The following is a 96489-nucleotide window of genomic DNA, read 5'->3' as shown; positions in this document are numbered from 1 at the left end:
ATTCCCGCAGATCAACGCCACATCCTCGACGCGCTCGGACTGAAAACGGGGTACTAAGGCAAATGTCCTAACTCAGGAGGTCATGGAGAGGAGCAAGTTAACGGCCGCGACGGTCATGGCGTCAACGACCGCGCACTGCAGGACGCCGTTGCCAACCCAACGCAACCGCCGGTGTTTGAGCCGGACCAATATGGCGGGACTTACGAATATTTTGGCAAAGACGCAACAGTGATCTTGAACAAAGATGGGCAAGTAGTGACCGCCTGGGCGAAAACCCGTAATGGATGGAGAAATCCGTGAGCGATGTTTTTGACGCTATTTCACCGGAATCCCGTGCCGTTATCGTAGAAGAACTGACGCGTCGTAACCCCGCCCTCCTCGCCGAGCTTCGCGGCACCCAGAAGCCGACCAACGACCAGAGCAATGCCGTTGAGCGTGTGCTCATCCACGCGTTGAGCGCCAACTACGGTCCGGGCCATGTTCCGAATGAGTATGGATTGGCGATTGAACGCGCAATTAGCGCCTACTTTGAGGCCTGGCCGATGTCCGGGTAGCGTCAACAAGAGTCAACACACGCCGGGCGACCGCTGCTGCCCTGCCATATCGCTAATCTGCTGCCTGACCAAAAGGGGCACTTGACTTGCCCGCAATGAATGGACTAACTAATTCATGAGCGATGTTTCGGCGCTACGACCGGAATACCGCGCTCTTGTCATAGAAGAATTGAAGCGTCGTAACCGACCTTCTCGAAAGGGGATGCTCCTGTGTTCGGCCAATGAGTTCGGGGTCTATTGCGGGCGGCTTGGTTGTAGGGCGTGGAAGATTTTGTCATTTGCCAGGGTGATGGGACCACTGGTTTGCCAGTGGCTAGGGACCCCCTCATGCCCAAACGGGTGCACCGACCCATGCACCCCAGCCTCGGCGTTCCGCAACACCTTGCGCTGGATGCGCGCCGACCTGCGCCCGGATTCCTTGGCTGCGAACCCGCCTGGCCGTCGAGCACCGGGCGCCTTGCGCACTCGCTGTGGCCTGGCCACGGCCACTTCCACGGCGGGCCGGAACCCGTTGTCCCGCGGGCACCTACGTCACCGTGCGCTACTCGGATTCCCGGTACCACGCAACGACGTACACCACCATGGCCGTGGCCAACGCAATCAGCACCCAGATCACCACGGCTTGGTCGATCCACGACCCCGCCGGCGGGGAGCCGGGGAGGATATTGCGCAGCGGCACCACGGCGAACAGCATCGCCGCATACCACGTGGAGAACGGTGGCAAGAATTTTCGCCGTCCGGTGACCATCTGGATGGCCACGAACAGGGCCAGTGTCGGCAGCGTGACAAGGACCAGGCAGATTCCCAGGTCGAAGACCAGCGGCCCCTTGGCCCGCTTCAGAGTGATGATCACGTTGTCCGGGCGATCCGAGGTCTGGCTGGCGTCCCCGACGCGCTGGGCGCTGATGTCCCAGCCCTCCAGCGATCCGGTCACTTCGACGCGGGCGGGCTTGTACTGGCGAGTGTCACCGGCCCCGATCAGCACATCGGCTTCGACAGTGTCAGTGGTGTACGTGTCGAACGGCCAGTTAGCCGGATCGCCGTGCGCTTCGATGGTGGTGGCGACCTGTGCCGGCGATTTTCCTACCGGGTATTGCAGGTCGCCGAGGTCGTTCGCCGGATAAAGGCGCACCGATGTGTCGGTGGTCAGTACGTCGAGACGCCTGTCAATCATCGAATCGTCAGGCAGCACCCGAACTTTCACGTCGAGGCGATTTGCCACGGTGTGCAGTTGCTCGAAGCGCACCAACACCACCGTGTCCTCGGTGGTGCCCATATCGGGCTTGGGCAATGGTCCCGGCGTGCCGGCAAGCCAGTGATAGCCGACCAGTGACAGCACGTAGACAACGGCGACACCGACAATGATCGACACGTCGAGCACCAGGTGTTTGCGCCGCGACATGTGCGGGCGGGGCGGCCGAGATGCCGCTGACCCGACCGGCGGAGACGCCGCTGAACCGGCCGGTTCACCCGGCTCCGGCGCCGCCGGCGCGTGGTTATCGGTCATCTGCGGTCCCCGGCGGAGAGACCGCTGACATGTACCTGCCCCCGAACACGGAGTCAGATGGTAGCAACCGGCGTTCCCGCCGGGGACGTTTCTAGATCAGTCCGATTGCCGGCGGTAGGCGAAGATGAACAGGCTCATCGCCACGATCAATGCGATCAGCACCCATAGCGTGACCGCTTGGTCAATCCAGGAGCCGGGCGGCGGGTTGCCGGGCAGGATATTGCGCAATGGGACCACGGCGAACAGCATGGCGGCGAACCACGTCACGAACGGTGGCAAGAACTTCTTCCTGCCCAATGCCATCGGGATGGACACCCATAGCCCCAAGGTCGGCAGGCTGACCAGGACCAGAATGATGCCCAGGTCGAAGATCAGCGAGCCCTTGGCCCGGTGCAAGGTGATGATGACGTTGTCAGGACGGCTGGTGGTCTGACTGGACTCGCCGACGCGCTGCACGCTGACGTCCCAGCCGTCCAACGACCCGATCACCTCGACCCGGGCGGGTTCTTTCACCCGGCTCTCGCCGGACCCGACAATCACGTCGGCAGAGATGACACCCGTGGTGTAGGAGTCGAACGGCCAGTTGGCGGGATCGCCCTCGGCCTCGATCGCGGTGCTGACCTGCGCCGGCGACTTCCCGACCGGGTACTGCAGGTCGCCGAGGTCGTTCTCCGGATACAACCGCACGGCAAGGTCTTGGGTCAACACGTCGAGGCGTTTGTCGAACTTCGAATCTTCTGGAATGACAAGTACATTCACCGTGAGGCGGTTGGCGACCGTCTCCAGCTTCTCGAGCCGGACCTGCACGACGGTGTCGTCGGTGGTGCCCAGGTCCGGTTGCGGCAGCGGGGGCGCCGACGTGGCCAGCAAGTGCACACCGAATAGGGACAAGGCGTAGACGACGATGATGCCAACGACAGCGGCCATGCCGATCACGAGGCGTGATCCGCGCGACTTGCCCGTGGCCGGGGCCGGGGCCGCCGGAGCCTGATGGGTCATCGCGAGCGGCTCTTCGTGGTCAACACGGGGCAGATGCTAGTGAGCCGCACCGCCGATCAGACGGCGACGCGCCGGGCGACAGACCCGCGAATTTCGTCAGCCTGATCCGCGTTCGGCCACGCAGCGGAATCCGATGTGTGTGGTCGCGGTGTCTTGCGATTGCGGTGAGCGGGCGGCCGGTCGGTACCGGTGGCAATACTCCGGCGCACAAAGATGGGAGCCGCCCTTGAGCGTCTGGCTGATGGTGGGGTCGGCGGGCCCGGCAGGCGCGCAGCACGCCTTCGGAGGCTGATCGGTGCGGTGGTGTGCGGAGAACTCGGTCGTGGTCCATTCCCAGACGTTGCCGATCATGTCGGCCAGACCGAAGCCGTTGGGCGGGAAGGTGCCCACCGGCGAGGTGCCCACCCAGCCCAGTGCGCCGTCGTTGCGGTAGGGGAACTTGCCCTGCCAGGTATTGGCCATCAGCTGCCCGCCGGGCTTGGCCTCGTCGCCCCAGGCATATGTGGTCGTGGTTCCCCCGCGCGCCGCGTACTCCCACTCGGCCTCGCTCGGCAGGCGCCGTCCCGCCCACCGCGCGTAGGCGGCCGCGTCGGGATAGGCCACCTGCACGACGGGGTGGTCGGGTTTGTCGGCGATATCGCTGTCCGGCCCGAATGGTTGGCGCCAGCTTGCGCCGGGCGCCCAATCCCACCACTGCCGCCAGTCGCGCAGGTCGACCGGACCAGCGGTCGGACGGAACACCATCGCCCCCGGACACAGGTCGTCGGGGTTAGCCCCCGGATAGAGCGTGGGGTCCATAGGCTGTTCTGCCACGGTCACATACCCTGTGGCAGCGACGAATTCGGCAAACTGCGCATTGGTGACCGGGTGGCGCTCGATCGCGAACGCGGGCACGGTGACGGTATGAATCGGCGCTTCTTCGGGATAGAAGCTCGTCGAGCCCATGCGGAACGACCCACCCGGCAGCTCAACCAGTTCGGTTAACACGGCTTCAGGGTATGGCTCAGGGTATGAAGACGGCGAAGTCCTGCATCAAAGCCGATTTTGCCGAACGGAAGCCGGGCACCGCCGCGGGGCCCTCCAGGTGGATGGCCACCAGGTAGTTCTTGGTGTTCGTCCAGATGTGAGTGACGCGGTCGGCGAATTCGATCGGACCCGACGATCCCTGCAGGGTGCCGGTCAACAGCTGGCTGCTGAAGCCGCAGAACGGTACCCCGGTGACCAGGAGGTTGAGATGTCGCATCGACCCGCCCAGGCTGGCGGTGTAGGCCAGGAAAGCGCGGTCCGGCTGCCGGTCGGTGGGGGCGATGGTCACGGTCGCCGACATGCCGCTGGGGCCGGTCAACATCAGTGCCGTAGCACCGCTGCCCGGAGTCGACGTCCAACCGTCCGGCACGCTGATGGTGATCCTGGGCGCGGCCGGGTCGGAGACGCTGGCCAGGGTCGCTCGGCCCTCGCCGGTCAGCGACGGCGAGCAGGCGACCGTGTCGGGCGGGATCTGTTCCGGGTGCGTCGTCACGATGCCGGGCACCGGCTCCGCCGGGCCGGGACGTGCGGGTGCGCCCGGCCCACCACCGCGCTCACCGCAGCCGACCACGATGCCCGACAGGCATAGCACACCCGCCGCGCCGCGGACTGCGCACAGCAGTCTCGGTGAGTGCCTAGTCGCGCGAAAAGGCAAGGGCGAGTTCTTTTTCCACGTCTTCATACGGTCGTCCGGATAGGTCGATCGTCACCTGGGCAATGGTTCCACCGGTAAAGACGAACGGCGCCTTGTAGCGGCTGGACACCGCCGAACCGCCGTTGCGCCCGACGGTGATGCCGGCACCTGCCAGCCCGAACGTGCCCGGGTGTGTCACCACATCCGCCAGCGTGCCGACCTCGTGGTAGTCGAAGTACATCGCCAGGTCACCCAGCGGGGTGTGGCTGTTGGGCACCGTTCCCGTCCGCGCATAACGCACGCCGAGCAGGTGTCGGCCCAGCGGGATCGGGCCGACCGACGAGAGCAGCTGCTGGCGCTCACCAAGGAAGTTGTAGACGTAGTGCAGGCGTCCGTCCTGGATGAACAACACGTGTCCGCCGTGCGCGCCGCCCTGTTTGAAGAGCACACCTTCGGCCCCGGTGGTGTCCACCGTCACCTCGGCCACGACGGCAAACGAACGGCCGCGGATTTCGGCGGCGGCCCCGATACCGACGTCTGCGCAGTCGGGATAGTAGATGTAGGTGGATCGTTCGGTGACCAGATAGGGCCGCGACCGCATCATGGTCTCCACGATGTTGAGATCCGACAGGGGCAGGCCGTTGTACTTGGCCGCCTCGGAATACCACAGCGCCTTGAGTTCTTCGAGCTTGCCGGGATGCTCGGCGGCGAGGTCATGGCATTGGCTGCGGTCTTTTTCGATGTGGAACAGTTCCCACCGATCGGTGTCGAAATGCGACCAGCCGGCCGGTGTGGCGGCGTGGATGGTGTTGGCGAACCACCCTCGATGCCAGATCCCGCGGGTGCCGAGCATGGCGTAGAACTGGGTGTGCTTACCGGTGTCGGTGGCCGAATCGTCAAGGGCTGCTTTGAAACTCACCCCATCGAGGGGCTTCTGGGTGATGCCCTTGACGGTGTCCGGCGGCGTCATGCCCAGCAGCTCGTAAACGGTCGGGGTGACGTCGGCGACATTGACGTAGTTGTCCCGGACTTCACCGTGGGCCGCGATACCGGCCGGCCAGGAAATGATCGCCGTATCGGCAATCCCGCCCTCGTGCGAGGCGTAGCGCTTGAACAGCTTGTAGGGCGTGTTGAAGGCCATCGCCCACCCGATCGGGTAGTGGTTGTAGGTTTGCGGGCCACCCAGGTGGTCGAAGAGCTTCATGCTCTCTTCGACGGTGTCGATATAGCCGTTGAAGAATTTTCCTTCGTTGACCGACCCGTTGGGTCCGCCCTCACCGCTGGCACCGTTGTCGGAAATCACCACGATGATGGTGTTGTCCAGCTGTCCCGATTCGTCGAGGTAGTCGAGGATGCGGCCGATCTGCGCATCGGTGTAGCTCAAGAAACCGGCGAACACCTCGGCCATCCGGCTGAACAGCTTCTTCTCTTCGTCGTTGAGTGAATCCCAGGGTCGCACGGTGTCCTGCAGCGGCCACGGCTCGCCTTGCGGTCCCGTCACGTCGAGATATGGGTTGATGGGCGACAATTCGGTGTCCGGCGGCACGATTCCCATCGACTTCTGCCGCTCCAGCACGACCTCGCGGTATTTCTCATAGCCCATGTCGAACTTGCCGGCATATTTGTCCGCCCACTCCTTGAAGACGTGGTGCGGGGCGTGTCCGGCGCCCGGGCAGAAGTAGCTGAACCACGGCTTGTCCGGCGCGATCACCTTGGCGTCACGGATGAATTGGATCGCCTTGTCGGCCAAGTCCTTTGACAGGTGATAGCCGTCCTCGGGGGTGCCGGGCGGGCTGACCGGGTGGTTGTCGTACACCAGGTCGGGATACCACTGGTCGGTCTCGCCACCCATGAATCCGTAGAAGCGTTCGAAACCCCGAGACGTGGGCCAATGCCGCTTCGTCGAGGCCATGTTGGCCTCTTCGAGCGGTGTCAGGTGCCACTTGCCCACGCAATAGGTGTTGTAGCCGCGTTCGGCAAGCACCTCCGAAAGTAGGGCGGTATCGGCCGGTATGCGTCCGTTGCAGTTGGGGAAGCCGTCGGTGAATTCTTCGATGGTCGCCATGCCGACGGTGGTCGCGTTGCGCCCGGTCAGCAGCGACGCCCGCGTCGGCGAACACAGCGCGGTGGTGTGGAATTGCGTCAGCCGCACGCCGCGCTCAGCGATGCGCGTCATGGCGGGCATCTCCACCAGGCCGCCGAAGCAGTCCCAGGTCGCGATACCGGTGTCGTCCCACACCAGGTACAAGATGTTGGGCGCGTTCTCCGGCGCGTTCGGCGCCGCGTAGGGACCCCAATCCGGTTCCGAGTCACGGATGTCCAGCTCGATCTTGCCTTGAAACCCGGTTGACCCCGTCGTCACTGCAACACACCCACTTTCTGTACGCGCATTTATCGGCGTCGCGTGGAGATTACCCCGAACAGAGGTGACCCGACCGCACAACGACGCGGCAGTGCACAATTTGGGCGCTTGCCAGATTTTGCGGCCTGCCGCTAGCTTACATTGTCAACATAGTATGACAAATTTTCGCTGGGCCGGCATCGGCGTCTGAGCGGGCGCTCCGCGCGCCCCGTTACTGCCGGCGGCTTCGCGGCCACCGGCGCCGGTGGTGCGGTCAGTTGAATTCCACGACCAGGTGCCGCAAGCCGTTGCGGCGGTTAGTACCGATCCATTCCACGGGCGCCGTCAACTGGATTTCTTCGAAGCGCGGGAGCAGTTCCTCGAAAAACAGCCGCAGCTCCATCCGGGCCAGATTTGCGCCCATGCAAGCGTGCACCCCTTGGCCAAAACCGAGGTGCGGGTTGGGCTTTCGGGTGATGTCGAATTCGTTTGGACGGTCGAATACGCTGGGATCGCGGTTGGCCGAGCCCTCCCACACCAACACCTTTTGGCCAGCCTCGATCCGTTGACTTCCCAAGGTGACGGCGCGAGTGGCCGTGCGCCGCTTCGACGGCGATGGCGATGACCAACGCACCATTTCCTCAATCGCCGACGGCAACAACTTCAAATCCCCACGCAGTTGCCGCCATTGGTCGGGACGTTCGGCCAGAGCAAGCAGCCCAACCGCAATCACATTGCGAGTAGTGTCTGAGCCCGCGCTGAACATCGTGTTGAAAAACAAGTGCACCTCGGCGTCCGACAGGAAAGGTTCGGTTGCGTTGGCGACGATAGACAGCAGGTCGTCAGCCGGCTCAGCGCGTTTGCGCGCAATCAGCTCCCGACAGTAGCTGTCCCGCCGTGATTCGGCGCCCTCACCAAACGCCCATTCCAGGTACTCCGCTCGGGTTCCACGAAAATCCAGACCCGCCTCAAACTCCTCTAACAACCAGTGCCGGTCGATCTCCGGAATTCCGCATAAGATGCAGATCGCCTGCATTGGCAGGTCGACAGCGATATCAACCGCGAAGTCCAACGCTACGCCGGGCTCGATCTGGTTGAGCAGACTTCGGGCCCGCTGGCGCAGGTCGTGTTCGATTCGGCGAATCATTCGTGGCCCTAGACCAGAGCTGACCAGCCGCCGGATCGCAGCATGCCGCGGATCATCCATCATGTTGAGCACATGACCGGCGATTGGCAGATCCTGCAACAAGGTGCCACCGAACGGCCGCCGGCCGCCGCTTTCGGAGGAAAAGGTAGCGGAATCACGCAATACCGCAAGGGTTTCAGCATAGGTGGCTACCGACCAGAAGCCTTCACCATCCGGTGTGTGTTCGGTGGGCGCGTGCCAGAACACCGGCGCTTCTGTGCGGTGGATCTCAAATACGTCGTGCGGGAATCCGTTCCTGAAGTTGTTCGGATCCGTCAAGTCGATTCCGGACGGCGAACCGAGGACCGGAGTAGTGGAGCTCATCATGGCTTCAGCATCGCACCTGATATGCGTTTGGCCGCCTCTGGGTAACTGCGAAGCAGCGCGTAACTGGCCTGGCCATCATCTCTTCTCTCCCGACTTCACCCCGCTAGGCGCTGCTGAGCCTCCGACGGTGAACCCGAGTCCTGCACGCCACCTCAACGCTGTGTTCTCCCCCACGATCAAAGAAGCGGTCGGCGGGAATCTGACCACGTCAGGACATCAGATCCCCGCCGGCCACTCACGGCTTAGGGGCTATCGTGCATCGCTACCCGGTGTGCTCGGGAGGAGGACCTCAAAGCCCCTCAGCACGAATTCACTCGGCGATTTCGTCTGCCTTGCAGATAGGAGCCGAGTAGACGAGCTCGCATTCGGCGAACAGACTTTCGTGTGTCACGGAATTACCTCCTGGTATCGATTCGCAGACCGTCCATTGCGGCGCAAGGCGGGCCAATGCAAATCTCCTTTCACCGAGAAATTTTAGCCATCAGACCCGGCGAATTTTGTCCTGCTATCGGTGGATAAGCATGAAGTATCACTTGTCCTACCATCGGTGGACAAGGGTGTTCCTACATCAGGTAACGGCTGCGGTGCGGATCGATTCCGTTCAGCAAGCTGACACTTTCAGCCAAAAAGGCGCCGGGTCAGGTGAGGAAAATCACCTGACCCAGCGCCTAGACAACTTCTTTTGTTTACTTGGCCTTCTCGAGGATGTCGACCAGCCGCCAGCGTTTGGTCGCCGACAACGGACGCGTCTCCATCAGCGAAACGCGGTCGCCGATGCCGGCGATGCTGTTCTCGTCGTGCGCCTTGACCTTCTTGGTGGTCCGAATGATCTTGCCGTACAACGGGTGCCGCACGCGGTCTTCCAGCTCGACTACGATGGTCTTCTGCATTTTGTCACTGACCACGTAGCCGATACGTGTCTTGCGACGACCGCGCGGCTTGGGAGCGCTCGGAGTGTGCTTGGGGCCCTTCGCTTTCGAGGGGACATCCTTGAGTGCGGCCTCTTTGGAGGCTGCCTTGCGGGGGGCTTTAGCCGCCGCGGGTGCCGCCTTTGCGCCAGTCTTAGCCTCTGCCATCACGATTCCTTACCTTCGGGAGCATCGGGGCCATCGGAACCATCGGGACCGGAAGCCAGACCCAGTTCCCGTTCGCGCAGCACGGTATAGACGCGTGCGATTTCCCGACGCACCGTGCGGAGCCGGCGGATGTTGTTGAGCTGGCCGGTCGCCATCTGGAAGCGCAGGTTGAACAACTCTGCCTTGGCTTCGCGCAGCCGCTCGGTCAGTTCCTCGTCGGTGAGCTCACGCAGTTCGCCAGGGGAGATTCCCACTGCCATCAGAACTGCTCCTCTCGCGTGATAATGCGTGCCTTGATCGGCAACTTGTGGATCGCACGGGTCAGCGCCGCCCGCGCGATCGCTTCATTGGGGTAGCTGAGCTCGAACAGCACCCGGCCCGGCTTGACGTTGGCCACCCACCACTCCGGGGAGCCCTTGCCCGAACCCATCCGGGTCTCGGCGGGCTTTTTGGTCAACGGGCGGTCCGGGAAGATGTTGATCCACACCTTGCCGCCACGCTTGATGTGCCTGTTGATGGCGATACGAGCGGACTCGATCTGCCGGTTGGTGACATAGGCGTGTTCGAGCGCCTGGATGCCGTAGTCACCGAAGTTCACCGACGTTCCACCGCTGGCGATGCCTCGCTGGCGGGGATGATGCTGCTTGCGGTGCTTGACCTTGCGGGGAATCAGCATGATTCATTCACTCCGTACTCTGCGCTTCGACCGCCGGCGCGGCTTCGTTGCCGGCCGCCGCAGTGCCCTCTTCGCTGCCGGCGGCGCGGCCGGCGTCGGTACCCGTCGCCGTCGTGCCCGAGGCTCCGCTGCGGCGCGGACGGGTGCCCGCCGGCCGTTCACGGCGCGGCCGTTCGGGGCCCGCGGGGGCTGCGGCGGCCAATTCGCGCTTGCCGCCGACGATGTCGCCCTTGTAAATCCACACCTTCACACCGATCCGGCCGAAGGTGGTCTTGGCCTCGTACAGGCCGTAGTCGATGTCTGCGCGCAAGGTGTGCAGAGGAACCCGGCCTTCGCGGTAGAACTCCGAGCGGCTCATCTCAGCCCCGCCTAGACGGCCCGAGCACTGAACCCTGATCCCCTTGACGTTGGGCTGACGCATCGCCGACTGGATGGCCTTGCGCATCGCGCGGCGGAATGCCACCCGGTTGCTCAACTGTTCGGCAACGCCCTGGGCCACCAATTGAGCTTGCGACTCAGGGTTTTTCACTTCGAGGATGTTGAGCTGAACCTGCTTGCCGGTGAGCTTTTCCAGGTCCGCACGGATGCGGTCCGCCTCGGTGCCGCGGCGGCCGATGACGATGCCCGGGCGTGCGGTGTGAATGTCCACCCGGACCCGATCGCGGGTCCGCTCGATCTCCACGTCGGCGATACCCGCCCGCTCCAGGCCGCTCGACAGTAACCGGCGGATGGCGACGTCCTCCTTGACGTACTCGGCGTACTGCTTGTCGGCGTACCAGCGCGACTTCCAGTCGGTGGTGATGCCCAGCCGGAAGCCGTGCGGATTGATCTTCTGGCCCACTAGTCTGAGCCTCCCTTCGCTTCAGAAGTCTCAGATGTCTTTGCGGGTGCCTTCTTGGCGGGCGCCTTCTTGGCCGGGGAGGTGGCCGCCTTCTTGGCAGGCGCCTTGCTCGCCGTCTTCTTAGCCCCCGAACCAGGACCCGCCTTCGCGGCGGCCTTGCTGCCCTCGGCCCGGCGGGCCCTCGACGACTTCGAAGACCGCTCGTCCTTGGCCGGCCGGCTCTCCACCACCACGGTGATGTGGCTGGTGCGCCGGCGAATTCGGAACGCGCGGCCCTGGGCACGCGGACGGATGCGTTTGGCGGTCGGACCTTCATCGGCGTAGACCGTGGCAACCACCAAGGTCGTCGGGTCCAGGCCGTTGTTGTTCTGCGCGTTGGCAGCCGCACTGGCGATCACCTTGGCCACCGGCTCACTGGCGGCCTGCGGCGCCCACCGCAGGATGTCGAGTGCGTCCGATACCGACCGGCCGCGCACCAGATCGATGACCCGGCGCGCCTTTCTAGGCGATACCCGCACAAACCGTGCCTTAGCGACGGCCGACGGATATTCGGTAGTGGTAGTCATCGCCGCTTACTCTTCCGGTCGTCCTTGATGTGCCCCTTGAAGGTGCGCGTCGGCGCGAATTCACCGAGCTTGTGACCCACCATCGCCTCGGTGACGAACACCGGGACATGCTTGCGGCCGTCGTGCACCGCGAAGGTGTGGCCGATGAAGTCGGGGATGATGGTCGAACGCCGCGACCAGGTCTTGATGACCTGCTTGGTGTTCTTCTCGTTCTGTACGTCGACCTTCTTGAGCAGATGGTCGTCGACGAACGGGCCCTTCTTCAGGCTGCGTGGCATAGTTGACTACTCCCCAAATCTCTTCCTAGCGCGAGTGCTTTTTGCCGGTGCGCCGACGGCGGACGATGAGTTTGTTACTTTGCTTGTTCGGATGGCGAGTGCGCCCTTCCTTCTTGCCCCAGGGGCTGACCGGGTGACGGCCACCGGAGGTCTTACCCTCGCCACCACCGTGCGGGTGGTCGACGGGGTTCATCACCACGCCGCGGACCGACGGACGCTTGCCCTTCCATCGCATCCGACCGGCCTTGCCCCAGTTGATGTTCGCTTGCTCGGCGTTGCCCACCTCGCCTACCGTCGCGCGGCAGCGGACGTCGACCCGGCGGATCTCGCCGCTGGGCATACGCAGCGACGCGTAGCTGGCTTCCTTGCCGAGCAACTGGATGCTCGACCCGGCCGAGCGCGCAAGCTTGGCCCCACCGCCGGGCCGCAACTCAACGGCGTGGACCAAGGTGCCGGCCGGGATGTTGCGCAGCGGCAGGTTGTTACCAGGCTTGATGTCGGCGTTGGGACCCGATTCCACCACGTCGCCCTGTGAAAGCCCGTTGGGCGCGATGATGTAGCGCTTTTCGCCGTCGAGATAATGCAGCAGTGCGATCCTTGCGGTGCGGTTCGGGTCGTACTCGATGTGCGCAACCTTGGCGTTGACCCCGTCCTTGTCGTTGCGACGGAAGTCGATGAACCGGTAGGCGCGCTTGTGTCCGCCACCCTTGTGGCGCGTGGTGATCCGGCCGTGCGCGTTGCGGCCGCCGTGGCCGTGCAACGGACGCACCAGTGACTTCTCCGGCGTGGATCGGGTGATCTCGGCGAAATCCGACACACTGGCGCCGCGGCGGCCCGGCGTCGTCGGCTTGTATTTGCGAATTGCCATGTCTAATCAGGTCTTTCTCTCGCGCGCAGCTGGCAGTATTGCCCAGCTCCTCCTCATCGCTTCGCTCTGCATCGTCGCCGGGCTAGGCTGGATTGCCCAGCTCCTCCTCATCGCTTCGCTCTGCATCGTCGCCGGGCTAGGCCGGGGCTCCGAACAGGTCAATCGGCTTGCTGCCCGGCGCCAGCGTCACGATGGCGCGCTTGGTGTTCTTGCGCCTGCCGTATCCGGTCCGGGTGCGCTTGCGCTTGCCCGGCCGATTCGCGGTGTTCACCGATGCGACCTTGACGGCGAAGATCTTCTCGATAGCGATCTTGATCTGCGTCTTGTTCGAATCGGGATGCACCACAAACGTGTAGACGTTGTCGTCGAGCAACCCGTAGGACTTCTCCGAGATCACCGGAGCCAGGATGATGTCGCGGGGGTCGGCGATGGTCGCCATCAGGCCGAAACCTCCTCGGGAGTGTTGGCGGCTGTATTAGCGGCTATGTAGGCGTTGAGCGCCGCCACGCTGAAAACCACGTCGTCGGCGCGCAGCACGTCGTAGGTGTTGAGTTGGTCGGGCGACAGGACGTGCACCCCGGGCAGGTTGCGGACGCTCTTGGCCGCCGTCTCGTCGTCGCGCCCAATGACCACCAGCAGCTGCTTGCGGTCGGTCAGCGTGGCCAGAAATGTCTTGGCGCTCTTGGTGGATGGGGTTTGGCCGGCGACCAACTCGGTGACGGCATGGATGCGCCCGTTGCGCGCCCGGTCCGACAACGCGCCCCGCAACGCGGCGGCGATCATCTTCTTGGGGGTGCGCTGGCTGTAGTCACGGGGCTTGGGACCGTGTACCACGCCGCCGCCGGTGAACTGCGGCGCCCGCGTCGAACCCTGCCGGGCACGACCAGTGCCCTTCTGCCGGTACGGCTTACGACCACCGCCACTGACATCGCCGCGCGTCTTCGTCGAGTGCGTGCCCTGGCGGGCCGCCGCGCGCTGCGCGGTGACCACCTGGTGCATCAGGGCGATGTTGGCCGGTACGTCGAACAACTCGGCCGGCAACTCGATGGAGCCCTCGACCTTGCCGGCCGGCGTCTTGACGTCAATCTTGAGGGTGGTGGCAGCCATTACTTTTCACCTCGTTTGATCGCGCTGCGGACCATCACGAGTCCGCCGGTGCGGCCGGGAACCGCACCCTTGATCAACAGCACGCCATTTTCGGCATCGACCTTGTGCACCAACAGGTTCTGCACGGTTACCCGGTCATTGCCCATCCGGCCGGCCATTCGGGTGCCCTTGAACACCCGTGCCGGGGTGGCGCAACCGCCGATGGAGCCGGGACGCCGGTGCACCGCCTGGGCACCGTGCGCAGCTCCCTGACCGCGGAAGCCGTGCCGCTTCATGGTGCCGGCGAAGCCTTTGCCCTTGGAGGTACCGGTCACGTCCACGTAGCTGCCGTCGGCGAAGATCTCGGCCGTGAGCTCCTGGCCGACCTCGTATTCGGCCACCGCGTCCGGGTCGTCCAGGCGCAGCTCGGCCAGGTGCCGGCGCGGATTGACGCCCGCGGCGGTGTACTGACCGGTCAGCGGCTTGGTGACCTTGCGGGGACTGATTTCGCCGTAGGCCAGCTGCACGGCGCTGTAGCCGTCGCGCTCCGGCGTGCGGATGCGCGTCACGACGTTGGGCCCCGCCTTGACCACTGTCACCGGTACGACTCTGTTGTTCTCGTCGAATACCTGCGTCATGCCCAGCTTGGTACCGAGAATGCCCTTTCGTGCCATTGCTCTGCAGACTCCTACTGGATATTGACGTCGACGCTGGCCGGAAGATCGATGCGCATGAGTGCGTCAACCGTCTTCGGAGTCGGGTCGAGAATGTCGATCAACCGCTTGTGGGTGCGCATCTCGAAGTGCTCCCGCGAGTCCTTGTACTTATGCGGGGAGCGGATGACGCAATACACGTTCTTCTCGGTCGGCAGTGGCACCGGACCTACGACGCTGGCGCCCGTGCGGACGACGGTCTCGACGATCTTGCGCGCCGAAGCGTCGATAGCCTCATGGTCGTAGGCCTTCAGCCTGATGCGGATCTTCTGTCCCGCCACGCTTCTCCTACCTCACTCCAATACTTCAGGCCCGGGTCCGGACCTGGTGCCCCCAGCCCGCCGATCGACCCGGCCGATCCCGGGTCGAACTAGCGTGCGCCGGATACTGCGCCGCTGTTTACCTGTCGTGGTCCACCGACCCCCGCGGTCGGGCGTGTCGCCCGCACGCAGCCTTGTAGCCGCCGAAATCGGTCGCGCTCCAAGGATGGGGCCGGACGCGCCCGTGTGGGCGCCGGTCGTGTGCCTGGCCAGGCGCAAACCTGGCGCAGGGCAACCTGAACAGTATGCCCCAGATCACCGCTTCGGCCAAATCCCGGGTCATCGACGTCGGTGGGCCGCCCGCGGTGTCTGCCGGGCGGTCCACGATCATCGCCGGCAGCGACCCTACCAGGACTTTTGGCTTGTTCTGCCCGGACGGCGGCGGCCACGCGTATGGCCTCATCCCGTGATCGGGCCGGATTTGGGGGAACCCGACGCTGCCCAACCGATGATCGACTGGATCAACGGTGCCCCGCCGGCCGAATTGGCCGCCGAACTGATGGCGGCCTTCGACCCGAACGTGCCTGGGAGCGCTCGGGTGCTGGCGTTGTCGGAGTTCACTGACTGGATGTTCCGCGGCTTTCCGCGGCGCAGGGGCCTCGTTGTGCCGGCCAGACCGGTGCGAGAATCGTTGCTGGATCGCGGTGGCCGGCTCGATACTGGCCGGACGCTACGCGCAAGAGCTCACGACGAGCTTGTCGGCCTTCCCGCCGGCCGTCCGCAACCCGGCGACCGATTCGCTGGCTAAGGCCGTGGAGGTGGCCAACAAGCTTGGGCCCCATCCGCCGGGTCCTCGCACCGGCGCCGGCACAAGCAGGACGGCACCGAGCCTGAAGCTCATGCGACGAATTCGGCCGCCCGATGCCCCAGCATCACAATGGTGGCGTGCGGACCACGGCTGGTGATCATCGGCAGCACGGACCCGTCAATCACCCAAAGGTTTTCGATACCGTGCAGCCGGCACTGGAGGTCTACGACGCCCCGCGGGTCACCGTCGACACCCATGGGGGCACTGCCACACAAGTGTTGTGACGTCGACCACGCCGCTTGCCCGACATCTGTTGCCGCACCGGCTATTTCGCGGACAAGATCAACGCCCCGCTGCAGAGCGGCGACGTCGGCCGGCTCGCTGTCGTAGCGATGCTCGATCCGCGGCGGCACGTCGGGATCCGCCGAGACCAGCGTGATCCGCCCACGCGCCCGGGGCCGCATGAGCGCCACCCCGATATGCGGCCAATCAGGCTGTCCCCCAGTGCCATTACCGGTCATCGCAACGAAACCACCGGTATAGGGCCTGATCTCGAGGTCGTCTGCGGTGTGCAGCACCACCTCCAGCACCGGCCGTTCGGGAGCCACGCCCCACGTGGTGGGGAGCACCCATTCCGGGTGGTCGCTGCAACTCATTCCGACCGGCAGCGCCGCCACCACCGGCACGCCGACCGCACGCAGCATCGCCTCGTCACCGATGCCGGACAGCATGAGCACATGCGCCGACTCGATCGCACCGGCGCACAGAACAATTCGGTCAGCCGTCAGGGTAATCGGCCCGGATGGGCCAACCGCGTCGACACCGACCGCTCTGCTGCCGGAGAAGCGCAACCGCAATGCCCGTGTCTGCTCCAGCAGGGTCAGGTTGCCTCGTCGCAGCACGGGCAGCAGATACCCGGCACCGGACCCGGTCCGGACACCGTCCACGATGTTCAGCGGGACCGCGCCCACCCCCGAGACACTCGACGGTCCAACGTCGTTGAGGTCGTCGATCCAGGGGAACCCGGCGCGCTCGGCGGCAGTGATGAAGCGCTGGGTGATGCCGGTCGTCTCGCGCGTCCGCCGAACCAGGATAGGGCCGGCGCTGCCGTGCGCAGGCGTGCTGAAATCCAGATCTGTCTCGATGGCCCGGAAGTGTTCGAGTACGTCGGACCAGGCCCAGCCGGGAACCGCAAGGCGATCGAAATCCTTTGGTAGTCCGCGGCAGAAGTAGCCACCGTTGACCGCGCCGGAGCCACCGACCGTCGCTCCGCGCACGATAGGCAGCCGGCGAATCGGCCGATCGGTGAGCTGAGTCTGGTAGCGACGGACCAGGGGGCTGCCGCCGCCGATCGGCAGCCGCAATCCGTTGGCGGTCTGAGCCAGCAATTCCGGATCGTCGAGACCAGGACCCGCCTCAAGGACGGTTACTGCACAATCCGGATTAGCAGAAAGACGCGCGGCCACAACCGAACCCGCACTTCCGGCGCCGACGATTAATACGTCGCTATGCCCGGCAGCAGAGGTCAAGGCGGCCGCTAGGCCCGAATCTGCGGTTTGAGTGCGCCGACATTGCGTTCGCGCAGCACGCCATACCACAGGCCCAGGCCGTAGGCGAGGTCGTCGACACGTTTGAGTAACACGTAGGTCAGCAGGCCGATGGGTTCGGTGTCACCGGCGTCGCCATCCCTGGCCTCCTTACGACGCAGCCAGTCCACCACGCCGTCGACGATCGCCGCGACCAGCACGACCCGCCTACAGCGCCGAAACAGCAGAGCCGCAATCAAAGTCACCGGCCAGTAGTGCCGGCACATGGCCGACGCCAACTGCAAAGCCGCCGACCACAGCCCGCGTGTGGCGACCACTAGCACATCCGACATTGAGGTGTCGGCACTGCGCATGGCCCTGGCGATGCGGCGACCCGTCAACACCGCGATGACCAGCGAGGCCAGCTGACAAAGCCCGGTACCCAGCGACATCAGGATCCAGGCCGTCAACGCCCAGCCGGAAATCACCAACGGCGCGGTCTTATCGGGGTGGCGCACAGAAAGCGGTGCGGCCGAACCGCCGTAGAACGCCTTGCGTGCGATCCAAGCCCGTAGCTGGGTGCGATGGTCATGCGCGACCAGCGCGATCGGCTCGTAGCGCAGCCGGGCGCCGGCTTCGATCAACCGCCAGCACAGGTCGACGTCCTCCCCCGAGTGCAGGGTCTCGTCGAAACCGCCCACATCGCGCAGGGCTGCGGCGCGGCAGACGATCGCGGCGCTCGGCACATAGGACACCGGGCTGTGCGGTAACACCGGCGCCTCCCGCAGACCGAGATCCAGCGACGAGCGCACCGCCTCGTAACGAGCCACCAGATTCTCGCTTTGCGCCATACCCACGACGCGGGGCGCGACCAAGGCGACGGTGGGATCACAGAAGTGGCCCAGCAGCGCTTCGAGCCATCCCCGGCGTGGCGCCACGTCGGAATCCAGGAATGCCACAAAGTCGGTGGCGCAGGCTGCCATACCGGTGTTACGTGCCGCAGCCGGACCCTTGCTGCGCGGGTGATGCAGCACCTCGATGTCGCAACGCGCCCCGGGAAAGTCTTCTAACTCGACCGGGCACGCCGACCCGTCATCGACCACGATGACGCGCAATCCACGCAGTGAGGCAACCAGCCGGCGCACACCAGATATGTTGTCGCGCACCGGTATAACCACGGTGACATCGCGATGCGAGGGACCGCTGGCGGGGCGCGGATGCGCCACCGTGGCATCCAACAGGGTGCGGGCCAGTTGCGCGCTGAGCTCGTCGTGGACCTTGAGCCGGCCGCCGGCAAGCATGTCCTGCGCGGCGGGGGCCAGCCGCAGCAGCCGGGTGGGTGAGCCGCCGAGCAGGGCCGAGCCGTGGCCGAGCACCCGCACGCGACGGTCGACCTGCACCGCGAACCCGTCCGGCAGTCGCGTCGCAGTCATGCCAGCATCCCGTCGGGTGCAGGCGTCCAGCGGACAATGCGACTCAGGCAGTCGTCGACCATCTCAGTGAAGATCCGCCTTCCCGCCGCCGCGCTCGCCGTCGTTGGGTCGCCCAGCACCCCGGTCGGACTGACGGCCGCGACGCCACCACGACGCATCGACGGCAGCAATTCCGGCAGCGGCGCGCCGTTGCCGGCCAGCAACCGGTCGGTCAGCACATCGTCCGGCGAAATATGCAGCAACACCGATGTTTCGGTGTGACCGGCATGGGCGTCGGCGCCCACGGCGCTGCACGAACACCATCCGGCGTCACGACCTTCGGAGCGCAGCAGGCCGACCGCGCGGCGCAACGCCTCGACATTGCCGCCGTGACCGTTGACGAAAACCAGCCGATCGGCCCAGCAGCTGGCCGACCTGCCGTACTCCACCAGCAGCATGGCCAGGGCGTCGATACCGATGGAGATCGTCCCGGCAAAACTCTGATGCTCACCGCTGGCGCCGTAGGCGATCGCGGGAGCCACCAGCCAGTCCGGCCGGGACATGTGCGCGGCCACCGCCCGGGCGACGGCGGTCGCGATCCGGGTGTCGGTATCCAGCGGCAAGTGCGGTCCGTGCTGTTCAGTAGACCCGAGCGGAACGAGTATCGACGGCGAGATACTTGGTAGCTGGCTCGACGTCGAGTTCCCCAGTTCGCCGCGTACGGGCACTCGCCGATGGTAGGCCGAATTTACCTGCCGTGCACCGATTGTTACCTCTTCTACTGAATCTTTTTTTGCGCCACCAATATTGACGCAGCCGGAATTTACTTGGAAGTTACACACCCAATTCCCGAGCAAAACCGGCTGGCACGATGATGTCGTCCGGTCGCAGGTCATGGACCGAACTATGCCCGAGGCCCATCAGCGCCGAGTCGATGCCGCCGCGCAGGATGTCGAGGACGTTTTCGACGCCGGCTTGGCCGTTGGCGGCCAGTCCCCAGAGGTACGCGCGGCCGATCATCACTGCGCGCGCTCCCAACGCCACCGCTTTGACGACGTCGCCGCCCCGCCGGATACCGCCGTCCAGCAACACCTCGATCTGGTCGCCGACCGCTGCCGCCACGGCGGGCAGGGCACGAATCGAGGCGGGCGTGCCGTCCAGGTTATTGCCGCCGTGGTTGGATACCGAGATCGCGGAAACGCCAGCATCGACAGCTCTTTTGGCGTCGTCAACCCGCATTACTCCCTTGAGCATGAACGGGCCACCCCACAGCTCCCGCAGCCAGGCAATGTCTTCCCAGGTCGGCGGCGGTGTGCCCAGCCATTCGCCGTAGGCGGCGAAGAACGTTGGCCCGGGTTCGCCGCGGCGGCCCTGATTGGGCACCCGCAGATCCGGTGGGCGCAGCGTCTTGCCGAACTTCCACAACCAGCGCGGTCGCACGATCGCCTCCGGGAACCGCTGCACGACCGACCACAAGCTCATCTCTTCGGGGATCTTGGGGCTACCCCAGTCGCGCCCGTGCGAGAACGACCAATCGGTGGTGACGATCAGCCCGACCGCTCCCGCCTGCCGCGCCCGTTCGACACGCTCGGCGATGGCGTCGCGGCCGCCGAGCCAGTAGATCTGGAAGAAGATCTTGGGATTGGCGGCGACGACTTCCTCGATCGGTTTGCTGGCGAAGGAGGACAAGCCCATCGCGGTGCCCCGGGCCGCCGCCGCCCGGGCAACGGCCAGCTCGCCGTCGGGATCGACGGCCTGCACACCGGTCGGCGAAATGATCACCGGCAGCGAAATGTCTTGGCCCATCACGGTCGTGGCCAAGTCACGCTTTTCCGTCGCACCGATGACGTGTGGCGCGAAGCCGAGTTCACCGAATGCGGCGACATTGTCGGCGACCGTGATCCCGTTTTCGCTTGCCGCGATCAGCGACGAGTACACGGACTTGGGCAATCGCCGCTTTGCACGTTGCTGGGCGATCGCCACCGTTTCGAACCAGGCATCGGCCATGACTACAGCGGACTTTCGTTGCAGGGCCTGCCTGGCGCTCGGATGGTCAGTGTCAGGGGCACCGGTCCGCTTTTCTTCCGGGAGTGGTCGACGCGGGAGCGCGGGGTATCGCGCTCCCGGGCCAGGGCCCGCACACCGTGCCCTTGGACGCATTCGGGATCCGGGCCGTCCAACGGCAGGCCGGTGAAGAACTTGGCCGCCATGCAGCCGCCTCGGCAGCTGTCGTAGTGCCCGCAGCTGCCGCAGGCGCCCGCGGATTGCGGTGCGCGCAATTCAGCGAACAACGGGGCGTTCTTCCACACCTTGTCGAACCCGCCATCCGACAACACGTTTCCGGCCAGGAAACGGTCATGAATGGCGAACGGGCAGGCATACACGTCGCCCACCGGGTCGATCAGGCAGACCACCCGACCGGCGCCGCACATGTTGAGCCCGGCCAGCGCCCCGGATTCGCCCAGCGGGGAGAGGTGGAAGAAGGAATCGCCGGTGAGCACCTTCTCGCCGTTGAGCACCAGCCAGTCGTAGAGCTGCACCTGCTGATCGGCGGTGGGGTGCAGCTCCTCCCAGACATCGGCGCCCCGCCCCGACGGGCGCAGCCGGGTGATCCGCAAGGTGGCGCCGTAACGGCTTGCCAGGGCGGCGAATTCGTCGAGCTGGCTGACGTTGTGACGAGTGACCACCACCGAGATCTTGGCGGCTCCGGTCTTGCCGAAGCCGGCCTTGGCCAGGTTCTCCAAAGCGCGCACCGCCATCGCATACGACCCGGTGCCGCGGACCGCGTCGTTGACCTCAGCGGTCGCGCCGTCGAGGGATATCTGGACGTCCACGTAGTCGCTGGCCGCCAACCGCGCTGCCACCTCGGGGGTGACCCGAACGCCGTTGGTGGAGAACTTCACGCCGACGCGGTGTGCGGTCGCGTAATCCACAAGCTCCCAAAAGTCGGGACGCACCGTGGGTTCACCACCGCCGATGTTCACGTAGAACACCTGCATGCGTTCCAGCTCGTCGATGATGTCCTTGCACTGGCGCGTGGACAGCTCGCGCGGATCACGTCTGCCGGACGACGATAGGCAGTGCACACACGCCAGGTTGCAGGCGTAGGTCAGCTCCCACGTCAGACAGATCGGGGCGTCCAGCCCGTGTTCGAACTGCTCGATGAGCCGAGGCGCCGTCACCGGCCCTCCCGCGGAACCAGCATCGCCGAAGCGGCCAGCACGCCCAGCGCATGTAAATAGGGACCCTGTCCGGAATCCGCGACACCGGCGCCACGGCAGGCGGAGCGCACGTCGGGATAATCGGCCAGCGACTGCACCACCGTCAGGATGGTGCGATTCTTCAGAAACGACAGCTTGCGGGTGCCGAAGTGATACAGCAGTGCGCCGAAGGGCTCAGGCCGAACTGCCACCTGCGGGTGCAGTCGCCAGCCGCGATCCGGGTCGAAGTCGTCCGGCACGCCCGGCGACGATGCGGGCCGGATAGCGGCCCGAGGAGGAGCCGGGCAATCCGGCACCGGGTCAGTAGACTCCGCACATGCCGTCAATGGAAACCTCTTCAACCAGGGTCTCGGTGACGAGCTCGACGCCGGTGTCAGTCTCGTGGTCCACGTGGATGCCTTTCGTCCTGGGCCTCGACAATGTGAGGTGGTACTGGTCACACTGATCGCCAGAATATGGCATCGAGTGCCGAAATGGAAGGGCGGGGTCTGATGCTGCACGAGTCGCGGGTGGGCCGGCGCCGCTCGACGACGAAGCACCACATCACCGCCGTTGCCATCGACTTGTTCGCTGCCCGCGGTTTCGCCGAGGTCAGCGTCGACGACGTCGCACAGGCGGCCGGCATCGCCCGGCGCACCCTCTTTCGCTACTACGCATCCAAGAACGCGATTCCATGGGGTGACTTCGACGCTCACCTCGCGCAGTTACAGCACCTGCTCAACAACATCAATCCGAAGGTCCGACTGGGCACGGCCTTGCGTGCCGCGCTGCTGGCGTTCAACACCTTCGACGAGTCCGAGACCGTCCGGCACCGCCAGCGCATGCGTATCATCCTGGAAACCGAGGAGCTGCAGGCGTATTCGATGACGATGTATGCCGGTTGGCGAGCGGTGATCGCCGGGTTCGTGGCCCGCAGGCTCGGCGGCAAGACCACCGACCTATTGCCTCAGACCATCGCCTGGACGATGCTCGGGGTCGCTTTGAGCGCCTACGAACACTGGCTGGGTGACGAATCCGTCCCGCTGCCCGAGACACTCGGGAATGCCTTCGACGTCGTCGGCGCCGGATTGGACCGGCTCGGATGAGCGGCCCCACGAAGAGTGAGCACCTGCTGCACACCTTGCGATCGCAGGGACGGTTCTGCGCCGGCTCCGGCTCACCGATGTACGGCGAACTGTGCGAACTGGTGGCCGCCGACGTCGAGGCGGGCGGGGTCTTCGCGACCATCCTGGCCGGCCACGAGGACGACCCCTCACGCCACGCGGTGCCCCTGCGTCTGCTCGGCGGCCTGCACCGGTTGGTGCTCGACGGCCGGGCGCCGGCGTTGCGCCGCTGGTATCCGAGCACCGGCGGCAGCTGGGATGCCGCAGCCGCCTGGCCAGACATCGTGCGCGTCGCGGTTGATCGCACCGATGCGTTGCTGGCGGCCCTGGACCAACCACCACAAACCAACGAGGTCGGCCGATCCGCCGCGCTGATCGGCGGCCTGGCACACGTCAACCACGAATTCAAGTTGCCGATAAGACTTTTCGAGATCGGTGCCAGCGCCGGCCTGAATCTGCGGGCAGACCGGTACCGCTACCGCTACGACGGCGGCCAGTGGGGACCGGCCGAGACGCCGGTGACGATCGACGACGCGTGGCACGGTCGGTTGCCGCCGCCCGCTGCGGTGCGCATCGTCGAGCGCCACGGCTACGACATCGCGCCCATCGATGTGACCGGCGCCGACGGCGAGTTGACCGTGCTGAGCTACGTCTGGCCCGACCAGCACGCCCGGCTGAAACGGCTGCGCGGCGCCATCGAGGTCGCCCGGAACGTCCCGGCGCAACTGCACTGTCGGACCGCGGCCGAAGCGGTCGGCGCTCTGACACTGGCCGACGGCGCGCTGACGGTGCTGTGGCATTCGATCACCTGGCAATACCTGTCCGCCGACGAGCGGGCCGCGATCCGCGACGCGGTCGAGCACCTGGGCGCGCAAGCCGGCACACGCACCCCGTTCGCGCACCTGACGCTCGAGCCGGCGCGCACCGGACCCGGCAGTTCGCTGAAGTTCCTGGTCCGAGCCGCCAGTTGGCCTGACGGGCGGACGCGGGTCCTGGGCGAATGTCATCCGCACGGGCCACCGGTGACCTGGCAGTAGTTTTTGTTGCGCCTACATCGCGGGCCTGTCCGCCGATCGGACGACATCACCCGCGCCAAGTCGGGGGGTCGGCTGTCATCCCGATAAATGGCTATTCGGCTGATGCCACACGGAACGGCGGTCACGCAGGATGAGATCTCGGTGAGCACCGACAAACGGGCTGCCGATATCGATAGGCGGGGCCAACGGCCTACGACCAGCTATTCAGCAGCACCACCGAATGCGAGACCTCGGGGGAAATCGAAGTCGTCTCATTCGGTTGCTTCGCCATCGATCTCGACTCGGCGCTGACCTACGATCCCGGTTCCCAGACGGCAGTCTGCTGCTGCACTCATTCGCCGGCCCGGTCATCTGGCTGGAGATGTTCCGAATGCAGTTGCGTAACAACACGATTCCGCTGTGGCGGACGCACGCACCGGAGATTACGACGTTTTCGGGATTGATGGACGAGCGTGTGAAGCGAACAGTCGAGCGCTACCGGAATTCCGTCAGCAAATCGACACCGGAAACCTGCCGGACCACCAGACGACCGAATGGCTGACCGCCGTGGCAGAGCTCGCAACGGCCACGCGGACCCGTCAGGCCCTCGCTGAATGAGGCTCAACCGGCATCCGGTGATTCCAGCATTTCGGAGATGGGCGCGCCGGCGGCGATCTTGGAGCGCACCTTCATGACCTTGCCCGGCATCGCGCCACCTACGACACCGACCAGCACACCATCGCGCTCGTAGTAGGCCAGGAACCTTCGGCCGTCGTCCTCGACGAGGTGGACGATATCGGTGGCGTGCGGCTCACCCAGGCACTGGATCTTGACGTCATACTGATCGCTCCAGAAATAGGGGACGACCACGTTCGACGGTACGTCGCGGCCCAGCATCGCCGGCACCACCACCCGGGCCTGGTCGGCGACGTTGCTCCAATGTTCCACGCGCACTTGGTGTCCCATCGGATCGCGCCAGGAGGCGACGTCACCGAGCGCCCATACATTAGGCGCGCTGGTGCGTCCGGCTTCGTCACAGATCACGCCGTTGTCGACTTCGATGCCGCTACCGTCGAGCCAGCCGGTCGCCGGATGCGACCCGATGCCCACCACCACCAGGTCGGCCTGCAGTTCGGTGCCATCGGTCAGGACCACCGTGTCGACATGACCGTCACCGCGGACCTCGGCCACGCCGATGCCGGTGCGCACGTCGACGCCCTCGGCCCGATGCAGGCGTGCCACCAGCGCACCGATCTGCTCGCCGAGCACCGACGCCAGCGGCGTCGGCTGCGGCTCGACCAGCACCACGGCCACACCCAGACCGCGCAGGCTGGCCGCCACCTCACAGCCGATAAAGCCGGCCCCGATGACGACGGCGCGGGTGGCGGCCGACGCGTGGGAGCGCAACGCCATGCACTCGTCGTAGGACCGCAACACTCGAATGCCCTCGATATCCGGGAACGTCGGAATACGCCGCGGCACCAAGCCGGTCGCGATGACAAGCTCGTCGTAGCCCAACACGGTTCCATCGGCCAGGGTCAGTGTCTGCGCGACGGTGTCGAGGCCGGTGGCCGCCGAACCCAGGCGAAGGGTGATGTCTTTCTCGTCGTACCACTCGCGGGGTTTGAGAGCGACGTCGTCGACTTCCTTGCGCAGCACTTCCTTGGACAACGGCGGCCGGTCGTAGGGGAGATGTACCTCGTCGCTGACGATCGTGAGGCGACCCTCGTAGCCGGCCCGGCGCAGCTGCTCGGCGGTCCGGGCCGCAGCCAGTCCGCCGCCGACGATTACGATGCCTTTGTTCCCCTTGTTGCCGCCGCCTTCGCTACTGGTCACCTGCAGTTCATACACGATCGCGTGTCAATACTTCAAGGCGCCCTTGTCGACGGGAATCTGTGTTCCGGTCAGCGTGCCCGAGCCGTCGCCGGCCAACCACACGACGACATCGGATACCTCGTCGGGGGTCATGAATCCCTTGGGCTGCAAAGGCATTGGCGGGAAGCTGTGTACATAGCCAGCATGCTTGGCAAATATCCGCATCATCACTTCGGGCTCGATCATCGGGCTGTCGACCGAATACGGGTGGATGGAGTTGACCCGGATACCGAATTCGGCGAGCTCGAGCGCCAGCGTGTTGGTCAACGCAACCAATCCGTGCTTGCTCGCCGCGTAATGCCCGTTACCCGGCGTGGCCTTAAGACCCGCCGCAGAGCTGACCACCACGATAGACCCGCCGTTGCCCGCCTCGATCATGGCCGGCACCGCAGCGCGCAGCGTCTGCCAGGTGCCGGTGAGGTTGACCCCGACGACGGTGTCCCACTGCTCATCGGTGAGTTCCCAGAGCCGCCCCCAGCCCAGCACCCCGGCATTGGCCACCAGAATATCCAACCGGCCGAACGCCTCGATGCCATCGGCCACCAGCTGCTGTAGGGCCGCACCGTCGCGGACATCGGCCTCGCGCGCCAGTACCTTGCGGCCCTCGGCCTCCACCGCGCAGACGGTCTCGTTGAGGTCCTCCGGCGTGGCCGCGGGGTAGGTGAGACAGTCCGACGCCGGCGCGCAGATGTCCAGGGCGATGATGTCGGCCCCTTCCCGGGCCAGCCGCACCGCATGCGACCGTCCCTGAGCGCGGGCAGCTCCGGTGACGAATGCGACCCGTCCCTGTAGTGATCCAGCCACGTGCACCCCTTTCGCCGCCTGTCAGGCTAGCAGCGGAATTGGAACGTGTTCTAACGCCCCGCAACGGGGTGACGACGCGGCCCGGGCCGGCGGTGAGAGGCGGCCGGGCCATCGGGCCTTGCCCGGGCGCGACGGGCTCCCCGCCGAGTGTGCAGTGGCGGCTTTGAACGTGCGCCCATGGCGAGATCGCGGCCTGCGGGGCCGCCGCATGCACACGCTGGAAGGCGCCGATACACACTCGAGTGAGCCAGGCGAACCTAACCCGGCGCGGCCCCGGAGCCTGCTCAGATCTCGGCGATGATCTGGGCGCGCCGGCTGGCGTACTCCTGATCGTTCACCACGCCACTGGCCCGCAGCGACTCCAGCTCCTGCAGACGCTCGGCGATCGACGCCTGCGAGGCGGCCGGCTGCGGCCCCGGTGCCTGCTGCTCGGCCGCCCGTCGTACCACCGCTTGGATCTGCTGACGCAACGCCGGATTCGACCGGATGTCGACCATTCGGTTGAGTGGAATGCCATTGGCCTTCAGGATCTGCAGGATCTCCATCAACGGGCCGGCCTGCCCGCTCAAGTCGTAGGTCTTGTTGTCCTCGGCCAGGGTGAACTGCGCCGGGACCAGGCCGTTGACCAGCGCGCTGCGCTCCCAATCGATCAGGTATTGCTGGGTAGTCGGATCGACCAGGACGACGAGCTTGCGCGCGGTCAGGTTGCCGAGACGGGTCACGTTGGCGATGACCCGGTCTTCGCTGTCGAACGGCACAATGCCGGGACCCGAGATGTGCAGGTGCACCTTGACCACCGGTTGGTCATTGATCCGGGTCCCGGTTTCGGTGAGGCCGGTGATTTGCGCGAGCGCCAGCAGGCCGTGCTGCTCGAGTTCAGCCGTCTTGGCTGCCGTCTTGGCACCCCAGTTGGTCAATGCCAGCGCGATTAACACATCCGCCACGGTAATCAGCAGACCGACATAGAACATCCACGACAGCAGGCTGCCCAGCCCCAGGGTGAAGTAGACGATCAAGAAGATCGGCCCGACCAGACCGCCGCACAACAGCACCAACAACTGCATCTTGATATAGCGCGCCAGCATGTGACTGCTCCTCGCTTCACGGTTAGGTCGTGTCAGATTAGCGCGCATGCTCGGCTACCGATCACATACTGGGCCGTGGGCCAGGCAGGCCCCGATCGCTTGCCGAGGGCGACAAGCACCAGGCCCGGATTGCCGATCACGGCAATCCGGGCCTGGTGATGAACCGGTTAGTGCGACCTACTTGATGATCTTGGTGACCCGGCCGGCGCCGACGGTACGGCCGCCTTCACGGATCGCGAACCGAAGACCTTCGTCCATGGCCACGGGCTGGATCAGCTTCACCGCGATGTTGGTGTTGTCACCGGGCATCACCATCTCGGTGCCCTCCGGCAGTGTCACCACACCGGTCACGTCGGTGGTGCGGAAGTAGAACTGCGGACGGTAGTTGTTGAAGAACGGCGTGTGCCGGCCACCCTCGTCCTTGGACAGGATGTAGACCTGGCCCTCGAACTCGGTATGCGGGGTGGTGGTGCCGGGCTTGATGACGACCTGGCCACGCTCGACGTCTTCACGCTTGACGCCACGGAGCAGCAGCCCGACGTTGTCGCCGGCCTGGCCCTGGTCGAGCAGCTTGCGGAACATCTCCACACCGGTGACGGTCGTCTTGGTGGTCGTCGGGCGGATGCCGACGATCTCGACTTCCTCGTTGACGTTGACCACGCCGCGCTCCACACGACCGGTGACGACGGTGCCGCGGCCGGTGATGGTGAAGACGTCCTCGACGGGCATCAGGAACGGCTTGTCGGTCTCACGGACCGGGTCGGGGATCGACTCGTCGACCGCATCCATCAGCTGCTCCACCGACTCGACCCACTTGGGGTCGCCCTCGAGGGCCTTCAGTGCCGAGACCCGCACTACCGGGGCGTCCTCGTCGAACTCTTGCGCGGCAAGCAGTTCGCGGACCTCCATCTCGACGAGCTCGAGCAGCTCCTCGTCGTCGACGGCGTCGGCCTTGTTCAGCGCGACCAAGATGTAGGGCACACCCACCTGACGCGCGAGCAGCACGTGCTCACGGGTCTGCGGCATCGGGCCGTCCGTGGCGGCGACCACCAGAATCGCGCCGTCCATCTGGGCGGCGCCGGTGATCATGTTCTTGATGTAGTCGGCGTGGCCCGGCGCGTCAACGTGCGCGTAGTGCCGCTTCTCGGTCTGGTACTCGACGTGCGCGATGTTGATAGTGATACCGCGCTGACGCTCCTCGGGCGCGTTGTCGATCTGGTCGAACGCCTTCGACTCGTTCAGGTCCGGGAACTTGTCGTGCAGGACCTTGGTGATAGCCGCGGTCAGGGTGGTCTTGCCGTGGTCAACGTGACCGATGGTCCCGATGTTGACGTGGGGCTTGGTCCGCTGGAACTTCGCCTTCGCCACTTTTGTGTCCTCCTGGACTGTTGGTGCTTATAAAAGCAGTTTTGATGTTTTCAGTTATGCCGCGGTGTTGACCGGGCCAGCTTACTCGCAGGCTTTCGGCTACTCGCCTGTCGCCTTCGCTGTGCTCATTGCTCGACTCCTTGCCGAGTAGGCTTGTCCCGATTGCTCGGCTCCTCACTCGTGAGCTTCGCTCACTCGCCGTCACCTCGCGCCGCCTACTCGCCCGTCGCCTTCGCGATGATCTCCTTCGACACGTTCGCCGGCACTTCGGCGTAAGAGTCGAACACCATGGAGTAGTTCGCCCGGCCTTGGGTCTTGGACCGCAGGTCGCCGACGTAGCCGAACATCTCCGACAGCGGCACGTGCGCCTTGACGACGCGCGAACCGCCCCGCTCCTCCATGGCCTGAATCTGACCACGGCGGGAGTTCAAGTCGCCGATCACATCGCCCATGTAGGTTTCGGGCGTGGTGACCTCGACGGCCATGATCGGCTCCAGGATGACCGGCTGCGCCTGTGCCGCCGCCTTCTTCAGCGCCTGGGAACCGGCGATCTTGAATGCCATTTCTGAGGAGTCGACCTCGTGGAAGGCACCGTCGAGCAAGGTGACCTTCAGGTTGACCAGCGGGTACCCGGCGAGGACGCCGTATTGCATGGCGTCCTGCGCGCCGGCGTCGACCGACGGTATGTACTCGCGCGGGATGCGGCCACCGGTGACCTTGTTCTCGAACTCGTAGGTCGCACCGTCTTCGCCGGTGAACGGCTCCAGTTTGATGATCACCTTGGCGAATTGGCCCGAGCCGCCGGTCTGCTTCTTGTGGGTGTACTCGATGCTGTCCACCACGCGGCGGATGGTCTCCTTGTACGCCACCTGCGGCTTGCCGACGTTGGCCTCGACCTTGAACTCCCGGCGCATCCGGTCCACCAGGATGTCCAGGTGCAGTTCGCCCATCCCACCGATCACGGTCTGGCCGGTTTCTTGATCCAGATGCACCTTGAAGGTTGGGTCCTCCTCGGCGAGCTTCTGGATTGACAGGCTCAGCTTCTCCTGGTCGCTCTTGGTCTTGGGCTCGATGGCCACCTCGATCACCGGGTCGGGGAAGGTCATCGACTCGAGCACGATCTGGTTGTTCGGGTCGCTCAGGGTGTCACCGGTGGTGGTGTCCTTGAGGCCGATCACCGCATAGATGTGGCCGGCTGAGGCCGTGTCCACTGGGTTTTCTTTGTTCGAGTGCATCTGGAAGAGCTTGCCCAGCCGTTCCTTCTTGCCCTTGGTGGCGTTGATGACCTGGCTGCCGGAGTCGACCTTGCCCGAGTACACCCGGACGTAGGTGAGCTTGCCGAAGAACGGGTGCGACGCGACCTTGAAGGCCAGCGCGGAGAACGGCTCGTCGGTCGACGGCTTGCGCACGACCTCCTCGTCCTCCTTGCCCGGCGCGTGGCCGATAGCCGGCGGCACGTCCAGCGGCGAGGGCAGGTAATCGATGACGGCGTCCAGCATCGGCTGCACGCCCTTGTTCTTGAACGCGCTGCCGCACAGCACCAGGTAAGCCTCGGAGTTGATGGTGAGCTTGCGCAGCGCACCCTTGATCTCCTCGACCGTCAATTCCTCGCCGCCGAGATACTTCTCCAGCAGGGTCTCGTCGGTCTCGGCGACCGCCTCGATCAGCTTCGTGCGGTATTCCTCGGCCTTTTCCTGCAGGTCGACGGGAATCTCGATGGTGTCGTAGGTTTCGCCCAGCTTCGTCTCGCCGCGCCATACCTTGGCGTTCATCTCGACCAGGTCGACGACGCCTTCGAAATCGCCCTCGGAGCCGACAGGCAGCTGGATCGGAATGACGTTGGCGCCAAGCCGCTCCTCCATGGTCCGCACGGAGAAGTAGAAATCGGCGCCGATCTTGTCCATCTTGTTGACGAAGCAGATGCGCGGGACGTCGTACTTGTCGGCCTGCCGCCACACCTGCTCGGACTGCGGCTCGACACCTTCCTTGCCGTCGAACACTGCGACGGCGCCATCGAGCACACGCAGGGAACGCTCAACTTCCACGGTGAAGTCGACGTGGCCCGGCGTGTCGATGATGTTGATCTGGTTGTCATTCCAGAAGCAGGTGGTTGCCGCTGAGGTGATGGTGATGCCGCGTTCCTGCTCCTGCTCCATCCAGTCCATGGTCGCGGCGCCGTCGTGAACCTCACCGATCTTGTAGCTGATGCCGGTGTAGTACAGGATGCGCTCGGTCGTCGTGGTCTTGCCGGCGTCGATGTGCGCCATGATGCCGATGTTGCGGACCTTCGTAAGGTCGGTCAGCACGTCCTTCTGTGCCACAGAAGTCTTCCCACTCTTTCGTTGCTCAGTTAGCTATCGGATGCGCCAGAGGGGGCCGCCGGCGGCTCTCACCAGCGGTAATGCGCAAAGGCGCGGTTCGCCTCGGCCATCTTGTGGGTGTCCTCACGCCGCTTGACAGAGGCCCCAAGGCCGTTGCTGGCATCCAGAATCTCGTTTGCCAACCGTTCGATCATCGTCTTCTCCCGGCGTTGCCGCGAGTAGCCGACGAGCCAGCGCAGCGCCAGCGTGGTCGACCGGTCCGGGCGCACCTCGACCGGCACCTGGTAGGTCGCACCACCCACGCGGCGGCTGCGGACCTCCAAGGCCGGTTTGACGTTGTCGAGAGCGCGCTTGAGGGTGATGACGGGATCGGTGCCGGTCTTGTCGCGGGCGTGCTCAAGCGCACCATAAACAATGCGCTCGGCCAGCGATTTCTTCCCCTTCAGCAGAACCTTGTTCACCAGTTGGGTGACCAGCTGCGACCCGTATACCGGGTCGTTGACCAACGGACGCTTGGGTGCGGGCCCCTTGCGCGGCATCAGCTCTTCTCCTTCTTGGCGCCGTAACGGCTGCGAGCCTGCTTGCGGTTCTTCACTCCCTGGGTGTCGAGCGAACCGCGGATGATTTTGTACCGCACACCGGGCAGGTCCTTCACCCGGCCGCCACGCACCAGCACCATCGAGTGCTCCTGCAGGTTGTGGCCCTCGCCGGGGATGTACGCCGTGACCTCAACCTGGCTCGTCAGCTTCACCCGCGCGACCTTGCGAAGCGCCGAGTTCGGCTTCTTCGGAGTGGTGGTGTACACCCGGGTGCACACGCCACGGCGCTGCGGGCTGCCCTTGAGAGCCGCGGTCTTGACCTTGGCGATCTTGTCCCGACGGCCCTTGCGGACCAGCTGCTGGATGGTTGGCATCTACCGGCTTTCTGTGTCGCTGTCTGAGGATCCGGTTCCGGTCCCGGTCATCAAGTCCTTGTACTGCAGTTATGCCCTGCCGCGGAATAAACGTCGTATGAACGCCGTACCCCGCTGCCGGGTGTGTCGCTTGCGGTTGGCCTCCGAACCCAATCCGCCTCGTCCATCACATCTCGGTGACATCATGGACATGCGAATTGGCCCGGCATCCACGCCCTCAAGTCGGGCGCTGTAGGCCGCCAGGCACGAGCAACCACAATACCGCTCGGCGGTCAGGCAGGTCAAAGTGGTGGCCGGACGAAGTTTGAGCGCATGGCAGGAGGTGGTTTGACCGACTTTTTAACTTGTGCAAATATGGCTGATACATATGTATGGTTTTCGATACATACAAATCCAGCATGCGATGGCAGGAAGCCGTACGACATCGCGCGATGAGGAGGAGCCATGTCCCGCAACACTGTCTGCTGCCACGAGTCTTTGTTCCAGCAAGAGTCTTTGTTCCAGCAAGAGGAAGTCGCATACTCGAGCCCTGTCTTCGTGGTCGACGCCATCGGTTAGCAGAACTGCCTGGCCGCAACCTGACGCGACGCCCGTCGCCCGGTTGGGCAAGGCCGCCCAGTTGAATCGGGTCGTCATGAAGCGCGCCGACAACAGCAGTCACCGTCAACGCCGAGGCGATGGCGTGATCACGGTACTTCGAGGATGACAAATCGCAAGGTTGGGAAGGCGACGATTTGCCGTTGGGACAAGCTACTCGCATTTAACGATCAAGCGAAGTTTCTGACGCTGCGCGCGACGGGGCTGTCCCCGGTGTCGCAGTGGGTGTGGGTGTACGAGCGCCCGGTCGACCTCGAGGGTCTCAGGCGTTTTCAGCGCAATCTCGGTCATGGCTTGTTGGGTCGACGGATCGAGCGTTCGGTGTTGCGCTTCGCCAGGCATCGATGGATCTCAACCGGAGTCTGGTCGGATATCGATGTCGTTCAGCAGGCCCGTCCACGTGCCGAGTTGATCGACTGGGCTGATGAACGCGCGCAATTGCCTCTCGATCCGGAATGGGGACCCGGTTGGCGTCTTGACGTCCAGCCGTTTTCCGACGGTTCGACCGGTGTCAGCCTGGCGGCTTCGCACTGCTTGGTCGACGGGGTCGGTGGCGCACTGGCAATTGCCGGTGCGATCAAGGGAGACGCGGGCGATCTCGGTTGCCCGCCGCCACGTTCGCGCTCCCGACTGGTCGCAGCATTATGCGAGGTCCGCCAAACCGTGGCAGACCTACCCGATATCGTTCGGGCACTGGCGGTGGCGATCAAACTGGGCTGGCGTCGCGCGCGAAATGCTGCCCGGTCCCGATCATCGCTACCGCTGGCCTTTGGCGCGGGCGAGGCTGTCGAGGTGCCGGCTATCGTCGTCTTCATCGATATTGCCCAGTGGGATGCCTGCGCGAAAGCTCTTGGCGGCACCAGTAATTCGCTGTTCATTGCGTTTGCTGCGAAACTAGCCGAGCTGGTGGGCTGCCGGCGCTCCGACGACGGCAGGATCCAGGTTGGCATGACCGTCAATGACCGTGGCGAGGGCGACCTGCGTGCGAACGCATTCTCGCTGGCGACCATCGATGTCGAGCCGACCGGGTTAACGACCGATATATCCGGTGTTCGTGCCCGCATCAAGCATGCTCTGGGCGCGCAGCCAGCGGCGACGGCTGAGTCGGTTCGGCTGCTGCCGTTGATCCCGTTGACGCCCGAGTGGGTGGCCAGAAAGATGGCCGACAAGTTGTTGGCGACTCCATCGGTCGGCTGCTCCTACTTTGGCGAGATCGACCCGCTGGTATGCCGGCCCGACGGCGGCGCCGCGGATTCATTTTTCGTGCGCGGGGTTACGCAGCACGTGACAAGGCAGATCGTCGAGCAAGTGCGCGGCATGACCGCGGTGTCGGGCGGGCGCGTCGGCGGCAAAGTTTCGATCGCCGCCATCGCATACCAGCCCGAAGACCATGTTTCCAAGCTTCACCTGCGTGAACTGGCCGCACAAACCTTGGCAGAGTTCGGCCTGACCGGCGCGATTGTTTAGCTTCCTGATGTGAGGCGACCAGCGAGCTTCAGGACTGCTCCGTGCCGTGGTGCGTGGTGCGCATTTCCATGCCGGCGGCCAGGCGCAGCACCATGTCGGAGAACACCGCGTCGGTATCGATCTCATCCATCACGCCGGTCATCTCCAGCAACACAAACCCGTGTAGTGCCGACCAGAACTCCAGCGCCGCGTAAAAGGCCTCTTCGCCTTCCAGACCGTAGGAGGACAGCACGGCAATCACCGGCGCGGCGGCACTTCTGGTCGCCGCGGCGTAGTCGTGATCGTCGCCGCCCAACGGCATCCGGGTGAATGCCGAGTACCGACCGGGATGGTGGTGGGCGTAGCTGCGGTACGCACCGGCCATCACCAATACCGCGTCATCGCGGGCGCGCCCCTCGCCAACCCTGTTCAGCATCGTGATGATGTCGTCGATCACCCGCACCCGCACCGCGCGGCGCAGGTCTTCGAGGCTGTCCACGTGGTTGTACAGCGACGGCCCCTTGGTCCCCAGTTGGTTGGCCAGCGCGTTGATGGTCAGTGAATCCCAGCCCTCCCGGTCCAGGAAAGTCAGGGCGCCCTCGACGATGGTGTCTCGGCTCAACTTGGCCGGCCGCGCCGCAGCTTTCACAGCACGCTGACGACCAGCCGTTGACGGCGGTTCCGGCGAAGCTGCCATGACGATCGTCCTTCAATTGCTCCATATGCGAATGACAGTGGGTCATCGCCGCTGCGGTTGTGGGAGGTCAACGGGGGGTCAACTAATGACTCTAGTTGACTCGACCGTGGATCGACCGCCCCAGATGCGGGCGCGGCGGGATGCCAACCAAATGTGCTCAACGCTGTCGTCGGGCAGGGAACTACACCTAGGCTAGGTGCGCACCTCAATCGAGCACCGATCACGCGCCCAACGGAGGGGGGCCCGCAGTGAAATGGACAACCGCCGCCGCGTCACTGGCCAGCTGCGTCGTCACCGTCGTCACCACCGCCGTCGCGTCAACCGCACTACCGCCGGCCGCGCACGCGAAAAACGGCGACACCCATATCACCGGCGAGGGCCTCGAGCAGGTCTTGGACTGTAACGATTCCACCCTGTTGGTCAACGGCACCGCCAATATCATCACCGCCAAGGGAACGTGCTGGGCGGTGACGGTGATGGGCTCGTCCAACACCGTCGTTGCCGACACGGTGATCAACGACATCACCGTCTACGGTTGGGATCAGACGGTGTTCTTCAAGAATGGTGATCCGTTCATCTGGGATCGCGGCCGCGAACTGGGTATGGTCAACCGGCTCCAGCGAGTGGGCCCCTAAAGAATCGAGGAGCCTATGCGCGCTCACGTCCCTACGTCTTGGCTGTCGGCATCCGCGGTGACGCTGGCAGTCGCCGCGACGGCCGGCGGCCTGGTCGGCTGCAGTTCGACGGCCAATCCCCCGGCGGCCACCAGCAGCTCCGGAAAGCCCACCACAGCGACGAGCAGCGGCACCGCGGCGCCGTCCACGTCGGCCGGGCCCCCGACAACCGCATCGATCGAGATCGGCAACATGCTGACCTACGGATCGATCGGGACGACCGGCACCCTGGACTGCGCCGACGGCAAGTCACTGAACGTCGCCGGCTCGGAAAACACCCTGACCGTCAACGGCACCTGCTCGACGGTGACCATCGGCGGAACCAACAACAAGATCACCTTCGACAAGATCGACCAGCAGCTGAACGTGTTGGGGCTCAACAACACCATCACCTACAAGAATGGTGACCCGAAAGTCGAGAACATCGGATCGGGCAACACCATCAACAAGGGCGGCTGACGCGCCGTCGGGTCACGCCGGCGCGCCGTGGCGGCCGGCGCCTCCCGCGAAGCGTGCGGCCCCCGTCGACGCCTCGGCCGCCACCCGGGAGATGCTGGCGAATTCCAGATCAAGCGCCGCCGACTCGGGCAGGCCCCATTGGTGCAGCGCCGACAACCGATCCGATCGCAGGCACTGCTGCGGCAGGGCGGCCAACTCGGCCGCCAATGCCTCGGCCGCCTGCCTGCCCTGACCCTTGGGCACCACCCGATTGGCCAGTCCCATCGACAACGCTTCATCGGCCGGCACCGCGCGGCCGGTGAGGATCATGTCCATCGCCCGGCTGTGCCCGATCAGCCGCGGCAGCCGCACCGTGCCGCCATCGATCAGCGGTACGCCCCAGCGGCGGCAGAACACGCCGAATACGGCGTCCTCCTCGGCCACCCGCAGGTCGCACCACAAGGCCAATTCCAGACCACCGGCTACGGCGTAGCCACTGACAGCGGCGATCACCGGTTTGGACAACACCATCCGCGTGGGCCCCATCGGACCTGGCCCCGTCCGGTGTACGGCATTGGCCTCCGCTGTGCCGAAAGCCTTCAAATCGGCTCCGGCGCAAAAGGTTCCACCATTGCCGCACAGCACCGCTACCGATGCGGTGTCGTCGCGGTCGAATTGCTCGAACGCTGAGTAGAGCGCGGCGGCCGTCGGGCCGTTGACCGCGTTGCGTGCCGCCGGCCGGTTGATGACCACCGTGGTCACCGAACCGTTGCGGTCCACCTGCACCAGATCGCTCATGTCGCCTCCAGAAGTTGGGATGTGTCAAGGCGTTTCGCCAGCTCGGTGGCGAAGTCGTGGTATGCCTCACGCAGCCGGGTTCCCGGCCACTGCGCGGGCAACAGCTCGGCGGGCAGCATCGGGTCGGTCAGCAAATGACGGACCATCGCGGCGGCCACCGCGAAGCGACCGGGAATGTCTGCCGCTTGGGCGATCTCGTCCAGCAATTGCTGGCCGGCGCCGGCCCACTCGGCGAGGTCCCATAGTCGCGCGGCCAGCTCGGTGGGTGCGTCATCGCGCGCTCTCAACACCCGCACCCGGGCCTGCATATCGGGGGCCAGTTCCAGGTCGAGATTGTCGGGACGAAGCCACACCCCTTCACGCAGTTCACCGAACCGCTTGTCCTGCAGGGTGGTTCGCAGTGCAGCGCGGGTGCGGGCGTCGTCGCCGACGCTGGTGACGACGACCATGTGCCAGTAACCGTGCCAGGCCCGTACCGGCGGACGCATGGCCTCATCCTGGCGCCGCTGGCGGGCCAGCAACCGATCCGAAAGCCGATACCCGTCGGCGGACCGGACCAGATCACCGGCGCTCACCATGCGGGTCAGCGCCACCCGCAAAGCCGTTTCCTTGATACCGAAATCGGCTGTAAGCCTGATTAATTCGCTGGCACTGGCCCACGCGGGATGCGCGCCGAGCAGCACGCTGAGCACCACGGACCGGGCGGTCATGCGGGCCAGCGATTTCGGCATGAAGCTACACTCCGGACGCTTTCCGGCCGTAGTCGCCGAACGGCTCGTCGCGGTGCTTGACCGCATCCCGGAAGCCGTGCTCGACCGCGTCGGCGACGAAGGCGTGTCCCTCGGGCGTGTGCCGGGCGATGCCGTCGAACACCGTGCTGACCATTCTGCTGGTGGCCACACCCTGTTGCAGCAGAGCCGAATTGAGCGCCAGCTTGATCATGACCAGCTGATTGACCGGCAAGGCAGCGATCCGCTGCACCAGCCGCTCGGTGCGTTCGTCGAGGTCTTTCGGATCCGGCGCCTCGACGGCGAGGCCCCATTCGGCCGCTTGGGCGCCGGTGATGCAATCGCCGGTGAGCAGCAGGCGTTTGGCACGCTGGTCGCCGAGCCGGTGCGCCCACAAGCCAGCTGCGGGCACACCCCAGACCCGGGTCGGCGGGTAGCCGATCTTGGCGTCGGCGGCGGCGATCACCTGATCGGCGTGCAGCGCGATGTCGGTGCCGCCGGCCACGCAGTAGCCGTGGATCTTGACCACTGTCGGCTTGTCGGCCTGCATCAGGCTGGAGAACCCGCGCACGAACCGGCTCATCATCTGGTAGTCGATCATCGGGTCCCAGGGCCGGTTGGGCAGGTGGTTGACGGCCTGGGTCTTACCATCCAGCACGGTGCCCTGGTATGCGCCGGTGCCGCCCGCCGAGCCGGTGCCGTCCGCGTATGCGGACAGGTCGAAGCCGGCACAGAAACCGTCGCCGTGGCCCGAGACCAGAATGACGTGCACGTTGGGATCCAGATCGGCGCGCTCCACCAGCGCCGACAACTCGAGCGGGGTATCCGCGACGATCGCGTTGCCCTTCTCGGGCCGGTTGAACGTGATCCGCGCGACCCGATCGGTGACCTCATACGTCATCGTTTTCAGGTTGTCGAAATCGACCGGCCGGATCGCGTGTGTCATCCCTTGACTAAAGCACGCTCGAGGATGGGCGCCAGATCCAGTCCGGTCGGCATGGTGCCGAACGCCCCGCCCCACTGGCCGCCGAGCCGGGTGGCCAGGAATGCCTCGGCGACGGCCGGATGCCCGTGGCGCACCAGCAGCGAGCCCTGCAGCGCCAGGCAGATGTCCTCGGCGACCTTGCGGGCGCGGTATTGGATGGTGTCCAGATCGCCCAACTGCTCCCGCAGCCGCTCGACATGACCGTCCAGCCGGGCGTCCTGTCCGGTGCTCTGCGCCAGGTCTTCGAACAGCACCTCGACGCATTCGGGCCGAGTTGCCATGGCCCGCAACGTGTCCAGTGCGCTGACATTGCCCGAGCCCTCCCAGATGCCCATCAGCGGCGCCTCGCGGTACAGCCGCGGCATACCGGAGTCCTCGACATAGCCGTTGCCGCCCAGGCATTCCAGCGCTTCGGCGGCGTGCGGGGTGGAGCGCTTGCACACCCAGTACTTGCTGGCGGCCAGGCCGATGCGGCGGAATAGCGCCTCGGTCTCGTCGCCACGTGCCGCGTTGTCGGTGGCCCCGGCCATCCGCATCGCGACAATGGTGGCGGCCTCTGCTTCGACCGCCAGGTCGGCCAGCACGTTGCGCATCAGCGGCTGATCAATGAGGTAGGCGCCGAACGCCTTTCGGTGCTGGGCGTGGTGGATGGCGCGGGTCAGCCCGGTACGCATGCTGGTGGCGCTGCCCAGGGTGCAGTCCAGCCGGGTGAGGTTGACCATTTCGATGATGGTGGGGACGCCACGGCCCTCCTCGCCGACCAGCCACGCGATGGCGCCGTCGTATTCGACCTCGCTGGAGGCGTTGGCATGGTTGCCGAGCTTGTCCTTGAGGCGCTGCAGCAACATCCGGTTGCGGGTGCCGTCGGGCAGGATCCGCGGCAGCATGAAGCAGGACAACCCCTTTGGGGCCTGCGCGAGCACCAGGAAGACGTCGCACATCGGCGCGGAGGTGAACCATTTGTGGCCGGTCAGGCTGTAGGTGCCATCAGCGTTGGGGGTCGCCTCGGTGGTGCCCGCGCGCACGTCGGAGCCGCCCTGCTTCTCGGTCATCGACATGCCGGCGGTGATACCGCGTTTCGTGGTGGCCAGCTTGAGCTCCGGATCGTACTCCCGGCTCGTCAACAGCGGCTCATAAACCTTGGCCAACTCGGGATTGTGACGCAGCGCCGGCACGACGGCGTAGGTCATCGAGATGGGGCAGGTGTGTCCGGGCTCGACGTTCCAGATCGACATCTTGGCGGCGCGCACCACGTGGGCTCCCGGCCGGTCGTCGGCCCAGGGGGCGGCGTGCAGCCCATGCGCGATCGCGGTGCGCATCAGTTCGTGGTAGGCCGGGTCGTATTCCACCTCGTCGATACGGTGGCCCACCCGGTCATGGGTGTGCAGGACGGGCCGGTTGCGATCGGCCAGCTCACCCCAGCGCTGGGCTTCGTGGCCGCCCGAGATCGCCCCGAGCTCGTTCACCTCGTCCAAGCCCCACTGTCCACCCTCGCGGATCAGCGCTTCGACAAGCATGGGAGAAGTGGCGGGATTGTGGTTCTCCAGCGGCGGGACCTGATTGGTGACGACATGGGTGTCTGGCATGCCACCAATATTACATTTTCCTGACAACCGTACAAGAGGTGTAATGGCCTTGCTCAGCGGGGATGGGCGACGAAGAACTCCCACAGCATTTCGGTGGCCACCGATGGCCACTCGTGGCCGCCATCGCCAACGGTGACCAGCACCACGCTGCGGTTGTTCGCGCATGCGGCGCTCGACGTGGTAATCCGGCCACTGGTTGTGGTGGCAGGGGGCGCACATTGATCGACATTGCGCCAGAACGCATTCAGCTCCTCGACCGGCGGCCCGTCGATATGGGCGAAACCGGCGCCGGGCCCGCCGAAGTAGCGGACAAGCGGATCTCCGGTGCCGTGGATATGCATGACCGAGACCGGATGCGGGGATGAGCACGGGTCCAGTTGCGTTCCCGAAACCGGGCCGATCGCGGCGAAGATCCCGGTGTTGCAGGCCAGGGTATAGGCCATGATGGCACCGTTGCTCATGCCGGTGGCGTAGATCCTGGCCGGGTCGACGGGCACGTTCGCGGCGACGTCGGCAACCGCGGCGCTGACAAAGGCGACGTCGTCGACGCCTTCACGGGCGGACCGGCCGCAGCAGCCGCCGCCATTGGCGTTCCACGCTCGGTTCAGACCGTCGGGGTAGGCGACGACGAACCTCTCCGAATCGGCCAATTCGTCCCAGTCGTAAGACCTTTCAGCTTGTCGGGCACTGCCGAAACCGCCGTGCAACATGACGACCAGCGGTGCCGACGAGGGCAGACCCGCGGGCTTGTAGAGCCGGTAGGAACGCTGGACTCCGCCGACGTCGATGGTATGAAAGCTGGTGCCGTTTCCGAAGCCGGCGGGCGGCGGCGCCGGAGCATGCGCGCAACCGACGAGCATTCCCACGACGCCCAGCAGAGTGACGAACCGGCGAACCATAGGTTAACGGTAGGCCCGCGACACTTGCTTAACGAGTTTTAAATGAGCCGTGAAATCAGCCGTTGACTTTTTCCCGCAGAAACGCGATGTCGTCCTTGCGGCCCTCGTCGGCGGTTTCGCAGATCACCGGGGCATCGGCGGCCTTCACCACCGCGACCAGGTGGTCGGGATCGATCTGACCGTTGCCGATGTTGGCGTGCCGGTCGGCGCCTGAGCCCGCGGCGTCGCGCGAGTCGTTGCAGTGCACCAGGTCGATGCGGCCGGTCAAGGCCTTGATCCGGTCGACCGCGTCGATCAGCTGCTCACCCGCGGCCCAGGCGTGGCAGGTGTCCAGGCAGAAGCCAATTCCCTTGTCGCCGATACGATCCCACAGCCTGCCGATGGTATCGAAGTAACGGGCCATCGCGTGGTCGCCGCCCGCGGTGTTCTCCAGGTACACCGGCACGTCTGTTTCGAGGTAATCCAGGGCTTTGACCCACCGCTCGAAGCCGGCCTCCATGTCGTTGTCGTCGGCGTGGCCGCCGTGCACAATCACCGCCGTCGCGTTGATTGCCGCGGCCGCGTCGCAGGTGTCCTGCAGGATCTTGCGCGACGGGATGCGGATGCGGTTGTTGGCCGATGCGACGTTGATCAGATACGGTGCGTGGACGTACAGCGGAATGGTCGACGCCTTCAGCGTCTCGGCGTCGTCCCGCGGCTTGGGCTTCTTCCAGCTCTGCGGGTTGCCGAGGAAGAACTGCACCACGTCAGCGCCGTCGGCCTGGGCTGCGGCCAGGGGATCGTCTGAGTGGACGTGCGAACCAATAAGCACGTAGGCCAGTCTAGTGAGAGCTCCGCCGTCATAGCGGTGGGCGTTGCCGATGGAATGCAGTGGCTTGCTGGAATTCGTGGCCCGCTTGGATGAGCAACTGCTCCTCGAATTCGCGACCGGCGAACTGAATACCGACCGGGGTTCCCCGTGACGTAGTCCCTGCGGTAGGCAAGCAGGCGGCGAAGTTGCCAGTCACGTTGAATGGCGCAGTCGGCGCCGCCAATCTGGCACTCAGGTCCGCGCGTCTTGCCCTGGCGCCCGCATGGCTTCCAGCGTTGGTGAGGCGAGACCTGCGCTCGGCATCAGGACGATATCGACGGCCTGGAACAGGCTACCCAACAATCCCGTGAATGCCACCCGCTGCTCGACCAGGGCCCGGTACTCGACAGCGGATAGTCGTCGCCCGTACTCGTTGGCGCGCGCCGGATAGCTTAGCGAATGTGACGCCGCCGTCACGTTCGGGGCCGAGCGTGACGGCACGGTCACGCCCGACCCCGAATCTGTGCGCTAACTACCGATAATCCGAGTAGCCGTAGTCGTCCAGCGGAACCGCGGCCCCGGTGGCCTGGCCGAAGTCCGGGCTGTAGTACTGATCCTCGTACGACGGGATGGTGTAAGCCGCTGCTCGGGCTTCCTCGGTCGGCTGCACCGCGATGTTGCGGTAACGGTTGATGCCGGTACCGGCCGGGATCAGCTTGCCGATGATCACGTTCTCCTTCAGACCGTTGAGCTTGTCGCTGCGGCAGTTGATCGCCGCGTCGGTCAGCACCCGGGTGGTCTCCTGGAACGACGCCGCACTCAGCCACGAGTCGGTGGCCAGCGACGCCTTGGTGATACCCATCAGCACCGGGCGGCCGGCTGCGGGCTCGCCGCCCTCGGCCACCACCCGGCGGTTCTCCGCCTCGAACTCGGCACGGTCGATCAACGAGCCGGGCAGGAACTCCGTCGAGCCCGAGTCGATGATGGTGACCCGGCGCAGCATCTGGCGAACGATCACCTCGATGTGCTTGTCGTGGATCGACACACCTTGGGCGCGGTAGACCTCCTGGACCTCGCGGACCAGGTGGATCTGCACCTCGCGGGGGCCCTGTACCCGCAGCACCTCGTGCGGGTCGGCGGAGCCTTCCATCAGCTGCTGGCCCACCTCGACGTGGTCGCCGTCGGAGAGTACCCGCTCGGAGCCGTCCTCGTGCTTGAACACCCGCAGCCGTTGCCGCTTGGAGAGCTTGTCGTACACGACCTCCTCGCTGCCGTCGTCGGGCACGATGGTGATCTTGTAGAAACGCTCACCGTCTTCCAGCTGGACCCGGCCGGTGACGTCGGCGATCGGCGCCTTACCGCGTGGCACCCGGGCCTCGAACAGCTCCTGCACCCGTGGCAGACCGCCGGTGATGTCCTCACCGACACCACCCTGGTGGAAGGTACGCATGGTCAACTGCGTGCCCGGCTCACCAATGGACTGGGCGGCCACAATGCCGACCGCTTCACCGATGTCGACCAGCTTGCCGGTGGCCATCGAGCGCCCGTAGCACGTCGCGCACACACCGGTGCCGGTGGTGCAGGTCAGCACCGAACGCACCTTCACCTGCGTGATCCCCGCGGCCAGCAGCGCATCGATCTCCGGGTCACCCAGATCCTCGCCGCGCGCGACGACCACGTTGCCCGCCTCGTCGACCGCGTCGATACCCAGAGTCCTTGCGTATGCCGAGGTTTCGATGTACGGGTCGCGGATCAGCGCGGCCTTGCCATCAACCGGGTGCTGACGCTCGGCCAGCTCTACGATGATGCCGCGCTCGGTGCCGCAGTCGTGCTCGCGCACGATGACGTCCTGGCTCACGTCCACCAGACGACGGGTCAGGTAGCCCGAGTCGGCGGTACGCAACGCGGTGTCGGCCAAGCCCTTTCGAGCACCGTGGGTGTTGATGAAGTACTCCAGCACAGTCAGGCCCTCACGGAACGACGACTTGACCGGCCGCGGGATGAACTCGCCCTTAGGGTTGGTCACCAGACCCTTCATTCCGGCCAGCGTCCGGGTCTGGGTGAAGTTACCCGTGGCACCCGAGTCGACGATGGTGATGATCGGGTTGTCGCTGGGATAGTGCTCCCGCAGCGCCTGACCCACCTCGTCGGTGGCTTCCTTCCAGATCTCCACCAAGGCCTCGTTGCGTTCGTCGTGGTTCAAAGCACCACGCTGGAACTGCTTTTCGACCTTGTCGGCGCGATCCTCGTAGCGATCGAGGATCTCCTTCTTGCGGGGCGGAACCAGCACGTCGGCCATCGAGACCGTGACACCGCTTCGGGTTGCCCAGTAGAACCCGGCGTCCTTGAGCTTGTCGACGGTCTGCGCCACCACGATCATCGGGTAGCGCTCGGCCAGGTCGTTGATGATCGCGGCCTGGACCTTCTTGTGCATCTGCTTGTTCACGAACGGATAGCCCGGCGGCAGCAGCTCGTTGAACAGCACCCGGCCCAGCGTCGTCTCGGCAATCCAGGGCTCGCCCGGATGCCAGCCGTTGGCCCCGAACAGCTCGGTCTCGATCTCCGCCGACGGACGCAACTGGGTCAGCCGCACCTTGATTTTGGCTCGCACCGAGAGCACACCGCGGTCGGCCGCCATGATGGCTTCGGCCGGCGAGGAATACACCCCCGTCTCGGGACGGTCGGGTGCGGCCGGCCGGTATTCGCCGGTGTCGCCGTCGACCTCGGTCGTCAGGTAGTACAACCCGGTCACCATGTCCAGACGCGGCATGGCCAACGGGCGACCGGAAGCCGGCGACAGGATGTTGTTGGACGACAGCATCAGAATGCGGGCCTCGGCCTGCGCCTCGGCGGACAGCGGCAGGTGCACGGCCATCTGGTCACCGTCGAAGTCGGCGTTGAACGCCTCACACACCAGCGGGTGCAGCTGGATCGCCTTGCCCTCGATCAGCATCGGCTCGAACGCCTGGATACCCAGCCGGTGCAGGGTGGGCGCACGGTTCAGCAGCACCGGGTGCTCGGCGATGACCTCCTCCAGCACATCCCACACCTGCGGACGCTGACGCTCCACCATCCGCTTGGCGCTCTTGATGTTCTGAGCGTGGTTGAGGTCGACCAGGCGCTTCATCACGAACGGCTTGAACAGCTCCAGCGCCATCAGCTTGGGCAGACCGCACTGGTGCAGTTTGAGCTGCGGACCGACCACGATCACCGAACGACCCGAGTAGTCGACACGCTTGCCGAGCAGGTTTTGGCGGAACCGGCCCTGCTTGCCCTTGAGCAGATCGCTCAGCGACTTGAGCGGACGGTTGCCCGGCCCGGTGACCGGACGGCCGCGGCGGCCGTTGTCGAACAGCGCGTCGACGGACTCCTGTAGCATCCGCTTCTCGTTGTTGACGATGATCTCGGGTGCGCCGAGGTCGATCAGTCGCTTGAGCCGGTTGTTGCGGTTGATCACCCGGCGATACAGGTCGTTGAGGTCGCTGGTGGCAAACCGGCCACCGTCGAGCTGCACCATCGGACGCAGCTCCGGCGGAATCACCGGGACGGCGTCGAGCACCATGCCCATCGGCGAGTTGCCGGACTGCTGGAAAGCGGCGACCACCTTCAGGCGCTTGAGGGCGCGAAGCTTCTTCTGCCCCTTGCCGCTTCGGATCACCTCACGCAGCGAATCGGCTTCGGCGTCGATATCGAAGTTCTCGATGAGCTTCTGGATCGACTCCGCGCCCATGGCGCCGGTGAAGTATTCGCCGTAGCGGTCGACGAGTTCGCGGTAGAGGTTCTCGTCGACGATCAGTTGCTTGGGCGCCAGCTTGGTGAAGGTGCTCCAGATGTCCTCCAGCCGGTCCAGCTCGCGCTGGGCACGGTCGCGGAGCTGGCGCATCTCGCGCTCGCCGCCGTCGCGAACCTTGCGCCGGGCGTCGGCCTTGGCGCCCTCGGCCTCCAGCTGGGCCAGGTCGGCCTCCAGCTTTTGGGCGCGCGCTTCCAAGTCCGCGTCACGCTGGTCCTCAACGGCCTTGCGCTCCACCATCATTTCGGCCTCGAGCGTGGATAGCTCGTTGTGCCGCATCTCCTCGTCGACCGCGGTGATCACATAGGCGGCGAAGTAGATGATCTTCTCGAGGTCCTTGGGCGCCAGGTCCAGCAGATACCCCAGGCGCGACGGCACGCCCTTGAAGTACCAGATGTGGGTGACGGGTGCGGCCAACTCGATGTGGCCCATCCGTTCCCGGCGCACCTTGGCGCGCGTCACCTCGACACCGCAACGCTCGCAGATGATGCCCTTGAAGCGCACCCGCTTGTACTTGCCGCAGTAGCACTCCCAGTCGCGAGTCGGCCCGAAGATCTTCTCGCAGAACAAGCCATCCTTCTCGGGCTTGAGCGTGCGGTAGTTGATGGTCTCCGGCTTCTTGACCTCGCCGTAGGACCACTGCCGGATGTCCTCCGCGGTGGCCAGGCCGATGCGGAGTTCATCGAAGAAGTTGACGTCTAGCACGTAACTCCCTTTCCCCTTGCGGGTTTAGTTACTTCCAAGAAGGATCAGGCCAAGTCCTCGACAGAGGCGGATTCGTTGCGGGACAAGTTAATTCCCAAATTCGCTGCCGCGCGCTCGAGATCCTCGTCCTCGCCTTCGCGCAGCTCGATCGCCGCGCCGTCGGACGACAGCACCTCCACGTTGAGGCATAGCGACTGCAGCTCTTTGAGCAGCACCTTGAACGACTCGGGGATGCCCGGCTCGGGGATGTTCTCGCCCTTGACGATCGCTTCGTAGACCTTGACCCGCCCGACGGTGTCGTCGGACTTGATGGTCAACAGCTCCTGCAGCGTGTACGCCGCGCCGTAGGCCTGCATGGCCCAGCACTCCATCTCACCGAACCGCTGGCCACCGAACTGCGCCTTACCGCCCAGCGGCTGCTGGGTGATCATCGAGTACGGGCCGGTGGAGCGGGCGTGGATCTTGTCGTCCACCAGGTGGTGCAGCTTCATGATGTACATGTAGCCAACGGTCACCGGGTACGGGAACGGCTCGCCGCTACGGCCGTCGAAGAGCACCGCCTTGCCGTCGCCGTCGACCAGCACGTCGCCGTCGCGGTTGGGCAGTGTCGATGACAACAGCCCCTGGAGCTCGGCCTCCTGGGCGCCGTCAAACACCGGAGTCGACACGATCTGGTTCGGCTCGGCGCTGCGCAACGCCTCGGGCAGGTTGGCCGCCCAGTCGGGTGAACCAGCGATCTGCCACCCGCTGTGCGCGCACCACCCCAGGTGGGTTTCCAGGATCTGGCCGATGTTCATCCGTCGCGGCACACCGTGGGTGTTCAGGATGATGTCCACCGGGGTGCCGTCCGGAAGGAACGGCATGTCCTCTTGCGCCAGGATCTTGCCGATGACGCCCTTGTTGCCGTGCCGCCCGGCCAGCTTGTCACCGTCGGAGATCTTGCGCTTCTGGGCGACGTAGACGCGGACCAGCTCGTTGACGCCGGCGGGCAGCTCGTCATCGTCCTCGCGGGAGAACACCCGGATGCCGATCACCTTGCCGGACTCGCCGTGCGGCACCTTCAGCGAGGTGTCGCGGACCTCCCGGGCCTTTTCGCCGAAGATCGCCCGCAGCAGCCGCTCCTCGGGCGTCAGCTCCGTCTCCCCCTTCGGGGTGACCTTGCCGACCAGGATGTCGCCGTCGCGGACCTCGGCGCCGATGCGCACGATGCCGCGCTCGTCCAGGTCCGCCAGCACCTCGTCGGAGACGTTCGGGATATCCCGGGTGATCTCCTCGGCGCCCAGCTTGGTGTCGCGGGCGTCGATCTCGTGCTCCTCGATGTGGATCGAGGTGAGGATGTCCTCCTCGACGAGCCGATTGGACAGGATGATCGCGTCCTCGTAGTTGTGACCCTCCCACGGCATGATCGCCACCAGCAGGTTCTTGCCCAGCGCCATCTCGCCGTTCTGGGTACACGGACCGTCGGCGATGACCTGGCCGGCCTCGACCCGGTCGCCAGCGTCCACGATCGGCGACTGGTTGGCGCAGGTGCCGTGGTTGGAGCGGGCGAACTTACGCATCCGGTAGGTGTGCCGGGTGCCGTCGTCGGCCATCACGGTGATGTAGTCGGCGGACACCTCCTCGATCACCCCCGACTTCTCGGCGACGACGACGTCGCCGGCGTCGATGGCCGCACGCAACTCCATGCCGGTGCCCACCAGCGGCGCCTCGCTGCGCACCAGCGGAACCGCCTGGCGCTGCATGTTGGCACCCATCAGGGCCCGGTTGGCGTCGTCGTGCTCGAGGAACGGAATCATGGCCGTGGCCACCGACACCATCTGGCGCGGCGAGACGTCCATGTAGTCCACCTCCGACGAGGCCACGTACTCGACCTCGCCGGCCTTGCGGCGCACCAGCACGCGCGGCTCGACGAACCGGCCCTGAGCGTCGATCGGCGAGTTGGCCTGCGCCACGACGTGGCGGTCCTCCTCGTCCGCCGTCAAGTAGTGGATCTCATCCGTAACAAGTCCGCTGACCACGCGTCTATAAGGCGTCTCGATGAAGCCGAACGGGTTGACCCGTGCGTACACCGACAGGGATCCGATCAGGCCGATGTTCGGTCCCTCCGGGGTCTCGATCGGACACATCCGGCCGTAGTGCGACGGGTGCACGTCACGCACTTCCAGGCCGGCGCGCTCACGGGACAGACCGCCGGGGCCCAGCGCCGAAAGCCGGCGCTTGTGGGTCAGGCCCGACAGCGGGTTGTTCTGGTCCATGAACTGCGACAGCTGGCTGGTGCCGAAGAACTCCTTAATGGCGGCGACCACCGGGCGAATGTTGATCAGCGTCTGCGGCGTGATGGCCTCGACGTCCTGAGTGGTCATCCGCTCCCGGACGACGCGCTCCATCCTGGACATGCCGACCCGGATCTGGTTCTGGATCAGCTCGCCCACCGTGCGCAGCCGGCGGTTGCCGAAGTGGTCGATGTCGTCGGTTTCCACCGGCACCTCGACCCCGCCGGGGACAGTCATAACGGGGGCCTGGCCACCCTGAGAGGCGTGGTGCAGGCGAACCAGGTACTCGATGGTGGCGACGACGTCTTCTTCGGTCAGCGTCGTGGTGGTGATCGGATGATCGGTGTTCAGGCCCAGCTTCTTGTTGACCTTGTAGCGGCCGACGCGGGCCAGGTCGTAGCGCTTCTCCTTGAAGAACAGGTTCTCCAGCAGGGTCTGGGCCGACTCCTTGGTCGGCGGCTCGCCCGGACGCAGCTTGCGGTAGATGTCCAGCAGCGCTTCGTCGGTGCCGGCGGTGTTGTCCTTTTCCAGCGTCGACATCATGATCTCGGAGAAGCCGAACCGCTCGGTGATCCGCTCGGTGGTCCAGCCAAGTGCCTTGAGTAGCACGGTGACCGGCTGGCGGCGCTTGCGGTCGATGCGCACGCCGACGGTGTCGCGCTTGTCTACGTCGAACTCCAGCCAGGCGCCGCGACTCGGGATCACCTTGACGCTGTGCAGCGTCTTGTCGGTGGACTTGTCGATGGTCTCGTCGAAGTAGACGCCGGGCGACCGGACAAGCTGGCTGACCACCACGCGCTCGGTCCCGTTGATGATGAACGTGCCCTTCTCGGTCATCATCGGGAAATCGCCCATGAACACCGTCTGACTCTTGATCTCACCGGTGTTGTTGTTGATGAACTCGGCCGTCACGAATAGCGGGGCCGCGTAGGTCATGTCCTTGTCTTTGCACTCGTCGACCGGCGCCTTGACCTCGTCGAAGCGGGGGTCGGAGAAAGACAGCGACATCGACCCGGAGAAGTCCTCGATCGGCGAGAGCTCGTCGAGCACCTCTTCGAGGCCACCGATCACGTTCACATCGCCACGCGCGGCGGCAGCTTCACGCCAGCTCGGCTCGCCAATCAGCCACTTGAACGAGTCGACTTGCACATCAAGCAAGAATGGAACCTCGAGCGGTTCGCGGAGCTTGGCGAAGGAAACCCGATTTGGCGCTCCGGGCACGGAGCTGTTTGAAGAACTTTGCGGGCGACTCTGAGCGGGACTAGCGTCTGTTTTGCTTTGGCGGAAATCAGCCAAGATGCGTCCTTCCAGCACCTCGTGCGACTCCCTGGAGCCGGCGGTCACCGGACCTGTTCGCCGCAGATAATTGTGTCGGTTAGGCCGGCGAACGAACTGTCCGGATCTCACGCACGCAACCCAACAACTGAGCCGGAAACTGGGCTCAGGCGTAGACCACGATGTCAAGTGGCGGGTGAGGTGGGCAGGAAGTAGCCAGCGCAACGTCCTACACTAGCGCAGGACGGCGCATTCCTCAAATAGCTACCAATATGTGTCCCCGGGAAGCGGCGCTGGCTGGCATTTCGACTTGCCCTGGTACAGGTACAACACATGCTGCCCAACAGATTGACCCGTTTACGCCCCGTCGTCAAGGGGACGGGCGGCAAGTTAGCGCAAGTTAGCGTGAATTCTTGCTCACCGGCCGCCCGCGAACACGGCGACTGTTAGTTACGTCACCGCGCACGAGATCGACCAAACAGCCGCCGTCACCGCGGCAGGGTGCGGCGCCTCACCGCCGACGTCGCCCGGGGCTAGCCGCCGAACTCGCTCGCGTGATACTTGTGCGTGCCCTCGAGATCGTCGAGGATCGCTTCCTGGGCCTTCTTCGGCAACGTGTGCAGCATCTCGCGCACCCGGGCCTGGCGCCGCCCCACCGCTTTACGTTCCGGCATTCCCGGCGTTGCGGTGATCTGCGGCGGGACGCCCTCGATCTCCTCGACACCGCCCGCCTGGTGACCGGCGTCGAGCAGCGCCTGCTCTTCGGCCATGGTGGCCTCGTCCTTCTCCTCGGACATGCCGATCGGCCCGATGCGCCGGCCGTTGAGGAATTGTCGCACCACCGGCTCGTCGCTGGTCAGCAGCACTTCGCGAGGGCCGAACATGACCAGGTGCTTGCGGAACAACATGCCCATGTTGTCCGGCACCGTACGGGCGATGTTGATGTTGTGGGTCACGATGAGGATGGTCGCGTCGATCTGGGCATTGATGTCCATGATCAGCTGGCTCAGATAAGCGGTACGGACGGGGTCCAGACCTGAGTCGGGCTCGTCGCAGAGAATGATCTGCGGATCGAGAACCAGGGCCCGGGCCAGGCCGGCACGCTTGCGCATACCGCCGGAGATCTCACCGGGGAACTTCTTCTCGTCACCGCCCAAGCCGACCAGCGCCAGCTTCTCCATGACGATGTCGCGGATCTCTTTTTCTTTTTTCTTGGTGTGCTCGCGCAGCGGGAAAGCGGTGTTGTCAAACAGGTTCATCGACCCGAACAGCGCACCGTCCTGGAAAAGCACACCGAACAACGTCCGGATCTCGTAGAGCTCCTTGGCCGAGCACTCGATGATGTCGGTGCCGTCGATGACGATCGAGCCGCGTTCGGGCCGAAGCAGGCCGATGAGGGACTTCAGGAACACCGACTTGCCGGTACCCGACGGTCCCAGCAACACGCTGACCTCGCCGGCAGGGATCGTGAGCGCGACGTCCTCCCAGATCCTCGAGGAACCGAAGGATTTCGTGAGTCCGTTGACCTCGATAGCGACGCCCATGGGAAATCCTTCCGACGCTCAAACATTTGCAAGATGCCCGCCACCTGCCACTTTATGTGGCTTGAGTCACTGTAGCGCACCGCTGGGGCGCGACATCAGGGTTGGATACATAACAATCCTCGCCGAGGCCGGCGGGCGGCGTCGGGGGCGCCTCAAGCAGTCGCCGGCGCCCAGTTGCCGTGGAAGCCCATCGGGACCCGCTGGGGCAGGTGCACGGTGGCCATCAATTCGCACGTCTGGGCGTCCAGCAACAACAACTGGCCCTCGTCGCGGTCGCGGTGGTAGCCGTACCCCATGAGGATGCCGTCGTCCTCCGCGTTTTCCCCGGAGGCACCCGGTGGGTTCGGGACGAAGCACATCTCACCGATCAGCAGGGCAGCATCCAGCGGGGCGACTTGGCAGGATCCGGTCTCGTAGTCGTGCTTGTACAGCGAGGTGGACATTTCCGTCGTTCCGCCGGTGAGGTAGCCGCCGTCCACGCCGAGGGTGTAGCCGAACCGATGCCGACCGCCCAGCAGGGTCTCGTTGATCCGGGGAAACTCCTGCGGCCGGTCGTCGCGGCATTCGGTGGTGACGGCACCGGTGGCCAGATTGATGGTCCAGCGATCCAGTGATGGACGCGTGTCGCCGGGGCCGTGGCGATCATGCTCGAACATTCGCGAATAACGCACCACGTCGAGTATCAGCAGCTCGGACCCGTCCCGGGTTTCGGTATAGGCGTTGAGCGGGTGGTAGACGTAGCAGGGTTCGATGTCGAACCAGCGCACGTCCCCATTGCCGCCGTCTCGGGGCATGACTCCGATGCGGGCCGGATAATCGGCGTTCCAGGCGTAGGGCATGCGATCGGACGGCTTGGGGTTGCGGTTCATCATCGCGGCGATCGGGCCGGGAACCCGGACGTGACCGATCACCGACTGCATTACCAGCTGCGCGGGCAAACTCAGCCAGCGCGGCAGCTTCGCGGGCAGTACCTGCGACGCGTCGAAGGTGACCGGCAGGTCGTAGATCACCACGTAGTTGTCGGTCAAGGAGAAGTCGTGCATCATCGGCGACCCGGTCACCTCGATGTCCACCGTGCGCCGAGCCCGCCCCTGGGTGTCGATCACGGAGTACTGCACGGTCCGTCCGCGGGCAAACGAGTACGACACCGCATGCAGTTCGCCGGTCCGTGGGTCGCGGTGCGGGTGGGCGGTGTAGCCGCCGGGCAGGGTGCCGTCGAAATCGCATGTCCCGACGGTGTCGAGGTCCTCGGTGAGCTCGTAGTTGGCGACACCGCCCTCGACGAGCGCCAGGGTTCGTCCGGCGTGGGTCAGCACGCTGGTGTTGGCGCCCAGGGACAGCATGCCCGCCCGGGGATCGAGCCTGCTCGGCGCCGGCTCGCCGAGGGCCACGCATACCGGCAGGCTGCGCACCCAGCGGTTGCGATACCAGCTAGCTTGCCCTTGACGAAGGGCGACCCCGTGGACCATCCCGTCGCCGCTGAACCAGTGATAGACGGCGGGATCGACCTCGGCGACCGGGTTGGGCCCGTTGCGCAGGTACCGTCCGTCGAGATGCTCCGGGATCTGCCCGGTGACCTTCAGATCGGTCGCAGTCACTTCGGCGCGCACCGGCGCCAGCAGACCCTCGAGATAGGGGTTCCCGACTTGGTCGGTTCGCATTGTCGTCACGGCCGAACTCCTATAACGTCGTTATTTCAGTGTTATTCGGACCGTACGCCTGCGCTGAGACGAAGGCAAGGGATGACGAGAAATGACTGAACAAGCCCAACCCGGCATTCGCGGTGTTCGCGAGGAGATGGTGCACGCCGCCGTCGCCCTGCTCGACGAGCACGGACCCGACGCCCTGCAAACCCGCAAGGTGTCCGGGGCCGCCGGGACCTCGACAATGTCGGTTTACACCCATTTCGGCGGCATGCGGGAACTTATCGCCGCGGTGGCTGAAGAGGGATTGCGGCAGTTCGACGCCGCGCTCGCGGTGGCACCGACGACTGACCCCGTTGCCGATCTATTGGTTGTGGGAGCGGCGTATCGACGCTATGCCATCGAGCGCCCGCACATGTATCGCCTGATGTTCGGCAGCACCAGCGCGCACGGCATCAAGGCGCCGGCCCGCGATGTCCTGACGTTGACGGTCTTGGAGATCGAGCAGCACCACCCTAGCTTCGCGCACGTGGTGCGCGCGGTGCACCGCTCGATGCTGGCGGGCCGAATCACTGTGGGTTCGACGGCCGACGGCGCCGTCCCGGACCAGGTGGTCGTGTCCACTGCCGCCCAGTTTTGGGCGTTGATCCACGGCTTCGTGATGCTCGAACTGGCCGGCTTCTTCGGCGAGGAGGGCGCGGCGGTCCCACCGGTGCTGGCCGCGATGACCACGAACCTGCTTGTGGCGCTGGGCGATTCACCCGAGCGGGTGCGGCTGTCGCAGCGCTCCGCGTTCGGCTGAGCGCGCCACGCCCCCGGTTCCGGTACCGGGGGCTTTGGCGTGCGGACTTACTTGACGGTGACGGTGGCGCCGGCAGCCTCGAGCTTGGCCTTGGCCTCATCGGCGGCCTCCTTGGCAACCTTTTCGAGCAGCGGCTTGGGTGCGCTGTCGACCAGGTCCTTGGCCTCCTTGAGGCCCAGGCCGGACACGATCTCGCGGACAACCTTGATGACGCCGATCTTCTTCTCGCCGGCGGCCTCGAGGATCACGTCGAACTCGGACTGCTCTTCGGCGGCCTCGGCCGGCGCGCCACCGGCGGCAGGACCGGCCGCGGCGACGGCGACCGGTGCGGCCGCGGTGACCTCGAAGGTCTCCTCGAACTTCTTGACGAAGTCGGAGAGCTCCAACAGCGTCATTTCCTTGAACGCGTCAAGCAGTTCGTCTGTCGAGAGCTTGGCCATAGTGTGGGTCCTTCCTGGTTTCGGGTAGTGGGGTTATTCGGCTGAGGCCGGTTCTGGAGCCGGGGTTTCAGGGGCGGAAGCCGGCGCGTCTGCGGCAGGTTCTGCCGCAGCCCTCTTTTCCTGCAGCGCCGCTGCCAGTCGGGCAACCTGCGACGCGGGCGCGTTGAACAGCCCGGCGGCCTTGGCGAGGTTGCCCTTCATCGCGCCGGCGAGTTTGGCCAGCAGCACCTCGCGGGACTCCAGGTCGGCGATCCGCTCCACCTCGGCGACGGTCAACGGGTGGCCGTCCATGTAGCCGCCCTTGATGACCAGCGCCTTGTGTTCCCGGGCGAAGGTCTTGAGGGCCTTGGCCGCGTCGACCGGTTCACCGGTGACGAACGCGATCGCCGTCGGGCCCGCGAACAGCTCGTCGAGACCTTCGATACCGGCCTCGGAGGCCGCTCGCTTGATGAGGGTGTTCTTGGCCACGGCATAGCTGGCCGACTCGCCCAGCGATCGGCGCAGCTGGGCCAGGTTGGCCACCGTCAGGCCGCGGTATTCGGTGATGACGGTCGCGGTCGAGGCCTTGAAGCGCTCTGCGATGTCTGCAACGGCGGTGGCCTTGTCAGCCCTGGCCATGCATACCTCCTACAAGTGTGCGACGTGGCATCTGCGGCCACCTCGGAACGTCGAAGAAAGTCGAAGAACGTCTAGGAACCACGAACGCCCCGGCGCAGGGAGCGGCACGGGGCGTAACTGATGCACCGACGCTCGCGCCGGCGCTGATGCCTCGTCCTCCTGCGTGGGCCGCCGGGTTGTTCCCGGACCTTCAACCGATTGCTCGGTGACCGACGGTCTTCGGTGGATCGGCAACAACAATAGCGTTGTCGCGGCGTCGAGGCTAACCGGGCCCCACCAGTCGAGCCGCGCCGACCAGCCCGGCCGCACCGCCGAGCTCGGCCGGCACCACCCGCAGCCCGGCCAGAAAATCCAGCCGCGCATAGTCGGCCAGGGCCGCGCGCAGCGGGTCGAAGAGCAAACGCCCCGATTTGGCCACCCCCCCGCCGATGATCACCAGGTCCAGATCGCAGACCGCCCCGACGGACGCGATCATCGCCGCCAGCGCTGTGGCGCCCCGGCGAAAAGCGGCCAGCGGCACCGAGCTTCCCGCCGCCGCCGCCTCGGCAAGCTCCTTGGCGCCGGCGCCCCGCGGCGCGGACCAGCCGTTGTCGCGGGCCCAGCGCACCATCGACGGGCCGGACGCGATTGTTTCCACGCAGCCGCGGCCACCGCACGCACACCGCGCGCCATCCTGGTCGACCACGACGTGACCGACGTGACCAGCGTTTCCGGTGCGGCCGGGATAGGGAGCGCCGTTGAGCACCAATCCGCCGCCGACACCGGTGGACACCACCATCCCCAGCAAGAATCGGGCGCCTCGTCCCGCGCCGAGCCAGTGCTCGCCCAGCGCCATACACACGCCGTCGCCGCCCAGCTCCACCGGCACGCCGGGCACCACCGCCGAAACCCGGTCGCAAAGCGGAAAGCCCCGCCACGACCGGATATTGATCGGGCTGACGGTTCCGCTATGCCGGTCGATGGGACCGGCTGACGCGATGCCCACGCCGCCAACGGTGCCACCGCCGACCAGTAACGCATCGGCGATCATCGCGGCGACCACGTCCCAGATCCGTTCGGCTCCTTCAGCAGCAGGGGTCGGACGTTCGGCGGTGTGCACCAGCGAGCCGCCCGGGTCGGCCAGGCCTACGGCGATCTTGGTGCCGCCAATGTCAAGGCAGAGCGTATGCATCAGTGACGGTGGGTGTTGTCGGGCTGCCGCGGGTCGGCGGGATGCTCATAGCCGGGCGCCAACCGCACCAATGCGGCCCGGCGCGCGTCCAGCCAGGTTCGAAAGGCGCGCCGTCGTGCGGCGCCCAGCAGATGGTCGGTGATCGCCGGTCGCACCTCCTGCAGCGGCGGACCGGCAATCGCGGGAACCCGCCAGCCGTGACCGCCGGGACGCGGCGCGGCGAACCGCAGCGGGTTGCGCAGATGGTAGTCGGCCACCTGGTCGTCGGTGACCACGACCGCGGCGGTGACGTCGGCGAACAGCGCCCGCGCGAGCGGATCGGCCAGCACCGCCGCGGCGACGCTGCCGATCTCCAATCGCGCCGCCAGATCCGGCAGCAGCTCGGCTTCGGTCGGAGCCCCGGCCGCGGTCAGTCCGCGCGCCGCCGCCTCGGCGGCGATCAGGCGCTCGGTGACGATCAGTTGGGTCAGCCAGCGCCGCAGCTGGCGTCCCTCGCCGGTGCCGCTTGGCGGCAGGGCGGCCGCACGCGGACCGTTGCGTAACCTTGCTTCCCGCGCGTCGACCTCGCCGACGGGGACGGGAACTCCGGCGACGGTCGCAACCAGGTCCAGGCTCATGTCACCGTCACCTTCACCGCCGGTGAGTAGACCAGCCCACCGGCGCAGCCCACCCGCACCAGCGCCCACCACTGGCCGGGTTCCAGCCACGGCGGCGGGGTCACGTCGAATGCGAGCTCGGCCGTACCGCCCGCGGGCAAGACAGCCGCTCGGACGGCCGGACCGAGCCACTCCCAGGTGCCCCACGGGCTGATCAGGTGGGCCTCGAGAACCACGTCGGCTGCAGCACGGCTGCCGAGGGTGACGGTCAGGCGAGCCGAGTCGCCGGCGGCCACGTCGATGTCGGCGGGCCCGTCGAGCAGGTAGGCCAGCTCCTGCTGAGATGTCCCGATCGCGAGGATGCACACGTCCTCGACCACCTGCCGCCACGCGGCCGGCGCCTCGCGGTCGGTGACGGTCAGCTGGGCCCGGACCGGATACAGCCCCGGCGGCGTGCCGGTAGGGATCGCCACCACGACATCGGCTTCCAGGTATTCGCCGGCACCCAAGGTGAACGGCAGCCGGGCCGGCGCCACCGACCAGTCGCCGGGGTGCACCACGTCCACCGTGCCGCCCAGCGCGGAGTCGCCGCAGTCGCTGGCGGCGGTGAGGCGCAACACCACCTGATCTCCCGCCTCGGCGTTGACCAACCGCGGATGTAGGTAGGCGACGGCCGGCAGCCCGCCCAGCGGAGCGGGGCCGCGGTTGTGCAGCCAATAACGGGCGTACAGCGGCTGGGCCGTTTCGGCTTGCGGCGCCAGCTCGGCGTCGCCTGCCGTCCCGCTGATGTCGAGCCGGGCCACCACGGTCGCGACTTGGTAGCCGTGCAGGTCGATTGATCTCTTGCGTTGCTGTGGGGATTCCAGCAGGTCGGCCAACTGGAAGCCGCCTACCTTGCCGACGTCGGAGCCGATCCGCACGCGGGTGGCGGCCCCGGTGGTCTCCACCAGCCGCAGCGCCACCACCGCGGGATCCACGGGCCGGGCGCTGCCGGCCGTCAACGGGTTGCCCGCCGCCTTGAGCGCGCCCAGATGCACCGCATCGGCGGGGTCGACCCGCAGCAGCGAGCCAACCGACGGCAGCCTTGCCGCCGATTTTCGCGGGGTCACCGCGATGAGGGGATGGGAGAACTGCGCACTGCTCGCGGGGAGCCCGGCCCGTCGCCAGTCGCCGTCAGCGCAGACCAGGGCGTAGTCGAAATCGTGGGTCCAGTGCTGGAGTTGGAAGTTGGAGCCGTCGGGCGCGGTGCGCCGCGGTTCGTCGATCCAGACACCGGACGGCCAGCCGGTGCAGGAGCGCATCAGCGCGGTATGCAAGGTGCCCTCGGTGTCGACGGCGAAGCTGGGCACCCCACGGTTGAGCAGCGCCACTGTGCGGGCCTCGAAGGGCTGCATCGACGGCGGTGCCTGCTGGCTGACTTCGATCTCGGCGTCGCCGAGGTCGGCGATCACCGAGGTGATCGCCGCGGCCAGGTTGTTGTCGTCTCGGCCGTCGATCACCAGCACGGGCAGTGCGCCCGGGGCGCGCAGGTCGGCGCCGGGCACCCAGACCGCCGGCAACGGCGCCGCCGCCGGCACCCACACCCTGGCCCGGCCCGTCTCGGCCAGCTGCCGTTGGAGTTCGGCGGTGTACACCGGGTCGGCTTCGACCAACACCGCCTTGGTGAACACGTTGCGGTCGGGCCCGCCCAGCGCGATCCGGGCATCCGGCAGGTTGGAGTCCACGTCGAGGTTGCCGTAACGCGGTTTGTCGGCGCCGCTGCAGGTCGCGGTGACGCCGGCGCGAACCAGCGCGACCATCAGCTCGCGAGCCATCGGGCCGGCCACCGTCTCGCCGGGCGACACCACCTCGGCAACCGAAACCGCCCGGACGGCGTGGCTGCCGACTCGGACCCGCGCCGCCGACGACAAACCGAACCAGCCGTAGGCCGGGTTATCCAGCGTCCACAGGTGCTGGGCAGTGTCGACCGAACGGGGCCCCGATTCACCGGCGCTGTGCAGCAGCGCGAAACCACGCCCGACGACGGCATCCCCCACCTCGCTGACCGGCATGGCACCCGGCACCGGGCACGGCCAGCGCAGCCGCAGCAGGCGGTCTTCGCCGCTGAACTCGTCGATCCTGGTGCGGCAGTCGACGCGGGCCACGCCGTTCCACAGGGTCAGGGTTTGGGTGTAGCGCAAGACCGTGCCGATCCGGCCGCGCACCACCAGCCGCTGGCCCAGCGCGCAGCGGTAGGCCCGCACCTGCGCCGGCGATTCCGACGAACAGACCACCGGCCCCTTGGGCAGCAGGTGCCACGGGCCCTCACCCTGCGTCGGGTGTGCCGGGTATTCCTCGTAGACGGCAAGCTCGTTGCCCACCCGGCCGTCGGCGATGAGCTGACGACCGTCCTGCACCAGCGAGGCCACCGCTCCGCCGCGCGCGGGGTCGACGGTCAAGCGGTAATGCTCGTTGGCGATCGCTGCACCGGGTGCCGGTTGCCAGCCGGCCGGGCCCTCGGCCGCGTCCAGCCGGTAGCACCGCCAGCCCAGCGACGGGACATCCCGCGCCAGCCAGGTGACCGTCCGCCCGTCGTGCTCGACGAGTGCGGGGACCTCGGAGCCGTCGGAGTCACGGACCCGCACCCAGGCGACCAGCGGCGCCTCGAGCCGCACCGTGACGATGTCGGTGCGCCGGTGGGTCAGCGGGTTCCACACGACCACCGAGTGGCCGGAGGCATCGACCAGGCCGGAAATCGATGCCAGTGCGTTGTCGCGGGCGGTGCGGCCCAGTTGCCACGCGTCACGCCAGCCGGTCAGCAGATCGAGGTAAACCTGGTCGGATGCCGATCCGGTGATCGCGTCGTGGTGCGCGCCGTAGGCCAGCTGCACCCAGGCTTTGGCCAACGCTGCCTGCGGATACCGGGCGCCGGTCAACGCTGCGGCGAACACGGCGAATCGTTCGGCGTTCAGGACCGTGTTCTCGGCGGCCCGATTGGCTTGCTTGGTGTCGATGTACGACACGTCCTTGCCGGTGTAGATCGGGTTCATATCGCGGGTCTGCGGCGACGGCACGGCACCGCGCTCGGCGAGTTCGGCGCGCACCGCCGCGAAGAACTCTTGCGGCAGCCCGCACACGAACCGCGGCCAGGTGTAGCGCGCGGCCCAGTCGCGGTGGATCTCGGTCACCCACTTGTTCGGCGGGGTGTAATCGGTTCCGACCGGCAGCAACACATTGCGGGTCAGCGCAACCCTTTTGAGCTGGTCGAAAAGCGCATAGGCGGCCTCCTCGGCCTCGGCCAGCGAGGCCGAGGAGTCCATCCACCAGCCCGCCGAATAGTGTGCCGGCATGTAGTGGGTGAGCAATCCGCGGCCCGACGGCGAAATCCACTCGAATTCGCTGGAAAACTGCATCCGGTCAACCGGGCCGCCTTGGGCCGGGCCCCATTGGTGGTGTGGCCCGCGAGCCCACGAACTCGAGGTCAGCCCCGCGTCGGCGGCCATGCCGGGGAATTGCGGGTCGTGGCCGAACACGTCGAGCTGCCACGCGGTGGCCGGATCGGCGCCCAGCACGTGACGTTGAAATCCGCTGCCGTGCACCAGGTTCCGAATCGTGGTCTCGGGACCGGTGAGGTTGGTGTTGGGCTCGTTGTAGGTGCCGCCCATCACCTCGACACGGGCCTCGGCCAGAAACCGGCGCAGGTCGGCACGGTCCTGCGGGTGGGTGTCCCAGTACGGCTTGAGGTAGTCAACTTCGGCGAGCACGAACTTGTAGTCGGGATCGCGGCGCGCCATCTCCAAATGGGCGCGCACCAGCTCGAAGCCGTTGGCCTGCCGGGCTCTCCCCGGCGGGTCTTCGCGCCACTGGCTGGTGTAGCCGGCCTGGGTGTTCCACCACACCGGGTCATAGTGGAAGTGGCTGACCATGTACATGGTCCAGCCCGGGTCGGCCACCGTGAACTCGAACGCCACGCCCGAGCCGTCGGCATGCGCTCGCGCGGCCCGCTGCCGGCCCGGAATGGGATGCTCGACGGTGACCGGAACCTCGACCACGGTGTCGCCGCTGACGGCGACCGCCTGCCCGCGCAGACCGTCGCCGTCGATGCGGATCGGCGTGGTTTCGGTGCAGTCGCCGACGACGACGCGGGCCAGCTGTAGCGGGGTGTCGGGCGAGCCGACGAAAAGCTCGGTCGATTCCGCCGAAACCACCCGCATCCCCGCACCTTACGGCGACCCACCGGTGCGACAAAGCAGTTGCCCCGCGTGCCGCCGCGTCCGCGAAAAGCTGCGCGATTCGGTACCGACCTGCGCGATTTGGCACACTGCACAGATGAGTTCCACTAAACACCGCGACGTGGCCAAGCTTGACCGGGTGCCGTTGCCGGTCGAAGCGGCCCGGGTTGCCACCACCGGTTGGCAGGTGACCCGCACCGCTGCTCGGGTGCTCACCAGGCTGCCGGCTAAGGGTCCGTGGCAGCAGAAGATCATCAAGGAAATCCCGCAGACCTTTGCCGATCTGGGCCCCACGTATGTGAAGTTCGGGCAAATCATCGCCTCCAGCCCAGGGGCGTTCGGCGAGTCGTTGTCGCGTGAATTCCGCACCCTGCTGGACCAGGTGCCGCCGGCCGACCCCGACGAGGTGCACCGGCTTTTCGTCGAGGAGCTCGGCGACGAGCCGGCCAAGCTGTTCGCCATGTTCGAAGAAGAGCCGTTCGCCTCCGCGTCGATCGCCCAGGTGCACTACGCGACCCTGAAGACCGGCGAGGATGTCGTGGTGAAGATCCAGCGGCCGGGCATTCGCCGTCGGGTCGCCGCCGACCTGCAGATCTTGAAGCGTTTCGCGCAGGCCGTCGAACTGGCCAAGCTAGGCCGCCGGCTCTCGGCCCAAGACGTGGTCGCCGACTTCTCCGACAACCTGGCCGAGGAGTTGGACTTCCGGCTGGAAGCGCAATCGATGGAGGCGTGGGTATCGCATCTGCACGCTTCCCTGCTGGGCCGCAACATCCGGGTGCCGCACGTGCATTGGGACTTCACCAGCGAGCGGGTGCTGACGATGGAGAAGGTGCAGGGCATCCGCATCGACAACGTCGCCGCCATCCGCAAGGCCGGGTTCGACGGCACCGAACTCGTCAAGGCGCTGCTGTTCAGCGTGTTCGAGGGCGGGCTGCGGCACGGCCTGTTCCACGGTGACCTGCACGCGGGCAACCTGTACGTCGACGAGGCGGGCCGCATCGTGTTCTTCGACTTCGGGATCATGGGCCGCATCGATCCCCGTACCCGGTGGCTGCTGCGCGAGCTGGTCTATGCCCTGCTGGTCAAGAAGGACCATGCCGCCGCCGGCAAGATCGTCGTGTTGATGGGCGCCGTCGGGACCGTCAAGCCCGAGGCCCAGGCCGCCAAAGACCTGGAGAAGTTCGCCACCCCGCTTACCATGCAATCGCTGGGCGAGATGTCGTATGCCGACATCGGCCGGCAGCTGTCGGCGCTGGCCGACGCCTACGACGTCAAGCTGCCCCGCGAGCTGGTGCTGATCGGCAAGCAGTTCTTGTACGTCGAGCGGTACATGAAGCTGCTGGCGCCGAAGTGGCAGATGATGTCCGACCCGCAGCTCACCGGGTACTTCGCCAACTTCATGGTCGAGGTCAGCCGCGAGCATCAGTCTGGTGTAGAGGTCCAGTAGAGGTCCAGTGAGGTCTAGTGGAGGTCTGGTGGAGGTCCGCAGCGGCACCGCGGTCGCGGGGCAGGTGAAACTGTTCTACGAGGACATGGGTGACCCCGACGACCCACCCGTGCTGCTGATCATGGGTCTGGGTGCCCAACTGCTGCTGTGGCGGACCGCCTTCTGCGAGAAGCTCGTCGCCCAGGGTCTGCGAGTCATCCGTTACGACAACCGCGACGTCGGCCTGTCCAGCCGGACCGAGCACGCCGACCCCGGCCAGTCGATGGCCGCGCGGCTGCTGCGCTTCTGGTTCGGCCTGCCCAGCCGGGCCGCATACACGCTGGAGGACATGACCGACGACGCGGCCGCCCTGCTGGACCATCTGGATATCGAGCACGCCCACATCGTCGGCGCGTCGATGGGCGGCATGATCGCCCAGGTCTTCGCGGCACGGTTCCCGGAGCGGACAAAGGCTCTGGCGATCATCTTCTCCAGCAACAACCGAGCATGCCTGCGGCCGCCGGCCCTACGCGCCTTGCGGGCCATGCTCAACGGCCCACCGCCGGGCTCGCCGCGCGACGTGGTAATCGACAACGTCGTGCGGGTTACCCGGCTCACGGGCAGTCCGGGCTATCGCCTGCCCGAGGAACGCGTCCGGGCCGACGCGGCCGAGAATTACGATCGCAGCTTCGACCCGTTGGGGGTGCGCCGACAGTTCAGCGCGGTCCTAGGCAGTGGCAGCCTGCTCCACTACAACCGTCGCATTGCGGCGCCGACCGTGGTGATCCACGGCCGAAAGGACATAATGGTGCGGCCTTCCAATGGCCGCGCGGTCGCCCGCGCGATCGATGACGCTCGACTGGTGTTGTTCGACAGGATGGGCCACGATCTGCCCGAGCCGTTATGGGACGGGGTGATCAGCGTGCTGATGAGCAACTTCGCCAGGGCCGGCTGAGTCTTGAACGAGGATTGTAGGGTTGCACAAGGAGGTTGTCTCAAGTGGCCGAGCTGACACCGTATTACGCAGACTCGCAAGCGGCGTATGACATTTCGGACGACTTTTTCGGGCTTTTCCTTGATCCGACGTGGGTCTATACCTGCGCCTACTTTGAGCGCGACGACATGACGCTGCAAGAGGCGCAGCTGGCCAAGCTCGACCTGGCGTTGGACAAGCTCAACCTCGAGTCCGGGATGACGCTGCTGGACGTCGGGTGCGGCTGGGGCGGCGCGCTGGTCCGGGCCGTCGAGAAGTACGACGTCAACGTCATCGGCCTGACGCTGAGCAAGAACCACTGTCAGCGCAGCCGAGACCGGCTTGCCGCCATTCCCACCCAGCGACGGGCCGAGGCGCGGCTTCAAGGCTGGGAAGAATTCGACGAGAAAGTGGACCGGATCGTCTCCTTCGAGGCGTTCGACGCCTTTCACAAGGAGCGGTACGGCGCGTTCTTCGAACGCGCATACGAGATCATGCCCGACGACGGGCGGATGTTGTTGCACAGTCTGTTCACCTATGACCGCAGGTGGCTGCACGAACAGGGCATCGCGCTGACGATGAGCGACCTGCGATTTCTCAAGTTCCTACGCGAGTCGATCTTCCCGGGCGGCGAACTGCCTTCCGAACCCGACATCGTCGACAACGCACAGGCCGCGGGTTTCTCCGTCGAACAGATCCAATTGATGCAACAGCATTACGCCCGGACCCTGGACATGTGGGCCGCCAACTTGGGGACCGCCCGCGAACGTGCCATCGAGATCCAGTCCGAAGCGGTCTATGACAACTTTATGCACTACCTGACCGGATGCGCCGAGCGGTTCCGTCGCCGGTTGATCAACGTCGCCCAGTTCACCCTGGCGAAATAGCCCCACACCGGCCCTGGCCTGGGCAGACTCGGTTGTGATTTAGTGCTGCGGCGCCAAATCGGATAACATTCCCCGAGCACTTTGGGGGAGCGTTTTTCGGTGCATCTTATGTGAGCACCGTAGGGCCGATCCTGGCCCGGAAAGGCATTCATAAGGTCATGGCTGAACAACTGACGCCGCATTTCGACGACGTGCAGGCGCACTACGACTTGTCCGACGACTTCTTCCGGCTATTCCTGGACCCGACCCAGACTTACAGCTGCGCCTACTTCGAGCGCGACGATATGACGCTGGAAGAGGCCCAGATTGCCAAGATCGACCTGGCGCTGGGCAAGCTGGGCCTGCAGCCCGGCATGACGCTGCTCGACGTGGGCTGCGGCTGGGGCGCCACCAAGCGCCGGGCCATCGAAAAGTACGACGTCAACGTCATCGGCCTGACCTTGTCGAAGAACCAGGCCGCCCACGTCCAGAAGACTTTCGACGAGCTCGACTGGGGGCACCGCCCGCTTGCGGGGGACCCGCGCAGCAGGGCGGTGTTGCTGAAGGGCTGGGAACAGTTCGACGAGCCCGTCGACCGGATCGTGTCCATCGGCGCCTTCGAACACTTCGGCCACGACCGCTACGACGACTTCTTCGCCATGGCGCACCGGGTCCTGCCCGCCGACGGCGTGATGCTGCTGCACACCATCACCGGGCTGACCGGACCGCAGATCGTCGAGCGCGGCATGCCGATGACCTTCGAAATGGCGCGCTTCATCAAGTTCATCGTCACCGAGATCTTCCCCGGTGGCCGGTTGCCGTCGATCGAGAAAGTCGAGGAGCACGCGGGCCAGGCCGGCTTCACCCTGACTCGGCGCCAGTCGCTGCAGCCCCACTACGCGCGGACCCTGGACCTGTGGGCCAAGGCGTTGGAGGCGCACCAGGACGAGGCCATCGCGATCCAGTCCGAAGAGGTCTACGAGCGCTACATGAAGTACCTGACCGGCTGCGCCAATGCGTTCCGCATCGGCTACATCGACGTCAACCAGTTCACCCTGGAGAAGTAGTGACTGCGACCATCGCAGATCCCAGTCGGGAAAAACCCGCCTCGCAGCGACTTTCAATGCGATGGATGCGCCCTACCCGGTGTAGGGTGCCGTGGATGATCACCGCGTGAGGGTGTTCGTCTGTTCTTGGAGGACATATGGCTGGTAAGACAACAAGTGCGGTGAGCACCCGGTCCAACTTGGACGACGTCCAAGCTCATTACGACTTGTCCAATGAGTTTTTCGCCCTGTTCGTCGATCCCACCCGCACCTACAGCTGCGCGTACTTCGAACGCGACGACATGACCCTGCATGAAGCGCAGCTCGCCAAGATAGACCTGACGCTGGGCAAGCTGGGACTGCAGCCTGGGATGACGCTGCTCGACATCGGTTGCGGCTGGGGCTCGGTGCTCAAGCGCGCGGTCGAGAAGTACGACGTCAACGTCGTAGGGCTGACGCTTTCCAAAAACCAGCATGCCTACTGCCAGCAGGTGCTCGACGAGGTCGACAGCAGCCGCTCGCGTCGGGTGCTGCTGCGCGACTGGTCCGAGTTCACCGAACCGGTGGACCGCATCGTCGTCATCGAAGCGTTGGAGCACTTCGGCTTCCACCGCTATGACGACTTCTTCAAGTTCGCCTACCAGGCCCTGCCCGCCGACGGCGTGATGCTGTTGCACTCGATCACCGGATTGCATGTCAAGCAGGTCATGGAACGCGGCATACCGTTGACCATGGAGATGGCCAAGTTCATCAGGTTCATCGTGACCGACATTTTCCCGGGCGGCCGGCTGCCGATGATCGAGACCGTCGAGGAGCACGCGCACAAGGTCGGTTTCACGGTGACCCGCCGCCAGTCGCTGCAGCTGGACTTCGCCAAGACTCTGGATTTTTGGGCAGAGGCGCTTCAGGCGCGCAAGGACGAGGCGATCGCCATCCAGTCCGAGGAGGTCTACGAGCGCTACATGAAGTACCTGACCGGCTGCGCCAAGGCATTCCGGATGGGCTACATCGACTGCAACCAGTTCACACTCGCCAAGTAGACTCTGGTGCCACAGACGGGCTATGGGTGCACACGCTCGCGTCATAGGCAGTCACGCCTCGGGGGTTCGTGGGGCGGTTGCACGAGTCATACCGAGGCTTCGCGTGCGTTCGGGCAATGATCACTAATCCAGGAGAACAGGACGACAATGGCTGAAAAGGCGCCGGCACAGACGAAGACCCGGACGCGATCGGAAGACATCCAGGCGCACTACGACGTCTCCGACGACTTCTTCGCCCTGTTTCAAGACCCCACCCGGACCTACAGCTGCGCCTACTTCGAGCGCGAGGACATGACACTCGAGGAAGCTCAGTACGCCAAGATCGACCTCAACCTGGACAAGTTGGACCTCAAGCCGGGCATGACGCTGCTCGACATCGGCTGCGGTTGGGGTACGACGATGAGGCGGGCCGTCGAGCGCTTCGACGTCAACGTGATCGGCCTTACCTTGTCCAAGAACCAGCACGCCCGCTGTGAGCAGGTACTGGCCTCCGTCGACAGCAACCGCTCGCGTCAGGTGCGGCTGCAAGGCTGGGAGGACTTCACCGAGCCCGTCGACCGGATCGTCTCCATCGAGGCCTTCGAGCACTTCGGACACGAGAACTACGACGACTTCTTCAAACGGTGTTTCGACATCATGCCCGAGGACGGCCGGATGACCGTCCAGAGCAGCGTCAGCTATCACCCGTTCGAGATGGCCGCCCGCGGCAAGAAGCTGAGCTTCGAGACGGCGCGCTTCATCAAGTTCATCATCACCGAGATCTTTCCCGGCGGTAGGCTGCCGTCGACCGAGATGATGGTCGAACACGGCGAGAAGGCCGGTTTCATCGTCCCCGAACCCCTTTCGCTGCGCCCGCACTACATCAAGACGTTGCGGATCTGGGGCGACACGCTGGAATCGAATCGGGACAAGGCCATCGAGGTCACCTCCCAAGAGGTCTACGACCGGTACATGAAATACCTGCGTGGCTGCGAGCACTACTTCACCGACGAGATGCTGGACTGCAGCCTGGTCACCTACCTCAAGCCGGGCGCGGCCGCTTAGGTTGTCGGATTAGGGCTGCGCCGTTCGTCTAACAGGTAGAGAGTGAAGCACCGGGCTTCGCTCGCTACCGGAGGTGCCGGTGTATCCGGACTGTAGGGATCTGCCGATGGTCAACCTGGACGGCCTCTTCCGTCGCGAATGGGGTCCGGCCGTCGCCGCGATCGCCCGATGGTCCGGCGACCTCACCCTTGCCGAAGACGCCGTCCAGGTGGCCTGCGCGAAAGCGCTTCGCACCTGGCCCCGTGACGGACTCCCGGATCGTCCCGGGGGGTTCTGCTCGCCGGGGGAAATTAGGCCTCGGCGAAGTTGCGGGTGATGGACGGGTCGACCGGAATGCCGGGGCCGGTCGTCGTCGACACGGTGACCTTCTTCAGATAGCGGCCCTTCGATGCCGACGGCTTCAGCCGCAGCACCTCATCGAGTGCGGCGCCGTAGTTCTCGGCCAGCCGCTTCTCGTCGAACGACGCCTTGCCGATGACGAAGTGCAGGTTGGCCTGCTTGTCCACCCGGAAGTTGATCTTGCCGCCCTTGATGTCGGCGATGGCCTTGGCGACGTCGGGGGTGACGGTGCCGGTCTTAGGGTTGGGCATCAGACCGCGCGGGCCCAGCACCCGGGCGATGCGACCGACCTTGGCCATCTGATCAGGCGTCGCGATCGCGGCGTCGAAGTCCAAGAACCCGCCCTGAATCTTCTCGATCAGGTCGTCACTGCCGACAACGTCGGCTCCCGCGGCGACGGCAGCATCGGCCTTTTCCCCTACCGCGAACACCGCGACCCGCGCGGTCTTACCGGTGCCATGGGGCAGGTTGACGGTGCCGCGGACCATCTGATCGGCCTTGCGCGGGTCGACCCCGAGCCGAATCGCCACCTCGACGGTCGCGTCCTGCTTGGTCGACGACGTCTGCTTGGCGAGCTTGGCCGCCTCCAGCGGCGTATAGAGCTTGCTGCGATCCACCTTTTCGGCGGCGGCGCGGTATGCCTTGCTGGTCTTGCTCATATCCGATATCCAATCTGGTGTTGGGTCGTGGTTTCCAAACGGGCCGAAGCGAGCCCTCCCACAAGTCGGCTCTATGCCGACCTATTCGACGGTGATGCCCATCGACCGGGCGGTGCCGGCGATGATCTTGGCCGCGGCGTCGATGTCGTTGGCGTTGAGGTCGGTCTTCTTGGTCTCGGCGATCTCGCGGACCTGATCCCAGGTGACCTTGGCGACCTTGTTCTTGTGCGGCTCCGCCGAACCCTTGGCCACACCTGCGGCCTTGAGCAGCAGCTTGGCGGCGGGCGGCGTCTTCAGCGCGAAGGTGAAGCTGCGGTCCTCGTAGACCGTGATCTCCACCGGGATGACCTGGCCGCGCTGGTTTTCCGTTGCGGCGTTGTACGCCTTGCAGAACTCCATGATGTTGACGCCGTGTTGACCGAGCGCAGGGCCAACCGGCGGCGCGGGATTGGCCTGACCCGCCACGATCTGCAGCTTGATCAGCCCGGAGACCTTCTTCTTCTTCGGGGGCATGGCGACTCGATTGTTCCTTCCTGGTTAAACCTGTTTGATGCGCTGTGCGGGCGGCTAGATCTTGGAGACCTGGCTGAAGGTCAGTTCCACCGGTGTTTCGCGGCCGAAGATCGAGACCAGCACCTTGAGCTTCTGCTGTTCGGCATTGACCTCGTTGATGGTGGCCGGCAATGTGGCGAACGGCCCGTCCATGACGGTGACCGATTCGCCCACCTCGTAGTCGACCTCGACAACCGGACGTTCCAGCCCGCCCGCTTCGGCGACGGCGGCGGTGCTGGCCGCACCCTTGGCCGCCTTCTTCGCCGCTCCCCGGGGCAGCAGGAACTTCACCACGTCGTCGAGGGAGAGCGCCGATGGGCGCGAGGTTGCCCCGACGAACCCGGTGACCCCGGGCGTGTTGCGCACCGCTGCCCAGGAGTCGTCGGTCAGGTCCATGCGCACCAGGATGTAGCCGGGCAGCACCTTGCGATTGACCTGCTTGCGTTGGCCGTTCTTGATCTCGGTGACCTCTTCGGTGGGCACCTCCACCTGGAAGATGTAGTCACCGACGTCAAGGTTTTGCACCCGGGTTTCCAGGTTAGCTTTGACCTTGTTCTCGTAACCCGCGTAGGAGTGGATGACGTACCAGTCGCCGGGCTTGCTGCGCAGTTCCGCCTTGAGCGCAGCCGCCGGGTCGACCTCTTCAGCGGGGGCTTCTACTTCCTGGGCGGTAGTGGCCTCTTGCAGGTCCACCGCCTCACCCGCGGACGTGTCACCGTCGAAGGTAGTCACGGTTTTCAGTCCTCTCTGTCACTGCCAAGTCTCAGCCGAACACCAGCATCACGAGCCTGCCCAGGCCGAGATCGGCGCCGCCCACCAGCGCCACCATGAAGGCAAGAAATACCAGCACCACCGACGTGTAGGTGATCATCTGCCTGCGGTTAGGCCAGATCACTTTCCGCATCTCGGCCACAACCTGCTTCATGTAGTTGTAGACGAAGATGAACGGGTTGGCCGATCGTGCCGCCGGTCTGCCGGTCTTCGTGGTTTTCTTGGCCTTCACCGACTCCTTAGCCGATGTCTTAGCCGACTTCTCAGCCGACTTCCTGTCTTTTTTGGCGGAGCCCTTCTTCGAGACCTCGGTCGCGGTCGATGACTCCGTGTCCTCGGCGTCCTCGTCGGCCTCGACCGCGCGCTGCCGAGACCGCTTGCCGGTGGGTCGTTGCGGCCGCACCACGGACTTCGTCACCACGGCCGTGCGACCGCCGCTGTCGCTGCCGTCCTCGGTTTCGCCGCCGTCGCTTACGGCGCCGTCGGCGGTGTCGCGCTCGTCGCTCACCGCGTGCTCCTTTGTTCGCTAACTATCCCGCCAGCCGTTCCGCTAAGACTGGGGATCCTCCCAGTGTCCAGCATGGCATGTCTTTGCCTTCAGCAGGGGCGACAGGACTTGAACCTGCAACCTGCGGTTTTGGAGACCGCTGCTCTGCCAGTTGAGCTACGCCCCTTCGCGGTTGGCAGGCCAACCTACTCCTGCCGGGGCTTACATGACACGCGCGCACCCGGTCGGTGGTCACGAACCGAAGTGAGACAATTCGTTTGTCTCGCTCCCGTCGCCGGCTTCGCTCGACCGACTCACGGAAAAGTGCGCTGATGTTGGGAAACCCCGGGGTCCGAGTGTACTAGAGTCTACCCAGGCGCCGGTGCCAGATACTAATTACGCAGTCCTGATGACCTGCCCGGATTCCTTGTCCCATTTGAGTTTGGCGGAGCCGTCGCCCTGCTGCCCCATCAGGGTGGTGTAGGCCTCCAGCACCAGCTCGCCATCGTCGTTGTGGCAGGTGTTCTTGGTGACGACGATGTCGGCGCCGAAACGCTCGTCCACGGAGTGGATCTCCATCCGGGCCCACAGCTTGTCCCCGGCGAGCACGGGTTTGTAGAACACGAACCGCTGGTCGACCTGGACGATCTGCATGGTCTCCATGCCGATGTCGACGTTTCGGAAGAAGTCGAGCTGCACCAGCTTGGCCAGGATTGTCACGAAGGTCATGGGCGCGACGATCGCGTCGTAGCCCAGTTCGGCGGCAGCGTCCTCTTCGAAGTAGGCCGGGTGGTCGCACTTGATGGCTTGGGCAAACTGGCGGAGTTGCTCGCGGCCCACGATGAAGTGGTCGGGGTAGCGCCAGATCATCCCGCGGATATCGGTCTTCAAGGCCATAGTTACGCCAATTTCGCCGACGCGATCGCCCGCCCGAAGATTTTCTTGCCGCCGGTGGTGGCGGTGAGCGCGATGGTGACCGACTTGCTGTCGGGATCCAGAGACTTCACCCGGCCACTGAACACGAGCTCGGCACCCTTGCCGTCGTTGGGCACCGGTACCACCGCGGTGAACCGCACGTTGTACTCGATGATCGCACCCGGGTCGCCGACCCACGACGTGACGTAGCCACCGCCGATGCCCATCGTCAGCATGCCGTGCGCGATCGCGGTGTCCAGCCCGACGAGCTTGGCGATGTCGTCGTCCCAGTGAATCGGGTTCAAGTCGCCCGACACGCCGGCGTAGTTCACCAGATCCTGGCGGGTCAGCGGATAGGTCCGCTCCGGAAGCTGGTCGCCGACCTTGACCGAACTGAACTCACGCAGCGCCATCTGAAAATCCCACTTCCCCATCCTCGCCCGCACGACCCGCCAGGGTCGTGTAGGTCTCCTGCACTATGTCACCGTCTTCATTGGTGATGATGTTCTTGGTCACGATGATCTGGGTGCCGTGCGCCTCACGCATCGAATCCACGAACACGTCGCAGTAGAGCTTGTCACCGGCAACGATCGGCTTAGCGAACTTCAGCACCTGGTCGACCTGGACGACCTGCGCGTCCTGGACGGCGATGTTCGCGTGTTTGAAAAACGCCGATTGCGCCTTGTAGCCGAATACACAGATGAATGTCAACGGCGCCAACAGGCCGTCGTAGCCGAGTTCTGCGGAGGCCTTCTCGTCGAAAAAGAAGGCGTCGTCGTTTTGCACGGCCTGCGCATGCTCGCGGATTTTTTCGCGCTCTACCTCGTAGTGGTCGGGGTAGCGGTAATGCATCCCGACAATGTTGGTTGTCAGTGGCACGGCTATCGAATCTACCGAATCAGTTTGGCTACCGTATGTGGTCACCGCGTCTCGCGGTGCGCTTGGTGCTTGCCGCAGTTCGGACAGAACTTTTTCAGCTCCAGGCGGTCCGGGTCGTTGCGGCGATTCTTTTTGGTGATGTAGTTGCGGTGCTTGCACACCTCGCACGCCAAAGTGATCTTCGGCCGCACGTCGGTACTGGAAGCCATGACGGTTCTCTCTCGAATCTGGTGTCAAACGTTTCGGTGTTGTGTTGTAGCGATGGCCGGACTCGAACCGGCGACCTAACGATTATGAGTCGTTCGCTCTAACCGACTGAGCTACATCGCCTCTGGGCCGCCCCGCCTTGGTTCAGGGCTGCCCTCCTGCTCGGCGTCCGCCGAGCCCCCTAACGGAATCGAACCGTTGACCTTTTCCTTACCATGGAAACGCTCTACCGACTGAGCTAAGGGGGCCGCTCACCCGTAACGGCCAGTCGTGCCCCGGGCAAAAAGAGGGTACAGCCTGGCGCGCGGCGTCACCAAACCACGTGCGCGACGCGATGCGCCAACCGGCGGGCCTGGACACGCTGGACGACGGGGGCACGACGGGTGTGCGGATCAGCCGCCGCGGTTGCCCCGGTGCGGATCGAGCACACTGAGGTCGCTGAATTCGTCGTATTGCTCCTCGTCGGACTCCCCGCTACCACCCTCGGCGAGAAGGGTCCGCAACGCGAGATGGACCGCTTCGCGCGCATCAGCCAGACCGTACCGACGGATCGCTTCCTGGACCAGATCGTCGTCGATCTCGATCTCGACCTTCTTCCGCATGCGCCAACAATACCCACCGGCTTGCCCGGGGAATCATAGAAGGCCCGCATTTCGCATTCGGGCCATTGCGGCGTCAAGACCGCCAGGATTGGACCGATCTTGGATCAGTCATAGTCTGGTGACGTGTCAGATTCGGACCGGCTGTATTTCCGGCAACTGCTCTCCGGTCGCGACTTTGCCGTCGGCGACATGATCGCCGCGCAAATGCGCAACTTCGCGTACCTGATCGGCGACCGCAAGACCGGCGACTGCGTTGTGGTCGACCCCGCCTACGCCGCCGGCGACCTCGTCGACAGGCTGGAAGCTGACGACATGCACCTGTCGGGGGTGTTGGTGACGCATCATCATCCGGACCATGTCGGCGGCTCGATGATGGGCTTCGAGCTCAAGGGATTGGCCGAGTTGCTGGAGCGGGCCACCGTACCGGTGCACGTGAACACCCATGAGGCATTGTGGGTTTCCCGGGTGACCGGGATTCCGATGAGTGACCTGACCACCCATGAGCACCGCGACAAGGTCGCCATCGGCGACATCGAGATCGAGTTGCTGCACACTGCGGGCCACACGCCGGGCAGTCAATGTTTCCTCCTCGACGGCCGGCTGGTCGCCGGCGACACGCTGTTCCTGGAGGGATGCGGGCGCACCGACTTCCCCGGCGGGGATTCCGACGAGATCTACCGCAGCCTGCAACAGCTCGCCGCGCTGCCCGGTGATCCGACGGTATTTCCCGGGCACTGGTATTCGACAGAACGCAGTGCGCCGCTCTCGGAGGTTAAGCGCTCGAACTATGTCTATCGCGCCGCCGATCTGGGTCAGTGGCGCATGTTGATGGGCGGCTGAGCACGGGCGCCGGACCCGGGTTGATCCCCGGCAGGTGCCCGCCGCCGCGATGCGGGGGCCGCATCTAGGATCGTGGCGACGCAATTTCGCTGGCGGATCGGTGTGGTGGTATAAGCGGAGGGTGGATTCCATGGGGTGGGTCCAGAGCAGCTGGCATGGGGTCACCGATGTCGAGTCCGGAACCTGGTTCGCGGTGGCCGCGTGGGCGGCGCTGGCGCTCGGCGTAATCGCACTGATCGTGATGAACTATCAGATTCGCCGCAACCGCGAACTGACGTTCGAGCAGACGAGACCGTATGTGTCGATGCTGATGGAGCCCCACGTCGCGGACTGGCATGTGATCGAACTCGTGGTCCGAAACTTCGGTCGCACCGCGGCCTACGACATCCGGTTCTCGTTTCCCAATCCGCCGACCGTGGCCGAATACGAGAACGCCTCGGACGGTTACGCCGATGTCGTCGAATTACAGTTGCCCCGCGAACTGCCGACGCTGGCACCCGGTCAGGAATGGCGGATGGTGTGGGATTCGGCACTTGATCGCGCCGAGATCGGCCATGGCGTCGAATCCCGGTTCGAGGGGACGGTGATCTACTACGACCGCCCCGAGCAGCCGCGCGGCTGGCGGTTCTGGCGCCGGGGACGGCGTCCACTGGAAACAAAAGTGGTGCTGGACTGGGATGCCCTGCCGCCGGTTCAGCGGATCGAGCTGATGACGACTCACGACCTGGCGAAGCGGGAAAAGCAGAAACTGGAGCTGTTACGCAGCGTGCTGACGTATTTTCACTACGCAAGCAAGGAAACGCGGCCCGACGTTTTCCGCAGCGAGATCGACCGGATCAACCGCGCCGTCCAGGAGACCCAGGACCGGTGGCGCACCCGCCAACTCGACGAACCCACCGACGTCAGCCTGCGCTGGGGTGACGCGGAAAGCGAGCTGGGCAAGCATCGCAGTCAGGGGGTCTGAGGGCTCGCTGCGACCGGGCAAGCGGTGCGTGGCGAAGGTGATCTGATTCAATCGACGTCCCTACCGAAGGAGTAAACCCATGAGCGGCCCGGTCACCTATACCCACGACGAAACCATCGCGGTGATCCGGATGGATGACGGCAAGGTCAACGTGATCGGCCCCGCCATGCAGCAGGCACTCAACGAGGCGATTGACCAAGCCGACCGGGATAATGTCGGTGCGCTGGTCATCGCCGGCAACCACCGGGTGTTCAGCGGCGGTTTCGACCTCAAGGTCCTGACCTCCGGCGAGGTGCAGCCCGCGATCGACATGCTGCGCGGCGGCTTCGAGTTGGCCTACCGGCTGTTGTCCTATCCCAAGCCGGTGGTGATGGCCTGCACCGGTCATGCGATCGCGATGGGCGCGTTCCTGTTGACCTCTGGCGACCACCGTGTGGCCGCTCATGCCTACAACATTCAGGCCAATGAAGTCGCGATCGGCATGACCATTCCCTACGCCGCCCTGGAAATCATGAAACTGCGGCTGACTCCGTCGGCCTACCAGCAAGCCGCCGGGCTGGCCAAGACATTCTTCGGTGAAACCGCGCTGGCGGCCGGCTTTATCGACGAGATCGTGTTGCCCGAAGTGGTGCTCAGCCGCGCCGAGGAAGCCGCGCATGAATTCGCCGGTCTCAATCAGCAGGCCCACGCCGCAACCAAATTACGCGCCCGCGCCGACGCCCTGAAAGCGATGCGTGCCGCCATTGACGGAATAGAAGCGGAATTCGGGGTGTAACGGCGGCGTAGTGCCGGTAACGGCCGCCGCGTTTCGAATTCTCACCGCCGGGTAACTACCCGCCCATGGCTACGCCGGACCGGATCGCCCAGCCCTGGGGAACCAGGACCCCTACGGAACCGGCCAGGACTGGCCGCAGCGCATCGATCAATATCTGGCCGACGGCCTGAACCCGGAATCGGTGGATCAGCGGGTGCAGTCGGCTGCGGTGTTGTACTCCAACGGTGACGGCCTGGACATCGCCGTCGTGAACCGATCCCGAGTCGGCGTTCGAGGCGTGGCAGAAGTGCAGCGCCGGGCGGCCCTGCGACTACTCCGGTCTGAGCTACGCCAAGCTGCGTGGCGGCAGTGGCATCCAATGGCCTTGTAACGCAGAGCATCCCGACGGTACCGAACGGCTGCACACCGACGCCGGATTCTGGGCGCATCCTGACTACTGCGAGGCTTACGGCAAGGATCTGATCACCGGCGCTCCGCTGGAGCCCACCGAATATCGCGCGATGAACGCCTACGGCAAAGCCATTATCAAAGCGGCCGAATATATTCCGCCGCACGAGCCGACCACTGCCGAGTTCCCGTTCGCGTTGATCACCGGCCGCACCCTTTACCATTTCCACACCCGCACCAAAACGGCTCGGGCACCGCAACTTCAAGACGCCGCACCCGAGGTGTGGGTGGAAGTCTCGCAGCGCGACGCGGGCCGTCTCGGCATCGCGGAAGGCGATACCGTCGAGGTGAGCACCCCGCGCGGCAGCGTCCGCTGCGCCGCCCGGATCAGCCGCATCCGGGCGGGCGTGTTGTTCGTGCCGTTCCACTACGGCCATTACGGCTATTGGGACGCCTATGGGGACGCCGCCGACCATGGCCATCACCGGGCCGCCGATCTCGAACTGCTGGAGCTGACGTCGCGCTGCCATCCGCAGACACTTCGCCAGATGCGCTGGGCCAACGCCATGCTCAAAGAACTCTCGCCGCAGGTGCTCACCAGCTGAACCGCCGGGCGCGTCAGCTCTGCGCCGAAACCCATTGATAGGGAAGGAATTTCCCGTCGAAGGTCACCACCACCCGGTCCCCCGAGGAATGTGTCTGCCGCTGCACGTCGACGCTGAAGTTGATCGCGCTCATGATGCCGTCGCCGAACTTCTCGTGGATCAGCTCCTTGATGGCGCCGCCGTAGACCTGCAGCGCCTCGTAGAAGCGGTAGATGGTGGGGTCGGTGGGCACCGCGGTGGGCTGGCCGCCGCGCATCGGCGGGGCGGCCAGCACCGGCACCACCGACCTGTCGAGACCCAGCATCTCCACCAGGACGTTGCAGAGTTCGGCGGGAATGGGGTGCTGTCCGAGGAGCGCCGCCGTCGTCCACACCACCGGCCTGCCGATGGCGTCGGCCAGCTGCTGCCAGGTGAGCCCCTTCGCCAGGCGGGCCAGCACGATCTGTTCGGTGATCTGGTTTCTGTTCATCACCCCAGCATGCACGGTCGCCGTCGGTCACAGTGTCCGTGGTGCAAGCGGCCGATCAGCTTCACAGCCGATACCCGTATTTGTCGGTCACCTCCCGGCTGCGTGCCATCGGCCGCTATGGTGGCCCGCGATGGCACTTCATCTCCACCGTGCCGAGCGCACCGACCTCCTTGCCGACGGACTCGGCGCCCTGCTGGCCGACCCGCTGCCCGACCCGTTCGCATCGGAGCTGGTGCTGGTCGCCGCCCGCGGCATGGAACGCTGGTTGAGCCAGCACCTGTCCCATGTGTTGGGCAGTCGCGGCGCCCACGGCGACGGCGTGTGTGCCGGTGTCGCATTCCGCAGCCCGCAATCGCTCATCGCCGAGATCACCGGGACCGCCGACACCGACCCGTGGTCGCCGGAAGCCATGACGTGGCCGCTGCTGGAGGTGATCGACGCCGTCCTCGACGAACCGTGGTGCCGCCCACTGGCAACGCATTTGGGCCACTTCGACACCGACGCCGTCGAGGCCGAGTTGCGCCGCGGTCGCCGCTATTCGGTGGCGCGCCGCCTGGCCGGGCTGTTCGCCTCCTACGCCCGGCAGCGTCCTGCGCTGCTGGCCGGCTGGCTGGAAGGGCGCCTCGACGACGTGGACGCCGACCTGGAGTGGCAACCCGAATTGTGGCGGGCATTGGTAGCCGCGGTCCCGGCCGATCCGCCGCACATCCGGCACGAAAAGACCGTGGCAAGGCTGACCGCAGGTCCGGCCGACCTGCCGCCGCGGCTGTCGCTTTTCGGGCACACCCGGCTGGCATGCACCGACGTGCAACTGCTCGGCGCGCTGGCCACTCATCACGATCTGCACCTGTGGCTTCCCCACCCCAGTGACGATCTGTGGCAAGCGCTCGGCGGTGTCCACGGCGCGGTGCCACGACGTCAGGACACCAGCGGGCACGCCGCCCGGCATCCGCTGCTGCAAACCCTCGGGCGCGACCTGCGGGAGCTGCAACGGGGGCTGCCGGCAGCTCCGGCGACCGACGAATTCCTCGGCCGCACAACTAAACCCGACACGTTGCTGGGCTGGCTGCAAACCGACATCGCCGCCAACGCGACGCGCCCGGACGGACGGCAGCTGGCCGTCGGCGACCGGTCGGTGCAGGTTCACGCCTGCCACGGGCCGGCCAGACAGGTCGACGTGCTGCGCGAGGTGCTACTGGGCCTGCTGGAGGACGACCCGACCCTGGAACCGCGCGACGTGGTGGTGATGTGCCCCGATATCGAGACCTACGCGCCACTGATCGTGGCCGGCTTCGGGCTGGGCGATGTCGCCGGTACCGGTCATCCGGCGCACCGGCTGCGGGTCCGGCTCGCCGACCGCGCACTCATCCAGACCAATCCGCTGCTCGGCGTCGCCGCCGAACTGCTCGGCATTGCGGGCAGTCGTGCCACCGCCAGCCAGGTGCTCAACCTCGCGCAAGCCGTCCCGGTGCGCGCCCGCTTCGGTTTCACCGACGACGATCTCGACGTGATCACCGACTGGGTGCGCCAGTCCAACACCCGGTGGGGATTCGACCGGCACCATCGCCGGCCGTACGGGCTGGAGCGTTTCCTGCACAACACCTGGCGGTTCGGCATCGACCGCGTCCTGACCGGCGTGGGGATGTCGGACGACTCGCGGGCGTGGCTGGACACCGCGCTGCCCCTCGACGACGTCGGCAGCAACCGGGTGGAGCTGGCGGGGCGCCTGGCCGAGTACGTCGCGCGGTTGCATCACGTGGTCGAACGACTCAGTGGCGCAATGCCGTTGACCGACTGGCTGGACGCCTTGACGGACGGGATCGGCCTGCTCACCCGCTGCGACGAGGAGTGGCAGCAGGCGCAGCTGCAGCGGGAATTCGCCGACGTCCGCGCGCAAGCCGGCGCCCGCGTGTCCACGCTGCTGCGGCTGCCCGACGTGTCGGCGTTACTGGACGCGTCACTGGCCGGACGTCCCACCCGGGCCAACTTTCGCACCGGCACCCTGATCGTGTGCACCATGGTGCCGATGCGATCGGTGCCGCATCGGGTGGTGTGCCTGGTCGGACTCGACGACGGCATCTTCCCGCGGCACAGCGCGCCCGACGGTGACGACCTGCTGGCGCGGGCGCCGATGACCGGTGAGCGTGACGTGCGCTCCGAGGATCGCCAGTTGCTGCTTGACGCGATCGGTTCGGCCACCGAGACATTGGTGATCACCTACACCGGCGCCGACGAGCACACCGGGCAGCCGCGTCCGCCGGCCGTGCCGCTGGCCGAGCTCCTTGACGCGCTGGATCGCACGACGGTAACGCCGGCTCGCCGGCAGATCCTCACCAGACATCCGTTACAGCCCTTCGATCGCAAGAACGTCACACCCGGCGCACTGGTGCCCGCCACACCGTTCACCTTTGACCCTGCTGCGCTCGCGGCCGCCGAAGCGGCCACCGGGAAGCGCTGTGCGCCTGTGGCTTTCGTGGGTGATCGGCTGCCTGAACCGCCTGCCGGTGACGTGACGATGGCCGATCTGCTGGACTTCTTCAAGAACCCGGTCAAAGGGTTCTTCCGGGCACTCGACGTCACCCTGCCGTGGGACGTCGACACCGTCAAGGACGAAATGCCCGTCGAGATCGACGCCCTGCAGGCGTGGACGGTCGGCGACCGGATACTGCACGACATCCTGCGCGGCATGCATCCGGATGCGGCCGCCAACGCCGAATGGCGCCGCGGAACCCTGCCGCCCGGGCGGATTGGCGTGCGCAAGACCAAGGAAATCCTCGACTGTGCGTGCCAGCTGGCCCGGGCCGCGTTGCCACACATGGCGCCCGACGGCGACGCCTACGACATTGACATCGATCTCGGTACCGGCCGCCGGCTCAGCGGGACCGTCACGCCCGTCTACGGCGAGCATCTGGTCTCGGTGACGTACTCCAAGCTGGCGCCGAAGCATGTGCTGACGTCATGGATCGGGCTGGTCGCGTTGGCCGCTCAACGTCCGGGCCATGATTGGACGGCGCTGTGCATCGGCCGCGGAACCAGCAGGAACCGTACCGCCAGAAGGGTATTGGCGCCGCCGCCGGACCCCGTGGCCGTGCTGCGCGATCTGGTGTCGCTGTACGACACGGGTCGGCGCGAGCCGTTGCCGCTGCCGCTGAAAACGTCGTACGCGTGGGCGCAGGCGCGCCGGGACGGCGACGAGCCCGCCGCGGCCGCGCGAGAAAGGTGGGAATCCAACAGGTTTCGCGACGGAGACGACCGTGAGCCCGCGCACCTACGGGTCTGGGGCGACAAGCCCGCCTTCGGTGTGCTGCTTGGCGCGCCCCGCCCGGGCGAGGAGATGGCCGGGGAGGACACCCGCCTGGGTGCGCTGGCGGCCAGGCTGTGGCTGCCGCTGCTGAACGCCGAGAGGACCGGCTGATGGAGCGCTTCGACCTGCTGGGGCCGCTGCCCGAGCACGGCGCCACCATTGTGCTGGAGGCCAGCGCGGGCACCGGAAAGACGTTCGCGCTGGCCGGTCTGGTGACCCGCTACCTCGCCGAGACCGACGTCATCCTCGACGAGATGCTGCTTATCACCTTCAACCGCGCGGCCAGCCGCGAGCTTCGCGAACGCGTTCGCGACCAGATCGTGGCGGCGGTGGCCGCTTTGGACGGCCGGACGCCGCCCGACACTGATCTGGCCAGGCACCTGTTGTGCGACGAGGCCGGGCGCGCCGTACGGCTGGCTCGGCTGCGTGACGCGCTGGCCAACTTCGATGCCGCCACCATCGCCACCACGCACGAGTTCTGCGGATCGGTGCTGAGATCCCTTGGCGTGGCCGGTGACAGTGATTCCGACTTCGCCTTGCAGGAGAGCCTCGACGACCTGGTGGCCGAGATCGTCGATGACTGCTACCTCGCGCGCTTCGCCAACAGCGACACCGATCCGGTGCTGACGTATGCGCAGGCGCTCGACCTGGCCCGCAACGTCGTCGCCGATCCGTACGCGCAGCGGCGCCCGCTGGATCCCGACCCGGACAGCGCGGCCGGCGTCCGGTTGGACTTCGCCGAGCAGGTGCTCGACGAGCTGGAACGGCGTAAGCGCCGGCTACGGATTCTCGGCTACGACGACCTGCTGCTGCGGTTGTCGAAAGCCCTTGCGGCAGTGGACTCGCCGGCTCGCGAGCAGATGCGGCGCCGGTGGCGAATCGTGTTGGTGGACGAATTCCAGGACACCGATCCGATCCAGTGGCAGGTGCTGGAACGTGCCTTTCGGGGCGTGTCGACGCTGATCCTGATCGGCGACCCGAAGCAGGCCATTTACGGCTTTCGCGGCGGCGACATCTACACCTACCTCAAGGCGGCCCGCACCGCCGATGCCCGCTACACGTTGGGAGTCAACTGGCGCAGTGACGGGGTGCTCGTCGAGAGCCTGCAGACGGCGCTGCGGGGTGCCGCGCTGGGCCATCCGGAGATCGTGGTGCACGACATCGAGGCGCACCACGGCGGACATCGGCTGGAGGGGGCGCCGCGCGGCGCGCCGTTCCGGCTGCGCATCGTCAGGCGGCCGACCGTCGGCTACGACGGTACCGCCAATGTGCCAATCGGCTTGTTGCGCGAGCATATTCCCGCCGACCTGGCCGGGGACATCGCGTCCCTGCTGTCCAGCGGCGCCAGGTTCGCCGGACGGCCGGTGGCGGCCGGGGACATCGCGGTGATCGTCGAGCATCACCGAGACGCCCGGGCCTGCCGGGATGCCTTGGCGCGGGCGGGTATCCCGGCGGTCTACACCGGCGACACCGATGTGTTCGCGTCGCGGGCCGCCAAAGACTGGCTGTGCCTGCTGGAGGCCTTCGACGCGCCGCAGCGCACCGGGCTGGTCCGCGCCGCCGCCTGCACCATGTTCTTCGGCGAGACTGCGGAAACGCTTGCCGCTGAGGGTGATACGCTGACCGACCGGGTGGCCGCGACGCTTCGTGAATGGACGGACCAGGCTCGGCTGCGGGGTATGGCGGCGGTGTTCGAGGCCGCCCAGTTGGGCGGTATGGGCCGCCGGGTGTTGGGCCAACGCGGTGGCGAACGACACATGACCGACCTGGCGCATCTCGCCCAGCTGTTGCACGAGACGGCTCATCGGCAACGCTACGGCCTTCCGGCCCTTCGTGATTGGCTGCGCAGGCAGTGCGACGACACCACCCGTGCGACCGAGCAGAACCGCCGCCTGGACAGTGACGCCGCAGCGGTGCAGATCATGACGGTGTTCGTGGCCAAGGGTCTGCAGTTTCCGATCGTGTACGTGCCGTTCATGTTCAACCGAAACGTCCGGCGCGACGACATCCTGCTGTATCACGACGACACCGATACCCGTTGCCTTTATCTCGGTGGCGATACGAGCCGATCGGTCGAGGAGTTGAACCGTGCCGAGGCGGCCCGCGACAACATCCGGCTCACCTATGTCGCGCTCACCCGGGCCCAGTCTCAAGTGGTGGCCTGGTGGGCGCCAACTGTCGACGAGGTCAACGGCGGCCTGTCGCGGCTACTGCGCGGTCGTGGCAGCGGTGACCCTGTGGTGCCGGATAGGTGCAGACCGCGCATCTGCGACGACGACGCGTGGGCAGTGTTCACGCGCTGGCAGGAAGCCGGCGGACCGTCGGTCGAGGAATCGACGATCGTCTCCCCCGCCGCCATCGAAACCAGCTCGGCGGCTGACGGTTTCGCGGTCCGGCATTTCCACCGCCAGATCGACACCAGCTGGCGGCGCACGTCGTATTCGGCGCTGGTGCGCGCCGCAGATGCGATTGCGACGTCCGGCGTGACCAGCGAGCCCGAGGTCGACGTGCGCGACGACGAGGTGGATGCGGTGGTCGTCAGCGAGCCGGGTTCGGGTGCCGACCTCGACTCGCCGCTGGCGGCCATGCCGTCCGGTGCGGCGTTCGGGTCGCTGGTGCATGCGGTGCTGGAAACGGCCGACCCCCAGGCCGCCGACTTGGCTGGCGAGCTCGAGGGGCAGGTGCGACGGCACGCGCCGTGGTGGCCGGTCGACGCGGATGCCGCCGAGCTGGCGACGGCGCTGGTGCCAATGCACGATTCGCCGCTGGGCCCGCTGGCCGGCGGCTTGACATTGCGCCAGATCGGGGTGCGGGATCGGCTGCGGGAGATGGACTTTGAGATTCCGCTGGCGGGTGGTGATCTGAGGGCCCGCGCGCCGCGGGTGTCTCGGGTGTCACTGTCGGATGTGGGCGAGTTGCTGCGGGTACACCTGCCGCGCGGTGATCCGTTCCGGTCCTACGCCGATCGGTTGACGTCGTCAGGTTTGGGCGGTCAGTCGTTGCGGGGGTATCTGTCCGGGTCGATAGACGTGGTGTTGCGGTTGCCGCAGCAGCGATACCTGGTGGTGGACTACAAGACCAACCACTTGGGCGCCACCGCCGCCGACTACGATTTCGCCCGCTTGACCGAGGCCATGCTGCATTCCGACTACCCGTTGCAGGCCCTGCTGTATGTGGTTGTGCTGCATAGGTTTCTGCGGTGGCGGCAGCCCGGATACGACCCGCGGCGGCATCTGGGCGGGGTGCTGTACCTGTTCGTGCGGGGAATGTGTGGTGTTGACACGCCGATCTTGGACGGGCACCCGGCCGGCGTGTTCGACTGGGCCGCGCCGGCCGACTTGGTGGTGGCGCTGTCAGATCTTCTGGATGACGGGAGACGAGCCGCGTGAGCGTTGCCGACGTCGAGCCCGCCGTTACCGCGGTGGGCCTGCTGCGCGCCTTCAACGAGGCCGGGGTCCTCGATTTTGCCGATGTCCACGTGGCACAGCGTCTTTGCGCCCTGGGCGCGGAAAGGGACGACCGGGTGGCGCTGGCCGCGGCGCTGGCGGTGCGGGCACTGCGCGGCGGGTCGGTGTGCGTGGACTTGTCGACGATCGCGGTGGCCGCTGACGGCCTACCGTGGCCGGATCTCGCGCAGTGGCTGGCCGCGGTGCGCGCCAGCACGCTGCTCACGGATCCGCCGGTGCTGCATCTCTATGACGACCGGCTGCTGTACCTCGACCGTTACTGGCGCGAGGAACAGCAGGTGTGTGACGACTTGGTGGCCATGCTGGTTCCCACACCGAAAGGCCCTGACGCCGAGGTGCCGGCCTTTGAGCGACTGTTCCCGTCGGGCTTCGAAGAGCAGCGCAGCGCGGCGGAAATCGCGGTGGCGCAGGGCGTGACGGTACTCACCGGCGGGCCGGGGACCGGCAAGACCACCACGGTGGCGCGGCTGCTGGCGGCGCTGGCCGAACAAGCCGAACTGGCCGGCCGGTCGCGGCCCCGCATCGCCCTGGCAGCGCCGACGGGCAAGGCTGCGGCGCGGCTGGCCGAGGCGGCACGCCACGAGGTGACCCGTCTCGATGCGGCCGATCGCATGAGACTCGGCCAATTGCAGGCGGTTACGCTGCATCGGCTGCTCGGCAGCAGGCCCGACACGTCGTCGCGGTTTCGGCACCATCGCGGCAATCGGTTGCCGCACGACGTGATCGTGGTCGACGAGACGTCGATGGTGTCGCTGACGCTGATGGCGCGGTTGCTGGAAGCGGTCCGCCCTGGCGCGCGGCTGATTCTGGTGGGCGACTCCGACCAGCTGGCCTCGGTGGAAGCCGGTGCGGTGCTGGCGGATCTGGTGGACGGGCTAGCGGCGCGTGACGACGTGCGGGTGGCCGCGCTGCGCACCTCGCACCGGTTCGGCAAATCGATTGGGACCCTGGCCGATGCGATTCGCAGCGGCGACGCGGATCGGCTGCTCACCCTGCTGCGATCGGATGACGAGCACATCGAGTTCATCGACGACGAAGACCCGACGTCACGGTTGCGCGCGGTGTTGGTGCCGCATGCGTTGCGGCTGCGCGAGGCGGCGCTCCTGGGAGCCGTGGACGTGGCGTTGGGCATACTCGACGAGCACCGGATGCTGTGCGCGCACCGGCGCGGGCCCTTCGGTGTCGGGCACTGGAACCGACAGGTGGAGACCTGGCTGGCCGAAGAGACGGGCCTGCCGCCCTGGTCGCAGTGGTATGCCGGGAGGCCGCTGCTGGTGACCGCCAACGACTACGGGTTGCGGGTGTACAACGGCGACACCGGTGTGGCCGTGGCCGGCCCGGACGGTCTTCGCGCCGTCCTCGCCGGCGCAACCGGTCCGCTCGACTTCGCCGCGGGCCGGCTGTCCGACGTCGACACCATGCACGCCATGACCATCCACAAGAGCCAGGGCAGCCAGGCCGATGCGGTGACAGTTCTACTGCCGGAACCGGATTCACGGTTGTTGACGCGTGAGCTCTTCTACACCGCGGTCACCCGGGCCAAGGAGAAGGTGCGGGTGGTCGGTTCCGAGGCGTCGGTGCGGGCCGCGGTGGAGCGACGCGCGGTGCGGGCGTCCGGGTTGCGAATGCGATTGCAGCGGCAGTGATGTTCCTTCTTCTTGGTACCCTCACCCCCGTCTCCGCCGTACCCGATCAATGACGTGATCGCGAAGCGACCGACCTCGACGGTAATCGGACTACACCATCCATCGGCGAGGTGATCAACGCGAGCGGCTCCGGGCGCGCCCGTCAGACAGTGATAGCTGCCCGGGAAATACGGCTGAATGAAGTCTCGCCGGTCGACAAATTGAACCCCGGCGGTAGGCGAATCCGCTGTCTTCGTTTGACGGCAAGGGCCGTATTCGGCTGTCCGGCGCGCGTTCCGTGCACCAGCGCTCTTGGTCAAAATGGTGGTGGCTTGTTGCGTTCGGCGACGTGGGCGTCGTTGAGGGCCCGTTCGGATTTGATGCGGCGGGCGACCTCGGCGGCTCGGGTGCGTTGCCGGTGGGGCATCATCACGCCGCGGTCACCGATAGTAGTTGCGGGGGTTGGTGTTGGGGGCAAGTCGCCGGTGGTGGTGTTCCAGGCGGGAAAGAAGATCCAGCTGCCGGGGCGGGTGGTGTAGGTCCCTCCGTTGGGTGCGGTCCAGATAACGGTGCCGTCGGGCAGCTGCTCATCCTTCCAGGCCGTCCAGAACGTTTTCAACAGGTGGTGTTTTCGACACGCACACTTAAGGTTTGACGGATGTGTGGGCCCCAACGGCCAGGGCACCGTATGGTCGATGTCACAAAATTCGGCGGGCACGTCACATCCGGGGAACCGGCACGTCAAATCGCGGATTCGGATGAACTCCGCCAGCTTGGCCGACGGTCGGTGGTGCGGCTCTAACCCAAGGCCGCCGGGTTGGCGCACGGGGCTGATGGTGGCCCCACCGCGGATCAACTCGGCCAGCAGCGGCGCAGGCACCACACCCCCGCTGGTAATCAACGCGGCCGGCGGCTTGACCGATGACGCCGCGGGCTGATCGGGTTCGGGGTCCGGCGCCAACGCCTCGACCAGCGTCATCTCCGGAGTGATTGGCCGCGATGGGTGCACCTCACCCGACATGTGCGGGTCAGCTGCAGCATCCAGCGCACAGGACTCGGCGACGACGTGGATGACCACACCGCTGGCCCGCTCGTTAGTGTCGCCGGCACCGCAGGGACAGTCGGCGTTACCGCACCCGCACACCAGCCGTTCGGCGCCTGCGGCCAATGCGCCCAGCGCATCGGCGCGGCGCTGAGCCAGGGTGCGCGGGTCGTCGTCGCACACCCCGTGGGCCATCTGTTTCAGCCGCCGATCCAGCATCGCGGCGTCGGTGGCATATAGCCGGCCCCACAACGCGGCGGTGCCCACGTCGTCGTCGGGTTCGCCGAAGCACACGTCGCGGCTGCGGGCCGCCGCACGGGTGCGCCGCAACGCACCGGGGTCGTAGCGATCAACCCACCCGTCGATGGCCTGCTCCAATTTGGACGCCGACAACGGCCCCCACGCACCGGCGTGTTCGGCCACCGCGGCATCGACGAGTCGCTGCGCCTCGGGGTCGCGGACCAGATAGGTCCGCCACGCGATGACCGACATCAACCGCGCGCTAAGCCCTCCGGCCAAAAACAGCGCCGCCACCTTGGGCAGCCGATTCAACGCCAGGCTCAGATGCATCTGCCCAGACGCCCTGCCCTGACTCAGACCCAGCGCGGCAGCCACCTCGGCAGCAGCGCTGTCCCATTCGTCGCAAGCCCAGTCTGCGCGCTGGTCACTGGCGGTGCGCCGACAGGTCAGCGCGGCGATCGCCGACAACCGCCGAGCACTCGCGGCCGCCTCCGCGCGAGCGCAGTCCTCGATCGCTGCCACCAGCGCAGAGTCGTCGCATCGGCGCAGTTCAGCCGGATCCGGCAACGACACTTCGAACATATGAGCGATACTAGACGAAGGCACCGACAACACGATCTGAACTGACCACCCGCCCGACAACGACGTGATCACCCTGCCGCCGCGGCACCACAAGCACCAACTCAGGTACGACCCTTCGGCGAGCTGCTCACCGTTTGCGCGCGCGCGTATCGACAACTCGGTGGCGAGCACAGAACGGCCGCCTCGGCCCAAAGCACTACGGCTTGCTCGACCTCATGCCTGCCGGTGAGCAGGAAGCCATGTTCAGCGATGGATAGGAGTAGGTGCCGATTTGATGCCGATCCCTTGGCCGGGCAAAGGACAACCTCGGTGTCCAGTGGTTGCGCCACACCGACGACCATCCGGGGGCTCGCCAATGATCACCCACGGAGAACGACGACAAAACACCGCCTCACAGAACGACGAATCATGTTCTACGCCAGGGAGGCAGCTGCTCATGTGTCAACTGCGATACTCCGACACCTCACCGACGTACCCAGCAACGGTAATTGACCGTCACTTGGTCAGTTGGCGACTGCGGTAGCAATCTCGTCACAATTTGTCACCGTCAACCGAACTTTGGTCCAAAAGGACGTCCGGCCTGGACCATACACTACGTCGGGGGTTCGCCGACCCGCTGCACCCCGATTCGGAGCTGGCATGGACACACACGAGCTGCGCATTTCCAACGTCGACGTCTTCGACAGCGTCGACGGCCGGGTCATCGGGCCGCTGGATGTCGCCGTCCGGGAGGGAGTGATCGCCGCGGTCGCACCCGCGGGTTCGACGGAATTCTCCGGCTCGCAGATCGACGGGACCGCAAAGACGTTGATTCCCGGGCTGATTGACGCGCACTGGCATGCGATGTTCGCCACCATCCCGGCGGCGGCGGCTCAGCTCAGCGAGCTCGGCTACGTCTACGCCCGGGCGATCGTCGGTGCCCGGGACACACTGCTACGCGGCTTCACCACGGTCCGCGATCTCGGCGGGCCGGTGTTCGGAATCAAGCAGGCCATCGACGAAGGCGTGATCGTCGGCCCGCGCATTTACCCGTCCGGCGGGTTCATCTCCCAGACCGGCGGACACGGCGACTTCCGGCTGCCCCACGAGGTCCCTCGCGGTGTCTGCGGACACCTGAGCTACACCGAGATCATCGGGGCCGCAGTCATCGCCGACGGCGAAGCCGAAGTGCTACGGGGAGCGCGAGAGATGTTGCGGCGCGGCGCCTCTCAGCTCAAGCTGATGGCCGGCGGCGGTATCACCTCGACCTACGACCCGGTCGACGTGGCCCAGTTCACCGAAGCCGAGATCCGCGCCGCGGTGGCGGCCGCGGAGAACTGGGGCACCTACGTCACCGTGCACGCCTACACGCCGCGCGCGATACGCACTGCCGTCGCCGCCGGGGTCCGGTGCATCGAGCACGGCCACCTCATCGACGAGGACACCGCCGCACTACTCGCGGAAAACGACATCTGGTGGTGCCTGCAGCCCTTCCTTGCCGACGAGCCCACGATCCCCGTCACACCGCAGACGAGGGCAAAGCTGCGGCAAGTGGTCTCCGGCACCGATGCCGCGTATCGGCTTGCGATCAAGCACAGGGTCAACGTCGCGTTCGGAACCGACATATTGTTCGACGCCACGCTCGCCAGCCGGCAGGGCGCCCAGCTGGCCGAGCTCACCCGCTGGTATACGCCCGCCGAGGTGCTGCAGCAGGCGACGATCCGCAACGCCGAACTCTTGGCCATGTCCGGGCCGCGTAACCCGTACCCCGGCCGGCTGGGCGTCGTGGCCGAAGGTGCCCTGGCCGACTTGGTTCTCATCGACGGCAATCCGGTGGCCGACATCTCGCTGATCGCCCGGCCCGACGAGGCGTTCGTCGCCATCATCAAGGACGGCCGTCTAGTCAAAGGCACTGCGGACTAGCCAGGGCGTGCCTGGACATGGCAGTGCGGAACAATCGGGGTCAGCATGGTCGACAACGACGGTTCTCCACTTTCATCCTGGCGACACCACATCGCGCGCCTCGCCGTGTTCGCCGGCTTCCTACTCGGGCTGTGGTACCTGGCGGCCATTGCGCGAGTCGTCGAGCGCTGATCGAACGACGGCCGGTCAGCGTGTGAAACGGCTTGAGTTCCTCGATATTCACCGTGAACGGGGCATATCGGCGCCTGCCGGTCTCGCTGCCGGACCACTCCGGGCTGGTGATCACCGGCACCGGGCGAGCCTGCGCGTCGGCATAGGTGATGCGGCGTTCCTCGCTGCCTTCGGCCAGATGCGCCAACCTGTCCGCGATGGTACCCATCGTCTTTCCCGGCTTGGGCCGCTCTCCTACTGTGCGCCAGTTATATTCGACGCCCGACGGGTACGCCATCGCGCCGGGCGTGTCGTGCGCAAGCGCGCCGAGCACGATATCGGTGCGGGTGCCGAGGTGCTTGGCCGCCAGCGTCGAGAAGGCGCTCGCGATCGCCCCGAACGCCTCGTAGTCCGAGCGAGTCTCCCACGGCGGATCGATGGCGGGGCTGAACGCGTGCACATACGGGTGGCCCGCCGCGGCCCCGTACGTATTGTGCTAGGCGCCGGCCCGCACCGCGGACACGAACAGATTCCGCGGCGCGCTGTCTTGGACCTCCTTCGGCGGGTTGCGGTCGTAGCCGGCCATCAGCTGCGCCGACGGCGTCACCGTCACCTCCCAGCCGTGGCGGCGCAGCCAGTCGCCGACGTCGTCGCGCTCCTCGAAGTACCACAGCTCATCGGTACTGGGCACCTCGCGCTGCGGGTCGACCTTGGCCATCAGAGCTCGGACGCGGTCCATCCGCTCGCGCCGCTTGGCGCGGAACGCGGGGTCCAGAAAGTCGGGTCCGAGCGCCTCGACAGCGATCCGGCTTCCGGTGACGGTGAGGCCCTGAACGCGGTTGAACAGCAGATCCTGGGCTGCTGCCGGCAAGTACGGCATGAGTCCCTCGGCCGACCATGCGCTCGGGGCCGACGCGTCGAAACCGGCCTGCTGCAACGCCTTCGGCCAGTCTTGGCGCAGGTCAACTGGGACGCCGACGCGACGGCAGGTCGGCTCGGCCCCGTGCTCGCGCAGCGTCGCCGTTTTGAATTCCAGCACCTTGGGCTGGTCGAGTTCGTAGACCGTGGTGCCGTCGGGCCACGGCAACCGCCAGCACCGCGAGTCCAGGCCGGCCGCCAGAATCACCGCCTGACCGATGCCCGCTCGGGTCGCGTCCCGGAAGAAGGTGTCGAAAAACGCTGTGCGGCAGGCCATATAGTTGGTCATTGCCTGCATCCGCAGCGACACCTCGGGCTCGGCTTCGAGGACTTCGGCGGGCAGCTGCGACCCCGAATACCAGTTCCACACGCCGTCGCCGGCCGCGTCGAGGAAAATCCGCGCGAACGGATCGCTGATCAGCGGACTCTCGCTCTCGGTTTCGGCCGCACGCGCCGCCGCCACGCCCAGCGCCGTCGCGCCCACGCTCTCGGTGATCTCCCAGCTGTCGTTATCTGTTCTGGCGGTTCTGGCCATGCACGCTTCCTCCCGTCGACACCGACCCTACGTGCCGGTACCCGAGCCGTAGGTCCGGGTCGGGGCACACCGGTTGGCCGGGTGTCAGCAGGCCGTCGGTATGAGGGCCGCGACGTCGCTGTGCAAGTGCGCCAGTCCGCTATCGAGAGTCGCCAACTGCCCGTTGCGGCTTCGGGCCAGCTGAGCCAGGTAAGCATCGGTCACCTGTCGGTGGCCGACCACTCCTCCGATCTCGACATCGGCAAAAGAGACGCTGTCGGGCCAGAACTCGTGGCGCTTTGCGGTTTCGACGGCGCTGACCACCTCCCGCGCCGCTGCCGCGGATTGGCCCGTCCGCATCAAGAATCGAACCAGACTTCCCTGCGTGATGGGGCACGTCGCGAAGCCGGCGTCACGCGTGGACAGCCATGCCGCGGCGGCGTCGTGATGCACATGCTCGGCGACCACCAGTGCGATCAGCACGTTCGCGTCCAGCAGCGCGATCACGCCTCATCCTCCAACGAGCGCACGTCCTCGGAGGTCACGACTTTGCCGACGCTCACCAGTGGCAACCCGGTCCTGGGATCGGTGGAGATCGCGGCGGTACGGCCGGCTCCCAGGCCGCGTCGTATGAGGTCGGCAACGGTTTCACTTAAGGTGCGGCGAGTGTCCCGGGCGATAGCCAGCGCCTGTTTGTGCAGGTCGTCGGGGAGATCAATGGTGGTACGCACACCCAAGGCTACATCACTGCATCACGATGTCATGATGAAGCCGGCTTCGAGCCGACCAACAATCCGAAGTAGGCCGGCGGGTTCTCGCGGCGCGGCTCGCCGGCGCATAGGGTGGTCGCCGTGACTGATGCCGTCGGCGGGTCCGAGACCCTAGCAAGAATCCTGACCGAACACGGCCCGTTGGACGCGGACGAGTTCGCAGCGCGGCTACGGGACGGCGGCGTGGCCGATCTGGATGCCGTGCTGGACCAGGTTCTCGACGAAATCGAAACTCCGGCAAGGCAATTGGTCGACAATAGGTGGGTGTGGCTGCCGACGGTGCTGGCCGGTCGGGTGTTCACACACCGGGTCGGAGCAGCCGAGCTGGCCCACGACCTGCTCACGGTGACCCCGGATCTGGACCCCATCACCGCGCTCTGCGAGCACGAAGAGTACCGGCGACTCGCTGACGGTACACCGGCGCAAGTCATCATCGCCGAATTTGATGACGGGCTGCTCGAACAGCGAGGCATTCCCGACGAGGCGGTCGACCCGCACGGGGCGCTGCTCCTGGCGCCGAGCACGTTGGCGGCGTTGGGGGTGGCCGAGGGCGACCTGGTCGGAATACGGCTGACCGACCAGGGCCTCACGGTCGAGCGGGTCTCCGATACCGGGCCCGCCGGCGACGTGGGCGCCCGGCTGGCCGCGACGCTCGACGCGGAGGAGCCCGAGTACTTCGACGCCGCGGTGTGGACGGTGTGCGCCGAGAACCCGCAGCTGTTCACCGAGCCGCTGCCGCCGCTATCCGAGATCGTCGACGACTATGGTCTCGAGCGCCGCGGCGAATGGCTTGCAACACGCGGATTCGATTTCGACGCTTGGCAATTCGATCAGGGTTGCGCCGCGCTGGCCGAGCGGCATGACCTCGACGCCGAGGACGCGTTCGCGCTGTTCACGTTGATCAGGTTCTACGACCGGATAGCACTGTTGCTCGCGGCCGCCGTGGAGGATGACTCGCCGGAGGAGGCTGTTGCTGCCGCCCTCGCTGGCCTGGCCACGCCCGAGTTCGACCATCTTGCCGATCTTGTCGGTGAGTTGGGGACCGCACTCGCCGATCCGCCACTGGCCGAGCTGCTGGTGGCCGAGACGGTCGGCACCGAAAGCGTCGGGGTCGTCGCGCTGGGTTTGTTCGCCGAGGCGCTGGAGTCGAAGGTGCCCCGTGCGGCGAGGGTGGCGTGTCGGTGGCTGCGTGCGGTGGCGCTGGAGCGCATCGGCGACATCGAGGCCGCCGAACGCGAACTGCTGGCCGCCGAGTCGATGGATCCGGATTGGCCGTTGCCGTTGTTCGATCTGGCTCGCATCGCCTCCGATCGCGGTGACGTCGAGCGCGGTTTGGCGTTGCTGCGCCGCGCCGGCGCGGAGCCGGACTACCCGCTGGTGGAGCTGCTGGAGCAGTACCGGACCGAGCCACGCCGTGACGTCGGGCGGAATGACCTGTGCTGGTGCGGGTCTGGGCGCAAGTACAAGAAATGCCATCTCGGGCGGGAACAGCTGCCGCTGGATGACCGGGCGCGCTGGTTGTACGCGAAAGCCATCCAGCATGCTCTGGTGAGCGGCTGGAACGAGCTGTTGATCGACGTGGCCTACGAACGCTCCCGTCATGCCGGCGATGATCCGTACGCGCTCACCACCGCGCTGGGTGATCCGCTGGTGATCGATGCGGTGCTGTTCGAGGGCGGGGCGTTCGAGGAGTTCCTCGAGATCCGCGGGTCGTTGCTGCCCGACGACGAGCGACTGCTGGCGCCGCAGTGGTTGTTGGTGCAGCGGTCGGTGTTCGAGGTGGAGCGGGTGCAACGCGGCCACAGCGTCACCGTGCGCGACCTGCGCAGCGGCGACACCCACGAGGTGCGGGAGCAGGCGGCCAGCCGCCAGCTCATGCCGGGACAGCTGTTGTGCGCGCGGGTGCTGCCCACCGGGGACACCACGCGATTTTTCGGCGGCGTGGAACCGGTCGCGCTGTATGAGCGCGACCCGCTGATCGAACTGCTGGACACCGAACCCGACGCGGTGACGCTGGTGGCGTACCTCAGCCAACGGTTCGCGCCGCCGGCGCTGACCAACACCGAGGGTGATCCGCTGGCGATCTGTGCGGCCACCGTGCGCGTCGGCGACCCGGCCGCGATCCAGGCCGCGCTCGACCACACCTACGACCGGGTCGAAGGCGAAACGCCGCCGCGCTGGCACGAATACGTCAACGACGATGGGACGCAATGGATCCGGGCGACCCTGGTGCTCGACGCCGACACGCTGCGGGTAGAGACCAATAGCAACGAGCGGATGGATCGGGTGCTGGCCACGGTGGGCGCCCTGGACCCGGCGATGAGCGTGCTGGAGGACTCTCGCCGCCCGATGGGCGACACCCGCGAGCTGGCCGAGCAGCTGCCGGTTAGCGGTGACGACGCGCCCGATGGGCCCGAGGTGGCCGCCGCTCTCGAGGAGTTCGTTCGCGACTACGAAACCAAATGGCTCGACAGGCCCCTCCCCGCGCTAGAGGGTCGCACCCCGCGGCAGGCCGCCGACGACCCCACCCGACGCGGCGACCTGATCAAACTCCTCGACAGCTTCCCCGCCGCGGCGGGTGCCGGCGCCATGGACGTCAACCGGCTGCGCGCCTCGTTGGGCCTGTAGTTCGAACGGCGCGCCGAGTTTCTGCAGAACCGGCCGCCAATTCCGGCGGAAACAGCCGCCGGGCGGCGCATGATGGAAGGGTGCGGATCGGAGTCGGCTTCTCCACCGCGCCCGATGCGCGGAAGGCGGCGGTAGCGGCTGCAACGCAGGCGTGCGACGAGCTCGCCGGTGATGCGCCGTCGCTGGCCGTGCTACTCGGATCGCGATCACACACCGACCAGGCGATTGACGTCCTCAAGGCGGTGCAGGGGATCGTCGGGTCGCCCCCGCTGATCGGTTGTGTCGCCCAGGCGGTTGTGGCCGGCCGGCATGAGATCGAGGACTCGCCCGCAGTGGCTGTCTGGCTGGCGTCGGGCCTGGCCGCCGAAACGTTCCAGCTGGATTTCGTCCGCGCCGGCTCCGGTGGGCTGCTCACCGGTTATCGGTTCGACCGGACCGCACACGATCTGCATCTGCTGCTGCCCGACCCGTACACCTTCCCGTCGGGTTTGCTCATCGAGCACCTCAACAGCGACCTGCCGGGGACGACGGTGGTGGGCGGTCTGGCCAGTGGTGGACGTGGACCGGGCGGCACTCGGCTGTTCCGCGACGGCGGCGTGTTCAGCTCGGGGCTCGTCGGGGTGCGCCTGCCTGGTGTGCACGGGATACCGATCGTGTCGCAGGGCTGCCGGCCGATCGGCCGTCCCTACATCATCACCGGCGCGGACGGGGCGGTGATCACCGAGCTCGGCGGGCGCCCGCCGTTGGTGCGCCTGCGAGAGATCGTCGAGGAGCTGCCGCTGCACGAGCAGGAATTGGTCAGCCGTGGCCTGCAGATCGGCATTGTGGTCGACGAGCACTTGGCGGCTCCGGGGCAGGGCGACTTCTTGATCCGCGGGCTGCTGGGCGCCGATCCCTCGACCGGGGCCATCGAGATCGGCGAGGTTGTCGAGGTCGGCACCACCGTGCAGTTCCAGGTCCGTGACGCGGCGTCGGCGGACAAGGACCTGCACCTGGCCGTAGAGCGGGCGGCAGCCGAGCTGGGCGGGCGGCCGGCGGGTGCGTTGCTGTTCACCTGCAACGGGCGCGGGCGGCGGATGTTCGGGGTGGCCGACCATGACGCGTCGACGATCGAGGACCTGCTGGGCGGGATTCCGTTGGCCGGGTTCTTCGCCGCCGGGGAGATCGGCCCGGTTTTCGGGCGCAACGCGCTGCACGGTTACACGGCGTCGTTGGCGTTGTTCGTCGAGTGAGCTGGGCGGATCTGGGTCACTATTGTCACATCTGTCACGGGCTGGGGGCACTATGCGTTGTGCCCGGCTATCAGCGACTTTTCAGCGACAAGCCGGCCGGGTGGCGGCGGGCTCATTCCGGCAGCGCGGATCGGACGCCGGTATGCCCAAAGTCGTTGCCCTTCCATCCTTTCCATAACAGTGGCTCACGTAGGTCGGTGGCCAGTGCATACGACAGGCAATCGCCGAAGTTCAAACCGGCCGGATGGCCGCTGCCCTTGCCGAAATCTGCGTAGGCCTGACGCGCAAGCCGGGCCTGCCGTTCGGTCACCGGCTCCACCACGAACCCGGCTTCCTCGAGTAGCTCGTCCAAACCTCTGCTGATGATCGGGTCACGTAGGGAATCCAGAACGATCCCGCATTCGAGATAGCTTGCCGCAGAAAGCCTTCTCACGTCGGCGGCGGCGATGGCGGTGGCGCAGCGGGCCGCGTCGTCCTCTTCGGTGAGGATCGCAATGATCGCCGACGTGTCCGCGATCACGCCGGTAGCCCTCGCTCGTCGTAGAGCATTGCAGCATGGTCCAGCCGCTTGGTCTCTGGGTTCATCCGGCTGGCGGTGTTGTGGCCGATAGCCAGGAGCCGGGCGGCGAGATCGTCCCTCTGCAGCCGGGCCAGACGCTCCTTCACCGCGGTGGCCACCGCCTGAGCCTGAGACTCACCGGTGATCGTGGTGATCTGCCTGACCGCTTGGTGGACCGACGCGTCTTTGATGTTCAACGCCATGCGGGTACCTTTCTACCTGCGCGATGGTACCAGGGTACGCCTGGTCAGTAGAGGTCTCAAGGACAACCTCGCTAGCCCCGACCGCGTCCGGCGCAACCACCGCTTGGCGGTACAGCGTGGATCATTATGGGGCACAACGTATTTCCGCGTAGACCCCAGGCGCGCCGACACCGCGACACGACGATAGCGCTCAGGCGAGCAGCGATCCCGGCCAGCGACGGCACGCTGGTGACGGAATTCATCGGCTTGCTGCGTGCGGTGCGCATATGCATAGCGGACGGATCCGCACCCTAGCTAGGGGGTAGTTCCCAACTGCTCATCGAGTGTGCTCCGGTGTCATTTGCCACCGGGAAGGGACCACTGGTTTGCCACCAGCTAGGGACCACCTGTTTGGCTCAGCGAGCATGATGT

Annotated in this window: 89 protein-coding genes, 3 tRNA genes and 2 pseudogenes; 26 read left to right on the top strand and 68 right to left on the bottom strand. The window is 65.9% G+C overall.

The window, feature by feature from the left end:
- The first annotated feature begins 284 nt into the window (after window positions 1-284).
- On the top strand, window positions 285-554 hold the full coding sequence (locus tag AWC07_RS02225) for a hypothetical protein (protein WP_084293539.1): 270 nt from the start codon (window positions 285-287) through the stop codon (window positions 552-554).
- Between the two features lie 541 nt (window positions 555-1095).
- Here AWC07_RS02225 and AWC07_RS02215 read toward each other — a convergent pair.
- The 17 genes from AWC07_RS02215 to rpsJ form a co-directional block, all read right to left on the bottom strand.
- Entirely contained in the window at window positions 1096-2061 is a 966-nt protein-coding gene (locus tag AWC07_RS02215) for a DUF4436 domain-containing protein (protein WP_036413873.1), read from the bottom strand.
- A 96-nt stretch (window positions 2062-2157) separates the two neighbouring features.
- Window positions 2158-3060, bottom strand: a complete 903-nt coding sequence (locus tag AWC07_RS02210; protein ID WP_036413870.1) for a DUF4436 domain-containing protein — start codon at window positions 3058-3060, stop codon at window positions 2158-2160.
- A 96-nt stretch (window positions 3061-3156) separates the two neighbouring features.
- Complete coding sequence (locus tag AWC07_RS02205; RefSeq protein WP_036413867.1) at window positions 3157-4047, bottom strand: formylglycine-generating enzyme family protein; 891 nt, start codon at window positions 4045-4047, stop codon at window positions 3157-3159.
- 16 nt (window positions 4048-4063) lie between these two features.
- Window positions 4064-4741 (bottom strand): hypothetical protein, encoded by a 678-nt coding sequence (locus AWC07_RS28340; protein WP_244187430.1) that lies wholly within the window; start codon window positions 4739-4741, stop codon window positions 4064-4066.
- On the bottom strand, window positions 4722-7082 hold the full coding sequence (locus AWC07_RS02195; RefSeq protein ID WP_036413865.1) for an arylsulfatase: 2361 nt from the start codon (window positions 7080-7082) through the stop codon (window positions 4722-4724). Before AWC07_RS02195 ends, AWC07_RS28340 begins: the two co-directional genes overlap by 20 nt.
- A 253-nt stretch (window positions 7083-7335) precedes the next feature.
- Window positions 7336-8571, bottom strand: coding sequence for a cytochrome P450 (locus AWC07_RS02190; RefSeq protein ID WP_036413889.1), 1236 nt, complete (start codon window positions 8569-8571; stop codon window positions 7336-7338).
- A gap of 689 nt (window positions 8572-9260) precedes the next feature.
- A complete protein-coding gene (rpsQ, locus tag AWC07_RS02185; protein ID WP_139829477.1) occupies window positions 9261-9653 on the bottom strand; it encodes a 30S ribosomal protein S17 in 393 nt (130 codons plus the stop codon).
- Complete coding sequence (gene rpmC / locus AWC07_RS02180) at window positions 9650-9910, bottom strand: 50S ribosomal protein L29 (protein ID WP_036413860.1); 261 nt, start codon at window positions 9908-9910, stop codon at window positions 9650-9652. The genes rpsQ and rpmC overlap by 4 nt, the downstream gene beginning before the upstream one ends.
- Entirely contained in the window at window positions 9910-10326 is a 417-nt protein-coding gene (gene rplP / locus AWC07_RS02175; protein ID WP_011739064.1) for a 50S ribosomal protein L16, read from the bottom strand. The genes rpmC and rplP overlap by 1 nt, the downstream gene beginning before the upstream one ends.
- 7 nt (window positions 10327-10333) lie before the next feature.
- Window positions 10334-11167: a 30S ribosomal protein S3 gene (gene rpsC, locus AWC07_RS02170; RefSeq protein WP_036413857.1), complete on the bottom strand. Its 834-nt coding sequence runs from the start codon at window positions 11165-11167 to the stop codon at window positions 10334-10336.
- Window positions 11167-11733, bottom strand: a complete 567-nt coding sequence (gene rplV, locus AWC07_RS02165) for a 50S ribosomal protein L22 (protein WP_036413854.1) — start codon at window positions 11731-11733, stop codon at window positions 11167-11169. Before rplV ends, rpsC begins: the two co-directional genes overlap by 1 nt.
- On the bottom strand, window positions 11730-12011 hold the full coding sequence (gene rpsS, locus AWC07_RS02160) for a 30S ribosomal protein S19 (RefSeq protein ID WP_003892827.1): 282 nt from the start codon (window positions 12009-12011) through the stop codon (window positions 11730-11732). The genes rplV and rpsS overlap by 4 nt, the downstream gene beginning before the upstream one ends.
- Window positions 12012-12036: 25 nt before the next feature.
- Entirely contained in the window at window positions 12037-12879 is an 843-nt protein-coding gene (rplB, locus tag AWC07_RS02155; protein ID WP_036413852.1) for a 50S ribosomal protein L2, read from the bottom strand.
- Between the two features lie 136 nt (window positions 12880-13015).
- Window positions 13016-13318: a 50S ribosomal protein L23 gene (gene rplW, locus AWC07_RS02150; RefSeq protein ID WP_023370924.1), complete on the bottom strand. Its 303-nt coding sequence runs from the start codon at window positions 13316-13318 to the stop codon at window positions 13016-13018.
- Entirely contained in the window at window positions 13318-13986 is a 669-nt protein-coding gene (gene rplD / locus AWC07_RS02145) for a 50S ribosomal protein L4 (protein ID WP_036413849.1), read from the bottom strand. Before rplD ends, rplW begins: the two co-directional genes overlap by 1 nt.
- A complete protein-coding gene (gene rplC / locus AWC07_RS02140; protein ID WP_023370920.1) occupies window positions 13986-14639 on the bottom strand; it encodes a 50S ribosomal protein L3 in 654 nt (217 codons plus the stop codon). Before rplC ends, rplD begins: the two co-directional genes overlap by 1 nt.
- A gap of 14 nt (window positions 14640-14653) precedes the next feature.
- Window positions 14654-14959: a 30S ribosomal protein S10 gene (gene rpsJ, locus AWC07_RS02135; RefSeq protein WP_003873519.1), complete on the bottom strand. Its 306-nt coding sequence runs from the start codon at window positions 14957-14959 to the stop codon at window positions 14654-14656.
- 284 nt (window positions 14960-15243) lie between these two features.
- Here rpsJ and AWC07_RS27365 point away from each other — a divergent pair, with 284 nt between their 5' ends.
- Together AWC07_RS27365 and AWC07_RS27360 are read left to right on the top strand one after the other, a co-directional pair.
- On the top strand, window positions 15244-15408 hold the full coding sequence (locus tag AWC07_RS27365; RefSeq protein WP_167379999.1) for a hypothetical protein: 165 nt from the start codon (window positions 15244-15246) through the stop codon (window positions 15406-15408).
- A complete protein-coding gene (locus tag AWC07_RS27360; RefSeq protein ID WP_036413846.1) occupies window positions 15405-15746 on the top strand; it encodes a hypothetical protein in 342 nt (113 codons plus the stop codon). The genes AWC07_RS27365 and AWC07_RS27360 overlap by 4 nt, the downstream gene beginning before the upstream one ends.
- 89 nt (window positions 15747-15835) lie before the next feature.
- Here the strand turns inward: AWC07_RS27360 and mftG are convergent, their stop codons facing one another.
- The 7 genes from mftG to mftA all read right to left on the bottom strand — a co-directional run bounded on the left by mftG (window position 15836) and on the right by mftA (window position 22295).
- Window positions 15836-17275: a mycofactocin dehydrogenase MftG gene (gene mftG, locus AWC07_RS02125; protein WP_036413844.1), complete on the bottom strand. Its 1440-nt coding sequence runs from the start codon at window positions 17273-17275 to the stop codon at window positions 15836-15838.
- Between the two features lie 8 nt (window positions 17276-17283).
- Window positions 17284-18705, bottom strand: a complete 1422-nt coding sequence (gene mftF / locus AWC07_RS02120; RefSeq protein ID WP_036413841.1) for a mycofactocin biosynthesis glycosyltransferase MftF — start codon at window positions 18703-18705, stop codon at window positions 17284-17286.
- Window positions 18702-19451, bottom strand: coding sequence for a mycofactocin biosynthesis peptidyl-dipeptidase MftE (gene mftE / locus AWC07_RS02115; RefSeq protein ID WP_036413885.1), 750 nt, complete (start codon window positions 19449-19451; stop codon window positions 18702-18704). The genes mftF and mftE overlap by 4 nt, the downstream gene beginning before the upstream one ends.
- Before the next feature lie 67 nt (window positions 19452-19518).
- Window positions 19519-20691, bottom strand: a complete 1173-nt coding sequence (mftD, locus tag AWC07_RS02110; RefSeq protein WP_036413838.1) for a pre-mycofactocin synthase MftD — start codon at window positions 20689-20691, stop codon at window positions 19519-19521.
- Window positions 20692-20693: 2 nt separating this feature from the next.
- Window positions 20694-21866: a mycofactocin radical SAM maturase gene (gene mftC / locus AWC07_RS02105; protein WP_036413836.1), complete on the bottom strand. Its 1173-nt coding sequence runs from the start codon at window positions 21864-21866 to the stop codon at window positions 20694-20696.
- Complete coding sequence (gene mftB, locus AWC07_RS02100; protein ID WP_036413833.1) at window positions 21863-22201, bottom strand: mycofactocin biosynthesis chaperone MftB; 339 nt, start codon at window positions 22199-22201, stop codon at window positions 21863-21865. The genes mftC and mftB overlap by 4 nt, the downstream gene beginning before the upstream one ends.
- Before the next feature lie 4 nt (window positions 22202-22205).
- Window positions 22206-22295 carry a mycofactocin precursor MftA gene (gene mftA / locus AWC07_RS02095; RefSeq protein ID WP_036413882.1) on the bottom strand — a complete coding sequence of 30 codons (90 nt, stop codon included), beginning with the start codon at window positions 22293-22295 and terminating at the stop codon, window positions 22206-22208.
- 101 nt (window positions 22296-22396) lie between these two features.
- On the opposite strand from mftA, the gene mftR reads away from it, so the two are divergent.
- The gene (gene mftR, locus AWC07_RS02090) at window positions 22397-22990 is read left to right on the top strand and encodes a mycofactocin system transcriptional regulator (RefSeq protein ID WP_036413879.1); all 594 of its coding nucleotides are present in this window, start codon (window positions 22397-22399) and stop codon (window positions 22988-22990) included.
- A complete protein-coding gene (locus AWC07_RS02085) occupies window positions 22987-24045 on the top strand; it encodes a DUF2332 domain-containing protein (protein ID WP_036413831.1) in 1059 nt (352 codons plus the stop codon). Before mftR ends, AWC07_RS02085 begins: the two co-directional genes overlap by 4 nt.
- A gap of 600 nt (window positions 24046-24645) precedes the next feature.
- On the opposite strand, the gene AWC07_RS02075 is transcribed toward AWC07_RS02085, so the two are convergent.
- The 7 genes from AWC07_RS02075 to rpsL form a co-directional block, all read right to left on the bottom strand.
- On the bottom strand, window positions 24646-25866 hold the full coding sequence (locus AWC07_RS02075) for an NAD(P)/FAD-dependent oxidoreductase (protein ID WP_139829482.1): 1221 nt from the start codon (window positions 25864-25866) through the stop codon (window positions 24646-24648).
- A gap of 18 nt (window positions 25867-25884) precedes the next feature.
- Entirely contained in the window at window positions 25885-26709 is an 825-nt protein-coding gene (locus AWC07_RS02070) for a mycofactocin-coupled SDR family oxidoreductase (protein ID WP_208622338.1), read from the bottom strand.
- Window positions 26710-26987: 278 nt separating this feature from the next.
- On the bottom strand, window positions 26988-27788 hold the full coding sequence (locus AWC07_RS02065) for an SHOCT domain-containing protein (RefSeq protein WP_036414245.1): 801 nt from the start codon (window positions 27786-27788) through the stop codon (window positions 26988-26990).
- 177 nt (window positions 27789-27965) lie between these two features.
- A complete protein-coding gene (gene tuf / locus AWC07_RS02060) occupies window positions 27966-29156 on the bottom strand; it encodes an elongation factor Tu (protein ID WP_023370882.1) in 1191 nt (396 codons plus the stop codon).
- 215 nt (window positions 29157-29371) lie between these two features.
- On the bottom strand, window positions 29372-31477 hold the full coding sequence (gene fusA / locus AWC07_RS02055; RefSeq protein WP_036410404.1) for an elongation factor G: 2106 nt from the start codon (window positions 31475-31477) through the stop codon (window positions 29372-29374).
- 68 nt (window positions 31478-31545) lie between these two features.
- Window positions 31546-32016: a 30S ribosomal protein S7 gene (gene rpsG / locus AWC07_RS02050; RefSeq protein ID WP_023370878.1), complete on the bottom strand. Its 471-nt coding sequence runs from the start codon at window positions 32014-32016 to the stop codon at window positions 31546-31548.
- Window positions 32016-32390 (bottom strand): 30S ribosomal protein S12, encoded by a 375-nt coding sequence (gene rpsL / locus AWC07_RS02045; protein ID WP_007167812.1) that lies wholly within the window; start codon window positions 32388-32390, stop codon window positions 32016-32018. The genes rpsG and rpsL overlap by 1 nt, the downstream gene beginning before the upstream one ends.
- Window positions 32391-33686: 1296 nt before the next feature.
- Here rpsL and AWC07_RS28335 point away from each other — a divergent pair.
- Complete coding sequence (locus AWC07_RS28335) at window positions 33687-34454, top strand: hypothetical protein (protein ID WP_244187425.1); 768 nt, start codon at window positions 33687-33689, stop codon at window positions 34452-34454.
- 28 nt (window positions 34455-34482) lie between these two features.
- Here the strand turns inward: AWC07_RS28335 and AWC07_RS02035 are convergent, their stop codons facing one another.
- Window positions 34483-35130 (bottom strand): TetR/AcrR family transcriptional regulator, encoded by a 648-nt coding sequence (locus AWC07_RS02035; RefSeq protein WP_036410405.1) that lies wholly within the window; start codon window positions 35128-35130, stop codon window positions 34483-34485.
- Window positions 35131-35378: 248 nt separating this feature from the next.
- Here AWC07_RS02035 and AWC07_RS02030 point away from each other — a divergent pair, with 248 nt between their 5' ends.
- Both AWC07_RS02030 and AWC07_RS02025 read left to right on the top strand, forming a co-directional pair.
- Window positions 35379-35765: a DUF3060 domain-containing protein gene (locus AWC07_RS02030; RefSeq protein WP_036410406.1), complete on the top strand. Its 387-nt coding sequence runs from the start codon at window positions 35379-35381 to the stop codon at window positions 35763-35765.
- A 15-nt stretch (window positions 35766-35780) separates the two neighbouring features.
- Window positions 35781-36263 (top strand): DUF3060 domain-containing protein, encoded by a 483-nt coding sequence (locus AWC07_RS02025; protein ID WP_036410407.1) that lies wholly within the window; start codon window positions 35781-35783, stop codon window positions 36261-36263.
- 12 nt (window positions 36264-36275) lie between these two features.
- Here AWC07_RS02025 and AWC07_RS02020 read toward each other — a convergent pair whose 3' ends face one another.
- The 11 genes from AWC07_RS02020 to AWC07_RS01970 form a co-directional block, all read right to left on the bottom strand.
- The gene (locus tag AWC07_RS02020) at window positions 36276-37040 is read right to left on the bottom strand and encodes a crotonase/enoyl-CoA hydratase family protein (protein ID WP_036410408.1); all 765 of its coding nucleotides are present in this window, start codon (window positions 37038-37040) and stop codon (window positions 36276-36278) included.
- Window positions 37037-37759 (bottom strand): PaaX family transcriptional regulator C-terminal domain-containing protein, encoded by a 723-nt coding sequence (locus AWC07_RS02015; RefSeq protein WP_139829481.1) that lies wholly within the window; start codon window positions 37757-37759, stop codon window positions 37037-37039. The genes AWC07_RS02020 and AWC07_RS02015 overlap by 4 nt, the downstream gene beginning before the upstream one ends.
- 16 nt (window positions 37760-37775) lie before the next feature.
- Window positions 37776-38714 (bottom strand): crotonase/enoyl-CoA hydratase family protein, encoded by a 939-nt coding sequence (locus AWC07_RS02010; RefSeq protein WP_036410410.1) that lies wholly within the window; start codon window positions 38712-38714, stop codon window positions 37776-37778.
- Complete coding sequence (locus AWC07_RS02005; protein ID WP_085104929.1) at window positions 38711-40339, bottom strand: acyl-CoA dehydrogenase family protein; 1629 nt, start codon at window positions 40337-40339, stop codon at window positions 38711-38713. The genes AWC07_RS02010 and AWC07_RS02005 overlap by 4 nt, the downstream gene beginning before the upstream one ends.
- Window positions 40340-40392: 53 nt before the next feature.
- Complete coding sequence (locus AWC07_RS02000) at window positions 40393-41238, bottom strand: extracellular catalytic domain type 1 short-chain-length polyhydroxyalkanoate depolymerase (protein ID WP_036412187.1); 846 nt, start codon at window positions 41236-41238, stop codon at window positions 40393-40395.
- A 55-nt stretch (window positions 41239-41293) separates the two neighbouring features.
- Window positions 41294-42049, bottom strand: a complete 756-nt coding sequence (locus tag AWC07_RS01995) for a deoxyribonuclease IV (protein WP_036412186.1) — start codon at window positions 42047-42049, stop codon at window positions 41294-41296.
- Window positions 42050-42280: 231 nt separating this feature from the next.
- On the bottom strand, window positions 42281-42535 hold the full coding sequence (locus AWC07_RS28325; RefSeq protein ID WP_036412185.1) for a hypothetical protein: 255 nt from the start codon (window positions 42533-42535) through the stop codon (window positions 42281-42283).
- Between the two features lie 25 nt (window positions 42536-42560).
- On the bottom strand, window positions 42561-46523 hold the full coding sequence (locus AWC07_RS01985) for a DNA-directed RNA polymerase subunit beta' (protein WP_085104928.1): 3963 nt from the start codon (window positions 46521-46523) through the stop codon (window positions 42561-42563).
- Between the two features lie 44 nt (window positions 46524-46567).
- Entirely contained in the window at window positions 46568-50092 is a 3525-nt protein-coding gene (gene rpoB / locus AWC07_RS01980) for a DNA-directed RNA polymerase subunit beta (RefSeq protein WP_139829475.1), read from the bottom strand.
- Window positions 50093-50604: 512 nt separating this feature from the next.
- The gene (locus tag AWC07_RS01975) at window positions 50605-51615 is read right to left on the bottom strand and encodes an ABC transporter ATP-binding protein (RefSeq protein ID WP_036413496.1); all 1011 of its coding nucleotides are present in this window, start codon (window positions 51613-51615) and stop codon (window positions 50605-50607) included.
- A gap of 152 nt (window positions 51616-51767) precedes the next feature.
- Entirely contained in the window at window positions 51768-53276 is a 1509-nt protein-coding gene (locus tag AWC07_RS01970) for a carotenoid oxygenase family protein (RefSeq protein ID WP_425271206.1), read from the bottom strand.
- A gap of 91 nt (window positions 53277-53367) precedes the next feature.
- Here AWC07_RS01970 and AWC07_RS01965 point away from each other — a divergent pair, with 91 nt between their 5' ends.
- Window positions 53368-54060, top strand: coding sequence for a TetR/AcrR family transcriptional regulator (locus tag AWC07_RS01965; RefSeq protein WP_036410592.1), 693 nt, complete (start codon window positions 53368-53370; stop codon window positions 54058-54060).
- Window positions 54061-54107: 47 nt separating this feature from the next.
- Here AWC07_RS01965 and rplL read toward each other — a convergent pair whose 3' ends face one another.
- From rplL to AWC07_RS01940, 5 genes are all read right to left on the bottom strand, one after another.
- Window positions 54108-54500: a 50S ribosomal protein L7/L12 gene (gene rplL / locus AWC07_RS01960; RefSeq protein WP_036398434.1), complete on the bottom strand. Its 393-nt coding sequence runs from the start codon at window positions 54498-54500 to the stop codon at window positions 54108-54110.
- Window positions 54501-54533: 33 nt separating this feature from the next.
- On the bottom strand, window positions 54534-55118 hold the full coding sequence (gene rplJ, locus AWC07_RS01955) for a 50S ribosomal protein L10 (protein ID WP_036410590.1): 585 nt from the start codon (window positions 55116-55118) through the stop codon (window positions 54534-54536).
- A gap of 262 nt (window positions 55119-55380) precedes the next feature.
- On the bottom strand, window positions 55381-56289 hold the full coding sequence (locus AWC07_RS01950; protein ID WP_036410589.1) for an ROK family protein: 909 nt from the start codon (window positions 56287-56289) through the stop codon (window positions 55381-55383).
- A complete protein-coding gene (locus AWC07_RS01945) occupies window positions 56289-56906 on the bottom strand; it encodes a DUF7158 domain-containing protein (protein WP_036410596.1) in 618 nt (205 codons plus the stop codon). The genes AWC07_RS01950 and AWC07_RS01945 overlap by 1 nt, the downstream gene beginning before the upstream one ends.
- Entirely contained in the window at window positions 56903-61078 is a 4176-nt protein-coding gene (locus AWC07_RS01940) for a glycoside hydrolase family 38 N-terminal domain-containing protein (RefSeq protein WP_036410588.1), read from the bottom strand. The genes AWC07_RS01945 and AWC07_RS01940 overlap by 4 nt, the downstream gene beginning before the upstream one ends.
- Before the next feature lie 115 nt (window positions 61079-61193).
- On the opposite strand from AWC07_RS01940, the gene AWC07_RS01935 reads away from it, so the two are divergent.
- The 7 genes and pseudogenes from AWC07_RS01935 to AWC07_RS01905 all read left to right on the top strand — a co-directional run.
- The gene (locus AWC07_RS01935; RefSeq protein WP_036410586.1) at window positions 61194-62543 is read left to right on the top strand and encodes an ABC1 kinase family protein; all 1350 of its coding nucleotides are present in this window, start codon (window positions 61194-61196) and stop codon (window positions 62541-62543) included.
- A 25-nt stretch (window positions 62544-62568) separates the two neighbouring features.
- Entirely contained in the window at window positions 62569-63477 is a 909-nt protein-coding gene (locus AWC07_RS01930; RefSeq protein WP_279628849.1) for an alpha/beta hydrolase, read from the top strand.
- Window positions 63478-63521: 44 nt separating this feature from the next.
- Window positions 63522-64382, top strand: coding sequence for a mycolic acid methyltransferase MmaA1 (gene mmaA1 / locus AWC07_RS01925; protein WP_036410582.1), 861 nt, complete (start codon window positions 63522-63524; stop codon window positions 64380-64382).
- Window positions 64383-64540: 158 nt separating this feature from the next.
- Window positions 64541-65428 (top strand): cyclopropane mycolic acid synthase family methyltransferase, encoded by an 888-nt coding sequence (locus AWC07_RS01920; RefSeq protein ID WP_036410594.1) that lies wholly within the window; start codon window positions 64541-64543, stop codon window positions 65426-65428.
- A 137-nt stretch (window positions 65429-65565) separates the two neighbouring features.
- Complete coding sequence (mmaA3, locus tag AWC07_RS01915) at window positions 65566-66447, top strand: methoxy mycolic acid synthase MmaA3 (RefSeq protein ID WP_036410580.1); 882 nt, start codon at window positions 65566-65568, stop codon at window positions 66445-66447.
- 147 nt (window positions 66448-66594) lie between these two features.
- Entirely contained in the window at window positions 66595-67491 is an 897-nt protein-coding gene (mmaA4, locus tag AWC07_RS01910) for a hydroxymycolate synthase MmaA4 (RefSeq protein WP_036410578.1), read from the top strand.
- A gap of 106 nt (window positions 67492-67597) precedes the next feature.
- Window positions 67598-67765: pseudogene (locus tag AWC07_RS01905) on the top strand (RNA polymerase subunit sigma-24); the annotation flags it as partial.
- Between the two features lie 16 nt (window positions 67766-67781).
- Here AWC07_RS01905 and rplA read toward each other — a convergent pair.
- The 12 genes from rplA to AWC07_RS01845 form a co-directional block, all read right to left on the bottom strand.
- Window positions 67782-68489: a 50S ribosomal protein L1 gene (rplA, locus tag AWC07_RS01900; protein ID WP_036410577.1), complete on the bottom strand. Its 708-nt coding sequence runs from the start codon at window positions 68487-68489 to the stop codon at window positions 67782-67784.
- 81 nt (window positions 68490-68570) lie between these two features.
- Window positions 68571-69002, bottom strand: a complete 432-nt coding sequence (gene rplK, locus AWC07_RS01895) for a 50S ribosomal protein L11 (protein WP_036410576.1) — start codon at window positions 69000-69002, stop codon at window positions 68571-68573.
- 54 nt (window positions 69003-69056) lie between these two features.
- Window positions 69057-69773, bottom strand: coding sequence for a transcription termination/antitermination protein NusG (gene nusG, locus AWC07_RS01890; RefSeq protein ID WP_036410574.1), 717 nt, complete (start codon window positions 69771-69773; stop codon window positions 69057-69059).
- 31 nt (window positions 69774-69804) lie between these two features.
- On the bottom strand, window positions 69805-70320 hold the full coding sequence (gene secE / locus AWC07_RS01885; protein WP_036410571.1) for a preprotein translocase subunit SecE: 516 nt from the start codon (window positions 70318-70320) through the stop codon (window positions 69805-69807).
- A 93-nt stretch (window positions 70321-70413) separates the two neighbouring features.
- Window positions 70414-70486, bottom strand: a tRNA-Trp gene (locus AWC07_RS01880).
- 209 nt (window positions 70487-70695) lie between these two features.
- The gene (gene hadC / locus AWC07_RS01875; RefSeq protein WP_036410568.1) at window positions 70696-71196 is read right to left on the bottom strand and encodes a (3R)-hydroxyacyl-ACP dehydratase subunit HadC; all 501 of its coding nucleotides are present in this window, start codon (window positions 71194-71196) and stop codon (window positions 70696-70698) included.
- Between the two features lie 2 nt (window positions 71197-71198).
- On the bottom strand, window positions 71199-71627 hold the full coding sequence (gene hadB / locus AWC07_RS01870; RefSeq protein ID WP_036410565.1) for a (3R)-hydroxyacyl-ACP dehydratase subunit HadB: 429 nt from the start codon (window positions 71625-71627) through the stop codon (window positions 71199-71201).
- On the bottom strand, window positions 71614-72066 hold the full coding sequence (hadA, locus tag AWC07_RS01865; protein WP_425271205.1) for a (3R)-hydroxyacyl-ACP dehydratase subunit HadA: 453 nt from the start codon (window positions 72064-72066) through the stop codon (window positions 71614-71616). Before hadA ends, hadB begins: the two co-directional genes overlap by 14 nt.
- Before the next feature lie 68 nt (window positions 72067-72134).
- Window positions 72135-72302 carry a 50S ribosomal protein L33 gene (gene rpmG, locus AWC07_RS01860; RefSeq protein WP_003898538.1) on the bottom strand — a complete coding sequence of 56 codons (168 nt, stop codon included), beginning with the start codon at window positions 72300-72302 and terminating at the stop codon, window positions 72135-72137.
- Between the two features lie 47 nt (window positions 72303-72349).
- Window positions 72350-72423 (bottom strand) — tRNA-Met (locus AWC07_RS01855).
- A gap of 52 nt (window positions 72424-72475) precedes the next feature.
- Window positions 72476-72548, bottom strand: a tRNA-Thr gene (locus tag AWC07_RS01850).
- Between the two features lie 144 nt (window positions 72549-72692).
- Window positions 72693-72902: a type II toxin-antitoxin system VapB family antitoxin gene (locus AWC07_RS01845; RefSeq protein ID WP_036410560.1), complete on the bottom strand. Its 210-nt coding sequence runs from the start codon at window positions 72900-72902 to the stop codon at window positions 72693-72695.
- A 123-nt stretch (window positions 72903-73025) separates the two neighbouring features.
- Here AWC07_RS01845 and AWC07_RS01840 point away from each other — a divergent pair, with 123 nt between their 5' ends.
- From AWC07_RS01840 to AWC07_RS29970, 4 genes are all read left to right on the top strand, one after another.
- Window positions 73026-73742 (top strand): MBL fold metallo-hydrolase, encoded by a 717-nt coding sequence (locus AWC07_RS01840; RefSeq protein ID WP_036410557.1) that lies wholly within the window; start codon window positions 73026-73028, stop codon window positions 73740-73742.
- Between the two features lie 130 nt (window positions 73743-73872).
- Window positions 73873-74706 carry a hypothetical protein gene (locus AWC07_RS01835; RefSeq protein WP_036410555.1) on the top strand — a complete coding sequence of 278 codons (834 nt, stop codon included), beginning with the start codon at window positions 73873-73875 and terminating at the stop codon, window positions 74704-74706.
- Window positions 74707-74785: 79 nt separating this feature from the next.
- Window positions 74786-75481 carry a crotonase/enoyl-CoA hydratase family protein gene (locus AWC07_RS01830; protein WP_036410552.1) on the top strand — a complete coding sequence of 232 codons (696 nt, stop codon included), beginning with the start codon at window positions 74786-74788 and terminating at the stop codon, window positions 75479-75481.
- A gap of 500 nt (window positions 75482-75981) precedes the next feature.
- Window positions 75982-76473: a molybdopterin dinucleotide binding domain-containing protein gene (locus AWC07_RS29970; RefSeq protein WP_036410547.1), complete on the top strand. Its 492-nt coding sequence runs from the start codon at window positions 75982-75984 to the stop codon at window positions 76471-76473.
- Between the two features lie 13 nt (window positions 76474-76486).
- On the opposite strand, the gene cynS is transcribed toward AWC07_RS29970, so the two are convergent.
- Window positions 76487-76942 (bottom strand): cyanase, encoded by a 456-nt coding sequence (gene cynS / locus AWC07_RS01815; protein ID WP_036410544.1) that lies wholly within the window; start codon window positions 76940-76942, stop codon window positions 76487-76489.
- Between the two features lie 130 nt (window positions 76943-77072).
- Between cynS and recC the strand changes: the two genes are divergently transcribed.
- The 3 genes from recC to recD are packed head-to-tail and all read left to right on the top strand — an operon-like array spanning window position 77073 to window position 85359.
- Complete coding sequence (gene recC / locus AWC07_RS01810) at window positions 77073-80357, top strand: exodeoxyribonuclease V subunit gamma (RefSeq protein WP_085104926.1); 3285 nt, start codon at window positions 77073-77075, stop codon at window positions 80355-80357.
- The gene (gene recB / locus AWC07_RS01805; RefSeq protein ID WP_036408769.1) at window positions 80357-83635 is read left to right on the top strand and encodes an exodeoxyribonuclease V subunit beta; all 3279 of its coding nucleotides are present in this window, start codon (window positions 80357-80359) and stop codon (window positions 83633-83635) included. Before recC ends, recB begins: the two co-directional genes overlap by 1 nt.
- The gene (recD, locus tag AWC07_RS01800) at window positions 83632-85359 is read left to right on the top strand and encodes an exodeoxyribonuclease V subunit alpha (protein ID WP_036408766.1); all 1728 of its coding nucleotides are present in this window, start codon (window positions 83632-83634) and stop codon (window positions 85357-85359) included. Before recB ends, recD begins: the two co-directional genes overlap by 4 nt.
- A 295-nt stretch (window positions 85360-85654) precedes the next feature.
- On the opposite strand, the gene AWC07_RS01795 is transcribed toward recD, so the two are convergent.
- Window positions 85655-87202, bottom strand: a complete 1548-nt coding sequence (locus tag AWC07_RS01795) for an HNH endonuclease signature motif containing protein (protein ID WP_036408764.1) — start codon at window positions 87200-87202, stop codon at window positions 85655-85657.
- 639 nt (window positions 87203-87841) lie between these two features.
- Between AWC07_RS01795 and AWC07_RS01790 the strand changes: the two genes are divergently transcribed.
- The gene (locus AWC07_RS01790; protein WP_036408761.1) at window positions 87842-89104 is read left to right on the top strand and encodes a metal-dependent hydrolase family protein; all 1263 of its coding nucleotides are present in this window, start codon (window positions 87842-87844) and stop codon (window positions 89102-89104) included.
- A gap of 178 nt (window positions 89105-89282) precedes the next feature.
- On the opposite strand, the pseudogene AWC07_RS01785 reads toward AWC07_RS01790, so the two are convergent.
- From AWC07_RS01785 to AWC07_RS01770, 4 genes and pseudogenes are all read right to left on the bottom strand, one after another.
- Window positions 89283-89723 (bottom strand): annotated as a pseudogene (locus AWC07_RS01785) (hypothetical protein); the annotation flags it as partial.
- Window positions 89724-89750: 27 nt separating this feature from the next.
- A complete protein-coding gene (locus tag AWC07_RS01780) occupies window positions 89751-90707 on the bottom strand; it encodes a class I SAM-dependent methyltransferase (RefSeq protein ID WP_036408754.1) in 957 nt (318 codons plus the stop codon).
- An 84-nt stretch (window positions 90708-90791) separates the two neighbouring features.
- On the bottom strand, window positions 90792-91193 hold the full coding sequence (locus AWC07_RS01775; protein ID WP_036408751.1) for a TA system VapC family ribonuclease toxin: 402 nt from the start codon (window positions 91191-91193) through the stop codon (window positions 90792-90794).
- Window positions 91190-91417 (bottom strand): hypothetical protein, encoded by a 228-nt coding sequence (locus AWC07_RS01770; RefSeq protein ID WP_036408748.1) that lies wholly within the window; start codon window positions 91415-91417, stop codon window positions 91190-91192. Before AWC07_RS01770 ends, AWC07_RS01775 begins: the two co-directional genes overlap by 4 nt.
- A 120-nt stretch (window positions 91418-91537) precedes the next feature.
- Between AWC07_RS01770 and AWC07_RS01765 the strand changes: the two genes are divergently transcribed.
- Window positions 91538-94084: an SEC-C domain-containing protein gene (locus AWC07_RS01765; RefSeq protein WP_036408772.1), complete on the top strand. Its 2547-nt coding sequence runs from the start codon at window positions 91538-91540 to the stop codon at window positions 94082-94084.
- Window positions 94085-94164: 80 nt separating this feature from the next.
- Window positions 94165-95316 carry an FIST signal transduction protein gene (locus tag AWC07_RS01760; protein ID WP_036408745.1) on the top strand — a complete coding sequence of 384 codons (1152 nt, stop codon included), beginning with the start codon at window positions 94165-94167 and terminating at the stop codon, window positions 95314-95316.
- Window positions 95317-95428: 112 nt separating this feature from the next.
- Here the strand turns inward: AWC07_RS01760 and AWC07_RS01755 are convergent, their stop codons facing one another.
- Window positions 95429-95836 (bottom strand): type II toxin-antitoxin system VapC family toxin, encoded by a 408-nt coding sequence (locus AWC07_RS01755; RefSeq protein ID WP_036408743.1) that lies wholly within the window; start codon window positions 95834-95836, stop codon window positions 95429-95431.
- Window positions 95833-96078, bottom strand: coding sequence for a type II toxin-antitoxin system VapB family antitoxin (locus tag AWC07_RS01750; RefSeq protein ID WP_036408740.1), 246 nt, complete (start codon window positions 96076-96078; stop codon window positions 95833-95835). Before AWC07_RS01750 ends, AWC07_RS01755 begins: the two co-directional genes overlap by 4 nt.
- Between the last annotated feature and the right edge of the window lie 411 nt (window positions 96079-96489).

Source organism: Mycobacterium gastri (assembly GCF_002102175.1).
GTDB classification, from domain to species: Bacteria; Actinomycetota; Actinomycetes; order Mycobacteriales; family Mycobacteriaceae; genus Mycobacterium; species Mycobacterium gastri.
The sequence above is the reverse complement of the archived record's forward strand: the minus strand, read 5'-3'. Positions and strand labels throughout refer to the sequence as shown.

Excerpts from the sequence above, each read along its gene's own strand:
- AWC07_RS02225 (WP_084293539.1), top strand. The coding sequence starts at position 285 with ATGGAGAAATCCGTGAGCGATGTTTTTGACGCTATTTCACCGGAATCC.
- AWC07_RS02215 (WP_036413873.1), bottom strand. The coding sequence starts at position 2,061 with ATGACCGATAACCACGCGCCGGCGGCGCCGGAGCCGGGTGAACCGGCC.
- AWC07_RS02210 (WP_036413870.1), bottom strand. The coding sequence starts at position 3,060 with ATGACCCATCAGGCTCCGGCGGCCCCGGCCCCGGCCACGGGCAAGTCG.
- AWC07_RS02190 (WP_036413889.1), bottom strand. The coding sequence starts at position 8,571 with ATGAGCTCCACTACTCCGGTCCTCGGTTCGCCGTCCGGAATCGACTTG.
- rpmC (WP_036413860.1), bottom strand. The coding sequence starts at position 9,910 with ATGGCAGTGGGAATCTCCCCTGGCGAACTGCGTGAGCTCACCGACGAG.
- rplP (WP_011739064.1), bottom strand. The coding sequence starts at position 10,326 with ATGCTGATTCCCCGCAAGGTCAAGCACCGCAAGCAGCATCATCCCCGC.
- rplV (WP_036413854.1), bottom strand. The coding sequence starts at position 11,733 with ATGACTACCACTACCGAATATCCGTCGGCCGTCGCTAAGGCACGGTTT.
- rpsS (WP_003892827.1), bottom strand. The coding sequence starts at position 12,011 with ATGCCACGCAGCCTGAAGAAGGGCCCGTTCGTCGACGACCATCTGCTC.
- rplB (WP_036413852.1), bottom strand. The coding sequence starts at position 12,879 with ATGGCAATTCGCAAATACAAGCCGACGACGCCGGGCCGCCGCGGCGCC.
- rplW (WP_023370924.1), bottom strand. The coding sequence starts at position 13,318 with ATGGCGACCATCGCCGACCCCCGCGACATCATCCTGGCTCCGGTGATC.
- rplD (WP_036413849.1), bottom strand. The coding sequence starts at position 13,986 with ATGGCTGCCACCACCCTCAAGATTGACGTCAAGACGCCGGCCGGCAAG.
- rplC (WP_023370920.1), bottom strand. The coding sequence starts at position 14,639 with ATGGCACGAAAGGGCATTCTCGGTACCAAGCTGGGCATGACGCAGGTA.
- AWC07_RS27365 (WP_167379999.1), top strand. The coding sequence starts at position 15,244 with ATGCCCCAGATCACCGCTTCGGCCAAATCCCGGGTCATCGACGTCGGT.
- mftF (WP_036413841.1), bottom strand. The coding sequence starts at position 18,705 with ATGACTGCGACGCGACTGCCGGACGGGTTCGCGGTGCAGGTCGACCGT.
- mftD (WP_036413838.1), bottom strand. The coding sequence starts at position 20,691 with ATGGCCGATGCCTGGTTCGAAACGGTGGCGATCGCCCAGCAACGTGCA.
- mftR (WP_036413879.1), top strand. The coding sequence starts at position 22,397 with ATGCTGCACGAGTCGCGGGTGGGCCGGCGCCGCTCGACGACGAAGCAC.
- AWC07_RS02085 (WP_036413831.1), top strand. The coding sequence starts at position 22,987 with ATGAGCGGCCCCACGAAGAGTGAGCACCTGCTGCACACCTTGCGATCG.
- AWC07_RS02065 (WP_036414245.1), bottom strand. The coding sequence starts at position 27,788 with ATGCTGGCGCGCTATATCAAGATGCAGTTGTTGGTGCTGTTGTGCGGC.
- rpsG (WP_023370878.1), bottom strand. The coding sequence starts at position 32,016 with ATGCCGCGCAAGGGGCCCGCACCCAAGCGTCCGTTGGTCAACGACCCG.
- rpsL (WP_007167812.1), bottom strand. The coding sequence starts at position 32,390 with ATGCCAACCATCCAGCAGCTGGTCCGCAAGGGCCGTCGGGACAAGATC.
- AWC07_RS02035 (WP_036410405.1), bottom strand. The coding sequence starts at position 35,130 with ATGGCAGCTTCGCCGGAACCGCCGTCAACGGCTGGTCGTCAGCGTGCT.
- AWC07_RS02025 (WP_036410407.1), top strand. The coding sequence starts at position 35,781 with ATGCGCGCTCACGTCCCTACGTCTTGGCTGTCGGCATCCGCGGTGACG.
- AWC07_RS02020 (WP_036410408.1), bottom strand. The coding sequence starts at position 37,040 with ATGAGCGATCTGGTGCAGGTGGACCGCAACGGTTCGGTGACCACGGTG.
- AWC07_RS02010 (WP_036410410.1), bottom strand. The coding sequence starts at position 38,714 with ATGACACACGCGATCCGGCCGGTCGATTTCGACAACCTGAAAACGATG.
- AWC07_RS02005 (WP_085104929.1), bottom strand. The coding sequence starts at position 40,339 with ATGCCAGACACCCATGTCGTCACCAATCAGGTCCCGCCGCTGGAGAAC.
- AWC07_RS02000 (WP_036412187.1), bottom strand. The coding sequence starts at position 41,238 with ATGGTTCGCCGGTTCGTCACTCTGCTGGGCGTCGTGGGAATGCTCGTC.
- AWC07_RS01975 (WP_036413496.1), bottom strand. The coding sequence starts at position 51,615 with ATGGGCGTCGCTATCGAGGTCAACGGACTCACGAAATCCTTCGGTTCC.
- AWC07_RS01970 (WP_425271206.1), bottom strand. The coding sequence starts at position 53,276 with ATGCGAACCGACCAAGTCGGGAACCCCTATCTCGAGGGTCTGCTGGCG.
- AWC07_RS01965 (WP_036410592.1), top strand. The coding sequence starts at position 53,368 with ATGACTGAACAAGCCCAACCCGGCATTCGCGGTGTTCGCGAGGAGATG.
- rplL (WP_036398434.1), bottom strand. The coding sequence starts at position 54,500 with ATGGCCAAGCTCTCGACAGACGAACTGCTTGACGCGTTCAAGGAAATG.
- rplJ (WP_036410590.1), bottom strand. The coding sequence starts at position 55,118 with ATGGCCAGGGCTGACAAGGCCACCGCCGTTGCAGACATCGCAGAGCGC.
- AWC07_RS01950 (WP_036410589.1), bottom strand. The coding sequence starts at position 56,289 with ATGCATACGCTCTGCCTTGACATTGGCGGCACCAAGATCGCCGTAGGC.
- AWC07_RS01945 (WP_036410596.1), bottom strand. The coding sequence starts at position 56,906 with ATGAGCCTGGACCTGGTTGCGACCGTCGCCGGAGTTCCCGTCCCCGTC.
- AWC07_RS01940 (WP_036410588.1), bottom strand. The coding sequence starts at position 61,078 with ATGCGGGTGGTTTCGGCGGAATCGACCGAGCTTTTCGTCGGCTCGCCC.
- AWC07_RS01935 (WP_036410586.1), top strand. The coding sequence starts at position 61,194 with ATGAGTTCCACTAAACACCGCGACGTGGCCAAGCTTGACCGGGTGCCG.
- AWC07_RS01920 (WP_036410594.1), top strand. The coding sequence starts at position 64,541 with ATGGCTGAACAACTGACGCCGCATTTCGACGACGTGCAGGCGCACTAC.
- mmaA3 (WP_036410580.1), top strand. The coding sequence starts at position 65,566 with ATGGCTGGTAAGACAACAAGTGCGGTGAGCACCCGGTCCAACTTGGAC.
- mmaA4 (WP_036410578.1), top strand. The coding sequence starts at position 66,595 with ATGGCTGAAAAGGCGCCGGCACAGACGAAGACCCGGACGCGATCGGAA.
- rplA (WP_036410577.1), bottom strand. The coding sequence starts at position 68,489 with ATGAGCAAGACCAGCAAGGCATACCGCGCCGCCGCCGAAAAGGTGGAT.
- rplK (WP_036410576.1), bottom strand. The coding sequence starts at position 69,002 with ATGCCCCCGAAGAAGAAGAAGGTCTCCGGGCTGATCAAGCTGCAGATC.
- hadC (WP_036410568.1), bottom strand. The coding sequence starts at position 71,196 with ATGGCCTTGAAGACCGATATCCGCGGGATGATCTGGCGCTACCCCGAC.
- hadB (WP_036410565.1), bottom strand. The coding sequence starts at position 71,627 with ATGGCGCTGCGTGAGTTCAGTTCGGTCAAGGTCGGCGACCAGCTTCCG.
- hadA (WP_425271205.1), bottom strand. The coding sequence starts at position 72,066 with ATGCATTACCGCTACCCCGACCACTACGAGGTAGAGCGCGAAAAAATC.
- rpmG (WP_003898538.1), bottom strand. The coding sequence starts at position 72,302 with ATGGCTTCCAGTACCGACGTGCGGCCGAAGATCACTTTGGCGTGCGAG.
- AWC07_RS01845 (WP_036410560.1), bottom strand. The coding sequence starts at position 72,902 with ATGCGGAAGAAGGTCGAGATCGAGATCGACGACGATCTGGTCCAGGAA.
- AWC07_RS01835 (WP_036410555.1), top strand. The coding sequence starts at position 73,873 with ATGGGGTGGGTCCAGAGCAGCTGGCATGGGGTCACCGATGTCGAGTCC.
- AWC07_RS01830 (WP_036410552.1), top strand. The coding sequence starts at position 74,786 with ATGAGCGGCCCGGTCACCTATACCCACGACGAAACCATCGCGGTGATC.
- AWC07_RS29970 (WP_036410547.1), top strand. The coding sequence starts at position 75,982 with ATGAACGCCTACGGCAAAGCCATTATCAAAGCGGCCGAATATATTCCG.
- cynS (WP_036410544.1), bottom strand. The coding sequence starts at position 76,942 with ATGAACAGAAACCAGATCACCGAACAGATCGTGCTGGCCCGCCTGGCG.
- recC (WP_085104926.1), top strand. The coding sequence starts at position 77,073 with ATGGCACTTCATCTCCACCGTGCCGAGCGCACCGACCTCCTTGCCGAC.
- recB (WP_036408769.1), top strand. The coding sequence starts at position 80,357 with ATGGAGCGCTTCGACCTGCTGGGGCCGCTGCCCGAGCACGGCGCCACC.
- AWC07_RS01795 (WP_036408764.1), bottom strand. The coding sequence starts at position 87,202 with ATGTTCGAAGTGTCGTTGCCGGATCCGGCTGAACTGCGCCGATGCGAC.
- AWC07_RS01790 (WP_036408761.1), top strand. The coding sequence starts at position 87,842 with ATGGACACACACGAGCTGCGCATTTCCAACGTCGACGTCTTCGACAGC.
- AWC07_RS01780 (WP_036408754.1), bottom strand. The coding sequence starts at position 90,707 with ATGGCCAGAACCGCCAGAACAGATAACGACAGCTGGGAGATCACCGAG.
- AWC07_RS01750 (WP_036408740.1), bottom strand. The coding sequence starts at position 96,078 with ATGGCGTTGAACATCAAAGACGCGTCGGTCCACCAAGCGGTCAGGCAG.